Genomic DNA, 113640 nt, shown 5'->3' on the forward strand with positions numbered 1-113640 from the left:
TAAAGGGGCAAGCCCCTACGGCGCTCTCGACATGGCGGGACAGGTTTGGGAATGGACCCGTTCGGTTTACAGATCCTATCCCTACATTCCAAAGGACGGACGCGAGGAGGCGGCACCCGCCGACACGGTGGTTGCCCGCGGCGGCCATTCAGCCAGCGGTCCCGAAGGGCTTACGTCGACATCGCGCGAAGCGGTTGACGCCGGTCGCGCCGCCACGGGCCATGCGTATATCGGATTTCGTTGTGTATCCGACTCGCAGCTGGTTTTGTAGAAACGATTGTCGGTTGGGTTGAAACCGGAGAGGCGAGATGGAAGAAGGTGCAACTATTGCCAAGGTGCCGCCTTGGATGTCGCTCAAGCCGGGGATGATGCAGCATTTGATTAGGGAGCACGAGAAGCTTGGGCGAACCTTGACCGAAGAAGAAACTGTCGCGTTGCTACGCAGCGTGGGATTCGAAATCAGCGAGGCGAAGTGACGCGATGGTCACTGATGGGAACTAAACTGCGAATGAAAAACAAACACAGACCGCAAACCAACGTGCTCACCGCACTTTTTCTGCTGGCGTGGGTAATCCTCTTGGCGGCGCCGGCATGGTCCCAGACTTCATTCTATGAAGGCAAGAATCTTCTGCTTGTGAGCGGCACCGACGCGGGCGGTGCCGGCGATCTGCGCACGCGCGCGGTGATTCCCGTGTTGAAAAAATATATTCCCGGCCACCCGAACATCGTTGTGCAGTACATGCCCGGCGCGGGCGGACGCAAAGCGGCGAATCACATGTACAAGTCGGTTCGGCCCGACGGTTTGACCATGGGCGCGATGATCACCGGCATGGTGCAGGGCACGATCTTCGGCGAGACCGACGTGCTCTACGACCTCGACAAGTTTATTTATCTCGGCTCCCATGCGCGCTATGCGCCCTATGCTTTTGTGACGCGCAAAGCGGCGGGCTTCAACAGCCGGGAAACGTTGCTCGCGGCGCGTGGCGTGCGCATCGGCGCGCCTTCCGTCGGCCACAGTCTTTACACCATCGCCCGGCTATTTGCCTATATGATGGACGTGAAGGAGCCGCGTCTGGTTACCGGCTATACGCCGCGGGAGATCGATTTGGCTTTGGAAAACAACGAAATCGATGCCCGGGTAAGTATCTTGGACAGTTTAGTGAACCGCAATGCGCATTGGTTAGATAAAGATCTGGTGCATGTTCACGCGACGATGGATATCCCCAAGGGCTTTAAGCACCCCGACCGCCGTCTCGCCAAATTTCCCGAGATCGAGAGCTTCGCGCGGTCAAATCAAGAGCGCGGTCTCATCCAGCTTTTTCGCGGCGCGCGCGACACCGGTCAGCCCTTTGTCTTGCCGCCGGGCACGCCGGCGGAGCATGTGAAAATATTGCGTGACGCCATGCGCCGAGCCTTGGCCGATCCACAGTACATCAGAGCCTACGAAAAACTCACTTCGGAGCCCGCCATGACCCTAACCGCAGAGGAGTTCGAAGCCCAGCTCCGCGAGTTGCCGCGGGAAGCCGAGACCATCGATCTCTTCAAACGGCTGTCCGGCCCGGCGCCGCTGCCGGCGCGGCCGTCGCGGTAGCCACTCGCTGTTTGCGTTCGTGAAATTCGCTTGCTTTTGGGACTGGGAAGATCAATCCGGCATTACGGCCGGAATGGTTTGTCGGCTGTGCCTTCGATAGATTTGAAAATCGGAGTCGGTGGTAAGAATAATCGGGTCCGACAATGTTTCGCTCATGCGCACGAGACACGCATCGGCCAGACTCATGGGCACATTGGCGTACTTCCGCATCAGTTTGACTATCGATTCCACCTCGTCGTCCAGCGTAAACGCTGCGACAACAGCTCTACGGCGAAGTAACGCGCCAAGCGCTCGCGATCCGCGCGATCCTAGCAAGAAGAAAGCTTCCGATAGCGCTGCCTCGCAGGTGCGCCACGGCGGCGAGTAGTCGGGCGCGATCGCGACCGCCCATTTGTGGTGCGAGTCGCGGCGGCTTAGCAAAGCCACAAGAAACCCGGCGTCAACTAGAACGCTTCTGGCCATAGCCCTTCGATCTCAAATAGTGCTTCTTTCTCGCGCTTAGATCAGCCGGCAGGCCGTCTACCGAGCCGATCAGATCCGCTATGCCATCTAAAGGTGTTGGCCGCCGTTTGGTCGAGCGGCCGATGCTCTGCAAGCGTTCACGGACGATGTCGGACTTAGAACACCGCCGTTGCCGCGACTCATGCTCTATTTCCGAGACCAGTTGCTCTGGTAAACGGACGGTTAGAGTCTTCATGGGACGATTGTAATACGTGTATGCCACCTACGCAATAAAGTCGTTAAGTTAGTCTCGGCCGCCCTCCTGACCATCCCCCGAGGTGGGGGAAGGAAATCCGGTAGACCCAGCGCGGATTTGCGGTGGACGCGCGTAGCTTTCCGCTTACGTCGTTGCTGAAGGAGTGAAATGGCTCGACATTTTCAGGGATTCCTGATTTGAATGGCGGCCATGGACCAGACCATCACTTCGATTGAACCGATTGCGCTGCGCATTCCGCTGGACATCTGGGCGCCGCCGCCGATGTCGCAAGGGACGCCGCGCACGCATGTGGAAGGTCTCTACGTGCGTGTGACGACCGGTGGTGGTGTGGTGGGCTGGGGGGAGTGCTTTGGAACGGCTCGCCCTATGGTTCTCGCCGCGTTCGACAGCTGGATCAGGCGTCTCGCGGTTGGCCAGAGCGCGTCCGATGAGCAACTTATTCCGCGCATCGAGCGCATGCTTTTGTCCTTGAGCCGCTCCGGTCCGCTGGCCCATGCGTTGGCGGGACTCGACATTGCATTGTGGGATATTCGCGGCAAGCTTGCCGGCGTTTCGGTATCGACGCTTCTCGGCGGCGCCAAGCGAAAGTGCGTCGAGTGCTATGCCTCGCTGCTGCAGTATTCCGGCAATGCAGAATACATCAAGCGCAACACCGCTCGCGCTCTCGAACGCGGTTATCGTTACATCAAGCTGCACGAGAAAACTGCGCCGGCCGTTGCTGCCGCACGCGAGGAGATCGGACCCGACATTCCTCTGATGGTCGATACCAACTGTGCTTGGACACCGGCCGAAGCCGAGGCGGCAGTGACGGCGATGGCGCCGTACAAGCCGTACTGGGTCGAGGAGCCGATCTATCCTCCAGAAGACTTTGAATCGCTGGCAAGGCTGCGCACGAGTACGGGCGTGCCCATGGGCATCGGCGAGAACTCTACCAGCCTGCGCGAATTTCGCCGCATGGTCACCGTCGGTAAAGCCGATTTCATTCAGCCCGCGATGGTCAAACTCGGCATAACCCACATGGCCCAAGTCGCCGCCGAGGTCGAGCAGGCGGGTGCCATCCTGGTACCGAATGCTTTTTATATTGGACCCGCTTTTCTCGCGGCGCTGCATTGCATGGCGGCGAAGGAAAAAAATTCTCCGCTCGAGCGGATGTTTGCCGACTTTGGCGCGACGCCGTTCGCCAAGACGGTGCCGGTAATTAACGGCGGTGTTGAAGTTCCAGAGGGGCCGGGGCTTGGCGCGGACCCGGAAGATGAGCTGATTGCACGGTTCAGAGTGTAGTTGGGGTTAGGGGCGGAGCTCCACGATGGGAACTCTGATCACTGATGCCTTCGACCATTTCTTTGGGCTTTGCAAAACAGTAGCGAGGCGTTTCCCGGTTTCCGCATTGACAACTTTTGAGCCGCATTGAGAACAGACGCCAGCCGGCACGTTATCGATAATGACCAACTTGCCCCGAATCCAAAAATCTTGCTTGATTCGGCGCTCGACCATCTTCGAGTTGCAGATTTCGCATTCGCCGTAGTCGTATTTCCGGGTTCTCTTTTTCATAGGACACCTAAGCTTGATAAGTCGTAACGAAGAGTAGTTTGCCCTGTGGTCTTGAATCGGCAAACGATGGCGATTTCTCTGTCGTCCTGCGCGGGGCCAACGATTTCGTATCTGGTACCACGAGGGTCGCGGGTAAACTTTTTTCCTGACACGGCCTTTTGCAATCGCGTTTTCGATGTCACTGAACGTTAGTTTATCGTCGGCCATTTCTTCAAAGAAATGAGGAATGGTCAGTTCATAGTCACCGTCACGGACTTTCTTTCTGATTCGCTCAATGATCGTCAAATTTCGCTCGTGTCAATCGGGTGGCATATCCCGGTGTTGGAATTATACATTGAAGCTAGTTGATATCGAAACTCCAAATGCAAAGGGCGACCGATCGGTCGCCCTTTGAGTGCCTTTTGTAAAATCCGGCTTTACGCCTTCCCCGCCTCCTTCAACGCCCGCAGCACGTTCTCCGGACTGAGCGGCAGTCTAGTTACGCGTACTCCTGTGGCGTTGTAGATGGCGTTGGCGATGCAGGCCATTGGCGGGACGCAGGCGATTTCACCGGCGCCTTTGGCGCCGTAGGGGCCGGCGCCGGGGTAGCCTTCGACCAAGGTCGTTTCGATGCGCGGCATCATGTTGATGGTCGGCATCAAATAATCGACGAAGCTCGGGTTCATCGTGCGGCCGTCTTTGTCGAAGACGACTTGCTCGCATAGGGCTTGGCCGATGGACATGGCCGCGGCGCCTTCGATCTGGCCTTCGGCAGCGGCGCGGTGGATCGGTTGGCCGATGTCGTGCACGGCGACGTATTTTAGGATTTTTACGTTGCCGGTGTCGGGGCTCACTTCGACGATGCAGGCGTGGGTCGTAAACGGCTGCGAGCTGCCGTGGGCTTTTTCTTCGGCCATGAGCGCTAAGTTGTCGCAGTAGCCGCGGCCGATGACTTCGCCGATAACGTTGTGGGCGTCGGTGGCTACGGTCGCGAGTGGGATGGTTTTCGACGGCGTGCCTTTGACGCGGATTTGTTTGTCGACGATTTCCAAATCGTCCGGGCTTGCTTCGAGTTTGCCGGCGGCCATCTTGAAAAGCTGGTTGCGCGCGTCGATGGCGGCGAGCTTGCTCGCCGTGCCCGAAACGAGGATGCCGCGGCTGCCGACGGTGCCGGCGTCCCATGGGCTGGCATCGGTGTCGACGTTAGTGACGGTCACGTCGCTGACCGGAATACCGAGCTCTTCGGCAACGATCATCGGAATGCCGAAGCCGGGAATGGTGCCCATGTCGATCTTGCCGATGTGCACGGTCACCGAGCCGTCTTCGTTGACTTTCACAATCGACCCGCCGCCGGGGCCGGCGCTTTCGATCCACGATCCCGTCGCGATGCCCATGCCTTGGTTCTTTTCGAGTTTTACATTGCCCCAGCCGATTTTTTCCTTGGCGAGTCTAACCGTCTCACCGAGGGAAACATCGCGCAGCTTGGGCACCCCGACGATTTTGTCGCCCGCCTTCGGCATGTTTTTCATTCTGAATTCCCCTGGGTCCATGCCGAGCTTGGCGGCGATCGTATCCATGTGCGACTCGACGGCGAACGCGGCTTGCGGGCCGCCGGGGCCGCGCACCGGGCCGCAGACCTGTTTGTTGGTGTAGGCGGTGAAGCCTTCGATGTGGCAATTGGGCATCAGGTACCAGCCGCCGAGCATGTTGGCGCAGCGGCCGCCGGCCTGCACGCCGAAGCCCGAGTAGCCGCCGGCATCGTAGAAGACCCTGCCGGTGCGGGCGACGATGGTGCCGTCCTTTTTCACGCCGGTCTTGATGTACATGCGCGCGCCGGCGCGGATGGTGGTGGAAATCGTTTCCTCGGCCTTGTCGAGGATGATCATCACCGGCCGCTTGGTCTTGATCGCGAGCAGGCCGCAGATCGGCTCGACGGCGGCGCTGGAGGTGATGCCGCTGCCCTTGCCGCCGAAGCCGCCGCCCAAACCCGCGGAGATGACGCGCACGTCGTTCAACTTCAAACCCAACATCTTCGCGGTTTCCTGGCGCACTGGGAAAGGCGCCTGGGCATTCGCCCACACTGTGAGGCGGCCGTTGGGCTCCATCTGTGCTGCGGCGATGCGCGGCTCGAGATACTGCGGATGGATCATCTTGGTTTCGTAAACTTGTTCGACGACAACGTCGGCTTCAGCCATCGCTTTGTCGGGATCGCCGACGTGAACGACCGCGTGGCCGCAGACATTTTTCATGTCCGCGGGACAGGTCTTCGGCAGCGGCATGTCATCGTGCAGCACCGGCGCATTTGCTTTGGTTGCTTCTTCCGGATCGATCACCACTGGCAGCGGCTCGTAGGTGACTTTGATTTTTTTCAGCGCGGCTTTCGCGATGGCCGGCGAGACCGCGGCAACGGCGGCGACGGGGTCGCCCATGAAGCGCACTTTGCCGCGCGCGAGAATGTGGCGGTCGATGTAACTGCGGCCGTAGCGGACGTTGGGCGCATCGGCTGATGTGACAACGGCGTGCACGCCCGGATAGGCTGCCGCTTCACTGGTGTCGATGCTGACGATTTTGGCATGGGCGTACTGGCTGCGCAGGATCGCGCCATGCAGTTGGTCCTTGAACATTAAGTCAATGCCGTAGACACCTTTGCCAACCACGCGGTCAACGCCGCCCAAGCGGGCCGGGCTCGAGCCGACGACTTTGAATTCTGCTTTTGCCATGACTGTCTCCTTAATCGGATTCGGATTAAGAAATTTTCTTGCGCAAAGGCGCAAAGGGCGCAAAGTTCGGAGTTGGTTTTCTTTCCTTTGCGTTCTTTGCGTGCTTTGCGCGAGACATTCTTTGTCTTAGAGCTTACTCGCTGCCAAGTGAATCGCGTCGACGATTTTGTTGTAGCCGGTGCAGCGGCAGATGTTGCCGGAGACCGCTTCTTCAATGTCGGCGGCGGTCGGTTTTTTCGTCCGGTCGAGCAGCGCTTTGACCGACATGATAAATCCCGGCGTGCAGTAGCCGCACTGGACCGCGCCGGTGTCGATGAACGCTTGCTGCACTGGGTGCAATTTGTCGCCGTCGGCCAAGCCTTCGACCGTCGTGATCTGCGCGCCGTTGGCGTCGGCGGCCATGGTCACGCAGGAGTTGATCGGCTTGCCGTTGTGAATCACCGTGCAGGCGCCGCACTCACCGGTGTTGCAGCAGAGCTTGGTGCCTTTCAGTTCCAAAACATCGCGGAGAAATTCCAACAGCGAAGTCTCCGCTTCCGCGCTGACGCTGTAAATCTTACCGTTAATCGTGGTGTTGATCGGAACGAACATTTACGCAACCTCCTTGCCGGTGGCGGCTTTCCAAGTTTGGGCCAGACCGCGCCGGGTCAATGCTTCGACAATCCAGCGGCGATTCTCCGCGCTGCTGCGCTGATCGCTGATCGGGCTTGCTTCGCTGCCCGACAGCGTGCCGGCTTCTTTGAGCAATGCCGCGGTGAGCGGTTTGCCTTTTAACAAAGCTTCCGTCTTCGGCGCGCGGACTGGCGTCGGTGCGACTGCGCCGAGGCCGATGCGGGCCTCTTGCACGCCGCTACCGTTGGCCGCGAGCAGCACGGCAACGCCGACCATGGCGATATCCATGGCGCCGCGCACGGCGTGCTTCAAATAAACGCCTTTGCTGCCGGCAGCGGGGATCGGGATTTCGATTTCCTTCAACAATCCTTTGGCACCGACGGCGCTTTTGCCGGGGCCTTGGAAGAAAGAAGAAAACGGCTCGCTACGCTCACCGTCGGAAAACGCGCAAATCGCCGTGGCGTTGAGCACGAGCAGCGGGGTTAACGTTTCACCCGACGGCGAAGCGCGGCAGATGTTGCCGCCGAGGGTCGCGGTGTTGCGCACTTGCAGCGAAGCAAACTGATGTGACGCTTCCCAGAGCACTGGCAATTTCTCGCGGATCAGCGAGCTGGTTTCGATCTCACGAATCGTCGTCAGCGCGCCGATGCGAATGGCACCGCCGCTCTCTGAGATGCCGGAAAGGCCGGAGATTTTTTTGATATTCACCAGCGCGCTCGGCTCTTCTTTGAATTTGATGTCGACCATCACGTCCGTGCCGCCGGCGATGACCTTGGCCTCAGCACCATGCTTGGCCAGCACCGACAGCGCGTCGCCGATCGATTTCGGTTCGAAATACTCCATAAAGGATTGCCTCGTGTTTGGATTTGTTAAATGCGTTTTTGTCTTAGCCCAATTGGTAGGAAGTTAGCAAGGGGTTGTGACGAATTGGTGGCCTGGGTAGTCGTGGTCGTCGTCTGGATGTAGGGGCGACCGGTTGGTCGCCCTTTCTTGCAGTTTCTCCACACCGAGAATATACAAACGGGTGTGATACGTTCGAGATAGGAGACCCTGTTTTCATGCGCTTGCCACATCGCGATCCGATCCGTTTAGGGCCGACGGCCTATGAAGTGTTTCAGGAGAAGGAAGGTATTCCTTCCGTCACCGGGTTTTTCATTGAGGACTTGATGGACGTCGCGGTCAAACCCTGGGCGCGCATGGGGGCGTTGGGGTCGTATCTAAATCTCGGCGAGCAGCAGGAGACCGACGCCTACATCTGCGAAATTCCTGCCGGCAAAGAGACCCTTCCGCAGCATCATATGTTCGAGATGCTGGTCTATATTCACAAAGGCCGCGGCGCGACCACGGTTTGGTTCGAGGGCGAGGGCAAGCAGACCTTTGAGTGGGCAGCGGGGGCGATCTTCGCTATTCCATTGAATGTCTCGTACCAGCACTTCAACGTTTCCAACGAGCCGGTGCGTTTTCTCGCTGGCACCAATGCGCCGCATGTGATCAATCTGTTTCACAACGAAGACTTTATTTTTCGCAATCCGTTTCAGTTCCGCGACCGCTTCACGCCGGAACGGGAGTTTTTCAATTACAACAAAAAGCTGACGGTGCGGTCGTGGGAGTCGAACCTGGTGCCGGACGTGAATACGTTTGCCCTCGACGACTATCCGATGAAGGGCAAAGGCGTGAAGATCATGCGCTTCGGCTTGGCGGGAACAACGTATGGGTGCCACGTGCAAGAGTTCCCCGTCGGCAGCCGCAGCTTGTTTCATCGGCATGGTCCCGGCGCGATCGTTTGCGTCACGCAGGGCACCGGCTTTGCAATGGTTTGGCGCGAAGGGGAGGATCGCACGCGCTTTGAGATCAAACCGGGCTCCATCTACTCGCCGGGTGATCTGATGTATCACGGCCACTTCAATACGGGGCATGAAACGCTGCGACATTTCGCCATGCGCGGCCGCAGTCCTAAATTCAGCCAGGATCGGTTTCGGACGAAGCTGCACGAGATGATCCCCCTCGAAGAGGAGCCTCCGGAGATTCATCCGATATATTTGGAGGAGCTGAAGAGAAATGGCGTGAAGTCGGAAATTTCGCTTGTTGAAGAGTAGGGAGATTTAACCACAAAGGGCACAAAGGATTCGGATTCGGAGAATTAACCGCAAAAAGCGCAAAAGGCGCAAGAAGTAATGACTCACCACGAAGGACACGAAGAGCACGAAGCTCGGAAAATGATTTTTCTGCTTCTTTCCTTCGTGCCTTCGTGGTGAAAAGTATTTGAGGAGATCATATGTCTGAGCTGGCTTACACAGACTTTCGCAGCTTCGTTGCCGAAGCGATCAAGATTAGCGACCACCGCGTGATCGAGGGCGCGGATTGGGACGCCGAGATTGGCGCGCTGGTGGAATCCACTGCAGAGTTGGTGCCGCAGCCGCCGCTTTTGTTGTTCGACAAAGTGAAAGGCTACCCGGCGGGGTTTCGCGTTTGCAGTCTGCCCTACGCGGCTTATAAGCGTGTCGCCTTGGCGCTCGGCTTGCCGCTCGACAAGACGAAACTGGAAACTTTGCGTCTCGCCGCTCGCAAGGTGCGCACGACGCAGCGGATTGCACCGAAAGAAGTCAGTACGTCGCCGCTGTTAGAAAACGTCTTGAAGGGCGGCGATGTCAATCTTCTCAAGTTTCCCGCGCTGCGTTTTCACGAAAATGACGGCGGGCGCTACTTTGGACCAGGCGGCGGCTTGATCAACCAGGATCCGGATTCCGGCTACGTCAACACGGGCACCTACCGGATGCAGCTTCATGATAAGAACACGCTTGGTTTGTGGATGAGCCCAGGCCAAAATGGCCGGCAGATCGCTGCGAAGTACTGGGAGAAGGGCAAGAGCTGCCCGGTGGCGGCGACCTATGGGCAGCATCCAATGGTCTTCATGCCGTCGTACACGAAATTCCCTTACGGTGCGCAAGAGATGGAAGTTACCGGCGGGCTGATTGGTAAACCGCTCGAAGTGTTGCGCGGGCCGATCACGGGTTTGCCGATTCCGGCGTCGTCGGAGATCGCGATTGAAGGCGAGATTCCGCCGCCGTCCGAAGAGTCGCGTGCCGAGGGACCCTTCGGTGAATGGCCCGGCTACTACTCAGGCGGCACCACCGGCACCGGCGAAAACCAACCGATCATTCGTGTCAAAGCGATCTATCACCGCAACGATCCGATCCTTGAAGACGAAGCGCCGCTCTGGCCCGGTGCGGTGAAAATGGACCTGCATATCTCCGCTGGGGTGTTGTGGGATCAGCTGGAAAGCGCCGGCATTCAAGATATCGTCGGCGTGTATAACCACACCTCTTATATGACGGTGGTGTCGATCCGACAAAAGTATGCCGGCCACGCCAAGCAGACCGGTTTGGCCGCGGTCAGCGCCGCCGCCGCGGCGCGCAACGGCCGCTACGTCGTCGTCGTGGACGAAGACATCGACCCGACCAACATGAAAGAAGTGCTCTGGGCGATGATGACGCGCGTCGATCCGGCGACCAATATCGATATCGTCGACGGCTGCTGGTCGACGCCGCTCGATCCGCGCATGCCGCCGAGCAAACGGAAGAACAAAGATCACACCAACAGCCGCGGCATTTTCTACGCGGTGCGGCCGTGGGAATGGCGCGACAAGTTCCCGAAAACGAGCCGCTCGAGCCGCGAGCTGCGCGAGAAGACGATCGCCAAGTTCAAAGGCGTGATTCCGTTTCCGGGCTCGTGATCTCGTCTTGTGTTACCCTGTCAATGTCGGGTCGTAATCAATCCAAGTCAGTTCCTAGTTCCTTCCCCCGCCTCGGGGGAAGGATAGAATGGGGGCCGCTGCCCGAGTGAAAGGCCGTAGTCTTTTCGTCGCCGTCTCGGTGGCTAGTCTGCTTCCGGTCCTAGCGTTCCTCGTCATCATCATCTGGATGGGGTTCTGGCAGGGCAGTCCGGGCGAGCCGGTGGAGCACACGCTTAAGCACTACCGGACGCTCTTCAGCGATGCATCCACGTACAAAACTCTGTTGAACACGCTCGGCTTTGCCGCGACTACGGTGCTGGTGTCGCTGTTGTTTGCCGTGCCCACGGCGTGGTTAGTCGAGCGCACGGATTTGCCCGGGAAAAATCTGGTTTACGCGCTGGTCACCATCGGCGCGCTGGTGCCGACATTTTTTACTTCCATGGGGTGGGTGTTCTTGCTCCATCCGCGCATCGGCATCATCAACAAATCGCTGATGGAGCTTTTCAACCTGGAGAACGCGCCGTTCAACATCGCATCGCTCGTCGGTATGGGCTGGGTCGAGGGGTTGGGCCTCTCGTCCATCGCCTTCATCATGATCGTCGCTACTTACCGGACGATGGACCCGGCGCTGGAAGAGGCGGCGCGGGTGCATGGTTTGGGTCTGTTTCGCACGCTGTGCTACGTGACGCTGCCGCTGACGTTTCCCGGCATCATCGCGGCGTCGATATATGTTTTCACCATCGGCCTGTCGGCCTTCGAGGTGCCGGCCATCATCGGCATGTCGAATAAGATATTTACTTTTGCGACGTTCATTTTCTACAAGATTCAGCCACTCGAAGAGTTGCCGAGCTACGGCATGGCTGGCGCCGTGAGCAGTTTGTTGGTGGTGCTGGCGCTGCTCTTGAGTTGGAGTTACTTCAGCGTCCTGCGCTATTCGCATCGTTACGCGGTGGTCACGGGCAAGGGCTACCGGCCGCGCCTGGTCGAGTTGGGCAAGCGAGGTTGGCTACTGGCGTGGCTGTTTCTCGGTGGCTTTTTTCTCGTTGCCAAGGTCCTGCCGTTTTTGCTCCTGGTCTGGGCGTCGCTGCTGAAGTTTTTTCAGCCGCCCTCTTGGGCCGCGTTGGAGCAAGTCTCACTGGCCAATTTCTATGGCCTGCCGTGGAAGCTCATGGCCAGCGGCGCTTGGAACACTTTCATCCTGATGCTGGTCGTGCCAACGCTGACGATCGTTCTCTGTCTGGCGATCTCTTGGACCGTGCTGCGCTCGGGGCTGAAATGGCGCCTCCTGTTCGATGCGGTGGCGTTTTTGCCGCACGCGGTGCCCAATTTAATTCTTGCCATCGCCGCGGTGTTCGCGGCGTTGTTTCTCATGCCCAGGGCCATTCCGATCTATGGGAGCCTGGCGATTCTCATTTTCGTTTACACGATTAGCCGCATCAGTTTTGCCACGCGCATCATCAACAACTCGCTGGCGCAGATTCATCCCGAGTTGGAAGAGGCGGCGTTTGTCGGCGGTCTGCCGCTGCTGCAAGTGATGCGCAAGATTCTGTTGCCGCTGCTCAAGCCGGCGCTCGTCTACGCTTGGCTGTGGATGGCGCTGTTGTGCTTTCGCGAGCTGACCATGGCTTCGGTGCTGGTCACGAGCCAAGGCAACGTCACGCTGCCGATGATTGTCTGGGGCCTGTGGCTCGGCGGTAGTCTCAATCAAGCGGCGGCGGCGAACCTGGTCGTGCTGGCGTTGATGGTGCCGTTCGTCGTGCTCTATTTGATCTTTGGCCGGCGCAGTCGGTTTTCGGAGGCGGCGTGATCTCGATTCGAAAGCTCGTCAAGCAATTTGCCACCGGCGAGCAAACCGTCGCAGCCCTTCAAGGCGTCGACCTCGAGGTGAGCAAGGGCGAGTTTTTCGTGCTGCTCGGACCGAGCGGCTCGGGCAAAACCACGCTGCTGCGCAGCGTCGCCGGTTTGGAAAAGCCCGATAGCGGTGAAATCAGCCTCAACGGCAAGACGGTGTTTTCCGGTAGCCGCAAGATCGCCGCGCTGCCCGAGGAGCGCGAGATCGGCATGGTGTTTCAGTCCTACGCGATCTGGCCACATTTGACGGTCGCCGAAAATATCGGTCTGGTGTTGACCCACGGCCGGTCGCGCCTATCGAAAAGCGCGGCGCAGGAGCGCATTCGCCATGCGCTCAGCCTGGTGCAGCTCGACGATTATGGCAGCCGGCCGTCGCGCCTATTGAGCGGCGGCCAGCAGCAGCGCGTGGCGTTGGCGCGGGCGTTGGCGGTGAATCCGGCGCTGTTGTTGATGGACGAGCCGCTCAGCAATCTCGACGCGCGGCTGCGCGAAGAGGTGCGCACCAGCATCAAGAAAGTCGCCATGCAATTGGGCATCACGGTGCTCTATGTCACCCACGATCAAGTCGAAGCGATGGTGCTGGCCGACCGCATCGCGGTCATGTCGCATGGGCAGATTCTGCAAATCGGCAATCCCTTCGAGCTGTACCGCGCGCCGGCCAATGCGCTGGTGGCCGAGTTCTTCGGCTCGATCAATTGGCTGCGCGGGAAAATCGCGGGCAACGGCACGGTCGAAAGTGAAGTCGGCACGCTTGTCATCGAAAACCAACGACAGTATGAAGGAGACGTGGTGGTTGGCGTGCGGCCGGAGGACGTCCGGCTCGCTGCGAACAGCGACAGCGGTGAAAATATTCTCACCGGCGGGATCGTTGGCTCAGTATTTTTAGGCGACCAGATTACTGCTGAAGTGAAGATTAAAGACAAAGTGTTGATCGCCAAAGCAAGCCCCGAGCGGGAATACCCAGTGGGCAATATTTCAGTGCGATTACCCAAAGAACGTTTGGTGATTTTTCCCGATACTACGGCTAAATAATAGAAGGAGAATGATTATGGCAAAAGGCGATGTGCGACACTTGGATCATTTCGTCGTCGCGGTGATGGAACCCGATCGAGCGGAAAAGTTTTTCACCGAAGTCATGGGCGCGCGGACCCTCAAATCCGAGAACGAGCCCAACATGACGCGCATTTTCATGAAGCTGGGCGAAAATCACATCGGGCTTTTCTCTCAGGGCAAGAACAAGCTGCCCAATCGGCAGAGTGCCAACTCCTACCCGCGCCATTCGTTTCAGGTGCCCGCCGGAGAATATGACGCGATGGCGGCGAAGATTCGCAAGGCTAGTCCCTTCGTCAAAGACATCAGCGGCGATCTGGGTTGCTGCTGGAACGAAGGTCTGGTGTTTCAAGATTCAGAAGGCAACTTCTGGGAAATCGCTGAGACGCCCGGCATTGCCAAGACCCGGCTGCATCACTTGCACTTCGACGCCACCGATGTTGGTGCAAGCGTGGACTTCTACAAGAAATTTTTGAACTGCACGGTGAAGGCGCAGAACGTGACCATGGCCGAGGTCGTTGCACCTTCGGGACAAAGCGTCGTGCTGAACAAGGTCGATGAGCTGAGTGAGGTGACCAAGGCGACCTGGCGCGGACGCCATTTCGCGTTCTACGTGCAAGACGATGATTTTCACGCCATCGTCGACAAACTGCACGCTAGCGGCATCGAAGAGCGCGACGATCACGGCGAGCGCGCCGGCAGAAAGCCGGGGCAATTGGGGACTTATTTCAGGGAGCCGAGTGGATTCCGCCTGCAGATTACCAACGAAGACTCAGCGACGTTCGCGGCGCATGCGAACGATTAATCGGATGATTTAACCGCAAAGCCTATCCTGAGCCACGTCGAAGCGGACGCAGAGTACGCAAAAATTCGGAACGATATTTTCCCCTTTGCGTTCTCTGCGTTCTTCGCGGTTGATCCTTCCGAATCCGAACTTTGCGTCCTTCGCGCCTTTGCGCGAGATCAAATCTTATCGAGAAATCCGCGCCACTCCTTCGCGACTTTTTCTTTTAGCTCTCTACTTGCGCCGCTCGATTTGGGGAATTTATCGCGCCATTCATAGGGGCGCGTCGCGTCGATGATGGCGCGCGAGCTGAAGCCTTTGTCCTGGACCGGGATGCGCGGGTCGAGCGGACCGCTCCAGCAGCGGCGCAGGATTTCGATCGACTCCACCGGATCGGAGCGCGAGCTGATCGCCCAGATCACTTCTTCGGAATTGGTAATATCGATGTCGTCGTCGACGACAATCACATAGCGGCCGAGATAGGCGCCGGAGCGGCACTGACTGGCGATCATCGCCGCTTGGCGCGCGTGCCCGGGGTAGCGCTGCTTGATCGAGAGCACGGTCATGAACCTGCCGCCCGAAGGATGCGACCAAACCGCCGATACGTCGGGGACACCGGCTTCGTCGAGGGCGTTCCAGATCAACGCCGAGCGCATCAATGAGAAATGCAAGTTGTCACCGCTCGAAGGTTTCAATAACGGAAAGCCGCACATGATCGGGTCGTTGCGGTAATAAACGGCTTTGACGCGAATCACCGGCACGGCCGTTTGATTGCTGGCATAATAACCTGTCCACTCACCGAAGGGTCCTTCGGGCATGAAGTCGTTGGGCACGACTTCGCCTTCGATGGCGATTTCGGAATCTGCGGGAATCGGCAAACCGGTGAGCGGACCGTCGACGACGTCGAGCGGCTTACCGGTGATGCCGCCGGCGTAGGCATATTCGTTGACGCGATTGGGCACGTCGGTGGATGCAACAAGAAAATTGATCGGATGATGACCGAAGGAAACCGCGATCGGCAAGGCCCTGCCGGCGGCATGCTCTTTGTCACGATGGACGCGGCCATGCTTGCCCGGCGACATGTGCAGGCCCATGTGATCGCGGCCGTGAATCATGATCCGATAGGTGCCGACGTTGACCCAGCCCTCTTCAGGATCGCGCGTTACGCACAGATCGTCGGTGCCGATGTAGCGGCCGCCGTCGAGCTCGTGCCAACGCGGCACCGGGAATTTGAGTAAATCGATGTCGCTGCCCTTCTGCACGTTCTCGAACAGCGGCGCGGTTTTCACTTTGCGCGGCTCGATGGGCTGAATCGATTTCACCTGCTGGCGCCATTTCTGGACGAAGTCGAACTCGCCGATCTTCGGGTCCATGCCCATGGTGAGCGCCAGCCGCTGCACGGAAGAGAGCAGGTTGACCGCCATGCGGTAGCCCTTGGGGTATTCTTTGATGTTGTCAAAGACAATCGCCGGGCGTGTCTTCGAGCGCTCGTTGATGATCTCCGTCAGCGTCGATAACTCGAGATCCCAATGGGCATCGTTGACGGTCATTAGTTGACCGAACTTGTCGACATCCGCTAACCAAGAACGCAGGTCTGACATAATTTCCTTTATTGCTTTGTTGGTGCCGGCACCGCGGGCACCGCCATCGATCGAAACGTGTTTTCCGGCTCTTCGCGATAGTGTCCGAACGCGCTGACGATCGGCGTGTCGTTTACCGAAAACAAAATCGCGTCCTGGGTCTTCGAGCGATTGACATGCTCATGCCATGCCCAGTTGGGGACGACGAAGGAATCGTGGGTGGTCCAATCCATCGCCTTGTCGCCGACATTCGTTGTGCCTGCGCCGCCGGCGACGAAGTAGACCGCGCTCGACGTGTGGCGATGTTTCTTGGCGTGCTCTCCTGGGCGGAGCAGCTGAATCCAGCAGCTGAGCGTCGGCAGCGTCGGCCCGCCCTTCCGCTTCCATCCTTCATACTTCTCTCAGAATCCGCGCAAACTAACTCCCAACCCTTCGCCCTCGGGCACGGCGATGGTTCCTTTCTCCACCGAAAGTCCAAAGAACGGATCGCCGGTAATCACCTCGAATTCGCCCAGCTCGCAGAGCGGCGAAATACCGGGGGTCGCAGCGGCCAAATGCACCGCGGCGGCGTCACCGACCATGCTGCCGGCGGTGTTCGACAGCGCGCAGCGGATGCCGTTTTGCTCGCACAGCTCGGCGATGCGGCGCACTTCGTTGAGGCTGCCGACTTTCGGGATGCCGGTGTTGATCGAATCGACCATGCGGTTCTTGATCAGTATCTGCGCATCGGCGAAGTTACGGCAGGACTGATCGGCTTCGATTTTGATCGGCGCGTGCTGTTTCACTTCCCACAAAGCATCGAACTGATCGCGCGGCACCGGCTGCTCGAAGACTCCCACGCCCAAATCGGCCAAACCTTTTGCCAGGCGAATGGCATCTTTCGCATTGTAAGCTTCGTTAGCGTCGATCTTGATGAACACGTCGTCGCCCACGGCCTTGCGCACCGCGGCGACGCGCGGCAAATCTTTACGAATATCGCCGCTGACTTTGAGCTTCAGCGCCAATCCGCCGGCGGCAAGCTCCTTGGCTTCCTGGGCCATGGCGTCGGGAGCGCCGACGCTGACCATTTTTATGACTTGGATCTCACTGCGACATTTGCCGCCGAGCATCACCGACAGCGGAATATGATAGGCGCGCGCCAAAGCATCGATCATCGCGCCTTCTAGGGCGGACTTCGCGCGCGGGTGGCCGGTCAGCGTACGATCCATTTCGGCGCGAATTTTCGCCAGGTCTTCAAGCTCTTTGCCAATGACCTTCGGCGTGAGAATCGCATCGATGACATGGCGCGCGGTCTCGGGCGTTTCACCGGCGCGCGGAAAAAGATCGGCATAGCCGTAGCCCTCGATGCCTTGCAGCGTCACGACGCTCACCAACACGCCGCGCGCCACGGTAAAATTATTGGTCGCCGTCACCAGCGGCTTGGTATACGGCATTTCCAGCGTGCGGGTTTCGACTTTTTCGATTTTCATGGCAGCTCCTCGGTTCGTAAACTGACGAGGTCTTTAGGACTGTTTAATATCGCCGGCCGAACATTACAACCGTTTCCGCCCGGTGGTTAGGTTGCTATAAAAGAACCATGCGGGTTTTGCTGATCCAACCGCCGGTGCATGACTTCTATGACACCGACGTGCGGCTCCAGCCCATCGGGCTGGCTTATATCAAGGCCGCAGTGCGCGCGCATTCGCCGCAGGTCGAAGTCATCGTCAAAGATTTCCACGGCGGTCACGGCCGGCGCACAGTGGCCATCCCAAAAGAGCTGCGCTACCTGGCCGAATACTATCCCGTCGCCGACAAGTCGCCGTTCTCGACGTTCCATCAGTACTATCACTTTGGCAAATCCTTCGATGACATCGAAACCGAGATCACCGACCTGCAACCCGACGTGGTCGGCATCTCATCGCTGTTTACACCGTATTACCGCGAAGCGTTGGAAGTCGCCGCCCGCACCAAGAGAAGCACTGATGCCATCGTCGTCATGGGCGGATCGCACGCCTCCGCCGTTCCTGAGTCGCTGCTGCTCTCGCCGCATGTCGACTACGTGATTCGCGGCGAGGGCGAACGCCCGATGGTCGAACTGCTGCGCGCGCTCGAACGCGGCGAGGCCGTCGATCGAGTGCCCAATCTTGCCTACAAACGGGCCGGCGCGCTTGTCTACAATCCTATCGAAGACAACTTTCCCATCGATGCACTGCCGGCTCCCGACCTAAACGACTGCCGAGCAACATCGTACAACCTGGCCGGCAAACCGATGACGTTTATGATCACATCGCGGAGCTGCCCGCACAAATGCTCCTTTTGCTCGGTGCACACGACCTTCGGCACCGAATATCGGCGGCGTTCGTTGGACAGCGTGTTGGCGGAGATTGAGCTGCGTTACCACCAGGGCTTCCGTGTTATCGATTTCGAAGACGACAACCTGACTTATTACAAGCACACCTTCAAAGAACTCTGCGGCCACTTGATCGCGCGCTTTCCGCGGCGCGAAATGCAATTCGTCGCCATGAACGGCATCAGCTACCTGAGCCTCGACGACGAATTGCTGGAACTGATGCAGCGGGCCGGCTTTACGCACCTGAATCTTGCGCTGGTATCATCCGACAAAACCGTACGCGAGACCACCAAGCGGCCGCATACACTGGACGCCTATGTGAAAGTTGTCGACAAAGCGCACGCGCTCGGCTTTAAGATCGTTTCCTATCAAATCCTCGGCCTGCCGAATGAAAGCCTCGACAGCATGATTCAAACCTTGGCATTTAACGCGCGCCTGCCCGTGTTGCTCGGCGCCTCGCCGTTCTATCAGACGCCCAAGGCTCCCATTGCCCGTGGATTGGACTTGTGCGAAGCGGATTTCGTCAGGGCGAGACTGACCGCCCTGGGCATCGGAGCGCCTGGCTTTGACCGTGACGACGTTTACACGTTGTTTGTGACCACGAGGATTCTCAACTTTTTGAAAGGCATCGAGCTCGACAAGCCAGCGAGCCTGGAAGAACTAATGCGCTTCCGTTGGTCGGAGCAACGCACACAGATTGGCTTTGATCTGCTCGGGCGGTTGCTGGAAAACCGAGCTCTCTATTTTCACACGCAAGCGGGTTTGATCGAAAACCGGCGCTTCAAGAGTGAAATTTTCCAGCGAGTACTTCGAGAGGCAAAGAAACTATCTTGTCTAAACGGGCGGGCGATTGCTCTATAGCCCGGATTGTTCACATAGGGGAGAGCGATCCAGATGCCCGCTTCGACGGCGGCAAAGCGCAGACCGACTACGAGTCGCAAATAGCTGATCACGAGGGTCAGCGACACCACCGAGCAGATGACAAAGGCGAGATGGATGGCGATGTGATCGACGGTGTAGGCGAACAATAGATGAAACGCAAAGAACGCACAGGCCAGGAAAAAATAGTTCATCGGATGGAGCTCGATGCCGCGCCGCGTGGTGATGATCAACATTAAAAAGAAGAAGAACAGCAGCGACACCGGCGCGAAAAAACTGATCCGCCCGGCGAGTGGCCCCGGTTGCAGCTTCTCGGGCAGGATCATGCCGATTTGAAAGCCGGAGAGCAGGTTCTTCGATTCCCAGACGAGCTCCCAACCTTTTTGCGTTGGTTTTTTGTGGGCCGGCGCTAAAGTATTCTCAGGAAAATCGATGTCCTTGAAATTGGTTGTCATCCGCAGTTGAAAGTTGCGCACCTGGGTGACATCCTCGCCAAAGTGGTAGCGCCAGCTATCCAAGCCCTGGGAGCGATAGCTGACTTTGAGCACCGCGCTCTTGCCGCGCGCCAGCGTGATCGGCGCGAGTAGCGATGACCGTTCGTTGGTAAACGTCAATGGTTCGCCATCTAGGGTAAAGACGAGATCATCGTAAATCGCCTGGGCGGTGGGGAAGTGCAGCGTGAGCGTCACCTTCTCATCCTCGGTGGTGTTCTTAAAGGTGTATTCACCGGCGAAGGCGACTTTGTAGGTGCTGTACCACAGCAGACCCTTTTGCCGGTGCTCGAGGTCGAGATCGACGGCCACCTGACTCGCTTCCAGTGACAGCGGTGTGACAATATTTTCTTTCACGGTGCGGACGACGTTGACGCCGTTCTCCTGCGCTGCGACCTTCTGGAAGACTTCTTTGGAGATCGTCGCCGAGAGAGAGCGCTGGGTATGCGGCGCGCCCCAGATCGACGCGACCCTTTCCTTCAAACTGGAATCGTAAGAATAAGTCCTGGTAAAAATCGTCGTGCCTAGCACCGCCCAGGCGATGCTCGTGCAGATGAAGATAAAAATGAGCGCCTTGATTTGCTGGTACATAGACATAGTTTCCTCCTCAATTGTGATGGGAGCGATTCTAAGCAGCGCCTGTGCAGCGCCGATGAGCCGGATGCGGCTTTGTTGCGGCGATTTGGTGCAGATTTGGTGCAGCGACGGGGTTTTGCTCAGGCGCCCGTTGCGGTAGAAGAATTTCATGGCACTTTTGGAAGGCGTGCGGGTGCTCGACCTGACCAATGTTCTTGCTGGGCCATTTTGCTGTTATCAGCTAGCCCAGTTGGGCGCGGAGGTGCTCAAGGTTGAGGTGCCCGGTAGCGGCGATCTCGCGCGGCAGCTGGGCGCCGATCCCGAGTTAAATAGCAAATTGATGGGGGCGTCGTTCTTGGCCCAGAACGCCGGCAAGCGCTCGATCACCGTCAATTTGAAACATGCCGATGGCAAAGCGATTTTTCGCAAGCTGGTGACAACCGCCGACGTCGTCGTCGAGAATTTTCGCCCGCGTGTGATGGAACGTTTGGGCCTGGGATACAAAGAACTTCAGACGAGTAAAGGCGATCTGATCTACTGTGCCATCTCCGGCTTCGGTCAGGATGGACCTCTCAAAGACAACCCCGCCTACGATCAAATCGTCCAGGGCTTGTCCGGCGTCATGAGCATAACCGGCGACCGGCATTCGGCGCCGCTTCGGGTGGGTTATCCGATTGCTGACACCATCGGCGGCGTTACCGCCGCCTTCGCCATCGCTGCGGCTCTGTTTCGCCGCGCGCGCAGCGGTGCGGGTGAGTTTATCGATGTGTCGATGCTCGAAGCGACGATCGCTAGCATGGGTTGGGCCGTGTCGAATTGGTTGATAGCCGGCATGGCGCCGCAGCCGATGGGTAACGAAAACATGACTGCCAGCCCGTCTGGAACGTTCTCGACGAGAGACGGCTTGCTCAATATCGCCGCCAACGAGCAAAACCAGTTCGTTACGCTCTGCGGGTTGACTGGGCGGCAGGACTTGATCGCCGACCCGCGCTTTGCCCAGCGCGAGGAGCGCAAACATTACCGTCAAGAGCTGAAGAGGGAAATCGAAAAGGCCCTGGCGGCAAAATCGGCGCGCGAGTGGTCGGACATCTTCAATCGAAACGGCGTCCCAGCCGGCGAAGTGCTATCGATTCCCGAAGTTCTGAAACACCGCCAAGTCGTCGAACGCGGCTTGGTTAAGCGCTTCCCTGCAGCCACCGGCGCCGACCGGGAGCTTGCGATGGTGCGCTCAGGGTTTCGACTCGCGAGCGGCGATCCCGCGCCGGCCGCGCCGCCGCCTACCCTGGGTGCCGACACGGAAGCCATTTTGCTCGAGCTAGGCTATGACAGGGAAAGCATCGCGCAGCTGAGAAGTTCACAGGTGATATGAAACGACCCAGACCAGCAAAGACCGCAGCCCTTCGTCCAGAACAGTCTGTCGAAGACTGGTGGCCGACCTCGATCATCGAGATGCACCCGGGCGAGATCCGCTACCGCGGCTATGCTATCGAAGATTTGATTGGTCGCGTCGGCTTCGCCGAAATGATTTGGCTCTTGACGCGCGGCGATCTGCCGAACCGGTGGCAGGCCGGACTGCTCGAAGCTGCGCTGGTTGCGGCTGTCGATCATGGCCCACAGGCGCCCTCCATTGCCATCGCGCGCATGGCGATCACCTGCGGTGTCGGCATCAACAACGCCATGGCCTCGGCGATCAACGCGCTCGGCGATGTCCACGGCGGCGCCGGTGAACAGTGCGTTGAGCTTTACCAGGCCATTGCCAGGCGGCTCGATGGCCGGAAACCTCTCAGCCGTAGCGCTATTCAAGCCGCCGTCAGCGAAGAGATCCGCTCCTCCGCGACAGAGGCATAGCGCTGCTGCCCGGTTTCGGTCACCGCTTCCACCCTGTCGATCCGCGCGCACCTAGATTATTGCGCCTGATCGACACTGCCGCCCGCGCCGGCCAAGTGACGGGACGCTTCGCGATCATTGGCCGCGCTGTCGAATCGGTCCTTGCGAAGCAAAAAGGCCGCAAGATTCCGATGAACATCGACGGCGCCACAGCGGTGGTTTTCGCCGAGCTGGGCTTCGCGCCGCCGCTCTGCCGCGGCTTGTTCGTGATCTCGCGGTCCGTCGGCGCGTTGGCCCATGCTTGGGAGGAAAGCCAATCCGGCCAACGCAACAAAGGGCCGCTGCCGCGCCACTTACTTTGGCGCTACACTGGGAGCGAGCCACGGGTGCTCCGCAAGAAGCCGCTGAAAGGGCGTTAGAGAGCCCACGATCGGTCTCCCGTGAATAGCCCGAACAAAGGGCGCAAAGTCGTGCCTCGCGAGGCGGATTTGGTGCAGCGACTTGAAGCTTGTCAATTCTCGCGTCGTCTACTATACATCCTACATCCTACATCCGTAGCCCGGAGTGGGACTCAAAATACCAAGGAGGCACTATGCGCAAGTGGTTTTCTCGCCTGTGGGTCGTTTTAGCGATCACCGGCATGGCGGCTTTGGCTCAGGCCCAGCCCAGTTTTAAGATGATGATTCCGGCGAACCCGGGCGGCGGCTGGGATCAGACGGGACGCAACCTCGCCCAAGCCTTGATTAGCTCGAAGCAAGCTGTCGCCGTGCAATTTGAAAATCGTGGCGGCGCCGGCGGCACCATCGGCTTGGCGCAGTTCGTCAACGCCTCCAAAGGCGACCCCGCGGCGCTCCTAATCGGCGGCATGGTCATGGTCGGCGCGATTCATCTCGAAGGTTCGCCGGTTAATCTGAATATGGTGACGCCGCTGGCGCGCTTGACCGGCGAATACGAAATCATCGTCGTGCCGGCAAACTCTCCACATAAGACCATGGCCGATCTGATCAAAGCCTTTAAGGCCAACCCCGGTAGTGTATCGTGGGGCGGCGGCTCGGCCGGCGGCACTGACCACATTCTCGCCGGCTTGATCGCCAAGGCCAACGGCGTCGACGCGGCGAAAGTCAATTATGTCCCGTACAAGGGCGGCGGCGAAGCGATCGCGGCGATCGTCGGCGGCCATGTCACCGTCGGCATTTCCGGCGTCGGCGAGTTTGCCGAACAGATCAAAGGCGGCCGCATGCGCGCCCTGGCGGTGTCGAGCCCGAAACGCATCGACAACTACCCGACGCTGAAAGAGCAAGGCAACGATATCGAACTTGCCAACTGGCGCGGCGTCTTCGGGGCGCCGGGCATCACCACGGCGCAGCGCGACGGCTTGATCAAAAGCCTGGTTGCCGCGACAACGTCGAAGCCGTGGAAAGACACTTTGGAGAAGCTCGGCTGGTCGCCGATCTTCTTGAGCGGCGATGCCTATAAGAAATTCATCGACGAAGATACCAAGAGAATCGCCGGCATCATCGACTCGCTCGGCATCAAGCCGAACAAGTAAGTCGGCAAACAACTGTTCACCACAAAGGCACGAGGAGCACGAAGACTTTTTTCCGAGCTTCGCGTCCTTCGTGCCTTCGCGGTGAAGAATCCCAGCCGGCAAGCTCAATCGTCGAAACCAACCGTCGCATCGCCTATGAAAGCCAAGCCAGCGGAGGTGATTCTGTCCATCGCCACTCTCGGCCTGGGTATCGCCACCGCGATCGGCACGGCGCAGCTCCCCAGCGCCGGCGGCTACGCGAAAATCGGCCCCAACGTCGCGCCGGCAGTCATCGCCGGCGGACTTATCCTGCTCGGTTGCTGGTTATTGTACGAGGCTCTCTACGGCGGCTGGCGCAACGCCGTCGCCGACGATCCGGCAGTGCGCGGCGAGCACGCTTTTCAAGCCAGCGCCTTTCTTTGGGTAACCGCCGGCATCGTCTTGCAGATCGTTTTGATCCACAGCGCGGGATTCTTGCTCGCTCAAGCCGCGCTCTTCGCCTGTGTTGCCCGTGGTTTTGGCAGCAAGAAGCTACCGCGCGATTTTGCCATCGGCCTGGTTTTGGGTTTGGCGGTATTCTTGTTCTTCGTAAAATTCTTGAACGTCAACTTGCCGGCTGGCTGGCTTAAACCCATCCTCGGTGGCGCGGGGATTTAGGTTCCGATGACGGAGACCTTTGGTTTGCTCATGCACGGCTTCAGCATCGCGCTGACGCCGATCAATTTGCTCTGGGGGTTCTTGGGGACCATTCTCGGCACTTTCATTGGTGTTCTACCTGGTGTCGGCCCGGCGCTCACGGTTGCCATGCTGATGCCGCTGACGGTCAAGCTCGATCCCACCGGCGCGCTCATTATGTTCGCGGGTATCTACTACGGCGCCATGTACGGCGGCTCGACGACGACGATCTTGCTCAACACGCCGGGTGAATCGGCTTCCATCGCCACCGCCCTCGAAGGCAACATGATGGCAAAGAACGGCCGGGCCGGACCGGCGCTGGCCACTTGCGCCATCGGCTCGTTTGTCGCCGGCACGATTGCGACGGTTCTCGTTACCTTGCTTGCGCCGTTGGTCGTTGAAGTGGCGCTTAAATTTGGCCCAGCAGAATACTTCGCCTTGATGGTTTTCGCTTTTACGACAGTGTCGGCCGTGATTGGCAGCTCCACTGTGCGCGGTTTGACCAGTTTGTTTCTCGGCTTGCTCTTGGGCGTAGTTGGCATCGACAGTCAGACTGGGAAATCGCGCTTTGCCTTCGGCGTGCCAGAGTTGCTAGACGGCATCGACGTGGTTGTCCTTGCCGTCGGCTTGTTCGCCGTGGGTGAGGCTCTTTATGTTGGCGCCTATGCGAGCCGTCTCGATGAAAAAATCGAACAGCTCAAGGGCTCGCTCTGGATGTCGAAACAAGATTGGCAGCGCTCCTGGCCTGCCTGGCTGCGCGCCACGGCCATCGGTTTTCCGTTCGGCTCGATTCCCGCCGGCGGCGCCGAGATTCCAACGTTTCTGGCCTACGCCACCGAGAAAAAGTTGACGAAGCATCCCGAAGAGTTTGGCAAGGGCGCCATCGAAGGCGTCGCCGGGCCGGAAGCCGCGAATAACGCGTCGGTCACCGGCGCGCTGGTGCCGCTGTTAACCCTCGGCATCCCCACCTCTGCGACAGCCGCGGTGCTCCTGAGCGCTTTTCAGAATTATGGCATTTCGCCCGGGCCGCTGTTGTTTCAGATGCAAGCGGACTTGGTCTGGGGTTTATTGGCGAGCTTGTATGTCGGTAATGTCTTGCTGCTGATTTTGAACCTGCCCCTGGTGGGCATATGGGTCAAAGTGCTGACGATTCCGCAGCCGCTGCTCTACGCCGGCATCTTGGTGTTCGCGACCCTGGGCGCGTACAGCCTGCACCAATCGGTGGTCGATCTGATCATGCTCTATATTTTCGGCTTGTTGGGATTTGTCATGCGCCGCTGGGATATTCCGGTAGCACCCGCTGTGATCGGCCTGATCTTGGGACCGCTCGCCGAAACCCAAGCGCGTCGCGCCCTGGCCATCAGCCAGGGTGATCCGTCGGTGTTCATTACTCATCCAATCTCCGCGAGCATCTTGGCCTTGTCGGCGGTTCTACTGTGCTTGCCGCTGATCATCAAGTTAATGCGCCGCTAAGGATGCTCCATTCCAATAGAAAACATCCGCTCCAGATCGTGGCGCGAATAGACGCGAAAGGCGATCAGTGTCTCCGAAGCGGTAATCCCCGGCACGCCGCGAATCTTTTCGGTCACGACTCGGGCCAGTTGATCGTTGTCGCTGGCGCGCACAATGGCGGCCAAATCGTAGCGCCCGGCAACCGAATAGACCTCAGTAACGCCGTCCAAATCGGCGAGCATCTCGGCAACTTTGTTGGTTTTGTCCCGCTCGGTCGTCAAAAGCACAATGGCAGAAAGCATAGAAAAATTTCTCCTGACTTTGAGAGTAACCGACCGAGCGCACTAAAATCAACGCTATCTTGACCGTGACAACCCGCTTCAATACTATGCGACGCGAAACGGAGGACCGATGACGAAGGCATATTCGTTTTTGCTTTTTGCGGCTTTGGCGTTTTTTGCGGCCATTGCGAGTCTTTCTGCCCAGGAAAAACTCACGGTCTCTTACAGCTCCGTCGACGCCCCGAGCGCCAACTGGTACATCGCCCAGGACAAGGGCCTGTACAAAAAATACGGCCTCGACGTTGAATCGATCTTCATCCCAGCGTCATCGACCAATGTCGCCGTGCTGGTCGCCGGCCAGCTAAAATTCGGCAACGGCACCGGCGGCACCATCGCCAGCGCCGCCGTCGGCGGTGCCAGCCTGGTGGCGGTGGCCTGCTTCATGAACACGCTGCCCTACGAGCTGGTTGTGCAGGAGTCGATCAAGACCAAAGAACAGTTGAAGGGCAAGAGCCTCGGCATCAGCCGCATCGGCAGCTCGTCGGACGTCGTCGCGCGGGTGTTCCTGCGCAACTTGGGATTGGAGCCCGACAAGGACGTCGCGATCATTCAGGTCGGCGGCGCCGGTGAGCGCGCCGCAGCCTTTCGCACCGGCCGGATCGCCGCCTTTCCCGCGCCTCCCGGCGTGCTCCATCTGACCAAAGGCATGGCGCAGCGCGTGCTGATCAGCACGGCCGATTTTCAAAAGCCGTATTTGTTCCCTTATATTTGCGGCACGACGACCAAAGCGTATTTGGCCAACAATCGCCCCACGGTGAAACGCTTGGTGATGGCGCTGAGCGAAGGTTCGCAATTTTTCAAAACGCGCAAGGAAGAGAGCAAACAGATTCTCGCCAAGTATTCACGCCAGAGCGACGCTGCTTATTTGGAAGCCGCCTGGGCGGTCAACGCCAAACTATTCGAGCGCGTGCCCTACGTCACCCGCGAAGGCATGGACATCCAGCTAAAAGATGCCCTGTCCAAAAAGCCAGGGTCGACCGTGAAAGTCGAAGACATCGTCGACGACTCGATCGTCGCGGAATTGGAAAAGGAAGGGTTCTTCGAAAAATTTCACAAATGATGGCGCGTCCCTCGATACGCGCTACGTACTACTGCCCTCGATACATGACCTCAGAAGATCATTACTCGGGACTCACGGGGAACAGCCGACAATACATCGGTTTTCCCGAGTAGCGGCCAAGGGGCGCGTATCGAGGGATGAACCTTAAGCCGGTCGGTTAACGCCACAACTGCTCGAAAAACCCCGACCTTTTCACTTCATCGACGTAGCGATTGTCATAATAGGCGGTGACCGGCGTTGCGGCGGCGGCTTTGGCATCGATCAAATTGCTCTGCACCATCTGCTTGGTCATCGAGCGCAGCGCGCCTTCCGGCGTGAAGCCTTCTTTGGCGTAGTTTTCCGTGGCGAAGCGATAGAGATCTTCCAAGATGTCGGCGTCCTTCAGCGGCATCCATTTAGTAATGATCTTCCTAGTCCCCTCGCGATTGGTCTGAATGTACTTGATCGATTCCGCCGTCAGCTTGATCACCCGATGGACCATGTCGCGATCCTTTTCGGCCACCGAGCGGCGCGCCACGATGCCGTTGGTGATGAACTCGGTGAGCTTTGCCAAGTCGTTGGGCGAAAACAGCTCGTTGTAGCCTTGCTTCTTCAGTTGGAAATTGTACGGCGGCGAAAACACCGCGCCATCCACCGAACCACGGATCAAACCGGTCATCGCTTCCGGCTGCCCGCCCATTTGCAGGATCGTGACATTCTTCACGCCGTGGCCATCGATGGCGGTTTGCAGCGCGAAATGGGTCACGGTACCGAGGCGGCTGACACCGATCTTTCGACCAGCCATGTCCTCGGGCCGCTTGATCTCAGGCTTCACCATGATCGATTGGGTGAAGCGCGGCACCATCGAAGTGATGTGGATGATATCGCCGCCGCGCAGCACGTTGGAAATCACCGCCGGGCCACCGGAACCGGAGAAGTCGGCGGCGCCGGAGAGCATCGACTGAAACAGCGCCGAGGATGCGCCGATGAAGACCGGGTCGAAGTCGATGCCGTACTTCTCGGCGATCTTTGCCTCCTTGGCGACGAACCAAGGGAGGCAGTTGACGCCGATAGGCGAGAACGGAAACGGGACTTTCTTGAGGGCTTGGCCCCAGACCGACGTTGGGGCGATGATGAAAAACAAGACCGCGGACACTGCGGCGAACGTGCGGCGCTGTTTTGCAGACAGAAAACCGACCGAGGATCTCATAATCGAACCCCCTTTGCTTTTGTACAGTGCCGCTCTATTACAGTTGGGTGGCTAATGTCAATGCGATGGTCATTCTCACCAGGAAGGCGCGCAGGACTGTGGTCGCCCCTCCGGAGGGCAGACACTGGGGTCTGCCCCTACACCGGAACCGGATGGTGCCGCCAACCCACAGGCTGATTTCATGTTCCGTGGGCGAGCGTAAGATCATGAATCACTTCGTGGTGAGTGAACGCGCCTGTGAGTTTGACTCTTTCCACGATTGGCAGTAGGTCGGGAATGTACTCAGCGAAAATTCGGAGGCAGCATGTTCTATCCCGATCTGACCCGCTTCGGCGTCGACAACGAACGATTGAAACGCGAACGGCTGGCGCGCTTGCAAAAAGTCATGAAGCAGCACGAGCTCGGCGCGCTCTTGCTCACCGACTGGCTCAACATTCGCTACGCCACCAACACCGTCATGATGCTCGGCCTGCGCACCTATGCGATTCAGCGCTTTGCGTTGATTCCCGCAGAGGGCGAGCCGTTGATCTGCCAGCGCGAGCTGTCGCGCAAACCGCAGTACAAGAGCCTGCGCTTCGATGCTTTCATGTTCGGTATGCGGCCGGCAGTGGCGACGGAGGATTTTGTCAAGCAAGCGGTCGCAGGGCTAAAGGAGCTCGCAGTGAGTGGCGAGCGCGTCGGCGTCGATGCGTTGAATCTCGAAGCAGCCGATGCGCTGCGCGGCGCCGGCGTCAAGCTGGTCGACGGCAACCGGGCGATCAACCAGTCGCGCGCGGTGAAAACCACCGATGAAGTGCAGCTGATTCGCTGGACCAGCAAGGCCAAAGAACGGGGCTACGATCTGGTGCGCAAAGAATTGCGCGAACCGGATATTGCCGAAGAGCAGTTGAGCCGCATCATGCTCGACGTGCTGTTGGATCAAGGATTCGAGGCGGGCAGCGAGTTCATCTCAATTTACGATTCGTCGATGGCCGACAGCCGGCCGCACAATGAGCCGATGGGCAGCGACTTGGTGGTGGTCGAAGGGGATTTGGTGATTACCGATGCGACGGTGGCAGGGCCAGGCGGCTACTACAGCGACTTCTGCCGGACGTTTAGCCGCGGCAAGCCAACTCAGCAGAGCCGCGACCGCTACAAAGAAGCCTTCGAGAGCATGCAAAAAGCCCTGCCGCTGGTAAAACCGGGCCCGCTCACCGAAGCGCACCAACACTTCGGCAAAGGCGCGACCAAAAGACTGCCCGGTTTCGACGGTTTCCACGGCGTCGGCATGTGTATCTACGAAGCGCCCTGGCTGCGCGGCGGCGACCCGGCAGAATACATGGTCAGTCTCGAAGCGAACATGATCGTCGCGTTGGAGATCAACCACTATCCGGTGAAGCTGGAAAACTTACTCCGAGTAACGGCGAACGGCTACGAGATCTTGTCGGAATATCCGATGGATCCCGAGCTCGTGCCGGCGTAATTTACGCGACGATGCCCAACGCATTGGCCGCGCGGAAATTCGGGAACACGCGGCTCATTTCTTTTACGCCCAAATGGCGCGCGACCGCTTCGCTGCAGACGGCGCGAAAGTCGGTGGTCAGCGCGAGGTCGCGGCCTTCGTGCAGCACCTCCTGTGCTAGCCCCGGCCAGCGGCCGTAGACTTTGCCGCCGCGGACTTTGCCGCCCATGGCGAACATGACATTGGCGTGGCCGTGGTCGGTGCCGCGGTTGCCGTTTTCTTTGGCGGTGCGGCCGAACTCGGACATGGTAACCACGAGGACGTCGTCCATGCGATCGCCCAGGTCTTGATAGAACGCTGCCAAACCGGCGCCGAACTCTTTCAGGCGATTGGCCAGCTGGCCGGTGGCGCCGCCTTGACCGACATGGGTGTCCCAGCCGCCGATCTCGGTGAAAGCGATCTCCACGCCCAAATCGGCTTTGATCATTCGGGCGATTTGCTTGAGTCCATTGCCGAAAGCGCCGCCGGGGTATGCCGCTGCGCTGGCGGGAATCTTCGACTCGACGGCTTTCAACTGAGACATCGCCTCGAACAGGCTGTTGCCGCCTTGGCGGAACAACGGATCGCTCGAGTTGGCATAAAGCTTCTGCAGCGTCGCGCTCATCGCCGGGTTGCGCAGGCGAAACTCTTCGATGGATGACAGGGTCAGCACCGGTTTCAAGCCGGCGAGCATGCGCGGGGTTTGCGCCGTCATGGCGACGCCGCGAAACGGAGCCTCACTCTTAACTTCGACAAGCGAGCGGTTGAGCCATCCATCGGGAGTGCTCTTGAGGCCTGGCGTGCCGATCTCCATGTAGTCTTGGGCGTCGAAATGGGAGCGCGTCGGATCGGGCGATCCCGAAGCATGCACGATGGCCAAGTGGCCTTTGAGATAAATGTTGTGCAGCGGCGTCAGCGCCGGGTGCAGGCCGTAAAATCCGTCGAGATCGATGGCGCGATCTTCGCCGCCAGCTGGCTCCGCCACTGCGATACTCGGCCGCAGCTGATAGTAGGCCGGGTCCTTGAAAGGAATGACGACATTCAAGCCGTCCATGCCGCCGCGCTGAAAGACGACCACGAGGGTTTTGCCGCGGCCTTTCTGCTGGGCGCCGGCGGCGCGCACGAGAAAACCCGGCGGCATGCCGAAAGCGAGAAAGCCGAGACCGGCGGATTTGAGAAACGAGCGGCGTGAGCTATTCATGCTTACCTCCTCTGAAATTCGGGGGCGGCCATCAGCAAAGCGATGGCATCTTTGCCTTCGGTTTCGCCAAGGGCTGCGCGAGTCGCGGGTGCCAAGGAATCCGGCGCGATCAAGCGGACGAACGCATCGCTATCGCTCAGCAACTCCGGGCGAACCCGCGAGCCGTCAAGGCGATTGCCGACCAGATCGCTTGCAAAATTCATCCGAGTCAAAAGCATGTCTGGGCTGATCCAAGACGCGCCGCGATCGGGAAAGCCGGTGGGCGGCTGCGCCAAAAAGAGCGGCTCGCCCATGCGCGCCAGGTAGCGCACCAACTGGTGGGGGACCTTGGTCTCCGCTCCGGTGGCGCGCAGCGCGCTGGCGACGTATTCCACCGGTTTTTTTACCTTGGCGCGGTAAGATTCCTCCGAAAAAAATTCCGGCGAATCGATGATGGTGCGCAGCACGGCGCGGATGTCGCCGTCGGTTTCACGGAAAGTAGCGGCAGCTTTGCTGACGATCGCTACCGGCGGGTCGTCGGAAACCAAGCGCCGCGCCAATTTGGTGGCGATAAACTTGGCCGTCGACGGATGGCGCGCCAAGAGGTCCAAGACTTTCAACCCTTCATCGACGCCGGTCGCGGGGATGCGCGTGCCAAGGACGATCTTCTCGCCCTCGTCGTGCATGCGCGGATTGAATGTGAACTCGCCCTGTTTTTGCGGCTCGCGAATGGTCCAGCCGGTGAAGCAGCGGGCGACTTCGTGAACGTCCTTCTGAGTGTAGCCGCCGTCGACACCCAGGGTGTGCAGCTCCATCAGCTCGCGGGCGTAGTTTTCGTTCAAGCCGCGCCGGCGATTGTTGGCCGCGGCCACCCGCGATGCCGGTGAATCGGGCCCGGTGCTAAGCCAGTTGTCGAGGTAAAAAAGCATCGCCGGACTCTCGGCGGTGGCGCGCAAAAGCGTGCCGAAGCGGCCGAGCGCGTGGGGGCGAATGGTGTCGCGGTCGTAGGCGGTGGTCAACCAGCGGTCGGCGCCCTTGCCGGCGAAAATATTGAAATGGTTGCTCCAGAAATCGACGACGATCTCATAGAGTTGCCGCCGGCTATAGATCGAGCGCAAGAGGCGCGCCAGCTGCAATTCCAAAATCACCTGGCGCGGTCCCTGCATCTCCATTGGCAGCATCGACATTTGCTGCTGGGCTTGCTGCTGTTTGGCTTGTTGCTGGGCCTGGCGCGGCAGCGGGTAGAGCTCGATCAACTCGCGGCTGCTGAGCCGCATGGTCTTCAAGCCGGCGAGTTTTTCCTCGACGTAGGGATCGGCGATCCTGTCGGGCTCGAGCTGCTCGTCCAAGTAGGCGCGAAAGCCGAGACGGTCGACGCGCGCGGCTTCCTCGCGCGTCGGTCCGAAGCTGATGCGGTTGAGCAGGTGAGTGATTTTTTGTTCGCGAGTCAGTGGTGTGCTCATGGGTATTTCCTCCATGCGAACAGATTTATTTACCACGAAGGCATGAAGGACACGAAGTTCGGAGAAGGATAGTTACAAGAATTACTTTTCTTCACTTCGTGCTCTTCGTGTCTTCGTGGTGAGTCGTTTCTCCTCTAACTCGCTTGCCCGCCGCGCCGCCCGCGTTGCCGTCCCATGCCGTCTTTAAACTGCGCTTTGCGCTGAGCGCGTTGCTCCTGCCATTTGGCGCGCTGTTCTGGCGTTAGCACGGTCGAGATGCGGTTCATCATGGCGGCGCGGTGGACCATCATCTCGCTTTGCAGCTTGGCGAGCTCTTGGGCTTGTGAGCGCACGCCAGCTTCGTCGAAGGGCTGCCGTTGCCCAGCCTCGTTGAGCCGTTGGCGCTGCTCGCGCAGCCGCTGCATCAAGGGCCGCATGCTTTCGCGGTTCGATGCCATCATATCACCGATGGTTTTTTTTTGGCTATCGGTCAGGTTCAAGTTCTCGAACATTCTGCCGTGGTGCATGCCGCGGCCACGTCCTGGACCCACCTGCGCCTCGACCTGGGCGGCGGCGAGAATGCCGCTTAGCAGGAGCGCGCCGACAATAACTTTATTCGACTTTTTCATATTGTTCCTCCGGTGATTCGTTAAACCCGAGACTTTAGTGTGCGTTTAAGCGATCTTTCTATTGCGCATCTTTTAGACGCTTCTCGGCGCGTTCCCTTAGCCGCTCACGTATCTTCTCTCTCCTTTCCTCAAGCTCGATCTGTTTTTGTTCGCGCAGCGCCTTTTGTTCGAGCGGCTGGCGCTCGCGCGCTTCGCGCTTTTCTTCGAGCTCTTGTCTGCGTGCACGCGCCTTTTCGCGGGCCTCGGCCTTTTCTTCCGCCGACATGCCACGATAGGTTTCAAGCCTGCGCCGCAGGGCTTCGCGTTTTTCTTCCGGCATGTCGCGGAAGCGCTGCCAGCGTTCGTGTAGGGCTTGACGCTCGCTGTTCTTGAGTTTTTGCCAGGTCTCGAAATTTTTGCGCATCAGCGCTTTTTCTTCCGGTTTGGCCTTGCGCCAGGCATCCATACTGCGCTGCATATCGGCTTTGTCTTCGGGGTTGAGATTTTTCCAGTTTTGAAATTTCTCGCGCAGCTCCTGCTTCTCGCTCTCTTTCATGCCGCGCCATTTCTCCAACAATTCGCTGTCGCTGGCCGCCGGGTCGGCGAACGAGCCGGTTTGACTGAGGGCTGCAACGGGGACGCACAGCAGGCCGAGCAAGAGAAGCCACCCGGTCAAGCGAACGACCGTCTTCATTTCACGCTCTCCTTGGGCTTCGGCGCCGGCGATTTCCGGACAGTCGGTTCGGTGGGTTTGCCGTCGCTGCGAACCTGCTGCATCTCTTTGAGCATCTCCATATTCTTGAACATCTCCCAATCCTTCAGAAACTCCAGCATGCGCAGCAGCTCCGGGTCGGGTTTGTCACCGACTTTTTCCGCGGCCATGCTCGGGCTGCCGCTGGCAAACCAGGTCACTGCGCCGATCATGATGAGTCGCCGCACCCCTCTAAGCTCCGCGTTTCTCCGGGCTCATGGCTTCGAGCACTTCGAGCGCATCGAGGATTTCCAGGTTCTTCAACAGGTCTAAATCTTGACTCGATGACATGATCGCGACGACTTCATCATCGAGCAACGCCTGGGGTTTTGCCCAATATTTTTTGCCGACCGTGAAGGTCATGGCGAGCAGCACCACAGCGCCGGTGGCGAACGCGGTCAGTGGCAGCGGTCGGAGCCACGCGGTCAACCAATTCCACAACGAGGTCTGATCGGCAACGGCGTCGATCTTGTGGCGCAGCTCGCGGCTGTAGGTCATCCAGAAAGCCGGCGGCGGCTCGTCGCGAGCGATGGTCAGCGGCATGAGCCTTTGCATTTCTTCGAGAGAGCCGCAGCAACCCGCGCAGGCGCGCAAATGAGCTTCGACATTGGCGCGCGCCGCCGCATCCGTTTCGCCGTAATGATACAAAACCAGATCCTCTTCGAAGTTGGCGCATGCCATGGTATTCTCCGGGGTGGCCATAAACGCTCCTAGGCGAATTCCGCGAGACTTTGCCGCAAGCTGATGACGGCGCGGTGCAGGTGAACTTTCACGGTGCCCTCCGCCGTGTCCATCATCGCGGCGATTTCTTTGATCGATAGACCCTGGTGATTCTTCAAAATAAACGCCGTGCGCTGCCGCGCCGGCAGGGCTTCCAATGCGATGCTGACCTTGTGCGAGATCTGCCCCGCGATCACTTGCTGGTAGGGCGATGGTGCGTGGCTGCTTTGATGGCTTGCTTCGATGCGTTGTTCGGTAGTTTCGTCGAACTCTTCGGTCGCCTTGCGCTGTTTGCTGCGTCTGTAATCGAGACAGACATTGACGAGAATCCGATAAAACCAGGTATAAAAACTCGAGCGGCCGTCGAAGTTCTTCAAGCTGGTAAAGGCTTTTAGAAACGCGTCCTGCGACAAGTCCTTGGCTTCCTCGCGGTTGCGGGCGAAGTCATAGGCGATGTGATAGGCCTTCTGCTTGTGTCGTTCCACCAGTTCCTCAAACGCGCGCCGGTCGCCTTTGCGGGCCAGGTCCACCAGCCGCTCGTCTCCTCCGTTCACCCATGAGCTCCAGTCGTCCAGTAAAGTCGCGGCGAGAGAGCGAGCACCGGTAGCCAAGACGGAAGCTTGCAGATTGACGATCGTGCTGCCGCCCAAGTCTTCCGTAGGCTACGCTCCATCTTTAAGGTCGTTGATTCTTTGCCGCGGCAGTGATCTTACCCAAGGCAGCAAATCCCGCAACTGCCGCGAAAACTAACCTTTTTCGCTAACCCTGTTGCCGGAAAGGTCATTCTTGTCGAGCGCGGGTCATTTCTCTTCGGCCCCTCCGGCCGGGCTGTAGAGTTAGACGATGGAAGGCTATGGGGGTTTACCAGGGGCGCTGGATTATCCAAGCCATGGAGCCTGCAGATAGGATCGGGTCGTAGGCGAAGTGGGCCAGTCCCGTCATATGGCTGCGGCCATCGAAAAGCCGTTTAAAACTCCTGTCCACTTCAATGTTCGTAGCCGGTAAAGCCGTGCGGAACTGCCTAGGATGGCTGCTAGACGACGGCGAGTCGGAACTGACAACTGCGGCCCAAGCAAATAGAAGCCAGTATAGAGGACCCCCATGGGTTTAGTGATTTCGATAGAAAAACCGGTTCGCTTGAACCGCGCTTTCCAAGCAAAATTTGCGAACGCAACCATTTCGCTTAGAAACGTCGCGTGGCCACTGGAGGTTAACCTCAGTCCAGAACGAAAATGGTAGAACGCCACCAGAGCGAAAGCGATGAATTGGTGAAGAAATGCCGGAATGTTTCTGGCACGGGCACCCAATTTAGGCGGACAGCAGATCGCATCGCGAAAAATTGCCGGAATGCAGGCGAGCGTCGACCATAGCCGCTACGAAGGCGTCGGCAAAGTATGAATACAATAGCCTCCCGGTTTCAGAACACGCCGAATATCCGTTTGCAGTTCATCAAAATTGCCGATCTGCACCATGACCTGGGAACTCAGAACAACATCCACACTGCCATTTGGGAGCGGTATATTTACGCCATCGTAGTCGAGAACCTCGCCCACCCTTTGGCGCGCCCATACCGAGGTGGAGATATCGAGCGCCGTTACAGTATAACCCTTCGATCTCAGGAGGTTGGAAAACGAGCCGTCTCCGGCACCTAGTTCGAGAATGTGGCTAGAACCGGCAGGGAGCAGCCGAATGATTTCAGCGAACTCTGTCGCCCGCACCTGGTTTAAGGCCCTGAGTTGAAGACGTGCTGCCTTGGAAAGTGACTTCATTTCGGACTCCCTGATCAGAGGCCAGATACGATTCCCCACCCCAAACCTGAATAGTATTCTTATTCGCTATTCGCAGGCTGTGATCAACACCGAATGTAAAAAAACTCGTCTCGTATGTGGTGATCTATCCCGACAGGGTGCCCTATAAGGGGCAAGAAGCGCCTCCGTTGACACTGTCCAAGGTCATACGGTAGGCTTTTGGCGTGTTTCCTTCGACGAACAAAAGCCGCGGAGGATGGCGCACGGTTCTGGGAGCGGCGCTTGTGCTATTTGTGTTTTGCCTGCCTTTGCACGTCCACGGCCTTTCGGAAGAAGACGAGTTAAGTTACGGATGCAGCTGTGTCCTCGGGCGCAGCGCCAAGTTGGCCTTGGCGCCAGCGCCGGCCGAGGTTGCGCCGAGGCTCGTGGGCATGTTTCGACCGCCGGTCCGCAATACCGTGGTTTCCCAAGATGACGATTTCTCCCAGGCCTGTCGCGCACCCCCGCTTCTTTCCATGTCAGCAGGCATCTCCGTATTTGCCGATATTTAGTGATAGCTCACGGATTTCCCCGAGAGCTCAGGAACGGGCGATTGATTGCCCTGGGGATTTTGGCGATCATGGTTCAAGAGACGACATTGACCCCCGCAGCCTGGTTAGATCGAGCGGGCACCACGGTTTCCATTGCTTGCGCGATGCAACGCGGCCAAACTAAAAGGAGGGTGGGAAGATGAAATTTTGGATAAGGATGGCGCCGGCCTGTTTGATCTTGCTGGCCGTAGGCGCACCCGGCATGCATGTTTGCCGAATTGCCGCGCCGACGAATTTGACTTTTGCGCCGCAACCGGCCAACGCCGCCGAGCCGACGCCCATGCTGACTTGGGAACAGTTGCGCGGTCTGGATTATCAGACCGGTAAGATGCCCGCCGACCTGAAGAAACTCGATGGCACCGTGGTGCGCGTGCCGGGCTTCGTCATTCCGCTGGAAGACAGCGATCGGACGGTTTCCGAGTTCTTGTTGGTGCCGTTCCCGATGGCCTGTATCCATGTGCCGGCGCCGCCGCCCAATCAAATCGTTCACGTCAAGATGGACAAGGGAAGAAAGATTCCGTTCGACTTCTACGGACCGGTTTGGCTGCAAGGGCGTCTAAAGATCCAGCGCACCGAGAACATGTACACCGAGTCGTCATATTTTATGACCGGGCTTTTGGCCGAGCCCTATAGAGAAAGGTAGGAGGATATCATGCAGCTGACAGGAGCGGCCGTATCGGTCGGCTTAATCTATTGCCTCGCCGGCTTTTTGAATCCTGCCGCCGGCGCGGAAAAACGGCATTCCCATGCCCACGTGCATGGAGCTGCCGAAGTCAACATCGCGGTGGAAGGAAAGAAAGTGACGATCGAGCTGCGCACGGCGTCCGAAGGCGTGATGGGCTTCGAGCACGAAGCCAAGAGCGATGCCGACAAGAAAAAAAGAGACGCGGCGCTCAAACGCGTGGAAGAGAAGTTTGGCGAGATGATCGTGCTCGACAAGAAACTTGGCTGCAAGTCACAGGGCGGCAACGTGACGCTGGTGCAGACCGATGAGAAGGGCGGCAAGGACGCCAAATCCGGCGCCAAGAGCGGCGAGCACCGCGAAGTGCGCGCCCGTTATCAATACGAATGCGATAAAGCTCCGGCCGGCAGCCGGGTCAAGTTCGGCATCACAAAGGTTTTTCCAGCCATCCGCGATGTGAAGGTCCAGGTGCTCGCCGATGCCAAGCAGTCGGGCGCGACGATCAAGAAAGACCGCGGCGACGTCGGCCTCTAGCGCGCATGCAAGACGCCGTCGAGATCACCGACCTGACATTTTCCTACCGTCCGCCCAAGGCGGTGCTCGACGTGGCTCAGTTGAACGTCGCTCGCGGCGAGAAAGTGTTTCTGCACGGGCCGAGCGGCTGCGGCAAGACCACGCTGCTCGGCATTCTGGCCGGTGTGCTCCAGGCTAAGAGCGGCAGCGTCAAGATTCTCGGCCACGACCTGGCGCGCCTCTCCGGGCCGGCGCGCGACCGGGTGCGCGGCGCGCACATCGGCTACATCTTCCAGATGTTCAATTTGATCCCCTACCTGAGCGTTTTAGACAACATCACGCTGCCCTGCCGGATCAGCGGTGGCCGCAGCAAGCGGCTCAACGGCAAATCCGCCGTCGACGAGGCGCGGGCGCTGGCCGGCGCGCTGGGCATCGATAACTTGATTGCCGAGAGCGTGGTGGATTTGAGTGTCGGGCAGCAGCAGCGGGTGGCGGCGGCGCGGGCGCTGATCGGCGCGCCGGAGCTGATCATCGCCGATGAGCCGACTTCGGCCTTGGACGAAGATCATCGCGAGAACTTTTTGACTCTTTTGTTCAAGCAATGCGCTGCGATTAAATCCACGCTCGTCTTCGTCAGCCACGACCGGCGCATGATGCCGCTGTTCGATCGCGCCGTGTCGCTGCGCGAGGTCAATCGAGCCTAGGACGCGAATCCGCCATGCTGCTCCTTTCGCTCGCCTATCGCTCGCTCAAGAATCGCAAGCTGACATCGATCGTCACACTCATTTCCCTAGCGCTGAGCGTCAGCCTGTGGGTGGGCATCGAGCATATTCGCGGCGGCGCGCGGGAAAGTTTTTCCAATACGATTAGCCAGACCGATCTGATCGTCGGCGCGCGCGGCGGCGCGCTGCAGCTTTTGCTCTACACGGTGTTTCACATCGGCTCGCCGACCGCCAACGTCACCTACGAGTCCTACGAGAAGATCAAAAATCACAAAGCGGTGGCTTGGACGATTCCCATCTCACTGGGCGACAGCCACCGCGGCTACCGCGTGGTCGGCACCAATGAAGATTTCTATCGGCACTACCGCTTTCGCCAGGACCGGCAAATCGAGTTCGCCCAGGGGAAGGCGGCTTCGGAGATTTTCGATGTAGTTTTGGGCAGTGAAGTGGCCGAGCGGCTCGGCTATCAGCTGGGCAGACGCATCGTGGTCACCCACGGCATCACCGGCGCCACCGGCATTATGGACCACGATGACAAGCCGTTCACCGTGGTTGGCATTCTCAAACCGACGCGCACGCCCATCGACCGATCGCTCTACGTGACGCTCGAAGGCATCGAGGCGATGCACATCGACTGGAAGCAAGGCGCGCCGCCGATCAAAGGGCAGGAAACGCCGGCCGAGAAAATCACCAAAGAAAATATCAAGATCGAAAGTATCACGGCATTTTTCTTGCGCACCAAAATGCGCGTGCAGACCCTGGCGCTGCAGCGCGAGGTGGTCAACTTCCCTGAAGAACCGCTCATGGCGGTGGTGCCGGGCGTGGCCTTGAGCGAGCTCTGGAGCACGCTGGGCGTCGTCGAAGAGGTGCTCAAGGTCGTGGCTCTATTCGTCGTGTTGGTTGGCCTGCTCGGCATGCTGATGGCGCTTTACACGTCGCTCAACGAGCGGCGCCGCGAGATCGCCATACTGCGTGCCTTGGGTGTCGGACCGTGGAAGGTGACCGGACTTCTGGTAATGGAGTCGGGCTTGTTGACCTTTATTGGCGCGCTGCTTGGGGTTGGCGTTGTCTATAGTTCCGTGCTGCTGCTCCAGCCGGTGATCGAGCAATTCTACGGCTTGCATATTCCGCTCAAGCCGTTTACCGCGACAGAATATCGTTATCTTTTGGCGGTGATTTGCGCCGGCCTGATTGTCGGGCTAATTCCAGCCTGGAAGGCCTATCGCAACGCGCTCTCCGATGGACTGAGCGTGCGGCTCTAAGCGCGATTAATGCACCCCCTCGCTGCATGGAGCGCGCAAACCCCACGTCTAAATATCGGAGACGCCGAGCTTGCGGCCATCTTCACGGCAGCGGGAAAAAGCGCCCTTTGGTTTGCCTCCTTTGGGTGCTCCCGCCGCCGGTTTTTTTGCCCCATGATATGCCTTAGGCAGGTTTTGATCGCCATCTGGCTTGGCCTGACTCCGGCCATGGCCGCGCAAGTCTGCCATATCCATCCACCCGGCACAGAGCTGAAAGAACCGGAAATAAAAGACGCGCAGTTTTACAATTCCCTGGAGGATTGCGAATCCGCCAATTCCAAAGTTTTTGGCGGCAGCGGCCGCTGTCACTGCTTCCCGGACGGCTTTGGGCGCAGCCGCGAGTTCGACTTTCGACGGCGTCCGGTTGACCCGTTCGGCAGCCCCGAAAAGCTTCCTCCGCCGTGATGGCTGCGCTTCAAGCGTATTTCAGATGCGCATTCCCTTCCTTGGCGTGCAGCTCTTCGCTCGATATTTGCCGGACTGGTGTTAAACGTTTTCCGCTTCGGGATCGTAGCCGATCAGCCGGGCCGAATTGAAGATTACCAGCAGGGTGCTCAGATTGTGCAGCGCGGCGGCGATGAATGGATTGATCGCTCCCAGCGCGCCGACGACGATGCCGCCGGCGTTGACCGCCAGGGCGGCGCCGTAGTTCTGGCGGATGACTCGGATGGTGCGCCGGCTCAGGCGCATGGTCGCCGCCACGCCGGTGAGATTGTCGGAGGCGAGCGCAATATCGGCCGCTTCGATGGCGACATCGGAGCCGGAGGTGCCCATGGCGATGCCGACGTTGGCCAATGCCAGCGCCGGCGCGTCGTTGATGCCGTCGCCGACCATGGCGACTCTATGTCCTTCGGCCTTGAGCCGGTGAATCACTTGATGTTTTTCTTCCGGGGTGAGCTGGGCGCGCCAGTCGTGGAGGCCGACGGACTGAGCCACCGCGCGGGCGGCTTCTTCTTCGTCGCCGGTGAGCATCATCAAATGCTTCACTCCCAAACCGCGCAGCGCCGCCAGCGCGGCGTCGCACTCCGGCCGCAGCCGGGTGTGCACGCCGATCATACCGATCAGCTTTCTTTGGTGCGCGACATACATAATGGTTTCGCCGCGCGCGGCATGCTCGTTGTAGGCGTGCTGCGGGTCGGCAGCGATAGCAACGTCGAAGCTTGTCAGCAGGGCCTTGCTGCCGACGAGTATCTCGTTGCCCTGCCAGTCGGCGCGCATGCCGCGGCCGACGAAGATTTCGCACTCGTCGTGCAGCGGGATTTCGATTTCGCGGTCGCGGGCGTGGCGCACGATGGCGAGAGCCAGGGGATGCTGCGAATGGAGTTCGCCGTTGGCGGCGAGCGAGAGAACCTGGTCGGCGCTGTAATCGTCGTCGAACGATTTGACCATATCCACGCTGGGAATGCCCGCCGTCAAAGTGCCGGTCTTGTCGAAAACCACGGCGTCAAGCTCAGCCGCGGCTTCGAGATGGGTGCCGCCTTTGATTAAGATACCGCGGCGCGCGCCGTTGCCGATCGCCGCGCTGACGGCTGTCGGAGTCGCCATGCCGGCGGCGCACGGACAGGCGATCAACAACATCGTCAGCGCGCGATTCAAGTCGCGGGTTGCGGCAAACACGCCGATCGAGAGCAAGAAAGAAAAAGGCACGAAGCGCGCGGCGAAGCGCTCGCCGATGGTTTCCATGGGCGCGCGCAGCTCCTGCGCCTCTTCAACGCGGTGGATCAAACGGCCGACGACCGTATCGGCGCCGACTCGTTGGGCGCGCACCCGGATCTCGCCGGCGAGGAGCACCGTGCCGGCAAATATCCTGTCGCCGGGGTTTTTTAGCACCGGCATGCTCTCGCCGGTGATCGGCGCTTCGTTGATGGTGGCGACGCCGGCCTCAATATCGCCGTCGACGGGAATCCGCTGCCCGGCATAGACAGCTATGAGGTCGCCGGCGCGCACGCTTGCCAGCGGCTGCTCGACTTCGGTCGTGCCGACCACGAGCCAGACTTTTTCGTCGTCCAGGCTGAGCAGCGCGCTAATCGCGTGGCGCGTGCGGCGCAGCACCAGTGCCTGCAGGTACTCGCCCAGGTTGATCAGCCAGATCACCACCAACGCCGTCACGCTCTCGCGCATGACAATGCTGGCAACGGTGGCGGAGCTGACAAGCGTGTCGGTGGTCAATTTGCCGCGCGATGCCGAGCGCAGCGCGTCGCGCAGAAACGGGTAGCCGGAGAGGATGGTCGCCGCGGCGCTGATGCCGAATAAGACCGGGCTTGCCGCCAGCGGCCCAGGGCCGCTGATCAACCGTTTGATGAAGAAGCCGAGCAACACCGAACCGCCCAACACGAGATTTCGCATGCCGCCGGCGAGATCGGCATCGCCCTGATCGCGGCTGTGCTCGTGGTCGTGACCGTGGTGCCCGTGCTCCGGGCCGTGCGCCGGATTATGCTTGGTCTCCAGGCGCGTCCGATAGGTTGCGACGTCGAGAGGCGGCCGCGCCAGCGCGGCGATAACGATATCAGTGAGGGTCGCGGCGGTCTGCGGTTTTTTGTAGTGAACCAGCAGGCGGCCGGTGCTGGGCGTCGCTTCGACCGAGACGATGCCCGGGTGCCGCTCGATTGCCATTTCAACCGCAGCAGCGTAGCGCGGCCGCTGGCGCAGCTGCGGAACATCCCAACGGATGCGACCGGCAATCGCAGAGCGAATACGCATTCTAGGTAAAGTGGAACTCACTGCAGTGGAGGGGCTGCGTCGGTGCGAGCGAGAAATTCAATGCCGGCGCAATCGCATCCCGATTAGCTAGCGGTTTTCCTGCTGCGCGGTTTGCGCTGGCGCGGCTCGGCTTCATCGCCGTCCTTTTCCCGCTCGGCGATTTCGGCCTTGGCTTCAGCGGTGATGTCTTCGATATCCTGCCAGGTTTCTTGAGCCGCAGTCGAGATTTGCTTCTGCAGCACCAAGCCGCCTTTGATCACATCTTTCACGACTGGGCGCACGGTGCGACCCACCGCCGGTCCGAACAGTTTCCAAGCTGCGGCCGATGCCGCGCCCAACGCGAACAGCGCCGGCTTCGAGGTCAAAAGTTTTAGCATTACCATGGCGGCCCTCCCATGAACTAGCGTAACCCCTTTTTGGACGAGTAAACCACAATCGTCACGCCAATGTAAAGCGCTTTTCCATGTCCAACCGCTCCGGATAAAATTGTTGTTGCAAACAACTTGCAATTTTGACACATACAACGGATATGCTTTCGTTCGCTTTGTTTCTCGGTGTGCTCACCACTATTGCCAACGTCGTTGGAAGCGCCTTGGCTTTACTGCAACGTCAACCGTCGCGCCGCTTTACCGCCAGCGCTCTGGGCTTTAGCGGCGGGTTCATTCTCGCCGCCGCTTTGATGGAGATGATTCCGGCGACCATTGAGCGCGGCCACGATATGGCGCTGTATGTGGCGATCGGTTATCTGCTGGTGTTTCTCGTCGAGCAGTTTTTTAACGTGCATCTCCACAGTCTGCCCGACGAGAGCCATCCCGTTGTCATACCCGCCGCCGCTGGGATTGCGTCGCTGGTTGCCTTCAACGTGCATGACTTTGTCGATGGCCTTGCCATGGGCGCCGGAATGATTGCCGGCTCCGAGTTGGGCATTTTGGTTTTCGTCGCGGTGCTTTTGCACGAGCTGCCCGCGGGATTTGTCATCACCGCGATCATGCGCGGTGCCGGCTGGAGCCGCTGGGCTGCATTTGCCGCCGGCGGCAGCATCGGCATCATCACCCTGGTCGGTATCGTCCTGCCGTTTTGGGTGCACCACTTCAATCCGGAGATTGCCAATATGCTGCTGGCGCTGGCGAGCGGCACGTTCATTTATCTCGGCGCGACGCTGCTCGTGCCGCTCTCCGAAGCCGGCAAGTCGCGGGCGATTACACTGCTCGTGCTGTTGGGCGTCGTGGCCTTCTACATTTCCAAGGAGCTGGTTCACAGCCACTAGGCTGGGCGCGCGCTGCTGGCGGCGCGCCTGCAAGGGCCGCCGCAGCCAGTGAAGGCGTGAACTATTTTCTTGCCCTCCGGTTGCCCAATGGCGGGACGTCGACATTGGGCCGGCTTGACAGTCTTATTGCGATTTGATTATCAATAGTCCGCCGGCCGGCAAGCCGGCGCACAGCTATGACTCAGCGGTCCAGGCGCACGAGAAAGGGAATGTGCGGCTGCACCCAGATGGCGAACTCGTCGATGTGGCTGGGCGGCTGTGCCGAGGGCGCGCAAGGGGGGGCGCAGTTTGGTCGGGCGCTGCACGGCGAACCGGTTGGCGGCGCAATCGGGCGTATAAGACATGATTCGGCTCCTCATGGGGGAGACTATCGATATTAAAATATCAATATCGTGTCAACCCCGGCCGGGCTGGGCAGTGCAAGTCGCGCCGGCCTGAAGCGCCGGGCTGTACCGGCGCGAAGAGCTCAATGCTGGCGGGCCGCGCGCCGCGTAGACTTGACCGAGGCGGGACAAATGGGACAGCGGCCATAGATTACGAGATCGTGGTGCTCGGCGTGAAAACCGTTGGGCAAGTGCTTGTCGAAATCGAATACGCAGCCTTCCAACTCAAAGACCTTCTGGCACTGACGGCAGCGGAAGTGATGGTGATGGGTCTTGCCCGCGGGTTCGTAGTACGGGTTCTCTCCGGGAATTTGCACCGGGGTGAGCCACTTTTCGTCGACCATTCCTTTGATTGCCCGATAAACCGTGGCGATGCCGAGGGCCGGTAAGATTTTCTGGCCGGCTTCAAGAACGTCTTGCACGCTCAAAGGCCGGTCAGCGGCTTTGAAAACCAATTCAATGGCGTGGCGTTGGCGGGTGTTGCGATCCATCTCATCATTATACGGAAGCGGGATAATTTGAAAACCCATCGCGGTTTTCGCGCGCGGCAGATTCGACTGTCCGCAAAAATTAAAAATTGGTGCTTGACAGAAATCCCGGTGTTTGATAATTGCGAATTGTTTGCAATTACATGCGTGCGGTCCGATGCTGGGCGCGCATGATGCCCAATGGTTTTACGATGTGGAGAACCGAGCCATAGCGGTTCTTCATGGGCGGCGGGGTAAGCGCTGTGAACGCTTTGCCTCCTCGTGGCGACCCCGCCGCCGTTTCCTTGTCAGCACAATACCTAACTGAGGCTTGCTTAGGCCGTGGCGGCTGGCCTGGCAGCGGCCTAGCAGATTTTTCGGGTTCGAAGCGGAGCGAAGATAAGCAAGATGGAGATTTGGATTTTTACTTTGGCGAGTGCGGCACTGGTCAGCGCGGTGTCGCTGGTCGGCGGAGTCGGTCTGCTCCTGCGCGAAGAGTTTTTGCGCAAGATCGTGACCGTGCTCGTCGGCCTGGCCGTCGGCGTGCTGCTGGGCGATGTGTTTATTCATCTTTTGCCCGAGTCGCTGAGCGAGATTCAGTCGCCGCGTTTGGTGTCCGCTCTGATTTTGCTCGGCATCTTCTTATTTTTCGCGCTGGAAAAATTCGTCAAGTGGCAGCATCACCATGTGGTCAGTCAGCAAGACTGCGATCTGGGCGCGCGATCGTGCGCGCACATGTGCCTGGTGGGCGACGCGGTGCACAACTTCACCGATGGCATGATCATCGCGTCGAGCTTCCTGGTGAGTCCGGTGGTCGGCTTGACCACGACCGTGGCCGTCATCGCCCATGAGATTCCCCAGGAGCTCAGCGACGTCGGTGTGCTGTTTTACGGCGGCTACTCGACGCGGCGCGCGGTCTGGCTCAATTATCTTTGTTCGTTGACCGTCATCCCCGGAGCGTTGCTGACGCTGCTGTTGAGCGGCTGGATCGATGGCGTTGCGGTCTATCTTCTGCCAATCGCTGCCGGTGGCTTTATCTACATCGCCGCTTCGGATCTGATTCCGCAGCTGCAGCACAAATCGCCGCTGCGCATCGAGTTTGCCCAGACGGCCACCATGGCGGTCGGTGTTTTGTTGATGGCCGGCGTGATTCTGCTCGAAGAGCGGCTGGAGCAACACGCGAAGCTGGCCGATGAAGCGGTTCTTGCGGCACCCCGAGGACCGCAGGTCACCGGGGCCATGGACGACGCTGCGTGGGCGAGCGGATCTGCCGCTAGGAACGACAATGGGATTTGAAATTTTGCAGTCGCGCGGGCTGGCCAATCCGGCGCACACTCAGCGCATTAAACAATGGGTCATTGAAACCTTCGAGTTAGGCGAAGATGTTTCGGTGTTGGTCACCGAGCTGCAATGCAGCGAGCCCGGCTGCCCGCCGCTGGAAACTGTCATCGCGATCATGGGCGCGGACAAGACCAAGAAACAGCACAAGCTGCATAAACCGCTGGCCGAGGTTACGCCAGCGGACATCGCCGAGCTCAAAGACGGCAAGCCGCTGCATTGATTTTTACACATAAGGGGATCGTGGGTGGACACATTCTTGGAGACGATAAAGTCATTTCTCGCCGCGCCGGATAAACCCTTCGCCGATGTCGGCAAATGGATAGGCGCTCTATTGACCGCGTGGATGCCGGCGATGCCCGTCGAGCTTTGGGGCGTGACTTTCGACATCAAGGCTATTACAGCCTATTGGATCTACGATGCTTTCAAGATCGTCGCCTTAGTCGCGTTCACCAGCTACTTCATGTCCGTGCTGCGCCAGTCGATGCCGCGGGCGCTGCTCGATCGTTGGATGAAAGCGGATGGCCTCGGCGGCGCCGTGGCGGGCGGTCTGTTCGGGGTGGTGACACCGGTTTGCTCGTGCACCATCGTGCCGCTGTACCAGGGCTTGCTCCGTTCCGGCGCCTCGACGCGCGCCAGCGCGGCGTATCTAATCACTGGCTGCGGTGTCAACGAGTTCGCCATTTATGTTCTCTTGATTGTCGGTGGTTTGAAAGCCACGGCGATCTACGTTGGCTTCGGGTTCGCTTCCGCAATCGCATTTTCCTGGTATGCCGGGCGCATGGGCTTCGATGCCGAACGCATTCGCGCCGCTTCCTGCAGCGGCAGCCTGCGCCTCGATAGGCAGCTGGGCAACCGTTTCGTGGTCGCCTTCGATGAGTCGCTCAGCGTCCTGCGGCGCATGTGGCTGCCGCTCGTGATCGCCGGCCTGCTTGCCGCTGTGCTCGTGCCGCTAAACAAAACCCCGGTGGGCATTCTGATTGCCAACGCTGCCACCGACTGGTGGTGGCTTGGCCCCATACTCGCCGCTTTGCTCGCCATCCCTCTCGATATGAACGCGGCGATCATGCAGCCCTTCATGATCCCGCTAATGCGCGCGGTGCCGATGGGGACGGCCTTGACTTTCATGGCGGGCGCGACGTTTAGCAGCATTCCCGAGATTGCGCTGCTCAAGACCCTCGCTGGCGCGCGCACGACGGCGGTTTTTGTCACCGTGCTTTTCGTTTATCTCAGCACAATCGGGATGGTGGTGAATCTGGTGCAGCCATAGGCGAGGCAGGCATGGCGAAAAAGAACACAACCACGGGCAAGAGCCGGGCGACGAAGAAGCGCAAGCCGAGCGCCACGAAGCCGCGCACGCCGGTGTACGTGCTGACCGGGTTTCTCGGCTCTGGCAAGACCACTCTGCTCAATCATTTTCTGGCGCAGACCCGGCACTTGAAAATCGCCGTGCTGGAAAACGAATTCGGCGCCGTCAGCATCGATACCGAGCTGATCATCGGCGCAAAAGAAGAGATCATGGAGATCAAGAACGGCTGCATGTGCTGCACGGTGCGGCGCGACCTGATCCGGGTCTTGCGCCGTTTGATCAAGCAAGGCCGCCCCTATGACGCCATTGTGCTGGAAACCACCGGCATCGCCAATCCGAGTCCCATCGCGCAGACTTTCATGGCGCTAAAAGATCTGTGGACGAACTACGACCTCAAAGGCATCGTCACCGTGGTCGATGCCAAACATGTGCGCGCCCAGGTAAAATCCGAAACCATCGCGCAGGACCAGATCGCTTTTGCCGACCTGCTGGTGCTGAACAAAGCCGACCTGGTGAGCGCGCAGGAGTTGGCTGAGGTGACCGAGTTGCTGCGCCGCGTCAATAGCGACGCGGTCATTCGCCCGACGACCATGGCCCAGCTCGACGCTGAAGAGCTATTGGCGCTCCACGCTTTCAAGCCAGCGCGTGGCTTGAAAGCGGATGCTGGGTTCAATCAGCCCGACTATCCGTTCAAGTGGGTCGGCGCCTATCGTTTCGAGCCCGGGAGCTATCGCGTCGAATGGCATGCCAGCGGCGCGCCGCACAGCAATGAGCTGGTCTGGCTGATGCCGATGGTCGAGCCAACCGACAGCGACGTGCAGAAGAGTCTGCCCTTGGCGGTAAAAACCTTTTTCGAACCGGAAGTGAATTTCGCTTGCGGCGAAACCATCGAGGTCGATCGCTTCGTGTGGAACACGCCCCTTGAGGAAAATCGCAGCGAGTTTGGCATTCATATTTTGCAGCCCGGTTACTACGCGGTTTTTACCCAGCATCCGCCACGGTCCGTGTCGGTGACCGGATCGCAGGGCGTAATCGAGCCGGTTTACCAGCGCGCCTGGGAGTCGCGCTACGCCGAAGACGAGTCGCTGACATCGGTCGCGATTTCGCTGGGCGGCACGTTAAGCCAAGAGAAAGTTAGAGAGTACTTCACTTGGGCGCTCTACGGCGACGAAGAGCATCGCACAGTGCTTAGAATGAAGGGCATTTTGAGCATCGCTGGGCGCGACGAGAAGTTCGTCTTTCAGCAAGTTAACACGGTTTCTAACTCCGGGTTCATCAATGAGACCTGGGGTGAGCGGCCGCGCGTCAATCATTTCGTCTTGATCGGCCGCGGTCTCGACCGCGGCGAGCTGACCAAGAGATTCGCCGAATGTTTGATCGGCGATTGGGCGACGTCGCGTCCCACGCAGGAAGAGGAATTGCGAGAGGGCGTCCAAGCCGGGGCGTGACGATGAAAGATCATGACGGAGGACAAGATGGCAGTTGAATTCGAAACACCGCAGCGCGTGCCGGTCACGGTGTTGACCGGGTTTCTTGGCTCGGGCAAGACGACGCTACTAAACCGAATTCTCACCGAGAATCATGGCAAGCGGATTGCCGTGATCGAAAATGAGTTCGGCGAAGTCGGCGTCGACCAGGAGTTGGTGATTGGCGCCGAAGAAGAAATCTTCGAGATGAACAACGGCTGCATCTGCTGCACGGTGCGCGGCGATCTGATCCGGATTCTCGGCAACTTGATGAAGCGGCGCGAACGCTTCGACTACATCATGGTCGAAACGACCGGGTTGGCCGACCCGGGCCCGGTGGCGCAGACCTTTTTTGTCGATGATGAAATGCAGGCCAAGTTGATGCTCGATGGCGTTGTCACGCTGATCGACGCCAAGCACATCGCGCAGCACATTGACGACAGCTCGGAGGCGCGGGAACAGATCGCCTTTGCCGACGTGATTCTCTTGAACAAGACCGATCTGGTTTCGCCCGACGTGCTCGACAAGCTCGAAGCGCGGATTCGCGGCATGAACTCTGCGGCCAAGGTTTATCGGACCAAGGATGCGATCGTCGACATGAACAAAGTGCTCAACGTCGGCGGCTTCAACCTCGATCGCGCCCTCGAGGTGGACCCCAAGTTCATGGAGCCGGAGTATCCGTTCGAGTGGGGCGGCATCTTTACACTAGAAGCGGGGAACTATGAGCTGCTCCTCAAAGAAGGGCCCGATCCGGCGATAAACGTTGTTCTTCTACCGGCAGCGGAAGCCAACGGCGAAGCGTTGAAAGAGCGCGAGATGGACGCGGTGTTGTTGTTTTCGGATCAAGAGACCGTGCTTGAGTCCGGCGCGATGCTGCAGCCCGAAAAGAAACTATTTCAGCTCAAGCTCGCGCCGAGAGAAAGCCGCTATACGATCAAAATCGAGCAGCGCGGTCACTACGCGCTATTTACCCAGCACATGCCCAGCGAGTTTCAGATGGAGCTGCGCGCGCCGGAGCTGATTGTGCAGCCGGTGCTCGGCCGTGAGTACAAACCTGATCATGTGCACAACGAAGAGATTACCTCGGTGGGTATCGAAGCGCCGGGCGATCTCGACGGCAAAAAATTCAACGACTGGATGCGCGGCATCTTGACGGAGCAGGGGACGGACATTTTCCGGATGAAAGGCGTGCTGAGCATCAGGGGCGAAGCCAATCGGTTCGTATTTCAGGGCGTGCACATGCTGTTTGACGCCAAGCAGGAGCGGCCCTGGGGCGCTGCGGCGCGGCGCAACTCCCTGATCTTCATCGGTCGCAAGCTCAACCGCCAGCAATTAAACGAGGGGTTCCGTGCCTGCCTTGCTTAAGAGCAAAGTCAATGTGCTGGCGCCGTCGTGGCAGCACAAAATGGACGATCACGTCGTTTCGGTGGCCTGGTCGCCGGACAGCCAATGGCTTGCGGCCGCCTGCGTCTCCGGGCCGATTCAGATTTTTTATGTCAAGGACGGCTCCAAGGTGTGCCGTTTGCCTGGCCATGCCTTTGGCACGACCATGATCGGCTGGAGTCCCAACGGCAAGCAGTTCGCTAGCGCCGGGCAGGACGGCACGATCAAATACTGGGATATGCTGCAGTGTTCGGAGAGTCATTCCATGGACGCCGGCGCGGCGTGGGTCGAAGCGATCGCCTGGGGAGCGGCCAATGGCAGCGGCCCGGTGCTCGCCAGCGCGGCGGGAAAAAAATTACGGCTATGGACCATGGATGGACAGTTGTTGCGCGAATATCCGGACCATCCGAGCACGATCAGCGACGTTAAGTGGAGGCCGCTGCGCGAGGGAGCGAAGGAAGAGCGACTTGCTTCGGCGGCCTACGGCCAGCTGGCGTTTTGGCGCGCGCAATCGAACGAGCCGGTTACCAAACTCGAATGGAAGGGGTCTCTCTTGACCATCGCCTGGAGTCCCGATGGAGCGTTTGTTGCCACCGGCAACCAGGACTCGACCGTGCACTTCTGGTTCGTCAAGAGCGGTGAAGATCTGCAAATGTCCGGCTATCCAACCAAGGTCCGAGAGCTGTCATGGGACTTCAACAGCCGCTATCTCGCCACCGGCGGCGGCGACCAGATCACCATCTGGGATTGCAGCGGCAAGGGGCCGGCGGACACACAACCGATCGTCCTCAAGGGCCACCAAGGCGTGCTGCATTGCTTGGCCTATCAGCCCTACGGGGTTTTGTTGGCGTCGGGCGGCGACGATGGGATGGTAGGGTTGTGGAATCCGAAAAAAGACAAGAAGCCCGTCGGCGTTCATGCGCTCGAGGACGCGGTGTCCGAGGTGGTTTGGTCGCCGGACAGCCGGAGCTTGGCGGTCGCAGGGCACAACGGCGAGGTGAGACTGATACGAGTCGCAAAGGGCGGGGAATAAAGCATCGACATCGGTTTGAAAATCGCCGGCGAGCGGAGTATTTCAGGGGTCGTGAGCAAGGCTTCGGAAATAATACAGAAGACGCTCGTTGCGGAGGGTTACAGCCAGACCGAGCCGCGGCGCCAAGTGCTGGAGGTTTTTCTCGACGACGACAAACCGCTGACGCCGGCGGCGGTGCACAAAAAGTTGCACGACCGCAATATCAACCTGGCTTCGGTCTACCGCGCCATCGAGTTGTTCTGCCGGCTCGGCGTTTTGACGGAGGTCGATCATGTGGCCGAGGGGCAGCGTTTTGAGCTGTCGGACGAGTATCGCGGCCACCATCATCACTTGATCTGCGGCGGCTGCGGCAAGACCGAAGATATCGAAGATTGCGGCATGGAGGATTTTGAAAAACTGATCAGCCAGCGATTTCGTTTTAAGATTACGCGCCACGAGCTGCGGTTTATCGGTTTGTGCCAGCGCTGCCAGCGCTAAAATTTTTTGCTGGCGTAGTGCGAACGATTTGCATTTATCAATAATGGCTTTCTCGGGTCCTCAGTAAGGCTCGGGTCGCTAGCGTCATCAGAGCCGGGAGTTCGTGTGTGCCGGTACTGCAAATGATTCGCAATTTGCAAGAAGAGTTTACAAGTGATGAAAGCAAAGAAGTGACCCCGTTAGGGGCGAAACAGCCTGGAGGAGATCATGTTAATTTCCCACGCCCTTGTCGCGAAGCGCGTTTTTTCACTGATGAGCGCGGTTCTCGTCGTTGCGCTATGGACCCATTTGGCGCTGGCGCTGAACTACAACGTCACCGACCTGGGCACGCTCGGCGGAACTTTCGGTTTCGCCAACGGCATCAATAACCACGGCCAGGTGGTCGGTGAAGCGAGCCGGGGCGACGGCGTGGTGCGGCCGGTGCTTTGGCAAAACGGCCAGATCGTTGACCTGGGCACGCTCGGTGGCAACGACGGCAAGGCCTTCGACATTAATGAGAGCGGCGTGATTGTCGGCCGCGCGGCCAACGCCGCGGGCAGGCTGCGGCCCTTCATCATGGACTACGCCAATGGCGGACCGATGCGCGAGATTCCACCGCACGCCGGCGCCGTGCCGGCTGCCAACACCACCGATGGCACCGCCTATGGAATAAACTCCAGCGGCGTAGCCGCGGGGCACGGACGCAACGGCGCGGCGCTGTTTCAAGCCTTTACTTCCAACGGCACTTCGACGACGACAGTACCGACGCCAGGCGGTTCCAACGGCCGCGCTTGGGATATCAACGACGCCGGACAGATCGCCGGCTGGGGACGCGACGCCAGCAATGCCATCGTCGGCTATCGGTGGGACCCGATTGCCGGGCTAGTGATCGTCGGCAACCTCGTGCCCGGTGCCGACGTCTTTGGCGTTGGCATCAACAACAGCGGGCACGTCAGCGGCGCGATCCAAAAAGACTTCGGCCATCAGACACCGGGCCGCACAGCGATCTCGCGGTCGTTTCTATGGAACGGCTCGACAATCATCGACATCGGCTTGGTCCCCGGCTTCGACGGCTCGGCAGCAAATCTGATCAACGATCATGGCCAGATCGTCGGCTTAGCCTTCAACTTCGATGTGAACGGCAACGCCATCAACTCGACCGCGTTCCTCCATGAAAACGGCGTCAACCACAATCTCAACACACTCATCCCCGCCAGCTCCGGTTGGTACCTCACCAATGCCTACGACATCAACGAGCGTGGCCAAATTGTCGGACAGGGTGTGTTTCAAGGGCAGACGAGAGCGTTTCTACTAACCCCGCTGAGTGTGCCGGAACCGGCGAATGTGGTTTTGCTCGGCATGGGGCTGATCGCTTGTGCGTGGCTCGTCAAACGCACCGGCAAACGGCGCCGGGAAATTCTGTAAAAGTGGCTGCCCAAATCGCCATAGCCGTGCCCGGCGCCGAGCGCCTGCCGCCTGCGGCGCTGCTCGGGCCGCCACCAGAGGCCGAGCCTCCGCAGGCGCTTTGGCTGGCGCCGGACGTGCGGTTGTGCGGCAAATTACTTTTCGACCAGCAGATCTGGTGCTGGGGCTGCGACGTGGAAAACCCGCACGGCAATCTACTTTTGCGCTACGGCTTCAAGCGGCGCCGGCCGCCCAAAGGACGCGACGGGTGCAGTCAGTATTCGCTGGCGCTCGAGCGCGGCGAGATCCGGCTTTGGGGTTGGGGCGTCTTGTGCCGCTTGGGCGGACGCGGAATTTTTTTGCGCCGCTATCGCTTTTTCCCCCAACTGCGTCCACCGGCGCGCCTGCGAGCCATGGTTTTTCTGCCGAACCAAGTGGCGCCGCTGTGTGACCCTGTGAGCGAGCCAGAGCAGAAGGCGGCGCGCGCCCGGCTTGCCGAGCTTTGCTGGTGGATCGCCGGCTACGAACGTTGGATCGCCAGGAACTGCGGCAGTGATTATCGCAAAACCGCTCTCGACAAGTGGCACAAACCGCTCGGTGCCTATGCCCATGAGATGGCGCAGACCTGGCAGGTGATCGCGGCGCGGTGTCAGCCGCCGACGCCCGGGCGACGCGCCGGCGCTTTATTAAGTATGCAGAGGAGAACATTCGGATGAAGCAAAGCTCTATAGGTTTACATACGCTCATGTGGGCGGTTTTCTTGGCCATCCTGTTGGTGGTTTTCAAACTGGCCGAGGCGCAAACCAAGTACAAAGTTAGCGACCTCGGAACCCTGGGCGGCAACCAGAGCTTTGCGCTCGACGTCAACAACTCGCGCCAGGTGACCGGCAACTCACGGACGACCAACAGCACGCTGCCGCGAGCACCGCGAGGTGCATGCGTCGTTCTCGTATGACTGCGAGCGTTCGCCGGCCGGGAGCCGGGTGAGTTTCGGTGTGACCAAAATGTTCCCGGAGATCCACGAGCTCAAAGTGCAAGTGCTGAGCGACGCCAAGCAGAGCGGCGCGACGATCAAGAAAGATAGGGGGGATGTCGGCCTATGAATGCCTTACAAACCCAAACACTAGTTTCGCCCGTTTACGTTATCGGCGGCTTTCTCGGCAGCGGCAAGACGACGCTGTTGAAGCGGCTGCTCAAGCGCGCGATCGAGCGCGGCGTCAAGCCGGGCGTTTTGATGAACGAGTTCGGCGAAGCCGACGTCGACGGCGCGTCCCTGTGCGACGGCGATCGCGACGACGATATCGAGCTCAAAGCGATTCTCAACGGCTGCATGTGCTGTGATTTATCCGGCACCGTCGATCAAACGCTGCGCCATTTGCTGGAGGAAGTTAAAGGCGCGCCGGTGTTCATCGAGACCACCGGCCTTGCCTCCACCGGCCAGGTGCTCGACAGCGTGCGCGAGTCGCTCGCCAAGTCCGAGCCGGGAAAAGCGAAAGGACGCTTGGCGTCCTCGGTGGTGGTCGTCGACACGCCGCGCTTCGAGGCGGTTGCCACCGCCTGGTCGGAAGGCATCAATCACCTGCGCCATGTCGATACAGTGATCCTTAACAAGATGGACGGCGCGGACGGCCAAACAGCCGAGCAGGTCGAGCGGCGTGTGCGGCAGGCGAATCCCGATGCCAATATAGTCCGCGCAACCTTCGCTGACATCGCGCCAGAAGCAATTACGGAAAGCATCGCGCGCGCCGCGCAGACGACGGCGCCGGGCGAGGCGACGGCCGACTCAACGGCGGGCTTTCGCAGTTTGACCGTCCGCATTCTCTACCCCATCGATGTCGAGAAACTGAAGGATCTGCTGGGCCGCTACCGCGCGTCGATCGTGCGCGCCAAGGGCTTTGTGCGCACGACCACGGAGCGGGGCATCCAAGAAATCCAATGGGTGCCCGGCGCGTTGACCGTTACGCCTTATCGCACTGAAAAGCGCGTCACCGCCCATCTTGTCGTCATCGGCAGGCGCGTGCCGTGGAATCGCTTTTTCGAGCAGCTCGACAAAGCGGTGCCGACGCCGAAAAAACAACGCAGCAAGTCAGCCAGGCCAAAAAAGAAGCGATGAAGCAAAGGACAACAATGAAACCGATCGTTTTGTTATCGGGGGTTTTTTTTGCCGTCGTCAATGACCTCGGCCACGTTGTGGGCTATGACGGTGCCGGCGCAGGCTTCCTGCGGATCAACGACAAGTTCTCTCCCTTCACTGTCCCCGGCGGGGTCGTCACCTTCCCCACGAGCATCAACAATGCTGGGCAAATCGCTGGCTTCGTCTCCTTGGACGGCGTGACGTCGCGGGCATTCCTGGCGACGCCAGTCCCCGAGCCGGCGTCGGTAGGCCTCATGAGTTTCGGGATTATTGGGCTGGCCGCTTGGCGTTATAGGAAACGCAGGAGCATTAGTTCATGGGTTTAGCACCCGCTGAAATGCCTGCGGGCGGATTTCATCGCCCTCGAGCTGATACTGCACCGGTGCAGCAGTCTTCCACGAGGCGGCACCTCCCACAGTGGAAGAGCTTGCGCGAGATCGGGAAGCGTACCCGAACTATGGCGCGGGTCGGGTCGCTCTATGTATCGATTGAGACATCTTGTCATCCGTTGACACCCAGCAGCACCTTGGATAGGTTCAGAGCCGTGCATAAACAGAACAGTAAAGAGACGCGCAATTGGGCAGGCGCATTGGTTTGTGTTGCCCTGCTGTTGTTTCTTTTCGTTCTGCCGCTGCACGAGCATGCCGCGGAAACGGGCACGCAAAGCAACGAATGCGCCTGCGTGCACGGGCAGCGAATACAGCTCGGTTTGCCCGCGGCCACTGTCAGTTTTGCGCTGGTGGCGCGGTTCTCTGCGGTTGCCGCAGTGCCGGCGTGCCGGCAAGTTTCCCGCAGTCTATTCTCCCAGGGCGTGCGCGCGCCGCCCGCTGTGCTCGCCGCATAGTTCAGCTCTGTTTTTCTACCATTTTTTGGCGTCTTCCCTTTTTCACGGAAAGAGGAAGGCTATCTATGTTCGTTTGTGGGAGGTTCTCAATGATGATTTCATTTTCCGCAGCGCTGCGCCGCGCGGTGCTGCCAGCTTTGTTTGTTTGCACCGTGACAACGCCGGTAACCTATGGAGCGACTTCGGAGCTCGATGCATTGCGCTCTTCGTTTAAGGGCATGCAGGAACAGCTGCAAAAAGCTTTACAGCGCATCGAACAGTTAGAAAAAGAAAAGACCGCGACCAGCTCGCGCGTCGAGCGGGTTGAGAAATCGGTAAAGTCGAGCGCCGGGGCGGCGAGCGCGCTCAATCCGGCCATCGGTGTCGTGATCGACACCACTGCCGAGCACCGCAGCACAGTGGGCGGCACGTTTAACTTCCGCGCCGCGGAACTCGGTCTGGCTGCGTCCATCGATCCCTACGCGCGTGGTTATGCAATCATCACCGGCAGCCGCGAAGGTGTCGAAGTCGAAGAAGCGGCGATGGTCACGACCTCTTTGCCGTGGAATCTGCAAGCGCGTGGCGGGCGTTTCTTCGCGGACTTTGGCCGCTTGGCCAAGTTTCATCCTCATGAATACGCTTTCGTCAACTCACCGCTATCGTTGGAACGTATCGTTGGCGGCGAATCGAAAGCTGATGGCGTCGAGTTGAGTTACTTATTCTCGACGCCGTTTTTTCTGCGCGCCACGCTCGGCGGCTACAACAAGATCGGCGCCGAAAACGAGCGCCTAGACGACAGCAAGTCGCGCTCGTGGAGCCGCTTTACTTACCTGGCGCGCTTGAATACCTATGCCGATTTGACCGACAACCACAATCTGGAGCTCGGCACGAGCATGGCTTACACGCCGTCGGTGCGGCTGGTGGACATCGGTGGCAGCACGCGCAACTTGGTGGGGCTCGACCTCACTTACCGTTATCAGCCGCTGGGTCGGACGACGGATCAGAGTGTGACCTGGGGCAACGAGCTTTTCGTCAATAGCGAGCGGCGCGCGAAAACTTACGACGATGGACGTGTTGTCGGTCGGCGCCGCAATGCCTTTGGCGGCTACAGCTACGCCGAATGGCAGTTTAACCGGAACTGGGCCACGGGTTTTCTCTTCGACTATGCACCGAGCATCGACAGCCCAGGAAAAAAGACCAAGGGCTACTCGCCCTTCTTAACCTGGAGCCCGAGCGAGTTTAACCGCCTGCGCTTCCAGTTCACGCATCTCAGTGACATGGTTCGCGAGGAGAAAGCCGAGCGCGGCAATCAAGTATTTCTGCAATGGACGACCGTGCTCGGAAGCCATACGCATGGTTTCCGGACCCGTTGAGGGCTCGTCCCGGGAGAATATAGCAATGAAAGTGAAACGACGAAACTTTATAGTCCTGGCGATGCTGGCGCTCTTGGGCGCCGGCTCGTACGGGAACGCGACGGCCCAGTCGATCCGGGTGATCGCCACGGTGCCGGACTTGGCGGACATCGCCAAGCAAATCGGCAAAGAGCTGGTCGTCGTGGAGAGCTTGACTAAGGGCGTCGAGTTCATGCACTCGGTGCCGGTGAAGCCAAGCTTCGTGCCGAAGCTAAATCGCGCTAACATTCTGATCGAAATGGGCCTCGCTTTGGAGCATTCTTGGCTACCGGCCCTGTTGGAGGTAGCCAATAATCCGCGCATCCTGGAGGGGCAGCCGGGCAACATCGATTGCTCGAACGGCGTGACGGTGTTGGAGGTGCCGACGAAGATCGATCGCGCCGAAGGCGATGTCCATCCAAAAGGCAACCCGCACTACAACTTGGATCCGCTCAACGGCAAGATCATCGCGCGCAACATCGCCGACGGATTGTCGCGCAACTTCCCGCAGCACAAGGCGACGTTCGAAAAGAACTTGGCCGCTTACCTGGGCGAGCTCGACAAAGCGATTGCCCGCTGGCAGGGGAGCGCCGGGCCGTTGAAGGGAGTGAAGTTTGTCAGCTACCACGGCGACTGGACCTATTTCGCCAATCGCTACGGTTTGCAGCAGGTGGGCACCATCGAAGTAAAGCCCGGCATCGAGCCGACGCCGAACCATCTAGTGTCGTTGGTGCAGCGCATGCAGCAGGAAAAAGCCCAGGTGATTATCTACGGGCCGCAGAGCGACCGCTACCCGCGCCAGCTGGCGGGCCAGACCGGCGCCAGTATCGTGCGCCTGCAAACCAACGCCGGCGCGACGGCGGAAACCGACAGCTACATCAAGTTCATCGACTCTAACCTCAGGAGTTTGCTCTCGGCGCTGAAAAAGGGCTAAAGAGTTGAGCTGTGATGGGCGAATCTCCGTTTTCCCAGAGCGGGCGTCTCGATGGTTGAGACGCCCGCTCTGGTTAGTTTCAGCGATGCCAGCCTCGGTTACCAAGACGCTGTCATCTTGCAGCAGGTTTCACTGCAGATCCATGCCGGCGATCTGATCGCCATGGCCGGACCGAACGGCTCCGGCAAGACCACGCTATTTCGCACACTGCTTGGTTTCTTACCCGTTCTCGGCGGTTCGCTTACACGGCGATGCCAGCTGGGGGAATTTGGCTATGTGCCGCAGAGCGCCGCGCTGGACGCGAGCTTTCCGATCTCGGTGCGTGAGCTGGTTGAGATGGGCAGCTACGGTCGTTTGAAACCGCATGAACGGCTGCCGCGCCACGAAAAAGCGCGCGTGCGGGAGGTCCTGCGGCAGGTCGGCCTTGAAGCGCTCGCGGAGCGCTTATTTTTTTCTCTTTCGGGCGGCCAGAAGCAGCGCATATTGATTGCCCGGGCGCTGATGGTGCAGCCGAAGATTTTGGTCTTGGACGAGCCGCTCGCAGGCGTCGATGTCGAGTCGCGCGAAGCGATCACGGAGCTGCTGTTGAAGATCAATCGCGACGAGCACAGGGCGATCTTTTTCTCGAGTCACGATCTACGCATGGTGCGCGCCGTGACCAAGCGAGTTCTGCGCATCGACCGCGGCCGCGCGTGCTGGGAAGAGGGAGCGACGTCCGATCAGCCATGGTAGGGTTCTTCGAGATCTTCAGTCCATCCTTTTTGCTATTTCCGGCGCTGCTGGGCAGCGTCATTTTGGCCTTTGTTTGCCCTTTGGTCGGCGCCCACTTGATGTTGCGCCGCCGCGTATTTCTCGGTTTGACCTTGCCGCAAATCGCCGCCTGTGGCGTGGCGTTTACGTTCTGGATCTATCACAGCATGGGGTACGCGCACGGCAGCGGCGGCGAGCGCTTGTTGGCGATGGCCGGCTCGCTGGCCCTCACACTGGTCGGCATGGGAATGCTTGCGTATCTCGATCGCCATGCAAGCGGCACCCCCGAAGGCCGCCTTGCGGCCGCGTACGCGCTGGCATCCGCGCTGACGATTCTCTTCATCGTTTTCAATCCGCAGGGCGAATTGGAAATTCTCAACTTGCTCAAAGGCGAAGTGATTACGCTATCGAGCGGGGAACTGAAATTGCTCGCGCTGATCTATGGCATCGTTTATCTCTGTTTGGTGCTGTTCCGGCGCGAGTTTTTGCTCAATTCGTTCGATCGCGATCTGTCGTTCTTGCTAACCGGCGGCAGCACGCAATGGAACTTTTGGCTTTACGTGCTGTGCGGCTTTTGCATTGCCATTGGCGTGATCATGGCCGGGCCGATGTTGATTTTTGGCTTTATGGTGCTGCCGCCGCTGGCAGCGCGCGCCCTGGCGCGCGGCATGAATCGTTTTTTCACCCTATCTTGTCTGATCGGCGTGTTTGTGGCCGTGGTCGGGTTTTACCTGTCGGTGCGGCTCGATCTCCCGTTGGGCCCGACCAACGTGGCCTTCGGCTGTGTGCTGATTTTTGTGATTTATGGAGTGCAAGTCATGATACGTAAATTTCGCGGTGGCGTCGTGTCGCTGCTGTTTGGGTTCGTTTTCGTTGGCGGTTGCGCGACGCAGTCGTCGCAGCATTCGTTAGATTGGCAGAGCCTGCGGCAAAGCCCGGTTTGGCTAGCATCGGTGCGCAACGCGACGCCGAGCGATCTGCGTTTGCCGAGCACCAATCCTTTGCGGTCGATCGCCGAGTGGGCGGGCAAAGTCTCGCCGGACTATCGCCCAACGGTGCCGGATATTCTGCGCGGCACGCTGCGCAAGGAGTTGGAGCAGCGTAAGGTCACCGTCTCCTTGCCCGAGGAGCGGGACATGCGCATGCAGTCTTTTCCCTTTGACGCTTCCAGCGCCGCGGCCAACGCGCGCAGCACGGACTTGAGCGGCTGGCTCTTGCTTTCCGAGATTCGCCGCTGGCAAACCGATGGCCGCAGCCCGCTGCGGGCACTGGTCGAATTCAAGCTTGTGCGCATCGACAACGGTGCGGTGGCTTGGGAACGGCAAGTCAGCAAGACGGTGCCCATCGCCGGGTCGGGACGGCTCGACGAAGTAACGACCGATGGCGTGCGGGAAATTCTGCGCGATGTCCTTGGCGGCTCTTGATGGGCCGGAAGACTCACCACAGAGGGCCAGCGCGGCACAGCCGCAACCAAAGAAAAGAATAGCCGCAAAAAACGCCAAAGGCGCAAAAAGAATTTCAAAGTAGGGCGGGTTTTAAACCCGCCCTACGAGATTCGGAGGGTGCGCCGTGCGCACCGGGAAATTCACGCGCAGCGCTTTTTGTGCCCCTTGTGACGCTGTGTTGCGCTGCCATTGAACACGCGCGAAGCGCACTGATATAGTCCGCGCAAGGTTGAAACTATGACATCTATTCTTATCAAAAACATTGGCACGCTGGTTACCGGCAAGTTGGAAGCGCCGCTGCGGCAGGCGGACTCGATTTTTATCAAAGATGGCGTGGTTCAGGCGATCGGTAAGGGCTTGAATCAAGCCGCCGATCAAACCATCGATGCCCACGGCATCACGGCGATTCCGGGCTTGATCGACTCGCATTCCCATCCATCGATTGGCGAGTACACGCCGGCGCAAAATTCGCTGTCGTGGATTACTAACTACATGCACGGCGGGGTGACGGCGCTGATCTCCGCCGGTGAGCTGCACCTGCCGGGTTTGCCGCTGCCGCCCGACGCGCGCACGGCGTTGTCCGTCGCCATCGTCACTAAGAAGTGCTACGACAATTTGCGCCCATCCGGCGTCAAAGTTCACGCCGGCACGCTGCTCTTGGTTCCTGGGCTTACGGAAAAAGATTTCGATGAGATTCAGTCGCTTGGCATCAAGCTGGTCAAGTTTATTTTCTACGATTACAGCTTGCTGCCCAACGGCGAGGCCAGTCGCTACGTCGATTGGGCGCACGCGCGCGGTATCAAAGTCAAAATTCATTCCGGCGGCGTGTCGCGTTCGGGGGTGAGCCAAGTGGCGGGCTTCGAGATGGTGCAGAAGATCCGCCCGGATATTATCGGTCACATCACCGGCGGGCCGATTCCCATGCCCGAAGAAGACATGATCCGCATCGCCAACGAGACCGAGTGTTTCATGGAGATCTGCACATCGGGCAATTATCGCTTGGCTTTGAGCTTGGCGCGGACGATCAAAGTGAATGGCCGATACGATCGCGTGCTGATCGGCACCGACACTCCGGGCGGCACTGGTATCGTGCCGCGCGGTATCCTGCGCGAGATCGCTTTTATTTCTTCGGTCGGTGAGATTGCGCCGGAGAAAACTATCTGCATGGCGACGGGCAATGTCGGCCGCGCCCATGATTTGAATTTGGGCATTCTCGAAGAGGGGCGGCCCGCTGACATCGTGTTGCTGCACAAGATCACCGGCTCGGTGTCGAAGGATGCGCTCGACTCGTTTTCAAAGGGCGATTTGCCGGGGATTTCCTACGTGATCATCGACGGCGTTGTCCAAGTTGCCGGTCGCAGCCAGCAGACGCCGCCACCGGAAGTGGTTGCCAACCAGTCTTGTTGTTGAAGGAGTTACCGTGAGTAGTTTCGATTTCGGCGTCGGTTTATTTCCGACCGAGCCATTACAAAAAATGATTCACCTGGCCAAGGTGACTGAAGAAGTTGGCTTTAGCCACATTTGGGTGGGTGATTCCCATCTGATCTGGCGCGAAGCTTACGTCAACATGACCGCGATGATGCTCAACACGAGCAAGGTCAAATTCGGCACCGGCGTGACCAATCCGCTGACACGCCATCCATCCGTGGTCGCCAGCGGTTACGCGACGTTGGAAGAATACGCGCCGGGAAGAATGATCGTTGGCATCGGCTTGGGTGATAGCTCAGTAGAGACCATGGGCATGAAGCCGTCGACGCTGGCGAATTTCGAAAAATCGCTGGCGATGATGCGGTCGATACTCGACGGCAAAGAGGCCGAGCTGCCAACAGGGAAAATTCACTTGCTCCATCCGACCAAGAGCCGCGTGCCAATCTACATCGCCGCCAGCGGGCCGAAGATGCTTGAGCTCTCCGGCCGCATCGCTGATGGCATCATTGTTCTCGTCGGCGTTGCCGACGATTACATTGCGCACGCGAAAGAGAAGATTGCCGCGGGCGCGAAAGCGGCCGAAAGGAAGCTAGAAGATATCAATCTAGTCTTATGGGTGCCTTGCGCGGTGTCCGACACGGCCAATGCCAAAGATGCCGTGAAAGCCCACGTTGCGCGCGTGGTGGCTCATCCGCTGCCCTACGTGCTCGACCCCAACGAGCAAAACGTGTTGGAAGAAATTCGCAAAACCTACGACTACTACCATCACATGGACCAGCAGGCGAACCACGCCGAAGTAATCCCCGATTGGCTGGTCGACAAATTCGCCATCGCCGGCACCGTGGCCGAGTGTAAAAAACAGATTGAGCGAATCAAGAAAACCGGCATCCAGCAAATTGCGATCATCCCCTACAGCCCGCCGGGCTGCAGCCGAGAGGAGACGATTCGCGGGTTTGCCAAGGCGATGAGTTAGTGTTCGCTCTCAGCTTCGTTGGTTGCCCATCACAATGAATGTTACTATGATTTTCTCGTGGCGCCGAGTGTGATAATTCGATTAGCCGGGATGGTATCGCCGAAGCTGTTCGACTCGCTACACGTTCGTTCTCCGAGAAAAGCGCGGTGCGTCAAGCAACTTAGTCACTGGCCACTGGACTAAGCGATCGAAAGGGACCTACTCTATGAAAATCGTCCACACCATGATCCGAGTCAATCATCTTGACGAGAGCTTAAAGTTTTACTGTGACGGCTTGGGCATGAAGCTCCTCAGTAAGAAAGACTACGAATCCGGCCGTTTCACCAACGCCTTTGTCGGTTATGGTTCCGTAGAAAAAGATGCGGTGATCGAGCTGACCTATAACTGGGACACGCACTCCTACGACGTCGGCAATGGCTTCGGCCACATCGCTCTGGGTGTGCCGGATGTTTACAAGACCTGCGAAGAGCTGCGCGCCAAGGGCATCAAGATCACCCGCGAGCCGGGGCCGATGAAGCATGGCACCGGCACCAACGCGATTGCGTTTATCGAAGATCCCAACGGCTATAAGATCGAGCTGACCACCCGGCGCGAGTAGCGCGGGCAGGGAGCACGGAGCAGGGAAGCTGCGCCGATCAGTATTGCTCGAGATCGACTTGTTTGATGGCGATCGGCTCCCGCCGCTTCAAGGGCGATGGGCCGCTTATCTTCGCTAGAAGAATCGTGCGATTGCGAAAATGCCGATCATGGCGAAAGCCAGGGCCAACTTTACCGCGACTCCGAGGGCCAAACCGAGCGCTGCGCCAAAACCGGCGCGCGCGGCTTGCTGTAAGCCGCGTTGTGCTGACAGCTCACCGATGACCGCGCCAATGAAGGGACCGAAAATGACGCCGGGGATTCCAAAGAAGATGCCGACGACGGCGCCGATCATGGCGCCGATCAGCGCGCGCTTGGAGGCGCCGAATTTTCTTGCGCCGAACATGGTTGCCCAGAAATCAGCGGCGTAAGTCATGACGGCCATCAGCGCGAGAATGACGATTGCGAGAAGACCGACGTAGTTGAAGCTCTCGGCCCAGGCGGCCAGCAGCAAACCGCCAAACAGCAGCGGTGCGCCGGGGAGCGCCGGCAAAACGAGGCCCACGACGCCGAGTGCTACCAAGGCTGTGGCAAGGACTAGCAAAGGGAGTGCGGCGTCCATCGTTAGCGGCGAGCGTTGGCTTTGCGACGGTGCGGCAAGCGACGAGGGCGTTGGTGCTGCGCGGGCCGCGATGCCGCCAGGGCATCTTGCGCCAGACGTTGGGCGATGATCGTGTAGACGTCAGGAGAAAATCCGAAGCCCAGGTGAGTCGTGCGGACCTCGACATGCTCGACGTTTGACGCCTCAGCGTCGATGCAGGCGCGCCAGGCGACAATATGATCGGCGCGCGAATAGATCGCCGTGACGGGAATGAGCAGTGAAATCCGGTTGCGGGCGTCGACTTCCGCCGCAATTGCGTCCACGTCCACGCCGCGGCGCCGATAGCTGTGCGCGACGACGGTATACTTTGGGCCACCGATAACCGGCGTGCCCAGCGTGATCACGCGACTTACGAGGTCAGGCCGCTCGCGCGCCAGTTCGCGCGCCAGATAGCCGCCCATGCTCCAACCGACCAGGGTGACGTGGCCATTGTTTCTGCGCGCCAGCGAGGCGAGTCGTTTGAGCAGACGCGGAAACAATCCCGGCACGTTTCCAGAGTTGCGTCCCATGCGCCAGCCATGCGCGCTGTAGCCCATCATGCGTAGATAGCTTTTGAGTAGTACCGTGGAACCGTCTCCCGCGCCGTAACCCGGCAGGACCAAGACTGCTTGGCCGTTGCCGCGTGGCTGACGGGCGAGGCTGGGGAAGCGGAGCAAGAGGCGAGGCAACTCGATCAAACCGCGTGCTTCGCGAATTACGCCGGATGAGTTTGGAGGTTGTAGTAAATTGTCTGAGTCGGTAGCCAGTGACGGTTCAAGCATGGCTTCAGCGGCAATCGAGTCCGTATAAATCATAAACCTCTCACCGCCAAAATCATAGCCCAAAGTTCGACACCAGTGCTTGTGTATTTACGTCGGTGTCTTCTGCGGAAACGGGCACAAATCTTTGATGGTGCACTGCGGGCACTTGGGCTTCTTGGCGAAGCAAACGCGCCGGCCGTGGTACTGCAGCAAATGGCAAAAGCGCACGCGGCGTTTCTCCGGCACGATGGCGGTCAAGTCGGCTTCGATCTTGTCGGGATCGGTCCGGGTCGTGAATCCGAGTCTTTGAGAAAGACGCATGACGTGAGTGTCGACGCCGATGGCTTGCTTGCCGAAGGCGTTGCCGAGGACGATGTTGCCGGTTTTCCTGCCGACGCCGGGGAGCGAAACAAGATCGTCTAGGATGTCTGGCACTTTGCCGCCGAAGCGCTCGACTAATGCCGCGCAGCAGTTGTGAATCAACTTGGCTTTGTTGCGGTAGAAATTGATCCTGCGGATTCGTTCTTCGAGCTCGGGCAAGGGTGCCTCCGCGTAGGCTTTGGCGCTGCGATATTTCTTAAATAGCGGCAGGGTGACTTCGCAGACTAGCTCATCGCGCGCCTGGGCGGCTAAGATCAGCGCAATCACCAATTCCAGCGGATTGGTGAAATTAAGATCGAGCTTGGCATCGGGGTGAACCTTTTCCAGCCGGTCAATTAGTTTTGTGATGTTTTGAGCTGCCATTTTGGTTTCGCCGGGAAATATGTTACCAAAAAGCCTATTGCAAGGGGAGGAGTTTGAAATGGAGCTGACTGAAATCAAGCAGAGCATCCGCCAGTTGAAAAAGCAAAAGGCGGAGATTCTGACCACGACCAAAGAAAAGAAAAAGATCAAACGCATTCAACGTAAGGTGAAGCTGCTCAAGCGCGAAAGCCGCGTTTTGGCAAAGGCCAAGAAAGAAGCGGTTGCGCAGGCTGCTGCCGAAGCTGCTTCGAGGGAAGCTGCGGAGAAAGCAGCCGCGGCGGCCAAATCCGCTTAGCAAAGAACTAAACGTCTATGGAACCGTCGCGTCCGTTGCGCGGCCGCGGCTCGGCGACCAATCCCAAAAATCGTTTTGAGTCGGTCGAGCGCGTCCCGGAGCCAACGGACGACGACGAGATCTCCTCTCCCCGCACCCAGTTTTTCCCCGATCATTCTAAATCGCTGATCGCCTACAACGACAGCCCCGACGTCGGTTTCGACGCCAGCATCAATCCCTATCGGGGATGCGAACATGGTTGCGTCTATTGTTACGCTCGGCCGACCCATGAGTATTTAGGTTTTTCTTCCGGCCTCGACTTTGAGACCAAGGTCATGGTCAAGGACGACGCACCGGAGTTGTTGCGCAAAGAGCTTTCCAGCCCCAAGTGGAAGCCGCAACTGGTGGCGCTCAGCGGCAATACCGATTGTTATCAACCCGTCGAAAAGAAGAAGCAGTTGACCCGCCGCTGTTTGGAAGTGTTTTTGGAATTTCGCAATCCGGTGGCGATCGTTACCAAGAATCATCTGGTGACGCGCGATATCGATATTCTCGTCGAGCTGGCGAAATACCAGTGCATCGGCGTGACGATTTCTCTGTCGACGTTGGATCACGACCTGTCGTCCAAAATGGAGCCGCGCGCGTCACGCCCGCTGCACCGACTGGCGGCGATCAAGATGTTGGCCGAAGCCGGCGTGCCAGTCGGTTATCTACAAGCGCCGATGATTCCCGGCTTGACCGATGCAGAAGCGCCGGCCATTGCGATGGCAGCCGCGCAAGCCGGCGCGACTTTTTCTGGCTATGTCGCGCTGCGGCTGCCGCACTCAGTCAAAGAACTGTTTGAAAATTGGCTTAAACAGCACTATCCCGACAAGAAAGAAAAAATCTTACATCGCGTCATGGAAATTCGCGGCGGCAAACTGAACGATCCGAATTTCAAAACGAGGATGCGCGGAGAAGGTGTTTCTGCCGAACAGATGGCCGAGCTGTTTGCGCTGGCACGCAAGAAATCGGGCATCACCGAGAGATGGCCAAAATTCTCAGTGGAGCATTTCCGCCGCGCCGAACGCGGGCAGTTGAGTTTGTTTTGATTGAGAGCAATCGGATTGGGAAATTAACCGCAAAAAGTGCAAAGGGCGCAAAATCGGAGTCGGATAATTGTCTCGCGCAAAGGCGCAGAGGACGCAAAGTTCGGAAAAAAATTTCTTTGTGCCTTTGCGCGAGATTCTTTTTACTATTTTAGTCGCAGTAATACTCGAGCTGATAGCCGTTGGGGTCGGTGATGTAGAAAGCGCTTTTGCCGCGCCGGCCGTCGATCTTGATGCCGTGCTCTTTGATTCTTTTTTCTGTTTGCTTCAATCCGGCTGTAGTTACTTTGAAACCGATGTGCTCTAATCCCTGATTGCCGGATAATTTCTGGTTGCTCTTCACAAAGTTGAGCAGATCGTTGCTGCCCGGCGTGCTTAGAAAAATCATGCTGGGCGGGTGGCGAAACGCAACCTTTAAACCCAAGACCTCGGTGTAGAACGCCTCGGTTTGTTTCAAGTCGCCCACCTTCAGCGCTACGTGGGTGAGACCTTTGCTTGCCATTGGGACGATCCTCCAGCGGTTCGAAACTTGCGCTTGTTATAGCTCCGCCCGAGCTCCGGAATCAAATAGATCGGCGCGAACCTTCCACGGGGTCGATAATCTTGCTAGTTTGGAAAAGCGTTGGCTGCCGCGGTTCCGTCTTGAGTCTTTATCCCCAACATAAACCGAAAATTTTCTACGGCTGGTATATTGTCGCCGTTGGTTTTCTTTCTCACGTTACCTGCGCGTTTCACATGTCGAGCACGCTTAGCGTGTTTCTCAAACCGTTAACCGAAGACCTAAACGTCTCGCGCGGACTGTTCTCGATCTTGCGTTCCGGCGAAATCTTGATCGGTGCCGCCATGGCACCGCTGGTGGGCCCGTTGGTCGACCGCTACGGCGGCCGCTGGTTGATGGCCGGCGGCGCGCTGGTGGCGGGCACCGGATTGTTGCTGCTCGGCCAAGTCAGTTCGTTTTGGCAGTTCTTAGTGCTGCGTTGGCTGCTGGTCGCCATCGGCGGCGTCTTCATGTGTCATATGGTTGTGAGCGTTACCATCTCACGCTGGTTTGTCCGCAAGCGCGGCCGCGCCATTGCGATTGCCAGCTTGGGGCAAGGTTCATCGAAGGTGCTGATCCCGGTCGTCACCGCGACGTTGTTCGCTTGGTTGGGTTGGCGCGGCACCTGGGCGGTGTTTGGCTTGATTACCCTGGTGCTGGTCGTAGTGCCGGCGCTGATCTTCATGCAGCGCAGCCCGGAAGAGCGTGGCTTGAGGCCCGATGGTCTCGATGAGCCGATCGAATCGTCATCTACGAAACCGACTCCGCAGGCGCGCCGCCGCATGGAAGTCGACGAAACCGTCTGGACATGGCAAGAGGTGATTCGCACGCGCACCTTTTGGATTATCTGTTTCATCTACGGCATGGCCAACGTTGGCATCGCCGGGCTCAATTTGCACGTCTTTGCCTACGTTACCGACATCGGCTTTTCGACGCTAGTGGCCGCCACGGTGCTGAGCATCATTGCGTCGACGCAGCTGGGCTCGACTTTGGTCTGGGGACTTGTCAGCGAACGGGTGGAAATTCGTCGCACCAACGCATTGATGTTTTTGATTCAAGCGATTGGTCTGGGCACCGCCATTGCCGGCAGCGGCGTGGCGCCGGTGTACGCGGGATTTTTTCTCTACGGTATCGGTCTTGGCGGCGGTTGGGTTTTGCAAGAGCTGATCTGGGCAACCTACTATGGCCGGGTTTCGCTCGGCATGGTGCGCGGCTTGGGGACGTTGGTGACGCACGCGTTTGGCGCCGCCGGCGCACCGTTTTTCGGTTTCGTCCACGACGCCACTGGCAGCTATCGGTCATCGTTTATTTCGTTCGTCATTGCGTTGGTGGCTTCGGCGCTCTTGTGTTTCATTTTGACCGCGCCGCGCAAGCGAGCCGCTGCGAGCGCGGGTTGACCCAGCAAAGTGACTGCGCATAATAGTTAGATTCGAACCCATGGCATCGACAACCACAACGACGGCCACGCTGCGCAGCGATGGCCTGCGCGACGGCGTGCTGCGGCTTGCCATCGAAGGCCGGCTCGACGCCAATAGCACGGGCGCCATTTGGCGCCAAGCCGACGCCAGCGTGACGAAAGCCAAAGCCAACACCGCCGTGCTCGATGCTTCGCAGGTCGACTACTGTGACGGCTCGGGCATCGCTCTACTGATCCACCTGCGCCAGCAGCAGGAAAAGCTGCGCGGCAGTTTGCGCATCGAAGGGCTGCGGCCGGAGTTTCAAGAACTGCTCGATGATTGGTCGCCCGGTTCTGTCGAACTCGAAACGAAAAAGCCGAAACCATCGGTGCGCTTGGCGGAAGAGATCGGCCAAGGCGCCGTGGAAGTTTGGCGTGACATTCACACGCTGGTTTCCTTTGTCGGGGAGTTGGGCGCGGCGCTCTTCAAAGCCGCACTCCAGCCGCGCACGATCCGCTGGAATGAGACCCTGAGGGCCGCTGAAGAAGTCGGCGTCAACGCCTTGCCCATTGTTGCCATGCTGAGTTTTCTGGTCGGCATCATCATGGCGTTCCAAGCCGCCGTGCCGCTGCGCCAATTTGGCGCCGAGATTTTTGTCGCCAACATGATCGGCCTTTCCGTGCTGCGTGAGATGGGGCCGCTGATGACGGCGATTATTCTCGCCGGCCGTTCCGGCTCCGCCTTTGCCGCCGAAATCGGCACAATGAAGGTGCGCGAAGAGATCGACGCGCTGAAAACCATGGGGCTTGAACCGGTGCGCTTTTTAGTCGTGCCGCGGGTCATCGCCGCCGTCGTGATGACGCCGGTGTTGACGGTCTTTGCCGACCTTTTGGGCATCATGGGCGGCTCGGTCGTCATGCTCTCGCTCGGCTTTCCGTTGGTCACTTTTTTCAATCAGCTTCAGTCGGCGGTCAGTTATGGTTCGCTGGTGGGCGGTTTGGTGAAGGCGTTGGCGTTTGGCATTCTCATCGCTGCCATCGGCTGCCTGCGCGGTCTCCAGACGCAAACCGGCGCCAGCGCCGTCGGACTTTCGACCACCCATGCGGTGGTGAGCGGGATCGTGTTGATCGTCATCACCGACGGAATTTTCTCCGTCATTTACTATTATCTTTGGGTTTGAAGCTGTGGCGGACAATATCATCATTCGTGTCGAGGATTTCACTGCCGCCTACAACGGCCATGTGATTCTCAATCGGCTTAATTTTGAAGTCTTTCGCGGCGAGGTATTCGTCATCTTGGGCGGCTCGGGCTGCGGCAAGAGCACGCTGCTCAAGCATATGATCGGTCTCTATCCGCTGGCGTCCGGCAAGATACTCATCGACGGCCAAAACATTGCGACGGCCGAAGGCGAGACGCGCCTGGAAATATTGCGCAAGTTTGGCGTCATGTATCAGAGCGGCGCGCTGTTCGGGTCGATGACCGTGCTCAACAACGTTGCCCTGCCGCTGCAGGAATTTACGGATCTACCGGCCGAAGCCATTCGGATGATTGCGACGATGAAATTGCAGCGGGTCGGCCTGGGCGGCTTCGGCGAGCATATGCCGTCGGAGTTGAGCGGCGGCATGCAAAAACGCGCGGCGATCGCGCGCGCCATGGCGCTCGATCCGCAAGTGATCTTTCTCGATGAGCCGTCGGCGGGCTTGGACCCGATCACTTCGGCGGAGTTGGACGAATTGATCTTGAGCCTGGCGCGCAGCCTGAAGATAACTTTCGTCATCGTTACGCATGAGCTGGCGAGCATCTATGCGATTGCGGATCGGGTGATTATGTTGGATAAACGAGTCAAAGGGATCGTTGCCACTGGCAAGCCGCAAGAGCTGCGCGATCACAGCGACAATCCTTGGGTGCGCCAGTTTTTTTCACGCCAAGCCACCGACGACAGCCAGCGCAACCATCAATTCGTGAAATAGACTCCCAATCGTAACAAGATGGAAAAAGCGAGTTATTTCAAAATCGGGTTGTTCATTATCGTCGGCACGATTATCGCGGTGATTGGCATTGTTGCCCTCGGTGTCGGCACCATCTTCGAGAAGAAAGTTTGGATCGAAACCTACGTCGACGAATCGGTGCAAGGCCTCGACATCGGTTCGGCGGTGAAATTTCGCGGCGTGTCGGTCGGTAAAGTCGAACAGATCAGCCTGACCAGCGCCGAATACAACACCCAGCGACGCTACATAATGTTGCGCATTGGCTTGACGAGTCAGATGTTTCAGTTCCCACTGGCGGACGCCGGCGGTCCGGCTTTCAAGAGCGAAGTCGATAAAGGATTGCGCGTGCGCCTGGCATCGGCCGGTTTGACAGGCGGAGCATATATCGAAGCCGACTACCAAGATCCGGCGCGCAATCCGCCCCTCGAAATCGATTGGCAGCCGCGGTACCCCTATATCCCCTCAGCGCGCAGCAAGATCACGCAGCTGGCCGACTCCATGGATCGTATCTTGTCGAATATAGAAAAAATCGATGCCGCTCGCTTAGTGGAAGGCGTCGAGAAATCGCTGGCGACGATTACCAAAGTAGCCGAAGGCGCCAACTTCGACGCCTTGGGCAAACAGGCCAACGCTTTCTTGGCCGAGATTCGCGACAGCAACCGGCAGTTCCGTGATTTGATTGCTAGTGGTGACATCAAAAGCGCTGTGGCCGATGCAGCCGCCGCCGCGAAGTCGACGCGTGAGATCATGAGCGGCGCCGAGAAGCCGATCAAACAAGTACTTGCCGATCTGCCTCAGGCTTCTGAAAAGATCAGTGAGTTGATGAAACGGCTCGACACGATTTCCGCTGACCTGCCGGACTCCAGTAACCAGTTGCAACAAACTCTACGGCGGCTTAATCGACTCCTGGCGGGCCAGCAGCAGGAAATTCGCACGACGTTGGATAACCTTCGGGTCATCACTGAAAACCTCAAAGAGCTTTCCGAAGACTCAAAGAAATATCCGTCGCAAGTTATCTTCGGCGCGCCGCCGCCGCCCTCGGGAGTGATGAGCCGATGAAATCGAGGATTGTGTTGAGTGTAGTTGCGTTGGCAACGTTGCTCTCGGGCTGCGTCAGCGTTGAGAAAAGCTATCCGGACAAGCGCTTCTTCGTGTTAGAGATCCCGCGCCGCGAAGCGCAAGCTAGCGCGCCTAGCAGCGGCGTGTTGATGGTGGCGCCGCTGCGCGTCTCACCGCGCTACGAAGGACGGAGCTTCGTTTATCGACGCAGCGAAGCGAGTTTCGAATCGGACTTCTACAATCAGTTTTTGGTTTCACCCGGCCCACTGCTCACCGAAGAAGTTCGCCGCGAACTGAGCCAAGCACAAGTGGCGCAATATGTTGTCAGTGCATCGAGCCAAGCCGAACCAACGCTGGTCCTCGAAGGAACAATCGACGCGCTCTACGGGGACTTCAGAGACATCAACGCCCCGAAAGCAGTTTTGGAAATGGAATTTTTTCTCGCCAAAGAATCGCCCGCCAAAGCGGACATTGTTCTGCGCCGGCGCTACACGAAATCCATCGCGGTCAGCGGGCGCACGCCGGAAGCGTTGGTTAGAGGCTGGAACGACGCGCTGAGTGAGATTGTCGTCGGGCTGGCCGCCGATTTGAAACCAACGAAATAAACCGTTCCAGCGCCAATCAGCTCAAAAAGGCGCTGAAGGACGAACTCGGCCGTGCCAAATTGTCGGTTCGGGTGATTGCCGATGCGTTGAAAAATTCTCCTGCCCAAGTAGTTCGCTTATTGGAAGAGAACAAAGCCTCAAAGCAACTACTCCAATTGTGTCGCTTAGCTGAACTGGCTGGGTACGAGATTCAGTTCAACCTCAAAAAGAAAAAGCGGCATAGCGTCGTCCGGCTTTTCAGCTGTCTTATGCTGCGGAGCGTACTCGACATAAATACGACCGATGCGGCAGCGAGCCACTGACTGGGTCGGCATATTCGGTGCCGATCAAGGTCGCCGGGTTTGCGCCGTATCGTTCGAACGCATCGTAACCAGGCAGTTCCAACTCTCTGCACGCTTGCCACCAACCGTGCTGCACGCAGACGACGCCGTTTACGATATTCGTGGTCACGCGCGCTTTAACTTTGATCGCACCCTTCGGCGTTTCCACAACCATCCATTCTTTGTTTTTGACGCCATATTTTAATGCGGTTTCTGGGTGAATATCCGCCGTTGGCTCGGGCAACGACTTGCGCAGGCTGGTCAGGGAGCGGTGTTGGCTGTGGACGTAGGTTGTGTTTTTCGCGTTGGTTAAGACCAGTGGGAAATCCGCGGCGACTTCGGGGTTGCTTACCGGGCTCAGCGCTGGCTCAACGTATTCGGGCATGGCTGGATAGCCGGCGGCGGCGAACTTGTGACAGTAAAGCTCGACTCGTTTGGTTGGCGTGCCGACGCCGCTGAGATTTCCGTCCTTGTTTAACCTGCTGTGCTTTTCGTAGGTGGGTTGCCGCGTGCGCGAGATCCCTCCCGGCGTGTTCTTCAATTGCTCTAGCGTGATTCCGCTAGGCTCCAGTTCATAGGCATAGCCGGCTTCGATGTCGCCGTGCCAAAAGTGTTCGTCCATGCCCATGCGCTTGGCAAGCTCGAAAAGAATCCACGTATCGGAACGGCGCTCGTGCAGCGGCTCTACCACTGCCGGGCGATATTGGAAGTGCGTCTTGCCTGATGGGCGATGCTCGAACGCGGTGGTGATCGCGGACATTTCCAAGAAACTCGTTGCTGGCAACACGTAATCGCAAAACCCCGCCGTTGGTGTCATGAAGAGATCAATGGCGACGCCGAATTCCAATTTGCGCAGCGCCTCGCGGGCGCGCTGCGAGTCAGCATTGGACATCACTGGGTTACAGCCGAAAGCCAGGAACGCTTTAATCGGATAGGGCTTCTCTTCGATGATCGCGTTGAAGATGTCGTAGGAAGCACAGTTGCCCGGCGCCGCCGGCGGGCCGAGCGGCTTTTGCTCACGGCCGATGCGCAGCGCGGCGGCTTCTTTCGGCAAAAATTCTTTGCCGTCGACGTTGTTGGTCGGCAATTTGGGAAAAGCGACGTTGCCGCCCTGTTTGTCGAAGTCACCGAGCAGGGCGTAGAGCGACGAAATCGCTCGGCTGGTTTGCGTCGCATTGGTATGCTGGCCTAGGCCGTTCCACATGTACAGGCTCACCGGCCGGTTGTGCGCCAGCATCAGCGCGGTCTTCCAGACTTGTTCTGCCGGAACCCAGGTGATCTTTTCCGATTTTTCCGGCGCGAACTCAGCCGCGATTTCGCCGAGGCGTTCGAAGACGGGTTTGCAAATTAACTCGCTGCCTTCTTTGTTTTTGAGAGTGCGGGCACCAAAGAGGGCAGGGCGTACGCCGTCGCGAGAATATTGGCCGCACTCGGGATCGTAGATGACAGCTTCATTCTTAGTTTCGTCCCAAACGAGGTAGCGGTTGGCGCTGCCGTCCTTGCTGATATCCGCTTCGGTAATGACCACGCCTGTGGCTGCGTTGAGCAGGAATACTCCGTTGGTCCATTGGCGGACGAAGTCGACGTCGTACCAGCTCTCTTCGATCAAACAGTGAATCATCGCCAGCGCCAGCGCGCCGTCGGTGCCGGGGCGCACTTGCAGCAGCATGTCGGCGTTGGCGCCGATGCCAACGCGGCGCGGATCGATGACGACGGTTTTCATGCCGCGTTTGCGCGCCTCGACGATGTCGTGGGCGAGGATCAACGACGTCGAGCTTGGGTTGTGGCCCCAAAGCAAAAAAGTTTTGCTGTGCGCCAGGTCCGGTGTCTGAATCGTCGTGCCGAACGTGAAACTAAATCCGGTGTCCTTGTGCCAGTTGCAGACGTGAGTGGTCGAGACCCAATTCGGGCTGCCGTAAAGATATAAGAACCGGCCGAGCCAGCGCTCGACGTCGTCCACCGAGGTGCCGCTCTTGGTGCCTTTGCCGAGCGCCATCGCTTTGGCGCCATGCTGCTCGCGGATCGCGAGAAGTTTTCTCGCGATGTCGTCGAGCGCTTCCTCCCAACTGACACGCTGCCAGCCGGGATCGGTCTCAGTCTTTGGCCGCGTGCGCTTGAGCGGGTAATTCAAACGATCGGGGTTGTAGACCAGCTCCGGCGCAGCCTTGCCTTTGATGCACATGACGCCGCCGTTGGGATGATCGTGGTCTGGGTCGAGCGAAATGACGCGGCCGTTCTGGACTGTTGCGATCGTGGCGCAGTGCGCAGTGCACAAGGCGCAGTAGCCACGAATTTTCTCTTGCGAATTTGGGGATTGCGCGGCTTTGGACATGGGCTCTCCGTTGTTGTCTCGGTTTTTATACTACGCAAATAAGAAAAATGCTTCTAACCACGAAACACACGAAAATCACGAAAAACGGCTACGCGCAGTCAATCTTTTCGTGTCTTTCGTGGTTTTGGTCTTTCTAGATTTCAATCCAGCTCGGGTCGATTCGGTTTGCCGACAAATCCCGGGCCGAATCCTGCTTCGTGCGCGGCCCAGGCTCCGGCGACTCGGCCGCTGAAAATCGACGGCCCCAGCATGGTTCCTTCAAGGCCGTGTTTGCCGTTGATATGGCCGCCCGCGCACCCGGCGACTTCGCCGGCGGCGTAGAGGCCGGGGATGGGTTCGAAGTATTTGTTCAACGCGCGGCAATGCAAATCGGTTTTGACGCCGCCGAAATTTTTTCTTGCGAGCGGAAAAATCTGAATCGCGTAGTAGGGCGGCGTATCGAACTTCTTCGAGCCTTTGAGCGGCTTACCAAATCTTTTTTCCTTGTCGAGATCGGTATCGAAGCAATTGTTGTACTCTTCAATCTCCGCAAGAAAGTTCTTGACGTCTTCGAAGCCGCAATTCTGCGCCAACTCTACGAGCGTGTGGCCTTTCTTGATGAACGACGAGTTGTTCAACATCTCTTCAATCTTGCCTCGATCAATGACTTCGCCGTGTCTGTAATATGGGTCGGCTACGTCCATTTTGGCCAGCATCGGCGTGTCTGCAACTGCCCAGGCGTGCGGCGGATTCTGCCGAAGCACAGCGGGCGTTGCCGAGGCGCCGCCGGTGACTGCTTCGTTATGAAAGCGTCTGCCTTGCTGATTGAACCAGAGATAGCCCGGCACTTGGCGAAACGCGACACCGCGGCGCTGCTGCGGATCGCGATAATCGGGTGTGGCGAAGACATAAAACCAGATGTCGCCCATGTGGGTGAGGTATCCGCCAAGTGCTTCGATCATCTTGTGGCCTTCGCCTTTGGCGTTGGCGCCTGAGCCTTCCATGACTCTGAATTTTTTGAATTCCGGGCGGTGCTCCAAGACCATGTCCAAATTCGAGTTGAATCCCCCGGTGGTAACAATCGTAGTCTTGCTGCGGACTTCGATGGTTTCATGGCCCTTGGTTGCCATCGCGCCACAGACGCGGCCTTGTTGGGTCAGGAGCTTGGTGACGGAGACATCGGTCAAAACCGTGATGTTCGGCATGGTCTCCGCAGTTTTGATGATTGCGGTCATGAGGCCCAAGCCGTTATTCGATGGCTGATGCCAGCGCGGCACGCGATTGCCTTCCTGGTGTTTCAAGTCAATCCACTTGACGCCGCAACTTTCGCCCCAGTGGTAGAGATCGTGCAGGGAATGCTCGATGTAATAACGTGCCCAGACTTCGTCGGCCGCACCGCCGCCGAACTTGATCCAATCCGCGAGCGCGACGTCGGGCGTGTCTTCGATGCCTTTCGATTTTTGCAGCGGCGTGCCGACGATGCAGCAACCGCCGCCAGAGATGGCCGCGGTGCCGCCGCATTCGCCGGCTTTTTCCAAGACGACGCATTTGCCGCCGGCTCTAGCGACTTCGATGGCGGCTGGTATGCCTGCGCCGCCGCCGCCGATGATCGCTACGTCGGTTTGGATGGGATTGGCGATGACAAACTCCTCATCTAGTGTAATGTCTCACTAATAGACGTGCTTGTTGTTGTGACACGCTCGCATGTTTTTCACCACGAAGATCACGAAGGGACACGAAGTTCGGAAAAGAATTTACTGTTTCTTCTCTTAGCTTCGCGTCCTTCGTGGTGAAAATCCCCCTTTTGGGCTCCAGCCACAAATTTGGCATAATGCACAATCAGCGTGCTGCCGCAAAAACCATTCGGAGTCCTTCGACAGGCTCAGGAGGAACGGATCGGAGGTCAAAATCGTTCGTGAAAATTCCGTTCATGCTGAACCCGTCGAAGTATTCCAGGGTTTTGCGGCTCATCTCTCTGAGCGACGCTCTATCATGAACGGGTTTGCCTGGAAACCCCACCTAGACTGTTCTTGCCAAGCTCCCGCTTCAAGGTAAGCGGAGGTTGTGTTCTCTTGTTTGCTATTCTGCTGGCAAATAGCCAACCCGATTGATTACAATAAGACGAGGCCAAGTTTCGAATAGGAATCTTTCTTTGCGGCCTTTGCGCGAGATATCCCGAGTTGCAAATTCATGGCTGAAATCTTTCTAAGCTACGCCAACGAAGATCGCGAAACCGCCGGCAGAGTCGCTAAGCTTTTGGAATCGGCGGGTTGGACCGTGTGGTGGGATCGGCGCATTCCGGCGGGGCGCACTTGGCGTTCGGTGATCGAAGACGCGCTGACCGAGATGCGCTGCATGGTGGTGCTCTGGTCGAGCAACTCCATCGATAGTCATTGGGTGAAGGAAGAGGCCGAAGAGGCGCGGGCGCTCAATAAATTGATTCCGGTGTTGATCGAACCCGTCAATCCACCGGTGGGGTTTCGTTCGATTCAAGCGGCCGACCTCACCGACTATGACGGATCGAAAGACACCGAAGGGTCGCGTCAGCTGATTGCGGATCTACAGTCGCTGCTCGGCAAGGCGGCACCAAAATCAACCGAACCGAAGATCGGTGCGGAACCGCCGGAGAATCGCCGGGCCGAAGGCTCAAGCCAGCCGCGCGACAAGCCAGCTGAACCCGAGCGGCAAGCTGTTATTGGTGAGAAGGTCAGGCATCCCGCCTCTTTGCCGCGCAGTCTTTTAAACACGAACTGGCAAGCGATCGGTGCGGGCGGCGCCGCGCTGGCGCTCGCATTGGGTGCGTGGTGGTTTTGGCCCAAGGGACAAACACCAGTGACGACATCAGAGCCGCCGCAGCAAAAGATTGTTGCTGAAGCTCCGCCGCCGGCGCGGCTGGTGAGATTGGGGGTAAAAAGCAGCGCCACTCAGTTTAAACCCGGCGAAACCAGACCGCTACTTCTTGAAGCTGAATACTCCGATGGCGCGTTGAAAGAGATCAAGGAGTCGGTCACGTGGACTAGCAGTGATACCAAAATTGCCCAAGTCGACGTTAATGGTAATGTCAAAGCGCTCGCGCCTGGAAGGGCCAGCATTACCGCGCGACACGGTGAAGTTGTCAGCGGTGATTGGGCGTTGACGGTGGAAGCACCGCCACCGCAGGTTGTCGAGGTGCCGCCGGTCGCGAAGAAGGCCGAGCCCGCGGTGGCCAAAGCGCCTGAGCTGCCCGTGCAGGCGCCGGAACCGGTGAAGTTGACGACCTTATCGATCGGCACCGCGCGCCGAGAGATGCGGCCCGGGGAAAAGTTGCCATTGCGGGTGAGAGCGAGATTTTCCGACGGCAGCGAAAAGTATGCGCTGAGCAATGTTGAATGGCAGACGAGCGATGGCCGAGTCGCAGCGATCAATAGCCGTGGCGAGCTGGAAGCGCTGAGCGTGGGCCGCGTCGAGATTCGTGCCCGCGCTGAAGGTGTCGCGAGCGCCCCGGTTTCGATAAGAGTTGCCGAAGCGCCAAAGCCGCTGGAGCCGATCCAACCAAAGCTTCCCGAGATGACTTTACGGCCGAAGGAGCCGCAGCAATATCTTGATTTAGAATCGTTGCGCGCGCGTGTCGCGCCCTATCTGAGCCGCGCGAAAAGCTACCGCGCGCAAGGCAACTACGCCGGCGCCCTAGGTGAATTGGAACGCGCCCGCGCGCTCGACCCGTCGAACGCAGAAGTTCGCCAAGAAATCGATCAAACGCGCAAGGCCTGCAACGCCGAGCGCAGTCTAGGGTATAACGTGAATTGTGGGTGAAGGTTTGATCTGCAAGCGTGCCGCACAAGTGGATGGATATGGCGCAAAAAAGCAGATGCTTCGCTTCGCTCAGCATGACACCTGGTTAGCAGTTCCTGAAACACCGCCGGAGTAGTTCTGACGGATTCCCCCCTTTGACAAAGGGGGGCAGGGGGGATTTTCCAAAGAGGGGAGACGCAGAGCCAAAGAGCGCAGCGACAAAACTAACGCCGGCCGCGCTGCTCGTCGCGTTGGGCGCGCTCGGGCTCTTCGGTCATCTGGTAACCGACGGTTTCAGCGGTGGCGACGATGGCGTCCCAGTTTAACTGACGGGCGCCTAAGAGCGATTGGCTTTCCTGGATTTTGCCGCGAATGTCCCCGCCGGGATCCCAGAAGCGGCCCTGTATCGAATTGGCCCGTATATAGTTCAAGAACTCGCTCAGGCCCGTAAGGGCGCTGCGCAATTCCTTGGCAGCTTGGTTAAGCTGATCGTCGCTAGCTCGGTTGCGCCGGTTTAGTTCAACGCGGATTTTTCTGATCTCGTCGAGCAGCGCGCCATCGGCGCCAAGGTTTCTTAGCTGAGTCTCGGTTTCACGGCTCAAGTCAAAAGCGACGCCACGGTCGCGCGCCAAAGTGGCAACACGCCTGGGGTCGACGCCTTCTTTGAGCGCGAAGGTGACTTCTTGTAGCGAGAACGGGTTGCGCGTTGCCGGCGGCGGCACGCTTGAACCGGGCGCGCGGACGAGCGTCAAGCCGCGATAGAGCCGCGCCACATGCTCGTCGTTAAATTGCAGCAACGGACGATCGAAAGCGGCACGCGCCTCGGCGTATCGTCCCGAGTTGTAGTGGGCCCGGCCAACATAAGTCCAAACGCTTTCGCGCAGCGGCCCAGAGTAGGTCGAGTAGCCGCTATCGACGGCGGTAACTCGATTGAAATAGGTTAACGCGTTCTCTGGCTCAGCGCGCGATAGGGCTTGGCGTCCAAGTTGAAAGTCGCCCTGATTGCCAAGCGAAGTGCAGCCGGCGAAAAACAGGAAACCGATCAGTAAACGCAGGTGCTTCACGAGATCTATCGGGGCTAATACTTGCCCAGCGCTTGGATTAATTTCTGCGCGCCCGCCGTCGGTTTAACATCGCCGGCAAGTATGTCTCTGGCGAAAACGCGCTTGCCGTAGTATTGCTCGTTGGCGTCGTTGCGTGTGCCGATGACGGTGCCTTCCAATGAAAGACCGGCGAACAAGCCTTGGCTGCGGCTGTAGGTGTAAACGGCCGCGTTGATTGTGAGTCCCGCTTCCGCAGAACGGCCGACTGGTCCGGCCGCAGCGCTTAAGTTGCCGCCGAGGGTCACGTTACTATCGTAGGAAAAGGCTTTGACGGCCTCGTGGGTGTTGAGCACCAGGACAAATTCGGTGACTTGTGCTCCTGCTTGAAAGCCAAAACCGATACCGCCGGTGCCGATGGCCGAGGGTGCGCTCCAGCCTTTTTCCGCGCGCGCGATTACGAGACCCGTGCCGCCGCGCACGCTGCCGATGAATCCCGCTTTGGTCACCGTGAGAATCGCCAATCCTTTGGCTTCGCGCAGAACCGCGCGTGGGATGGCTTGTTCGGGAATTTCTTGGAAGCGCTGAATGATCGTGACGGCTTGATCGATGTCGTCCTGCAAAGTGGCTTGCGCGGAAGAGGCGATGAGACACACTAGGCATGAAGCCACGATCCATGAAAAAACTTGCTTTCTCATAGTGGTCCTCCGTTGTTGTGATGCGAGTGCCGGGCGGAAAGGATTCACACCTAAAGACGATAACTCGCAGCGGTGAGTGAAGCAAACAAGTGAGCCGCCATACGGCTACCACCGGCCGTGCCAGTGGCCTATTGGCTAAACGCTGTCAGAGTACTCGTTAAGAAGCGCGGGCACGAGCGACCGAGAAAGACGGTTAACGATTTCGTCGCGAAAGGGCGTTATCCAATCCCATACAAGCGCGCCGGATTTTTCTCCAAGATACTCACCTTCGCCGATTCACTAATATCCGTGCGCTTCTGCAAAATCCCCGCGGCGCAGCGGTCTCTGTCGCCGTGCGGCATGTCGCTGCCGAAGATCACCTGGCCTTCGCCGACGAGATTGAGCACGTGGGGCAGGATTTCGTCTTCGACCTCGGTGCTGAAAAAAATATTTCCCTGTTTGATGTATTCCATCACGGGCAGTTTTTGGATCGGCGTGGTTTGGGGCAGGAATTTTCTCAGCGTCGAGCCCTGGTTCTTAAAGCGGTGATGGATTCTTTCCAACATAAACGGCACCCACTGGCAGCCGGCTTCCAAAAACACCACGCGTAGATTGGGAAAACGGTCGAGCACGCCGCCGCTGACCAGCGCCGTGATGGCCATGAGCAGCGGGACATGAAAGGCGATGACGCCGGACGGATAGATGTGCGAGTAGAGATTATTTACCGAAGGGCAAGACCAGCCGACATGAACGCCGAGCGCTAAGTTGTTTTCACAAAGCGCGGCATAGAACGGATCGAGCCGCGGGTGATCGAGCATGTCGTCGCCGGCGGTGCCGAGCACCATGACGGAGACGGCGCCGAGCTTTTTTGCCTCGTGCACCTGCTTGACCGCGCCGGCGACGTCGTCGAGGTTGACCACGGCGGCCCATTTGATGCGCCGCTCGCCGGAGAGGCGCTCGCCCATCCAGCGGTTGTAAGAAGATGTGATGGCGGTGGCCAGCGGCACGTTCTTGGTTAACGGATAGGCGAGAAACAAGGTCGTGTAGATCACCTGAATGGCGATGCCCTCTTCGTCCATCAACATTAACCGCGCCGGGACATCGTCCAGCTCCATGTTGGCGATGCTTTCTTTCTTGCCGAGGCTGTGAGCAGCGAGCTGGCCGTTCACATTAGTCGGCGTGCCAAGATTGTTGCAGCCCGGCCCGACCCGGCGCGGGTAGAGCTGCTCGTCGATGACCCAGTAGGCCATACCGTCGACACCTGTCACCCGCGGCCGCAGGTCGCGAAACGCTGGGTCTAAATATTTATCGCTGAATGTGTTGACGTTCTCTTCGACGTGGCCGTCGGCATCGATGACGCGCATGGTTTGGTCCTCCCGATTGGCTTACAGCTATGCCTCGCTTGGCCGTCTTGTCAAGGTTGCTGCGATAAGTGCAGGCGAGCTGCCTCAGTGGGAGATTTAGCGTTGCAGCTCAGGGTTGTTTGAAATATCTAGGTAGGGACGAGGAGGAGAGCCGATACCATGAGACACCTATCTTCTCTCTATTTCGGGGCGATGGTTTGGATAGTGATTCTTGCACCTGCATATTCACAGCTGCCAACAAAACCCCCGGAGTTTCAACCGGTGCAGCCAATCCAGCCACCGAAGTTGCCGCCAAATGCGGTCCCGCAGATCCCCGTGAGGTTGGGCGCTGATCTTGTCGTGGAAACGATAGAAATCCTCGTGTCCAATCCTGGAGATAATCCTGCGTTCGCGACCGGGCGGCCGATATATACTCACAGCAGTGTGAATATAAGACCGATTTTCAAAAACATTGGAACGACCACAGCAAACATTGAAGACGTCTCTTGGGCGCTCACCGGTGGTCCGACGATACCTCAGGGAACCCTTTACGGAAGGACCTTTGGTGGTCGCTTGAGGGGCGCCCTTGCGCCGAACGCAACCACGACCGGTTCGTTGGGATATTTCGGCCCAGGCCAGGTGGCTGCTGGCACATACACTATCAATGTCACTGTCGACTCTGCCAATCGGGTGGTCGAGCTGTCGGAGATCAATAATGTGACGAGTGTATCTCTAACGGTGTTGCCCTCGAATCTCTACACTGGCCAGGCTGATCTGCGGTTTGGGACAGTCTCTGTGACCGAAGACACATCGAATCCATATTCGTTGAAGCGTAACTACGTCGTTGACGCAACTGTGATTAACGCAGGAACATTTCCCGCCTACCTTCATGGCAATGGCGTGATTCGGGCAGAAAAAAATCTAACAACAAGTCATAGTGAGGGCTACTTTGTTTCACTCTTTCCTAACCAGACCAAAACGATTCGTTTCAGCGCGTCCGTGGACTACGGAGCGACGCTCACTGAAACGCTCACCACGGATTCCATGCAATTAGTCGCGGAAAGCGACGAGACCAACAATAGCTACACACTGACCATTGCTGCACCGCCGCGGCCGATAAGCGCAATCGGCGATTTGGTGATCACGGACGCCTATTTCGAATACTTTCCTAACCCTAATCGTTTCTACTTTTTGAAAGTAACCCTACGAAATCACGGTCCTGGCACGGTGACCATTTGCGACCACTACTCTTGGGTCACAAAGAATGCTCCCGAAGGACTAGGCTGGGTTGCGAACGCACCGCAACATCCCGTGCAGCTCGGGCCGGGTCAGAGCTATACACCGTCTACCAGCGCTCGACAGAGTTTGTCTCAGGGTGCATTTTCTCTAACCCTCGAAGCCAACCCTAATCGGACCATTCCAGAGAGGCACTACACTAATAACAGCTACACTTTTACGGTAAGGATTCCGGAAGACGTGAGAACCAGCCCATGATTTGTCATGTGCACCAGGATTTGCCAACCATAGCCTTCCAAGAGAGAGACCGATGAAGATCCGCAAACATCCGTTCTTTTATCGATGCGGTGTTGGGCTCGCGACCGTGAGCGCGGCGGTGGTATTGGCAATGGCCGCCAGTGCCGCGAGCATAGCGAGAGCACAGACACCGGCGGTGGGCGGCGGCCAACTTGAGATTTCAGTTACCGACACTGGCGCACTAGTTCCCGGTGCTACGGTGTGTGTTGGGATTAACCAGGATCTCAACTTGTATGCTCAGGGCGGAACCGACGCGCAGGGACGGTTGAGAATTAGCCCGATGCCGCCACTGCCATTTGTCATCACGGCGCATCAAGGGGAGCGCGCGGTGCAGGTGTGGCGCAGCGAATCGGCGCCGGAGGTTTCTTTCTTGCCCCTGGCGGCCCCGCTCGGCACCTCGACGGCGCGCTGCCCGAAGACCATTGCAGCAGGCCCGAATCGCAAGCTCGGCGGCGACATCAAATTTGAGGGTGGCGTAGGCTTTCCGACGGCCGGTGTGAGCAATCCGTTCAGACGCCCCGAGTTTTGCTTCGGTGCAGCCGGCGTGGCCTGCGGCCAAGTGCCGCCAGGTATTCCTGTCACCGCGGCATGCGCGGCCGGCCGGTGCACGGTCAACGGCGGCAGTTGGGACCACGATACTTGCTGTCATGCCAACCCCGGAGGCTATGCGTGCGATGGCGCCGGTTCCTTTGGCGCCAGCTCAACTTGCCGTGCGTCGTGGGACAAGGCGGTGCGGCTTACCACCAAGGGCCTGAGCTGGATTCGCTCCGTGGATTTCTCACGCGCAAACTCCAGCGGCACGGTGGAACACGACAAGTACTGCGCACCAAGGGATGCCCTGGTCCCGCCGGGGGATGCGCCAAAGTGCTGCTCGCGAAGCACGCGCGCCCTGACGCTGGTGGAGCAGGGGATCGCTACGGCAAAAGGGGAAACGTTGCTGGCCTGCCGGTGAGCGACTTCACCGCTAGAACTCCCAAGGACGCTAAAACCAAATATCGCTTTGGCGATCCACGATTGCGCCGAATCTATTGCGCCACCAGCGCCTGACAAGGCGCATAGCGGCGTTCCACTTCATAATTCACTTGGATGGAGAGCTGATTCGACCCCGGTGCCACCGTCCACTGTGGCATGGTCGACGGCGCGACTCGTGTTCCTGGCGTGACGGCGCGGGCAAGTTTGGCGCGACCGGAGGGCTCAGTGAAAGTCAGGCCGCGCCAGACCAGATAGTTGCCACCGCAGGACGGCGCCGCTTCGCCCATGTAGTCGTTGGTGCTGGGCGTGCCGGTGATGACAGCAGCCTGCGTGGCAATGGACGCGGGCAGCGTCACCGTTTGATTTTCACTGAGCACGGCGGACGGGAAGGTGACGTTGAGATCGACCGTACCGCTGGCACCGTAGGGATTGAACAAACGCACCCGGATGACGCCGGAGCCTTCGAGATTCAAAACTTTGACTCCACATTGTGTTGCGCTGGGGCAGTGATCGTTGGTGCTACCTAGTTGCCCATTGGATCGGAGGCCGTCGAGACACAACACTCTTAGCCCGCTCGGGTAGGTGCATTCAGCGCGGGTTTCGCGGGTGAGGGACGGACTGAGGTTGTCGCGAGTATCGAAGTTTGTCGCTTGCAACGTATATGTCTGGGCCGAAACCAAAGTATTGGGTGTTGTGGTACTTGTTGCTTGACTTACTTGTGTAAGACTGGGTGCCTTGCAGGCTCTGGTTCCACGCAATTGAAAGTTGATGCCCCGTTTTCCCGCTGAGGCGTCGCTCGCGAACACCGATACGTCGGCAAAAAGGAAACCCAGATCGTAACTGCGGTTCCATTGGGACAATACTACTCTCAACAGTCTCGAGGATGAGCCGGCCGGGTTGAGAGTAGACGGAGGAGGCGGCGGTGGCGGGTTGGGTTGGCCGTTGAGGTCCACAAGCTCCAACGCGAGCCCCGTTGCCGATCCGGTGTAGTTCCAGGCAATTGGCGCATAGCCGCCCTTGGAGTCGAAACGAAGCGATTGCACTCCACAGGTTTGCACATCCGGAAGGTAGAACGGTCCGCTGCCCGACGGCTGCATGGTTACACTAAGTGGTTCGGCGAATAATTTGGGTGGGTTAATGGGTGGCACTTTGAGATCCGGCATCGTTAGTCCTGTCGGCGTCGGTATGCCGGGAGCTTTTTGGCCGGGATCTGGGCGGTGGCTGCTGCTGGAATGATCATCGCCAAACAGGCTGCGGCGATAAGTTCCACCAATCTTATCGGTCGCCAAAGAGCCGAGGTAATTTTGCCCACGGGAGCCATTCTAAGTGCAAGAACGGGACGCGAAGAAGTTGTTCATTATTGCCTCACCGGATGAGATGCGTTTGGACCGACTGTTGGCGTGACAAGTGCCGTACGGAGTATCTTACCGACAGCGCTCTTGGGCAGAGTATCGACGAATTCTATTTTATGCGGCATTTTGTACGGCGCGATCTGACCGAGCAGCATGGCACGAATTCTTTCGACTAATTCGTTGGACTGACTTTGACCCTCGGCCAGCACTACCACAGCGCGAATCTTGTTGCCAATTTCTGCGTCGGGTTCGGCAACCACGGCGGCCTCAATAATCGCCGGATGTTTCTGTAGCGCATTTTCGATTTCTGTCGGCGAGATAAAAATGCCCCGGCTTTTGAAGCAGTCGTCGCGCCGGCCGGCGATCAAGAAATAGCCTTCAATGTCTTGATAGGCGAGATCGCCGGTGAAGTACCAGCCGTTGCGCACGACGGCGTCCGTGCGCTCCTGGTCTTTGTAGTAGCCAAGGAACAAGCCTGGGTCTTGTGTCGAAATGGCGAATTGGCCTAGCTCGCCCTTTGGAACCGGATTGAAATCGTCGTCGAGAATGGCGACGCCGACTCCGGGCAAGGGTTTGCCTACCGACCCCGGTTTCACTGGATCACGAACGCCATTCCCTATGACGAGTTGATACTCCGACACGCCGTAGTGCTCGTAGAGCTCGCTGCCGACGCGCTGATTCCATTCCGTATAAGTCGCTGCACGCAGCGCTTCGCCGGTGGAGTGAGCGCAGCGCAGGCTGGTGAGGTCGTGTTGTTTCTCGAAATCCGGCGTCGCCAGCAGGCGGCGATAAACCGTTGCGACTGAGTGAAGCACGGTGATCCGATGTTTTGCGATGGCGGCGAGAATATTTTCCGGCGTCGCACGGTCGGAAAGAATCGCACCGGTGACGCCGTTGCGTAGTGGAAAAAGTAAATTGTGACCCAGCGCGCTGATGAAACTCCACTCGCCAGTGGCGAGCACAACGTCATTGTCTTGCGGCGGCAAACGGTAACGATTGAGATCGCCAAGGGCGACGATCCAACGATGGGCGTGGACGATGCCCTTGGGTTTGCCGGTGGTGCCGGAGGTGTAGACGATGAACGCGGGCTCGTCCGACGCGGTCTCGGCGCTTGGCGGCGTGCTCGCATTATTCTTCGCCAACGAGTGGAACGCGATCTCATCCGCCAAGCTTTCACCGGCACAAACGACCTGGTTGAATAACTTTGCGGCGCGCAGCTCGCGAACGGCGCCAGCGCGCGACGCTTCGGTGAAAACTAGCTTAGGCTGAGTTTGCTCCAGCACGCTGTGCAATTCGCTGGCCGTGAGCAGGGAGTTTACCAGCACGGGAATAACCCCGAGCCGTACCGAGGCGAGAAACGCCACGGCGAATTCGATCGAGTTGCCCATCTTGATCAGCGCCAGATCGCCCTGGCGCAAGCCGAGATCGATTAAGCTCGCCGACAGAGCTTTGACTTGGTGGTGCAAAGATTCGTAGGTTGTCGTGCCCTGCTCGCCGATCAGCGCGGCGCGCCCGCCGCACCCACGGGCAATCGATGCGTCGAGCACTTCGCGCGCTATATTGAGTTTGGCCGGCGCGCTGCGGTAGCCCGGCCAGGGTGGGGTCGGTTCGCTCATTTCTTTGTTTGCTTTGTGCCGGGAGTAGACGGAAATGGCCAGTTCTCACCGTAGGGGTCGGTGTAGTGTGGCGTTCGCTTCTCGACGAAGGCGCGCATGCCTTCCTGACAATCTTTGGTGCGTGTGATCTCCAGCACCGCTTCGAGCTCCTGCTGGTAGCCTTCGTCGGTGCGGTTGAAGTTCCAATACATTTTCACCAAGCGCTTGGCGTGGCGCACGGAGAGATAAGGGTTGGCGGCAATTTTGCCCGCGAGCTTGAAGGCCGTGTTCATCAGCTCGTCATGGGGAACGACCTCTTCGACGAGGCCGATGCGTTCGGCTTCTTTCGCGTCGATGATTTCACCCATGAGAATCAGCCGCATGGCGCGGCCGATGCCGACCAACTTAGGCAGATTGCGCGAGCCGCCGCTCTCGGGCACGAAGCCGGCGGGCACGGCGACCTCCCCGAAACGGGCGCGCTCGGAAGCGATGCGCATGTCGCACAGCGTGCACATCTCCAGGCCGACACCGACGGCGGCGCCGTTGACGGCGGCAATTGTCACCTGGGGCAAGTCTTCGAGCTTGCGCATGGCGCTTTGCAAGACTTTATGGCGCAGGTCGTTGAAGAAATATTCCGCCAGCTCTTTGTAGGGACCGGTGATACCCATGGAGCCTTCGAAGGCGCCGAGCACGTCGCCTTCCGATTTCAAATCGCCGCCGGCGCAAAAGCCGCGCCCCTCGCCGGTTAGAATCACGACTTTGACGATCGAGTTGCGCGCGATCTCGTTGCACAGCGCGTCCAACTCCAGGCGCATAAGCGGGTCCACCGCGTTCATCCGCTCGGGGCGGTTGAGGGTGATGACACCAATCGACGGCTCACCGGGCTTCTGCGGGTTGTCGTGGGTCGTCCATTTGAGGGCTTTGTAGTCCATGAGGGCTCCTAAGAGACTATCTCACCACGAAGTGACACGAAGAGCGCGAAGGTAGGACAAGGAAAAGTATCACCAATCTTTTCCGAACTTCGTGTCTTCGTGGTGAATCGTTACTTCTCTTTTTGCTGGCCGTAATACGAAGTATTCACCGCCACTTCGTCCGTGCTTTTGCGCTCGCGGGCGATTTTCTCACCCGTCTTCCAAAATTCGCCGATCACCGCGAGCTTGGCTTCTTCGTCGAGCTCCGGGTTCCAGTCGCCGAGCGAGTAGCCGTGCCAGGGGGCTTCCGGTTCGAGCTTGGGCAACTCCAGCCGCTCCCACAGTTTTCGGGCGCGTTCCATGTATTCTTTCTTGGGCAAAGAGATCGGCGGGAAGGTTTCGCGCAGCGTCGCGTTCCACAGCAGGCAGGAATCGTCCGCTCCACCGCGCTCGTCATGGCGCGGCGCATGGCCGATATCCGTTCCGCGGATAATCTGCACGTCACGGTGCGGCTGCGAGCGATAGCCCAGCGCCCAGAAAACCGCGTCGAGGTTGTCCGGGTCGATATCCTCGTCGACGCCGATGACGATCTTCGACATCGACGGCCGAAAGGTCACCGCCCCCATGAGCGCGCGCCAGACCTCGGCTTGGGTCGGCTTGCGCATTTGAATGATCGTCAATTTCTGCGTCGCCGTGAGCGGCTCGTGCAGTAATACGCGCGTGACGCACTTGATGCCGAGCACGTTTCTCAAGTGATCGAGGTATAGCGGCTCGTAGGCCATTTTCTTGATCACGCTCGACTCCGACGGCGTCACCTGGCTGATGATCGAGCAGAGTATCGCTTTTTTGCGCCGCGTGATCGCGGTCACTTCCATGTAGGGATTGTATTCTTTGGGATTGACATGGCCGTGGGATTCGCCGAAGGGCGCTTCGGGTTCGAGAAACTCCGTCGACACGTAGCCTTCAATTATTATTTCTGCGTCCGCCGGCACCATCAGCGGCACGGTCTTGGCTTTGACGACGCGGATCGGCGCTTTGACCAAACCGCCGGCGACGGCGAATTCGTCGACGTCGTAATTCAATTTTTGCGCGGCGACGTAGGAGATCGCCGGCACACCGCCGATGCAGAGCGCCGCTGGCATCTTTTCTTTGCGCGCACGATATTTTTCCCAATGCACGTAGATGCCCTGGCCCAATTCCAACGATGGATTGCAGCCAACCCGGTCGCGTGCCTTGATCATGGCGCGGTAGGTGCCGATGTTGTGGATGCCGTTCTCCGGGTCCTTGGTAATGTAGTGCGCCGCGCTGATATAAGGCGCGTTGTCCCAACCGGGCGTAGAGATTGGCACCGGGATGGCGTCGAGTCCCTGCCCGGGCAGCTGCAACTGTTCTCCTGCATGGACGATCTCATGCACCGGCGCCGCTTCGGACGCTATTTCCACCGGCGCGATCGGATTGGCTTTCGCCTCGGCCCACAGTTGATTGACCTTGGCCGGATCGGTGCCAAGGCCGATGCCGTAGATGCGCCGGTTGGCGGCGAGAATGCCGATGGCGACCGGGATGTCGTAGGACTTGCCCTGCGCGTCAACTGGTTTTTCGAAGAGAAATGCCCTGCGGTCCTGCTCTTTGATGCCGCCGCGAAATTGCCAGCGCACCAGCGGATGCATCTCCTGATCTTTGCACACCGGGTCTTGGATGCGGATTAGCAAGCCCTCGCGCTCGAGGGCAGCTAGATGATCGTGTAGGTCCGGGTACTCTCGGCGTGGGATCGCCAGATCTTTCGTGGCCATGTGGCGTTTCCTTGAGATAATGATTCACCACGAAGACACGAAGGTCGGAAAAGAAAAATTTTCTTTCGGTCCCTTTGCGCTCTTGGTGTCTGCGTTGTGTGATGCCTATACGAGCCCGATCTTATAACACCCACGCCGGCGCGGTAAAGACGATCCGCGGCGACCTTTGCTTGTGGATCACCGGCAGCTCTGTTACAGACAAGGGATTCTCGTCATGCGCTTTTCTCCCACACCCTGGCTCATCGCGGCAATTGCTTTCGTAGTTCTCGGATTTTCCCGTGGATTGCATTCGGCTTTTGGCGTTTTCAACGTTGCGCTGCTTGACACCTTCGGCTGGAGCCGCGGCGCCACGGCGGGGATTTTTTCCGTGGTTTTGGCGGTGGACGCTCTGCTATCGCCGGTGGCGGGCCATCTGCTCGATCGCTTTGGCGTCAAGCGCATCACCATCGCCGGTTGCCTGACGTTGGTTATCGGCCTTTATCTTAGCAGCCATGTGACGGCGTTGTGGCAGCTCTACATCTGCTTTGGGATTATTCTTTCGATCGGCTTCACCTTTACCGGCATGGTGCCGCATGTGTTTCTAATCTCCGAATGGTTTTCGACGAAGCGCGCATCGGCCATTGGCGTGGTCTATGCCGGCAGCGGCGTGGGCATCATGATTCTGGCGCCGCTCAGTGAATGGCTGATCGCTAACTATGGCTGGGCACGAACTTTTGAGACTTACGCCGTCGTCGTGCTGATCGCGCTGGTGCCGGTGGTGTGGTTTTCCTATCGGAGCGGTCCGCACAGCCATCGTGGCGCGCATGCGGCCAAATACGCTGACGGCGGCAAACAATGGACCGCCAAGTTGGCGCTCCAGAGCTTGCAGTTTTGGCTGCTGTTCATCGCGCGCATCGGCGCCGCGTCGGGCACGACCGTGATCGTCACCCATCAGGTCGCGCACGTGGCCGATGTTGGCTTTAGTAAATTTGTCGCCGCGTCGGTTTTCGGACTGGCTGGTATCACCAGCAGTTTTGGCCGGGTCATCTTTGGTTTCATCGCCGATCGCTTGACCAAGCAGGCAGCGTACACGCTCAACATCGCCATGACGGTGGTCGGCGTCGGCGCGCTGATGATCTTGAGCAACCCCAGCCAGGTCTGGCTGCTTTACGTCTATGTAATTTTCTTCGGCATCGGCTTCGGCTCGCGCGCGGTGATCTTTTCTTCATTGACCGCCGATATTTTCTCCGGCAAAGGCTTCGGCTCGATTCTCGGCTACTCGACAGTGGCGGTGGGCGTCGGCGGCGCGTTGGGCTCTTATTTCGGCGGCGTGTTTCACGACTGGACCGGCAGCTACACGATGTCGTTTACCCTGTCGACGCTGCTGCTGGCGATTTCCGACGTGTGCATCTGGCTCGCCGCCGTGCCGGCCGTTTCGGCCTACGACAAGCGGTTGTGGGGCGAGGCGCGCTGACACGCTTTCGAGAAAAGGCGAGGATAGAGCATTATAGAGGATGGCTAAGAGGGGGAACGCGGTTGTCCATCTTCCCTTCTTTCCTTGAGCCCTTTCGGCAAACTTGCTACTTTTTTACATTCACGTATGGATGCTCGGCTGCGAGAGGGCATTGCTCTGTTCAATGCCCAGAAATTTTTTGAGTGCCACGAGGTTTTGGAGACGTTTTACCAAGAAACCGAGGTGGCACAGAAGCCGTTTCTCGAAGGGTTGGTGCAACTCGCCGCGGCGTTTAGGATGTTTGTCGATTTCGGTGAGGTCAAAGGGCCGGTGCGCATGGTGCGCCAGGCGCTGATCCGCTTCGAGGAATACCAGCCGAATTTTCTCCAAGTGAAAGTCAAAGAGTTGAGCGAGTCATTGAATCTGTGGGCGCAAGCCGTGGAAAAGGGCGGCGCGGCTGAGATTCCGAAGATTGCGCTGCAGCGTTTTAGTTTCTTCTCATGAGCGAGACTGTTAGCAGCAAACTCGAAAAGTTTTTGGCTGGCAATTGGACCGGCGCCAAGCGCATCCAAGGCGTTCAGGGCGGTGCGCGCGCCTATCTGCTGTCGCTGGCCGCAGCGCAAGCGCGCCGCCCTGTCGTTGTCGTTGCCGCTTCAGCGCAGACAGCGGAAAATCTCTACGGCGACCTGGGGTTTTTCCTCGGCGAAGAGCGCAGCGCGCCGCTGCAAAAACGGCTGCACCTGTTTCCGTCCTGGGAAGTTTTGCCATTCGAAAATCTCTCGCCGCACCCGGAAAATCTCGCCGGCCGTTTAGAAGGTCTCTACAAGCTGGTCGAAGAGCCGGCACCGATCATTGTCGCCACACCGGCGGCGCTGATGCAGAAAGTCGTGCCCAAAGAGGCGCTGAAAAAAGCCTATCTCTATCTTGTTGCAGGTCAGGAGCTCGGACGGGAGAGCCTGCTCGAACATCTCGTGCAATGGGGTTTTCAAAATGTGCCGCTGGTGGAGGAGCGCGGCGATTTCAGCGTGCGCGGCGGTATCGTCGATATTTTCTCGCCGGGCTACGGCCGGCCGCTGCGCTTGGAGTTTAACGGCGATGTGCTCGAATCTATCCGTCAGTTCAACCCGTCCAATCAGCGCTCCGAGCAACCGCAGGAAGATGCACTGCTTCTGCCGATCAAAGAGTTCTCGCTGAAGCGCGCAGGCGTTGAAAACGTCATTCGCACCCTCGATCAGCGCGCCAACGAGCTTGATATCGAGCGCAAAGAAAAGAATAGCCTGCTCGATTCTCTGCGCGAGGGGATTCCGTTTCCCGGTGTGGAGTTTTTGGTGCCTTATTTTTATGAGTCACTGGTGCCGGTCTTCAGTTACTTCCCGGCCGACACATTGATCTGGCTCGACAGCGCGGATCGCGTCGAAGCGGAAGTCGAGCGCTTTGGCCAGCTTGCCTGGGCGCGGCAAAAGAGCGCCAAAGAAGAGCGGCGCTTAGTGGCGCCGGTGGAAGCGCTTTATTTGAACGAACATGAATGGCGCGACGCTTTGGCGCCGTTTTCCATTGTTCAGGGCGAAGCTCTGACGATTTTGGCGGCGAGCGAGCAGGCGTTGGCGACCACTCTCACGGTCGAATCGTTTCTCACCGCCGACATCCGCCACGAGACGGCGCTGCAGGGAAAAGACCCGACCCTGGCGCCGCTGCTGGAGCGGCTCAAGGGGTGGCAGAACGAGCGGGTTTTCTTTGTGGCGCCGACCAAGGGCGATGCCACACGGTTGCGCGAGCTATTGGCCAGTTACGATTTGCAACTGTCGATTGCTGAAAATGGCGTGGCCGGACTGCTCAGTGAGTCTGGGCCGGCGCGGGCGATCGTGCGCGGTTATTTGAATCAAGGTTTTCGCCTGCCCGAAGCACAGCTGGTCTTACTCACCTTCGATGAGATTTTCGGCACGCGCAAACGACAGCCGACGCAGACGAAATCGCAGCCGAGCCATTTTCTCACGACGCTGAGCGAACTGAAGCAGGACGACTACGTCGTGCATCTCGACCACGGCATCGGCGTCTACCGCGGCTTGAAATTCATGACCGTAGCCGGCATCGCCGGTGAGTTTTTGCACCTGGAATATGACGGCGGCGACCGGCTTTATTTGCCGGTCGACCGCATCAACATGGTGCAGAAATACATCGGCGGCGACGGCGCTCAGCCAGCTTTGGACAAGCTCGGCGGCACGAGTTGGGAAAAAGTCAAAGCCAAGGCGCGCAAATCAATTTTTGCGATGGCGGAAGAATTGGTCCAGCTCTACGCCGTGCGCGAAGCACGCGCCGGCAACGGCTTCTCTCCGCCCGATAACATGTACAAAGAATTCGAAGCCGCGTTCGAGTACGAGGAAACGCCGGACCAGCAGCGCGCCATCGACGAGACGCTCGCCGACATGCAGCGTAAGAAACCGATGGACCGGCTGGTCTGCGGCGACGTCGGCTATGGCAAAACCGAAGTGGCCATGCGCGCGGCGTTTCTCGCCGTCGAGGGCGGCAAGCAAGTCGCCGTGTTGGCGCCGACGACGATCTTGGCGCAGCAGCACTTGCAAACCTTTCGGCAACGCTTTCGCAACCATCCGATCCGCGTCGAGATGGTCAGCCGGTTTCTGACGACCAAAGAGATTCAACAGGTGCTCGCCGATGTCACCAAGGGCGCGGTCGATGTGGCGATCGGCACGCATAGACTGCTGCAGAAAGATGTCGAGTTTAAAGATTTGGGGTTGGTGATCGTCGACGAAGAGCACCGCTTTGGCGTGGTGCACAAAGAGCGGCTGAAAAAGATGCGCGAGTTGGTGGATGTCGTGAGCCTGACGGCGACGCCGATCCCGCGCACGTTGCATATGTCGCTGATCGGCATTCGCGATTTGAGCATCATCGAAACCCCGCCGGTGGACCGGCTGGCGATCCAGACCTACGTGACACGCTACGACGAGCGGGTGATTCGCGACGCCATCCTGCGCGAGCTGCAACGCGGCGGCCAAGTGTTTTTTCTGCATAACCGGGTTGAGACCATCGACCGCTTGGCGCTCAAACTTGCGGAGCTGATTCCCGAGGGCAAAATGGCGGTGGCGCACGGCCAGATGCGGCCCAAGGAATTAGAGAAAGTCATGCTTGATTTTCTCGAGAACAAGACCCAGGTGCTGGTCTGCTCGGCAATTATCGAATCTGGTCTCGATTTCGCCAACGCCAACACGATCATCATCAACCGCGCCGACCGTTTTGGTTTGGCGCAGCTCTACCAGCTGCGCGGCCGAGTCGGCCGGTCGCATCGGCACGCCTTTGCGTATCTGCTGATCCCCGGCGAGCACGCAATCACGCCCGACGCCGAACGGCGCTTGCGCGCGCTCCAAGAAGTGGACGGCCTGGGCGGCGGCTTCAAGTTGGCGATGCACGATTTGGAAATCCGCGGCGCCGGCAACTTGCTCGGCGATCAACAGTCGGGCCAGATCACAGCGGTGGGTTTCGAGCTCTACACTGAGATGATGGAGAAGGCGGTGGCGGAGTTGAAGGGCGAAAACGTCGCGCCGGAAGTCGACCCGGAGATCAAGCTGGGCATCTCTGCCTATTTTCCCGATCAATACATTCCCGACGCCAATCAACGGTTGATCTTTTATAAACGCTTGGCGAGCGTAAGCGGCGCCGACGAGCTTGACGAGCTGAAAGAAGAAATCCAAGACCGCTTCGGCCCCTACGGCGAGCCGGTGGAGAATTTATTTCTCGTCATGAATCTGCGCCGGATTCTCAAAGATTACTTGGTCCAACAGATCAGTGTCTCCGACGGCAAGGTGTTTTTGCAATTTCACCCAGAGTCGCCGGTCAAGGTCGAGAAGCTTTTGGACTTGATGAAAAAGAACAAAGACAAGTACCGCCTGGTGCCCGACGGCCGTTTGGCGTTAACACCGCGATCGACCGATTGGCTTGCGGTGATCGATGAGGTGGGTGCGCTGCTGCGGGCGATCCAAGAGTTGCCGCAGGCGACTGCGGCGCCGGCGAGCCAACCATAGACGCCGGACGGCGTGCATGTCTAGCCCGCGGACTGTTCACGGTGTGGCGTCGATCGAGGTGAAACCCTTCCGGAGCAAAGGCAACAGGGCATCGGCTTGACGCCGCGATGTCGGGGCGACCGGCGGTCGCCCTCTTTTGCGCCTGACGGTGCGGGGGTCGAAGATGAATTGAATTGGCGGCGAACAAGACGAAAGTTTTGCGCCGACGCCTTCGATCCTCCAGGGTTCCACCTCGATCGCCAGGATCGTTGGTTGCCCAGAGACCTGCTAACCGATGTCGGAGAAATTGCGAAGAAAAAAGGCCCGCCGGCGTCTAACTGGAGATTAGCGGTATCTTTGCGAAGTGGTTGGTTTTTCTGGGCCTCTGTGCTAGCTCTAATTCACATTCAGCGGAAGGTTGAGAACTCTTTTCTATGCTGAAGCGCACTATTCATCGGGCTCGGTTCCTCCTGGTTTTGTTCCTTTTTTGGGGCTGGTCGGTTAACGCGCCGGCGGCGGTGATCGAACAGATCATCGCGGTCATTAACGGCGAGCCCTACACACTTTCCAACATTACTAATTTCGCCAAGACCAAAGTCGGGCGGTCCTTTCCAAGCGGCGATCTCAATCGGATCAACGACGCCGATCGCGATGTGCTCGAACAGTTTATCACCGATAAATTGTTGGAAGCCGAAACGCGCGAGGCCGGTATCAAGATTTCCGAAGAAGAGATCAATCAATATATCGAGCAGGTCAAGCGCAATAATCGGTTGTCGGAAGACGACTTCAAGACCGTGCTGAGTCGCGAAGGGCAGACACTGGCGGCCTATAAGCTTTCGGTCAAAAGCGAAATGGAAAAGAGCGAGCTGATCAATCGCCAAGTCAAGTCCAAGGTCAACATCACCAACGAGGACGTCGAACGTTACTACAAACTGAACTCGAAGAATTACCGCTCCGGCGATCGGGCGCGCATCCGCCATATTTTGTTCTCCGTGTCGGAGAAGGCTTCGGCGGACCAGGTGGCGGCAGCGAGCGCGCGCAGCAATGAAATTCTCCAGCGCATCCGAGGCGGCGAAGATTTCGGTCAATTGGCGCGCCAATATTCGGAGGGTGCGGGGCGCGCCGATGGCGGCGATATCGGTTGGGTAAACCGCGGCACGTTGCTGCCGGGACTCGAAGAAGTCGCGTTTCAAAAACTCGCGGTCGGGCAGGTGAGCGAACCGTTTCGCACCAGCATGGGGCTGCACATCGTCAAGCTGGAAGCTCGCGAGGCTGGGGCGACTTTGCCGCTGTCGACGGTGGCGCCCAAGATCAAAGACGATCTTTACGCCAAAGCTCTGGAAGAGCGTTTTGCTAAGTGGATGAAGAGCGACCTGCGCCGGCGGCACCGCGTCGATGTCAAATTGGCGGGGGTCGTGTTTCGGCCGGAAGAATCGAAGGAAGGCACCGTCGATTCGTTGATGACCAGAACGACGCGCACCGCGCCGCGGCGTGAGGATCGGTCCTTTTTTAGTTACCTCAATCCGATGACGTATATCTCGAAAGAAATTCCCTTCGAAGAAACCGATCCAAAGAGCCCGCTCTACGGCAAAAGCATCGTCACCTTATTTGGCATGCCGCTCTTTACCAAGGATAGCCACGATGATGTGCCGGACATTCTGAGCACGCCTACTGGCCGCAGCGGCGGCGCGGGGCTGGATCTGCCTGCTGGCAACGCGCCGGCAGGGCCGGCGACTTCGTCGTCGTCAAGCGGCGGCTTTTTCTCCGGACTGGTTGATTCGCTGAACCCGTTCTCATCGAAAAAGCCTTAGCGCTTGCCTCCACGTTCCCAAGCGTGGATAATTTCTCTGCGCAGTCTTTTTCTAAAATTCACCAGGAGCTTATTTTGCGAAAACCGATCGTTGCCATCACGATGGGCGACCCGGCCGGTATCGGTCCGGAAATCGTTTTGAAAGCCCTCGCTAATCCGGCGATCAAGAAAAACTGTTTGCCCTTGGTATTGGGCGACTGGGGTGTGTTACAGCGGACTAAAGTGCAAGCCAAATTGTTGACGAAGCTGCGGCACTGGCAAAAGGGCGACGCGCTTCTGCCGATGCTGAACAATAGTAGCGGTGTCGTCATGCCGCTGTCCGAGCTCAAGGCAGCGGAGTCGCGTCCCGCCAAACCGACCAAGGCGGCGGGCCATGCAGCGTACCGATATATTTACGAAGCGGCGCAGATGGTGCTGATGCGCTCGGCGGATGCGATGGCGACGGCGCCGATCAGCAAGCATAGTTTGATCGACGCGGGCTACGACTATCCGGGTCATACGGAGCTCTTAGCGGAGCTCGGCGGCACGCCCGAGTGCCGCATGATGCTGATCGGCGCTAAACTGCGGGTGGTGCCGGTGACCGGCCACATCGCGATGAGCGAGGTGCCACAGCAGCTCAATCGCGACGGAATTTTGACGACGTTGGAATTGACGCAGCGCAACTTAAAGAACGCTTTCGCCATCAAAAAGCCGCGTATCGCGGTGGCGGCGTTGAACCCGCACGCCGGCGAAAAAGGCATCTTTGGCGACGAGGAGATAAAAATCATCGCGCCGGCGGTGCAAGCGGCGAAGCGCAAAGGGATCGAAGCCCATGGCCCGCTGCCGGCGGATACTTTGTTTCACCACGCGGCGCGCGGCAAATATGACGCGGTCGTCTGCATGTATCACGACCAGGGGTTGATTCCGCTGAAGCTGCACCATTTCTACGGCGGTGTCGCCTATACGTTGGGACCGCCGTTTATTCGCACCTCGGTGGATCACGGCACGGCGTACGATATCGCCGGCAAGAACCGCGCCGACGAAACCAGCATGATCGAAGCGATTTTATTGGCGGCGCGTCTGGCGCGGCTCAGAATCAAGCGGAGGCAGTAGTGAAAGTTACAGCGGCGATTTTTCGCGAATACGACATCCGCGGTTTGGCGGAAAAAGAGTTCGACAAAGAGTTTGCCTTACAGCTCGGCAAAGTCCACGGCACGGCGATCGCCGCTAGAGGCGGCACGCGGGTTCCCGTGGGGCGCGATTGCCGCGCCACCTCCGATCCCTACGCCGAAGCGGTGATCGCCGGCTTGATGTCCGCGGGGTTGCACGTCTACGACATCGGTGTTTGCCCGACGCCGCTCATGTACTTTTCGCTGTTTCATCTCGACGTCGACGGCGGCATTCAGGTGACCGCCAGCCATAATCCGTCAGAGTACAACGGTTTCAAGATCTGCCTGGGCAAAGACACGCTCTATGGCGACGCTATCCAAGACATTCGCGCGCGCATGGAGCGCGACGAATTTAGCGCCAAGCCGGGCGGCAAGGTCGAGCGCTACGAGATTATTCCGCCCTACGAAAAGCACGTGTTGGCGGACATTCCCAAACTGGCGCGGCCGCTGAAAGTCGTCGTCGATGCCGGCAGCGGTGTCGGCGGGCCGGTGGCGCCGCCGATCTTTCGCAAGCTTGGATGCCAGGTTTGGGAGATCGCCTGCGACATGGACGGGCGCTTTCCGATTCATCATCCCGATCCGACGGTGCCGGAAAATTTGGAAATGCTGATTGAAAAAGTCCGCCATGAAAAAGCCGACCTCGGCATCGCCTACGACGGCGACGCCGATCGCATTGGCGCGGTGGACGAAAACGGCAACATTCTTTGGGGCGATGAGTTGTTGGTGTTGTTTTCGCGCGACGTGCTCAAACGCAATCCCAAAGCGGTGATCATCTCCGAAGTGAAATGCTCGCAGCGCTTGTACGACGACATCGCCAAGAACAACGGCGTGCCGATCATGTGGAAGGCGGGCCATTCGCTGCTCAAAGCCAAAATGAAAGAGACCCACGCGCTTTTGGCCGGCGAGATGAGCGGCCACATGTTTTTCAAAGAGCGCTATTTCGGCTACGACGACGCGGTCTATGCGTCGATGCGCTTATTGGAAATACTTGCCAACTCGGGCAAGCCGTTGTCGGCGCTGCTGGCGGATTTGCCGAAGGCCGTCAATACCCCTGAGCTGCGCGTCGACTGTCCCGACGATAAGAAATTCGCCATCGCCGCCAAGGCCACCGAATATTTTCGCCAACACTACGAAGTCGTCGACGTCGACGGCGTGCGCATGAAGTTTCCTGACGGTTGGGGGCTGATCCGCGCGTCCAATACCCAGCCGGCGTTGGTATTGCGCTTCGAAGCGAGCTCGCAGGCGAAGCTCAACGAATATCGCGCGCTGGTCGAGAATAAGTTGAAAGAGTTTAAGGCATAGAATTGGCGCAGGACTGCGGACGTCGATCGAGGCAAAACCCTTCCGGAGCGAAAGCGAAACGGCATCGCCTTGAAGCCGTTTGCGAAGGGGCGACCGAACGGTCGCCTCTGCCGCGCGTTAGGCACCGCAAACGTCAAACAATATCGTAAAGCGTAAAACCACTCCGCGAAATTTGCGCTGACGCCTTCGCTCCTACAGGGTTTCGCCTCGATCGACTCAAAGCGTTGAATCGAGGTAGGTTTGTGTCCTTATGTCCTCTAAGATCGTTATCCGCGGCGCACGGGTTCACAATCTCAAAAACATCGACCTGGAAATTCCCCGCGATCAGTTGGTAGTCATCACCGGCGTTTCGGGGTCGGGCAAGTCTTCTCTAGCTTTCGATACGCTCTACGCCGAGGGGCAGCGGCGCTATCTCGAAGCGCTCGCCGTCGATGCGCGGCAGTTTATCCATCAAATCGAGAGGCCGGATGTCGATACGATAGACGGCCTGTCGCCGGCCATCGCCATCGAGCAGAAAGCCGGCCGCTACTCGCCCCGTTCGACGGTCGGCACGATGAGCGAAATCTACGACTACCTGCGGTTGTTATTTGCGCGCGTCGGCCAGCCGAATTGCGTGCAGTGCGGTTGCGCTATCAAAGCCTATACAACCCAGCAGATCGTCGACGAGCTGATGTCATTGCCGGCGCAGACGCGACTGCAGCTTATGGCGCCGATTGCCATCGCCTCTGCAGGCGCGCGCCAAAAGATTTTGCGCGAGCTCGCGCGCAACGGTTTTGCCCGCGTGCGCATCGGCGCGCACGTGCATGAGCTGTCCGACGCGATGGAAGACGATGCCGGCGCCGATGCGCCGATGGACTTAATCGTCGACCGCATCGTGGTGCGCGAGGGCGTGGAGAAACGGCTGGCCGATTCCATCGAAGTCGCAGCCCGGGCCGGCGCGCAGATCGTCAAAGTTTCGGCGCAGTCGGCAAGCGGCGCAGAGCCGGCAAGCGATCTCGTTTTCAGCCAGAAATTCGCCTGCGTCGAATGCGGCAGCGCGTTGCCCGAGATTACGCCGACGCTGTTTTCTTTTAATAGCCCGAGCGGTGCTTGTTCCGGCTGCAGTGGCAGCGGCGTGAAGAGCAAAGCAGCGGGACGCAAAAATCCAGAGGCTGAAGCGACCTCGAACAGCCAACCCTGCACGGAATGTGAGGGCCGCCGTCTTAGAAAGGAAAGTCTCGCGATTAAAATGAGCGGGCGGAACATCGCCGAGGTGAGCGCTCTGCCGGTGGTCGAAGCGTTGGAATTTTTTCGGAATCTCCAGTGGGACGAGCGTGAGCGCGCCGTTGGCAAAAAAATTCTCGATGAGATTACCAGCCGGTTGCGCTACCTGATGCAGGTCGGAGTCGACTATTTGAGCCTCGATCGCGCCGCGACGACGCTTTCCGGCGGCGAGGCGCAGCGGGTGCGATTGGCAACCCAGATTGGCGCGGCTCTGGCCGGTGTGCTCTACATTCTTGATGAACCAAGTATCGGTCTGCATCAAAAGGACAACGCCCGCTTGTTGGCGCTGTTGCAGCGACTGCGCGAGAGCGGCAATTCGGTGATTCTAGTCGAGCACGATCCGGACGCGATGCGCGCCGCGGATTATCTGATCGACATGGGTCCCGGCGCCGGCGAACAAGGCGGCTCGGTCGTCGCCTGTGGCACGCCGAAAGAATTGATGCGCGCCGCGGCGTCGCGCACGGGACAGTATCTGTCCGGGCAACTGCAAATTTCTCCACCGGCGCAGCGGCGCAAAGGCAGCGGCGTTTTTTTAACCATCAAAGGCGCGCGGGAGCACAACCTGAAAAACCTCACCGTGCAGTTTCCCATTGGCGCATTAACCTGCGTCACGGGCGTGTCGGGCTCCGGCAAGAGCAGCTTGGTGATGGACATTCTTTACAACGAGATGGCGCGCCGGCTGCACAAGGCGCAGGCGCCGGCCGGCAGCTTCGATGAAATAAGCGGCGCGGAAAATTTCGACCGGGTGATCGGCGTCGATCAAAGCCCGATCGGGCGCACGCCGCGCTCCAACCCGGCGACCTATACCGGCATCCACGATCACTTGCGCGAATTATTCGCGCAGCTCCCCGAAGCTCGGCTGCGCGGCTACAAGGCCGAGCGCTTTTCTTTTAACGCGAAGGGCGGGCGCTGCGAAGCTTGCGGCGGCGATGGCGTGACGCAGGTCGACATGTATTTTCTCGCCGATGTGTTCGTCACCTGCGAGGTGTGCAAGGGCAGGCGCTACAACCGCGAGACTCTGGACATCAAATACAAAGGCTTGAGCATCGCCGACGTGCTCGATCTCACCGTGGCGCAGGCTGCCGAATTGCTAGCGAGCATTCCAGCGATCTTCGAGCGGCTGCGCACCCTGCGTGACGTGGGCCTGGGCTATTTGCGCTTGGGCCAGAGTGCGGCGACGCTTTCGGGCGGCGAAGCGCAGCGGGTCAAGCTGGCGCGCGAATTGGCGCGCCGCTCGACGGGCAATTCGCTTTACATCCTCGACGAGCCCACCAGCGGTTTGCACTTCGACGACATCCGGCAACTCTTGGATGTGCTCAATCGTCTAATCGACGCGGGCAATACCATGGTCATCATCGAGCACAATCTCGATGTCATCAAATGCGCCGATTATGTGATCGATCTCGGCCCCCAGGGCGGGAGGCACGGGGGTGAGGTGGTCGCGGCGGGAGCTCCGGAAGAAGTCTGCCAGAAACCTGTTTCTCTGACCGGCCAATATTTGCGGCCTTTGCTGGTTGCCTGATGGAGCCCTGCCTTAGATCGAAACCCTTTGTTTCCAATGGCTTAGGTGCTTATAATTTCGTTGACTCAGCCTTGGCCATTGATTATCTTATATATCAGACTGAATCAGTAGGATATGCCGAGCATCATGAAAACGCCGATTTATTTGGATAATCACGCCACCACGCCGGTGGATCCGCGGGTGCTGGAAGCGATGCTGCCCTATTTCGGCGACAAATTTGGCAACGCGGCGAGTAAGAGCCATGCGTTTGGTTGGGAGGCGGACTCTGCGGTCGATACGGCACGCGAGCAGGTGGCTAAGTTGATTCATGCGGCGTCGCCGCGCGAGATCGTTTTCACCAGCGGCGCAACGGAGTCGGATAATCTGGCGATTAAGGGCGTCGCCGAGGCGTACAAAGAAAAAGGCAATCATATCGTCACCTGCGTGACCGAGCACAAGGCGGTGCTCGATAGCTGCAAAATATTGCAGAAGCATGGCTTCGAGGTGACCTCTCTGCCGGTGCGGCCGGATGGGTTGATCGATCTGCAAAGATTGCGCAGCGCGCTGACTGACAAGACGATCTTGGTTTCGATCATGGCGGCCAACAATGAGATCGGCACGATCCACCCGGTGAAAGAGATCGGCCGCATGACGCGCGAGCGCGGGATCTTTTTTCACACCGACGCTACTCAGGCGGTGGGTAAAGTACCGATCGACGTCGATGATCTGTGCATCGACCTACTGTCGATCACGGCGCACAAAATGTATGGCCCCAAGGGTGTCGGCGCTTTGTATGTGCGCTCAAAAAATCCGCGGGTAAAACTGACGCAGCAAATCGATGGCGGCGGTCACGAGCAGGGAATGCGCTCGGGGACGTTGAACGTGCCGGGAATCGTCGGGTTGGGCGCCGCCTGCGCGCTGGCGCAGAAAGAGATGGCCGCCGAAGGCGAGCGCATGATCGCACTGCGCGAGCGGCTGCGCCAGGGCATCATGAGCCAGCTCGACGACGTGCGGATCAACGGTCACGCGACCGAGCGGCTGCCGGGTAACCTCAATATGAGCTTTGCCTACGTCGAAGGGGAATCGTTATTGATGGGGCTCAAAGAAATCGCCGTGTCCACTGGCTCCGCGTGCACCTCGGCCAATCTGGAGCCGTCCCACGTGTTGAAAGCGATCGGGCTTGAAGACGAGCTGGCACACACGTCAATTCGTTTCGGCTTGGGCCGGTTCAATACTGAGGAAGAGGTCGATTACACGATCGGTCGAGTTGTCGAAGAAGTGCGCCGGCTGCGCGAGATTTCGCCCCTGTACAAGGCGCGCAAAGCCAAACTGGCCAAACAGCAATCTGGGGCGGAACCAATTTCTTAACCGATTGGTTTTAAGGAGACGGACATGGCGATGGGAGTCACACTGACGGAACGGGCGGCCGCGCGGATCAAAGAGTTGATTGCCGCGGAGAATCGCGACGGCCAAGGGCTGCGCGTCAAAGTCATCGGCGGCGGCTGTTCAGGCTTGCAGTATAAAGTCGATCTCGATGCGCCCAAGGGCACCGACAAGATCTTCGAGAAAGACGGCGCCAAGGTGCTGGTCGATATGAAGAGCCTACTCTATTTGGGCGGCACCGAGTTGGATTACAAAGATGAATTGATGCAATCGGGATTTGTTTTTCAAAATCCCAACGTGAAAAAAGCCTGCGGCTGTGGCGCGTCGTTCGCAGTGTCGTAATGCGAGTGCGCCGAATCAGAGAACCATTTTCACCACGATGGACACGAAGATCACGAAGGAAAGCCAAAGAAACAAATTTCCGAACTTCGGCTCCTTCGAGCGCTTCGTGGTGAGTAATTCTTGAAGGAAGTGAGCAATGTCTACCGTAGAAGAGCTGGCGCAGCAGGAATACAAATGGGGTTTTGTCACCGACATCGCCGCCGACACGGTGCCCCCAGGGCTAAACGAAGATGTCGTTCAGCTGATTTCGGCCAAGAAAAACGAGCCGGCGTTCATGCTCGAGTGGCGGCTTAAGGCCTATCGCCATTGGGCCAAGCTGGAGAAGAGCCAAGCCGAACCGAAATGGGCGAAGGTTCATTATCCAGCGATCGACTATCAAGCGATCAGCTACTATTCGGCGCCCAAGGCAAAAGCCGACGGGCCGAAGAGTTTAGAAGAAGTCGACCCTGAGCTGCTCAAGACCTACGAGAAATTGGGCATTCCGCTCAAAGAGCAGGAACGCTTGAGCGGCATCGCCGTCGATGCGGTGTTCGATAGCGTCTCGGTGGCGACAACTTTCAAAGGCAAATTGGCCGAGATGGGGGTGATTTTTTGCTCGTTCTCGGAGGCGGTGCAGAATCATCCTGACCTGGTGCAGAAATATTTAGGCTCAGTGGTGCCTTATACTGACAACTTTTTCGCGGCCTTGAATTCGGCGGTCTTTAGCGACGGTTCTTTTTGCTACATCCCGAAAGATGTCCGCTGCCCGATGGAGCTGTCGACCTATTTTCGCATTAACGCCGCGGAGACCGGGCAGTTCGAGCGCACGCTGATCGTCGCCGACGAGCGTGCCTATGTCAGCTATCTCGAAGGCTGCACCGCGCCGATGCGCGATAAAAATCAGCTCCATGCCGCGGTGGTCGAGCTGGTGGCCCATGACGACGCGCAGATCAAGTATTCCACCGTGCAGAACTGGTACCCGGGCGACAAAGAGGGCAAGGGCGGCATTTATAACTTCGTCACCAAGCGCGGCAAATGCCTGGGCAAGCGCTCGAAGATTTCCTGGACCCAGGTGGAGACCGGCTCGGCGATTACCTGGAAGTATCCCAGTTGTATCCTGCAGGGCGACGATTCGGCGGGTGAGTTCTACTCGGTGGCGCTGACGAATAATTATCAACAGGCCGACACCGGCACCAAGATGATTCACATGGGCAAGAACACCAAGAGCACGATTATTTCGAAGGGCATCTCCGCCGGCCATGGACAGAACACCTATCGCGGTTTGGTCAAGGTGCTGAAGGGCGCCAGCGGCGCGCGCAACTACTCGCAGTGCGATTCCTTGCTGCTGGGCGACAAGTGCGGCGCGCATACTTTCCCTTACCTGGAAGTGGCCAACAGCGGCGCGCAGGTGGAGCATGAGGCATCGACTTCGAAGATCGGCGAAGACCAGTTGTTTTATTGCCGGCAGCGCGGCATCTCCAATGAAGACGCCGTCAATATGATCGTCAACGGTTTTTGCAAGCAGGTTTTCAAAGAGCTGCCGATGGAGTTCGCGGTGGAAGCGCAGAAGCTATTGGGTGTCAGCCTCGAGGGCAGCGTCGGATGATTAAAGAAGTCTACTTTGACAACAACGCGACGACGCGGGTGATTCCTGAAGTCATCGATGCGATGGTGCCATTTCTCGGTGAATACTATGGCAACCCGTCGAGTATTCATCGCTTCGGCAGCGGCGTCGGCCAAAAGCTCGCTGAGGCGCGGCCGCAGGTCGCCAAGCTGATCGGCGCCGCCGATCCCGTGGAAATTATTTTCACCAGCTGCGGCACCGAAGGCGACAACGCGGCGATTCGCGGCATGCTCGAGGCGCGGCCGGACAAACGCCATATCGTCACGACGCAGGTGGAGCATCCCGCGGTGCTACAGCTATGCCAGCACCTGGAGAAAAAAGGCTGGCGGGTGACCTGGCTGGGGGTCGACGAAAATGGCGCACTCGATTTGGACGAGCTGCGCGCTGCCTTGAGCGACGACACGGCGCTGGTTTCGGTCATGCACGCCAACAATGAAACCGGCGTGATTTTTCCGATCGACAAAATTGCCGAGATTGTCCGGGCCAAGGGCATCCCGTTCCACGTCGATGCGGTGCAAACCGCCGGAAAAATTCCCATCGACGTCCGGGCCAGCGGCGTCGATTTGCTCACGATATCCGGCCACAAATTTCACGGTCCCAAGGGGATTGGGGCGCTTTATGTGCGGCGCGGCATTACCTTCCCGCCCTTTTTGATCGGCGGACATCAAGAGAGAAACCGCCGTGCCGGCACCGAAAACGTCGCGGGCATTATCGGCATGGGTAAAGCTGCGGAGCTGGCATTTACGCGCCTGGGCGATTATGGCAGCCAAGTTCGGGCGCTGCGGGACCAGTTGGAACAGTCGTTATCGGCATCTGGATTGGAGATTCGTATCAACGGACAGTCGCAGGAGCGCTTGCCGAACACTTCCAACGTGAGTTTTCGTTATTTGGAGGGGGAGTCCATCCTGGTTTTGCTCGATCAGCAGGGCATTTGTGCCTCGACGGGTTCGGCGTGCACGGCGGGGTCGTCCGAGCCGTCGCATGTGCTGCGCGCGATGAAAGTGCCGACGGACTGGCTCCAAGGCGCGGTGCGATTTAGCCTGAGTCGACTAAATAGCGCCGATGAAGTCGATTACGTGAACGAAAAGTTGCCGCCAATCGTCCAAAGACTAAAGGGGTTTTCCGCATTGGGCCGTTTGGGGGAGCGCTCGGCAACGGTTGCCTCCAATCTCGGAGCAAGGGGGTAGCCGATGAGCCTGATGCAGATACCGCGGCGAGTGGATTACGGCCTTAGAGCGGTGATTTATCTTGCCAGCCAGAGTTCGGAGAAGTGCTGCTCGATTGCGGAAATTGCCCAGGAACAGGGAGTGCCGAAGAAGTTTTTGGAGAAGATCATTCAAGATCTCATGCGCAAGGGTTTGATCAAGTCCAAGCGCGGCGCCAATGGCGGCTACGTGCTGGCGCGGCCCGCGGAGACGATCTCCTTCTACGATGTCATTGAGGCCATTGAAGGGCCTATTGCAGTCAATGCTTGCATGGACTCCCATGTGTCCTGCGACCAAATGCCGCGCTGCACCATGATCGGTGTCTGGAGCGAAGTGCAGAAAAAAATCACGGAGGTTTTTACCCGGACAACAATTGCCGATTTACGACAAACACCTTGCCGGGATTTGTTGACTTCTTCTCTTTCGAGTGCGGCATGACACGGATCGAATATTGCTTTGTTGGTCGTGACTTCAGGCCGTACCCAATAGGGAGGTGGCGTTTATGAGTTATGAAACAGGATTGAGCATGGAAGAGCGGGTTACGTCGCTCTTTCAGCCCGACACTTTGCTGCCGGAGCAGTTCCTCGATACTTTCCGGCGCAAACTGCATTTAGAGCCGGAAAAGAAGCTTATGCTTGCGGTGCTCGAGGACGCCGTGGCGTGCTATCAGAAATATCTGTTTGCGCGCGATGGCAAAGGCAAGACGCTGTTCCGCGAGACCGAAGAGTGGGTGATAGACGATCACGGCGATTGGCTGTTTTCGTTTGCCAACGTGTGCGACTTGTTGGGCTTCGAAGCCGACTATCTTCGCCAAGGTTTGTTGAAATGGAAGGAACGCCGGCTGGCAGAACATACGCAGGCGAAAGTCTACACGTTAACGACGGAGCGGCCGAAGAACCGGCGCGGCGGCGCAGTGGCGCACCCCGCTCGGCGGCGGTTGCGGCGGGCCGCCAGCCGGTAAGTAAGAACAATTCCTGACCAAAGGCGGCGGATGATAATTTCATCACGCCGCCTTTGTTTTTCTGCTGCCCTGTTGCTTGAAAAGGCCGGCAAACAACTTCATAAATTAAGGATGGCTCAAGGTTTCGCCCAGCACTTCGACAACCTACGCTATCGTTTGGGCGAATATTCCCTGCGCGCTTTTGTCGCCTGCCTGCCAGCGATTCCGCAATGGATTCCTAACGCTTTCCTGGCCGTCATGGGGCGGCTGACGTTTGCGCTGCTGTGGAATTACCGCAGCCGCATGGAGGCCAACGTGACGCTCGCCCTGGGCCATGAAATCAAGGATGACTCTCAGCGCAGAGCGCTGATTTGGCGCGCCTGGCAGAACTTTGCCCGCGGGGTTTACGACACCAGCGCGGTTATGCATTACTCCAAAGAACAGTTTATCAAACGGATCGCGCTCTACGGCGAAGAACATTTGCAGCGCGCCTTGGCCCAGGGCAAAGGCGTGCTGGCACTGAGCGCCCACTTGGGCGGCTTCACGTTGATCGGCGGCCGGCTGGCCGCCGCCGGCTACAAATTCAGTGTCGTCGTCAAACACCCGAGCAATCAGCGCTTCGCCCGGCTGCTCGACCAATACCGCGCGCAGCTCGGTATTCAGACCATTTCTGCCAAGCCGCGCCGCGAAGCGGTGCGCGGCATTATCAAAGCGTTGCGGCAAAATCACATCGTTTTGGTGATCGCCGATGAATTCAAATCGGGCGAAGTGATGATCGATTTTTTCGGCCAGTCCTGCGCGGCGCCGCGCGGTCCGGCCGCGTTGGCGTTGCGCACCGGCGCGGTCACGCTGCCGATGTTTGCGGTGCGCCAGCCCGACAACTCATTCGTCCTGACAATCGATCCGGAGATTCCACCGGTCCAAAAAGAAAACCTTGACGACAGCGTAGCTGCCACCACGGTGGTTTATTCGCAGCGCCTAGAAGAAGAGATTCGCCGCCACCCCGATCAATGGAACTGGCTGGGCTTTCCGCACAGCGACGGGCGCATCTCGCGCGCTGAGTACGCGCGCAGGGCTGGACTGCGGCGGCCGATGCGCAAGCCGCCAGTAGATCCCGGCGCCGAGCAGACGCCGGTTGCCGAAGCGGTTGTCAAACCTGCCACGAGCCAATCGACTGGCCAGGTGGTGGAAAAGATCTAGCTACAGTTTTGAATCGAAACCGGGATTCAAGATCCGCTTCTTTTCCGATTCCTCGAGATAGCGCATAAAGCGATATTTGTTTTCGATCTCGTCGAGTTTCAATGCCGGCAGGTCCTGCGGCTGTCCCGGGTCGACTTTGACGGCGATCAGCGTCAGCTGATTTTTCTTCCATGCCTCGATGAACGCAGCGCGGAACTCCTCCGGGGTTTTGACCCACAGGGCGTTTTTATAGCCGGCGCCGCGGGCGAGCGTGACGGCATCGACGATTGACGACGCCGTGGTGGTGCCGCCCGAGGCTTCGTAGATCTCGTTGTCGAACAGCAGATGAATAAAATTGCCCGGGCTCTGCCGGGCAATCGTCGGCAGGCCGCAAAGGTTCATGAGAAAGGCGCCGTCGCCGTCGATGGCAACGACTTTGCGGTGCGGCAGCGCGATGGCGAGGCCGGCGGACACCGAGGAGACCAGTCCTAAGGTGCGAGTCTTCAAGTTGCCTTCGCTGGGCCGCACCGCCCACCATTCGCGCGACGCCCAACCGGTGGAAACCACCAACGCGTCGGCGCAATCGTTGGCGATGACCTTTAGATAATCGTAGCGCTGCATTATTTCACTCCTAACACCGACTTGGTCAGCAACACCGCCACCGGTTTTTTCGAGTCGTCGGCAAGCACCTGGGCGCCGCTGAGAATATCGTCGATCTCTTCGGTGCGGCGCAGCACGTAGTTGCGGATGCCCATGGCGTTTAACACCGGCTCGGTCACTGCGCCCAGCGTGGTAAAGCCGCGATCGCCGCGGTCGCCGGCATAGTAGATCAGCAGCAGCACGGGAATTTGCAGCTGCATCGACGTGGTGGTGAGGGCGTTGCAGCTATTTAAGAATCCGGCGTTCTGCATGATCAACGCGGTTTTCTTGCCGGCGAGATAGGCGCCGGCACAGATGCCGATGCCTTCTTCTTCGCGGCAAAGCGGCACATGCTTGAGCTCTTTATCGCTTTCCACCGTGCGGATCACTTCGAGCATTTTTTCGTCGGGTAAGGTCGCCACGAAATCGATGCCGGCTTTTTTTAAGCCGGCGACGATCAGCGCGGCGCATTGGTTTGGGTTCATACGGTTTCCTTTTTCTCGCGCACTGCTTGAGGCTGTGAGTCAGTGCATACTGAAGGCGCTGCAAGATTTCAAGACAAGCGTTTGGCAGTCAATTCCAGTCTTGACACCGATTGGTCACTTCCTATAGTGAGCAAAGTAAAAGGACGCCATGGAAAAAGAAGTAAAAGTGAGTCAGCAGCATGTTTGGGTCGGCATCGAAGGCCAACATGTCTACTTGGGTCTGACCAATTTCATTCAAGGCGAGCTGGGCAAGATGATTTCTGTGGAGCTGCCCGATGTTGGCGATCGCATCGAGGAAGGCGAAATCTTCGCCGAGCTGGAATCGGTTTCGACGGTGCACGAGTTGATTTCACCGATCACCGGCACCGTGCTTGCGGTCAATCCCCACCTGGAAGATCAACCGACAATCATCAATGAAGACCCCTATAACGACGGCTGGCTGATCGAGGTTCGGCTCAAGGACGAGTCGGAGCTGGATTCATTGATGGATATGGACGAGTACTACCACTTCGTTTTCAAAGACAAGAAGTAGGAGACAGAGCCGCTCTAACGTTTCTTGTGCGCCGGCGCGCTTGAGTCGCTGAGGGTTTCGGCGGGCGCGCGGCGTGCGTTGTTGGGGTCCGAGGAGGGGAAGCGATAGATGACTTCACCCCGGCGCACCAGATTCAACTCCTCGCGCGCGAGTTTTTCCAAATAATGATTGTTGTTGCGCAGCTGACGGATGCGCTGCGCCAGGACTTCGTTTTCTCTCTGTAAACGAAAGTTCTGTTCGTCTAGTTTCGCCTTCTCGCCGCGCAGACGCCAGAGGTGAACCGCGCCGCGGTCGCCGGTAAGCGTGTAGATGGCTACTAAAACGATCAGCCCGGCGAGCGTGTAAAGCAGCCAATTGGGCGGTAGTTGGAAGCGGAGCTTGAACGCCATAGCGCAGTAGCAATATAGCATATTTTATGATTTTGTCTTGCTGATTATCTGACGGGGAGGTTTTTGCGATGAAAATCGGTCGGGTGCATGCGCGGGAGGTGTTGGATTCCAGGGGCCAGCCGACGGTGGAGGTGGAGGTGGCCCTGAAAAACGGCGTGGTTGGGCGCGCCACGGTGCCCTCCGGCGCCTCGACTGGTATTCATGAGGCGGTGGAGCTCCGCGACGGCGGCAAGCGATTTTTGGGGAAGGGGGTATCCAAGGCGGTAGCGCATGTCAACGGCAAACTCGCTCCCCGCCTGCGCGGCAAGGAAGCCCGTAACCAGGCCGAACTGGACCAAATCATGCTGAAGCTCGACGGCTCGCCTAACAAGGGCAAGCTGGGCGCCAATGCCATCCTGGGAGTTTCCCTGGCGGTGGCGCAGGCGCAAGCCAAGGCCCAGGGGTTGTCTCTGTACCGTTACTTGGGCGGGCAAGAGGCGCGTACCCTGCCGGTGCCCATGCTCAATGTGCTCAACGGCGGCGCCCACGCCGACAACAACGTCGATGTTCAGGAATTCATGATTGTGCCCTTCGGCATGAAGAGCTTCAAAGAGGCCCTGCGCGGCGCGGCGGAGATATTTCAGACCTTGAAAAAAGTGCTGCACGATCGCGGTCTGTCGACCAGCGTCGGCGACGAGGGCGGTTTTGCGCCCCGGGTGGCGAGCAATGCCGAGGCGATCGAGCTTTTGCTCGAAGCGATCACCCAGGCAGGCTACAAACCGGGCACCCAGGTGGGCTTGGCGTTGGACGTGGCGTCCAGCGAGTTTTATGGCGAAGGGATTTACATTTTCAAGAAATCCGACGGTCGCCGGCGCAACCGCGACGAGATGGTGCGCCTCTATGAGGACTGGGTGCGGCAGTATCCGATTCTTTCCATCGAAGATGCCTTCGCCGAAGACGACTGGGATGGCTGGCGCATGATGACCAACGCGCTGGGCAAAAAGATTCAGCTCGTCGGCGACGATCTATTTGTCACCAACAAGGTTCGCCTCAAGCAGGGTATCGACTCCAGCGTCGCCAACTCGATTCTGGTCAAAGTGAACCAGATCGGCTCCCTAAGCGAGACCTTGGAAACCATGGCGCTGGCCAAATCGGCAGGCTACACGACCGTGATGTCGCACCGCTCCGGTGAAACCGAAGATGTCACCATCGCCGATCTGGCGGTGGCCACCAACGCCGGCCAGGTCAAAACCGGCGCCCCCTGCCGCGGCGAGCGCACGGCCAAGTACAACCAGCTCCTGCGCATCGAAGAAGAGTTGGGCAAGCGTGCCATCTATCCGGGCAAGAAAGCGTTTCGCGTCGCCAAGGGGAACTGAGTTGAAACAGGAAACTGTTTCGACCAAGCAACCCCAGCCGCCAAAAAAAAGGCGCGAAACCCTTCAAGAAAAAAGCGCGCGGGCGCTGGCCATCGCCGGCGCGCTTGGGCGCTCATACGCGGACCTCGAGTGTCTGCTGACCCATCGAAATCATTTCGAGCTGCTCGCCGCGGTGATTCTTTCGGCGCAATGCACCGACGCCGCGGTCAATAAAGTCACCCCGGAGCTCTTCCGCCGCTTTCCCGATCCGCCCGCCATGGCGCGGGCCTCCACCGACGAGATCGCCGCGATCATCCGCACCCTCGGCCTGTTTCGCGCCAAAGCCAAATCGCTGCAACGATGCGCGCGCCAGCTGGTCGAAGACTTTAGCGGCGAAGTGCCGTCAGCCATGGAGGACTTAACCAAGCTCACCGGTGTCGGCAGAAAGACCGCCAACGTCATCCGCGGTCATGCCTTTGTCATGCCCGGCATCGCCGTCGACACCCACTGCGGACGAT

General features: G+C 58.6%; 108 protein-coding genes and 1 pseudogene (2 of these 109 running past the window's edge). 69 read left to right on the forward strand and 40 right to left on the reverse strand.

Going from position 1 to position 113640, the window contains the following annotated elements:
• Positions 1-271 carry the 3' portion of a formylglycine-generating enzyme family protein gene (locus tag FJ145_00260; protein ID MBM4259855.1) on the forward strand. Its footprint begins 581 nt before the window's first position, so only the last 271 of its 852 coding nucleotides appear in the window; the start codon falls outside the window, past its left edge; it ends in the stop codon at positions 269-271.
• 237 nt (positions 272-508) lie between these two features.
• On the forward strand, positions 509-1591 hold the full coding sequence (locus FJ145_00265; GenBank protein ID MBM4259856.1) for a hypothetical protein: 1083 nt from the start codon (positions 509-511) through the stop codon (positions 1589-1591).
• A 51-nt stretch (positions 1592-1642) separates the two neighbouring features.
• On the opposite strand, the gene FJ145_00270 is transcribed toward FJ145_00265, so the two are convergent.
• Together FJ145_00270 and FJ145_00275 are read right to left on the reverse strand one after the other, a co-directional pair.
• Positions 1643-2053, reverse strand: a complete 411-nt coding sequence (locus tag FJ145_00270) for a type II toxin-antitoxin system VapC family toxin (protein ID MBM4259857.1) — start codon at positions 2051-2053, stop codon at positions 1643-1645.
• Positions 2031-2288: a ribbon-helix-helix protein, CopG family gene (locus tag FJ145_00275; GenBank protein ID MBM4259858.1), complete on the reverse strand. Its 258-nt coding sequence runs from the start codon at positions 2286-2288 to the stop codon at positions 2031-2033. The genes FJ145_00270 and FJ145_00275 overlap by 23 nt, the downstream gene beginning before the upstream one ends.
• Positions 2289-2489: 201 nt before the next feature.
• Here FJ145_00275 and FJ145_00280 point away from each other — a divergent pair, with 201 nt between their 5' ends.
• Positions 2490-3590 carry a mandelate racemase/muconate lactonizing enzyme family protein gene (locus FJ145_00280; GenBank protein ID MBM4259859.1) on the forward strand — a complete coding sequence of 367 codons (1101 nt, stop codon included), beginning with the start codon at positions 2490-2492 and terminating at the stop codon, positions 3588-3590.
• A gap of 6 nt (positions 3591-3596) precedes the next feature.
• On the opposite strand, the gene FJ145_00285 is transcribed toward FJ145_00280, so the two are convergent.
• The 4 genes from FJ145_00285 to FJ145_00300 all read right to left on the reverse strand — a co-directional run bounded on the left by FJ145_00285 (position 3597) and on the right by FJ145_00300 (position 8014).
• Positions 3597-4145 carry a YgiT-type zinc finger protein gene (locus FJ145_00285; protein ID MBM4259860.1) on the reverse strand — a complete coding sequence of 183 codons (549 nt, stop codon included), beginning with the start codon at positions 4143-4145 and terminating at the stop codon, positions 3597-3599.
• A 131-nt stretch (positions 4146-4276) separates the two neighbouring features.
• A complete protein-coding gene (locus tag FJ145_00290) occupies positions 4277-6559 on the reverse strand; it encodes a xanthine dehydrogenase family protein molybdopterin-binding subunit (protein ID MBM4259861.1) in 2283 nt (760 codons plus the stop codon).
• A gap of 126 nt (positions 6560-6685) precedes the next feature.
• Positions 6686-7150 carry a (2Fe-2S)-binding protein gene (locus tag FJ145_00295; GenBank protein MBM4259862.1) on the reverse strand — a complete coding sequence of 155 codons (465 nt, stop codon included), beginning with the start codon at positions 7148-7150 and terminating at the stop codon, positions 6686-6688.
• A complete protein-coding gene (locus FJ145_00300; GenBank protein ID MBM4259863.1) occupies positions 7151-8014 on the reverse strand; it encodes a xanthine dehydrogenase family protein subunit M in 864 nt (287 codons plus the stop codon).
• 215 nt (positions 8015-8229) lie between these two features.
• On the opposite strand from FJ145_00300, the gene FJ145_00305 reads away from it, so the two are divergent.
• The 5 genes from FJ145_00305 to FJ145_00325 all read left to right on the forward strand — a co-directional run bounded on the left by FJ145_00305 (position 8230) and on the right by FJ145_00325 (position 14610).
• Positions 8230-9267: a hypothetical protein gene (locus tag FJ145_00305; protein ID MBM4259864.1), complete on the forward strand. Its 1038-nt coding sequence runs from the start codon at positions 8230-8232 to the stop codon at positions 9265-9267.
• Between the two features lie 179 nt (positions 9268-9446).
• Complete coding sequence (locus FJ145_00310) at positions 9447-10904, forward strand: UbiD family decarboxylase (protein MBM4259865.1); 1458 nt, start codon at positions 9447-9449, stop codon at positions 10902-10904.
• A gap of 88 nt (positions 10905-10992) precedes the next feature.
• Positions 10993-12711, forward strand: a complete 1719-nt coding sequence (locus FJ145_00315) for an iron ABC transporter permease (protein ID MBM4259866.1) — start codon at positions 10993-10995, stop codon at positions 12709-12711.
• The gene (locus FJ145_00320) at positions 12708-13787 is read left to right on the forward strand and encodes an ABC transporter ATP-binding protein (GenBank protein MBM4259867.1); all 1080 of its coding nucleotides are present in this window, start codon (positions 12708-12710) and stop codon (positions 13785-13787) included. The genes FJ145_00315 and FJ145_00320 overlap by 4 nt, the downstream gene beginning before the upstream one ends.
• Before the next feature lie 10 nt (positions 13788-13797).
• Positions 13798-14610 (forward strand): hypothetical protein, encoded by an 813-nt coding sequence (locus FJ145_00325; GenBank protein ID MBM4259868.1) that lies wholly within the window; start codon positions 13798-13800, stop codon positions 14608-14610.
• 158 nt (positions 14611-14768) lie between these two features.
• Here the strand turns inward: FJ145_00325 and FJ145_00330 are convergent, their stop codons facing one another.
• From FJ145_00330 to FJ145_00340, 3 genes are read right to left on the reverse strand one after another with little or no spacing between them, the layout of a single operon-like run.
• Positions 14769-16190 (reverse strand): UbiD family decarboxylase, encoded by a 1422-nt coding sequence (locus tag FJ145_00330; GenBank protein ID MBM4259869.1) that lies wholly within the window; start codon positions 16188-16190, stop codon positions 14769-14771.
• A gap of 8 nt (positions 16191-16198) precedes the next feature.
• Positions 16199-16531, reverse strand: coding sequence for a cupin domain-containing protein (locus FJ145_00335; GenBank protein MBM4259870.1), 333 nt, complete (start codon positions 16529-16531; stop codon positions 16199-16201).
• Between the two features lie 39 nt (positions 16532-16570).
• A complete protein-coding gene (locus FJ145_00340) occupies positions 16571-17638 on the reverse strand; it encodes a hypothetical protein (protein MBM4259871.1) in 1068 nt (355 codons plus the stop codon).
• A gap of 107 nt (positions 17639-17745) precedes the next feature.
• Between FJ145_00340 and FJ145_00345 the strand changes: the two genes are divergently transcribed.
• Positions 17746-19359 (forward strand): B12-binding domain-containing radical SAM protein, encoded by a 1614-nt coding sequence (locus FJ145_00345; GenBank protein MBM4259872.1) that lies wholly within the window; start codon positions 17746-17748, stop codon positions 19357-19359.
• Here FJ145_00345 and FJ145_00350 read toward each other — a convergent pair.
• Positions 19245-20459 (reverse strand): hypothetical protein, encoded by a 1215-nt coding sequence (locus tag FJ145_00350; protein ID MBM4259873.1) that lies wholly within the window; start codon positions 20457-20459, stop codon positions 19245-19247. The genes FJ145_00345 and FJ145_00350 overlap by 115 nt on opposite strands.
• Positions 20460-20613: 154 nt before the next feature.
• Here FJ145_00350 and FJ145_00355 point away from each other — a divergent pair, with 154 nt between their 5' ends.
• From FJ145_00355 to FJ145_00375, 5 genes and pseudogenes are all read left to right on the forward strand, one after another.
• On the forward strand, positions 20614-21813 hold the full coding sequence (locus tag FJ145_00355; GenBank protein ID MBM4259874.1) for a CoA transferase: 1200 nt from the start codon (positions 20614-20616) through the stop codon (positions 21811-21813).
• Positions 21810-22690: pseudogene (locus FJ145_00360) on the forward strand (citryl-CoA lyase). The gene FJ145_00355 and the pseudogene FJ145_00360 overlap by 4 nt, the downstream one beginning before the upstream one ends.
• Before the next feature lie 173 nt (positions 22691-22863).
• The gene (locus tag FJ145_00365; GenBank protein ID MBM4259875.1) at positions 22864-23820 is read left to right on the forward strand and encodes a tripartite tricarboxylate transporter substrate binding protein; all 957 of its coding nucleotides are present in this window, start codon (positions 22864-22866) and stop codon (positions 23818-23820) included.
• Between the two features lie 135 nt (positions 23821-23955).
• Positions 23956-24456, forward strand: a complete 501-nt coding sequence (locus tag FJ145_00370; protein ID MBM4259876.1) for a tripartite tricarboxylate transporter TctB family protein — start codon at positions 23956-23958, stop codon at positions 24454-24456.
• 6 nt (positions 24457-24462) lie between these two features.
• Positions 24463-25947 carry a tripartite tricarboxylate transporter permease gene (locus FJ145_00375; protein MBM4259877.1) on the forward strand — a complete coding sequence of 495 codons (1485 nt, stop codon included), beginning with the start codon at positions 24463-24465 and terminating at the stop codon, positions 25945-25947.
• On the opposite strand, the gene FJ145_00380 is transcribed toward FJ145_00375, so the two are convergent.
• Positions 25944-26228, reverse strand: a complete 285-nt coding sequence (locus FJ145_00380) for an Lrp/AsnC family transcriptional regulator (GenBank protein MBM4259878.1) — start codon at positions 26226-26228, stop codon at positions 25944-25946. The two genes, FJ145_00375 and FJ145_00380, sit on opposite strands and share 4 nt — an antisense overlap.
• A 109-nt stretch (positions 26229-26337) precedes the next feature.
• On the opposite strand from FJ145_00380, the gene FJ145_00385 reads away from it, so the two are divergent.
• On the forward strand, positions 26338-27327 hold the full coding sequence (locus FJ145_00385) for an ABC transporter substrate-binding protein (protein ID MBM4259879.1): 990 nt from the start codon (positions 26338-26340) through the stop codon (positions 27325-27327).
• A gap of 157 nt (positions 27328-27484) precedes the next feature.
• Here FJ145_00385 and FJ145_00390 read toward each other — a convergent pair whose 3' ends face one another.
• Positions 27485-28516: an ABC transporter substrate-binding protein gene (locus FJ145_00390; GenBank protein ID MBM4259880.1), complete on the reverse strand. Its 1032-nt coding sequence runs from the start codon at positions 28514-28516 to the stop codon at positions 27485-27487.
• A gap of 304 nt (positions 28517-28820) precedes the next feature.
• Between FJ145_00390 and FJ145_00395 the strand changes: the two genes are divergently transcribed.
• Entirely contained in the window at positions 28821-29978 is a 1158-nt protein-coding gene (locus tag FJ145_00395) for an aminopeptidase P family protein (protein MBM4259881.1), read from the forward strand.
• A 1-nt stretch (position 29979) separates the two neighbouring features.
• On the opposite strand, the gene FJ145_00400 is transcribed toward FJ145_00395, so the two are convergent.
• The 8 genes from FJ145_00400 to FJ145_00435 all read right to left on the reverse strand — a co-directional run bounded on the left by FJ145_00400 (position 29980) and on the right by FJ145_00435 (position 36466).
• On the reverse strand, positions 29980-31197 hold the full coding sequence (locus FJ145_00400) for a DUF1501 domain-containing protein (protein ID MBM4259882.1): 1218 nt from the start codon (positions 31195-31197) through the stop codon (positions 29980-29982).
• 2 nt (positions 31198-31199) lie between these two features.
• On the reverse strand, positions 31200-32654 hold the full coding sequence (locus FJ145_00405; protein ID MBM4259883.1) for a DUF1800 domain-containing protein: 1455 nt from the start codon (positions 32652-32654) through the stop codon (positions 31200-31202).
• Positions 32655-32773: 119 nt separating this feature from the next.
• Positions 32774-33247, reverse strand: coding sequence for a periplasmic heavy metal sensor (locus tag FJ145_00410; GenBank protein MBM4259884.1), 474 nt, complete (start codon positions 33245-33247; stop codon positions 32774-32776).
• A gap of 58 nt (positions 33248-33305) precedes the next feature.
• A complete protein-coding gene (locus FJ145_00415) occupies positions 33306-33920 on the reverse strand; it encodes a DUF3106 domain-containing protein (protein MBM4259885.1) in 615 nt (204 codons plus the stop codon).
• Positions 33917-34150, reverse strand: a complete 234-nt coding sequence (locus FJ145_00420; protein ID MBM4259886.1) for a hypothetical protein — start codon at positions 34148-34150, stop codon at positions 33917-33919. Before FJ145_00420 ends, FJ145_00415 begins: the two co-directional genes overlap by 4 nt.
• A 19-nt stretch (positions 34151-34169) precedes the next feature.
• Positions 34170-34679, reverse strand: a complete 510-nt coding sequence (locus tag FJ145_00425) for a zf-HC2 domain-containing protein (GenBank protein MBM4259887.1) — start codon at positions 34677-34679, stop codon at positions 34170-34172.
• Positions 34680-34687: 8 nt separating this feature from the next.
• Positions 34688-35347: a sigma-70 family RNA polymerase sigma factor gene (locus FJ145_00430; protein MBM4259888.1), complete on the reverse strand. Its 660-nt coding sequence runs from the start codon at positions 35345-35347 to the stop codon at positions 34688-34690.
• 723 nt (positions 35348-36070) lie between these two features.
• On the reverse strand, positions 36071-36466 hold the full coding sequence (locus tag FJ145_00435; GenBank protein MBM4259889.1) for a class I SAM-dependent methyltransferase: 396 nt from the start codon (positions 36464-36466) through the stop codon (positions 36071-36073).
• A gap of 849 nt (positions 36467-37315) precedes the next feature.
• Between FJ145_00435 and FJ145_00440 the strand changes: the two genes are divergently transcribed.
• The 4 genes from FJ145_00440 to FJ145_00455 are packed head-to-tail and all read left to right on the forward strand — an operon-like array spanning position 37316 to position 40214.
• Positions 37316-37678: a DUF3299 domain-containing protein gene (locus tag FJ145_00440; protein MBM4259890.1), complete on the forward strand. Its 363-nt coding sequence runs from the start codon at positions 37316-37318 to the stop codon at positions 37676-37678.
• A 9-nt stretch (positions 37679-37687) separates the two neighbouring features.
• Positions 37688-38251 carry a DUF2796 domain-containing protein gene (locus FJ145_00445; GenBank protein MBM4259891.1) on the forward strand — a complete coding sequence of 188 codons (564 nt, stop codon included), beginning with the start codon at positions 37688-37690 and terminating at the stop codon, positions 38249-38251.
• 5 nt (positions 38252-38256) lie between these two features.
• A complete protein-coding gene (locus FJ145_00450) occupies positions 38257-38934 on the forward strand; it encodes an ABC transporter ATP-binding protein (GenBank protein ID MBM4259892.1) in 678 nt (225 codons plus the stop codon).
• Positions 38935-38948: 14 nt separating this feature from the next.
• Complete coding sequence (locus FJ145_00455) at positions 38949-40214, forward strand: ABC transporter permease (GenBank protein ID MBM4259893.1); 1266 nt, start codon at positions 38949-38951, stop codon at positions 40212-40214.
• 48 nt (positions 40215-40262) lie between these two features.
• Here FJ145_00455 and FJ145_00460 read toward each other — a convergent pair whose 3' ends face one another.
• The 3 genes from FJ145_00460 to FJ145_00470 form a co-directional block, all read right to left on the reverse strand.
• On the reverse strand, positions 40263-40562 hold the full coding sequence (locus FJ145_00460) for a hypothetical protein (protein MBM4259894.1): 300 nt from the start codon (positions 40560-40562) through the stop codon (positions 40263-40265).
• A gap of 177 nt (positions 40563-40739) precedes the next feature.
• On the reverse strand, positions 40740-42953 hold the full coding sequence (locus FJ145_00465) for a cation-translocating P-type ATPase (GenBank protein MBM4259895.1): 2214 nt from the start codon (positions 42951-42953) through the stop codon (positions 40740-40742).
• A gap of 83 nt (positions 42954-43036) precedes the next feature.
• The gene (locus FJ145_00470; protein MBM4259896.1) at positions 43037-43336 is read right to left on the reverse strand and encodes a DUF5132 domain-containing protein; all 300 of its coding nucleotides are present in this window, start codon (positions 43334-43336) and stop codon (positions 43037-43039) included.
• 146 nt (positions 43337-43482) lie between these two features.
• Between FJ145_00470 and FJ145_00475 the strand changes: the two genes are divergently transcribed.
• Entirely contained in the window at positions 43483-44220 is a 738-nt protein-coding gene (locus FJ145_00475; GenBank protein ID MBM4259897.1) for a hypothetical protein, read from the forward strand.
• A 466-nt stretch (positions 44221-44686) separates the two neighbouring features.
• Here FJ145_00475 and FJ145_00480 read toward each other — a convergent pair whose 3' ends face one another.
• Entirely contained in the window at positions 44687-45094 is a 408-nt protein-coding gene (locus FJ145_00480) for a transcriptional repressor (GenBank protein ID MBM4259898.1), read from the reverse strand.
• A gap of 384 nt (positions 45095-45478) precedes the next feature.
• Here FJ145_00480 and FJ145_00485 point away from each other — a divergent pair, with 384 nt between their 5' ends.
• From FJ145_00485 to gloA, 21 genes are all read left to right on the forward strand, one after another.
• Positions 45479-46366, forward strand: a complete 888-nt coding sequence (locus FJ145_00485; protein MBM4259899.1) for a ZIP family metal transporter — start codon at positions 45479-45481, stop codon at positions 46364-46366.
• Positions 46356-46631 carry a hypothetical protein gene (locus FJ145_00490; protein MBM4259900.1) on the forward strand — a complete coding sequence of 92 codons (276 nt, stop codon included), beginning with the start codon at positions 46356-46358 and terminating at the stop codon, positions 46629-46631. The genes FJ145_00485 and FJ145_00490 overlap by 11 nt, the downstream gene beginning before the upstream one ends.
• 24 nt (positions 46632-46655) lie before the next feature.
• Entirely contained in the window at positions 46656-47678 is a 1023-nt protein-coding gene (locus FJ145_00495; GenBank protein MBM4259901.1) for a hypothetical protein, read from the forward strand.
• Positions 47679-47689: 11 nt separating this feature from the next.
• Entirely contained in the window at positions 47690-49165 is a 1476-nt protein-coding gene (locus FJ145_00500) for a GTP-binding protein (protein ID MBM4259902.1), read from the forward strand.
• Positions 49166-49192: 27 nt separating this feature from the next.
• Positions 49193-50548, forward strand: a complete 1356-nt coding sequence (locus FJ145_00505) for a GTP-binding protein (protein MBM4259903.1) — start codon at positions 49193-49195, stop codon at positions 50546-50548.
• A gap of 40 nt (positions 50549-50588) precedes the next feature.
• Positions 50589-51599: a WD40 repeat domain-containing protein gene (locus tag FJ145_00510; GenBank protein MBM4259904.1), complete on the forward strand. Its 1011-nt coding sequence runs from the start codon at positions 50589-50591 to the stop codon at positions 51597-51599.
• Positions 51600-51602: 3 nt separating this feature from the next.
• Positions 51603-52076: a transcriptional repressor gene (locus tag FJ145_00515; GenBank protein MBM4259905.1), complete on the forward strand. Its 474-nt coding sequence runs from the start codon at positions 51603-51605 to the stop codon at positions 52074-52076.
• A 207-nt stretch (positions 52077-52283) separates the two neighbouring features.
• A complete protein-coding gene (locus FJ145_00520; protein MBM4259906.1) occupies positions 52284-53480 on the forward strand; it encodes a PEP-CTERM sorting domain-containing protein in 1197 nt (398 codons plus the stop codon).
• A gap of 2 nt (positions 53481-53482) precedes the next feature.
• Positions 53483-54175 (forward strand): hypothetical protein, encoded by a 693-nt coding sequence (locus tag FJ145_00525; protein MBM4259907.1) that lies wholly within the window; start codon positions 53483-53485, stop codon positions 54173-54175.
• Positions 54172-54414, forward strand: a complete 243-nt coding sequence (locus FJ145_00530) for a hypothetical protein (GenBank protein ID MBM4259908.1) — start codon at positions 54172-54174, stop codon at positions 54412-54414. Before FJ145_00525 ends, FJ145_00530 begins: the two co-directional genes overlap by 4 nt.
• Positions 54392-54562 (forward strand): DUF2796 domain-containing protein, encoded by a 171-nt coding sequence (locus tag FJ145_00535; GenBank protein MBM4259909.1) that lies wholly within the window; start codon positions 54392-54394, stop codon positions 54560-54562. The genes FJ145_00530 and FJ145_00535 overlap by 23 nt, the downstream gene beginning before the upstream one ends.
• Positions 54559-55572, forward strand: a complete 1014-nt coding sequence (locus FJ145_00540) for a hypothetical protein (protein ID MBM4259910.1) — start codon at positions 54559-54561, stop codon at positions 55570-55572. Before FJ145_00535 ends, FJ145_00540 begins: the two co-directional genes overlap by 4 nt.
• Entirely contained in the window at positions 55569-55919 is a 351-nt protein-coding gene (locus FJ145_00545) for a PEP-CTERM sorting domain-containing protein (GenBank protein ID MBM4259911.1), read from the forward strand. Before FJ145_00540 ends, FJ145_00545 begins: the two co-directional genes overlap by 4 nt.
• Before the next feature lie 218 nt (positions 55920-56137).
• A complete protein-coding gene (locus tag FJ145_00550; protein MBM4259912.1) occupies positions 56138-56437 on the forward strand; it encodes a hypothetical protein in 300 nt (99 codons plus the stop codon).
• An 89-nt stretch (positions 56438-56526) separates the two neighbouring features.
• Entirely contained in the window at positions 56527-57789 is a 1263-nt protein-coding gene (locus FJ145_00555; GenBank protein MBM4259913.1) for a hypothetical protein, read from the forward strand.
• Positions 57770-58741 (forward strand): zinc ABC transporter substrate-binding protein, encoded by a 972-nt coding sequence (locus FJ145_00560; GenBank protein MBM4259914.1) that lies wholly within the window; start codon positions 57770-57772, stop codon positions 58739-58741. The genes FJ145_00555 and FJ145_00560 overlap by 20 nt, the downstream gene beginning before the upstream one ends.
• 51 nt (positions 58742-58792) lie before the next feature.
• Positions 58793-59473: an ABC transporter ATP-binding protein gene (locus tag FJ145_00565; protein ID MBM4259915.1), complete on the forward strand. Its 681-nt coding sequence runs from the start codon at positions 58793-58795 to the stop codon at positions 59471-59473.
• Entirely contained in the window at positions 59467-60915 is a 1449-nt protein-coding gene (locus tag FJ145_00570; protein ID MBM4259916.1) for a metal ABC transporter permease, read from the forward strand. The genes FJ145_00565 and FJ145_00570 overlap by 7 nt, the downstream gene beginning before the upstream one ends.
• A 258-nt stretch (positions 60916-61173) precedes the next feature.
• Entirely contained in the window at positions 61174-62346 is a 1173-nt protein-coding gene (locus FJ145_00575) for an amidohydrolase family protein (GenBank protein MBM4259917.1), read from the forward strand.
• 10 nt (positions 62347-62356) lie between these two features.
• Positions 62357-63337, forward strand: a complete 981-nt coding sequence (locus tag FJ145_00580; GenBank protein MBM4259918.1) for an LLM class flavin-dependent oxidoreductase — start codon at positions 62357-62359, stop codon at positions 63335-63337.
• 205 nt (positions 63338-63542) lie between these two features.
• Entirely contained in the window at positions 63543-63935 is a 393-nt protein-coding gene (gene gloA, locus FJ145_00585; protein ID MBM4259919.1) for a lactoylglutathione lyase, read from the forward strand.
• A 114-nt stretch (positions 63936-64049) separates the two neighbouring features.
• On the opposite strand, the gene FJ145_00590 is transcribed toward gloA, so the two are convergent.
• Genes FJ145_00590 through nth (FJ145_00600) form a run of 3 tightly spaced genes read right to left on the reverse strand, consistent with a single transcriptional unit; the run spans position 64050 to position 66058 of the window.
• Positions 64050-64535 (reverse strand): DUF456 domain-containing protein, encoded by a 486-nt coding sequence (locus FJ145_00590; GenBank protein ID MBM4259920.1) that lies wholly within the window; start codon positions 64533-64535, stop codon positions 64050-64052.
• Positions 64536-64537: 2 nt separating this feature from the next.
• Positions 64538-65368: an alpha/beta hydrolase gene (locus FJ145_00595; protein ID MBM4259921.1), complete on the reverse strand. Its 831-nt coding sequence runs from the start codon at positions 65366-65368 to the stop codon at positions 64538-64540.
• A 54-nt stretch (positions 65369-65422) separates the two neighbouring features.
• The gene (gene nth / locus FJ145_00600) at positions 65423-66058 is read right to left on the reverse strand and encodes an endonuclease III (GenBank protein ID MBM4259922.1); all 636 of its coding nucleotides are present in this window, start codon (positions 66056-66058) and stop codon (positions 65423-65425) included.
• Positions 66059-66116: 58 nt separating this feature from the next.
• On the opposite strand from nth (FJ145_00600), the gene FJ145_00605 reads away from it, so the two are divergent.
• Entirely contained in the window at positions 66117-66353 is a 237-nt protein-coding gene (locus FJ145_00605) for a hypothetical protein (GenBank protein MBM4259923.1), read from the forward strand.
• 17 nt (positions 66354-66370) lie between these two features.
• On the forward strand, positions 66371-67423 hold the full coding sequence (locus FJ145_00610; protein MBM4259924.1) for a PA0069 family radical SAM protein: 1053 nt from the start codon (positions 66371-66373) through the stop codon (positions 67421-67423).
• 148 nt (positions 67424-67571) lie between these two features.
• Here the strand turns inward: FJ145_00610 and FJ145_00615 are convergent, their stop codons facing one another.
• On the reverse strand, positions 67572-67922 hold the full coding sequence (locus FJ145_00615) for a VOC family protein (protein MBM4259925.1): 351 nt from the start codon (positions 67920-67922) through the stop codon (positions 67572-67574).
• A gap of 140 nt (positions 67923-68062) precedes the next feature.
• Here FJ145_00615 and FJ145_00620 point away from each other — a divergent pair, with 140 nt between their 5' ends.
• The 5 genes from FJ145_00620 to FJ145_00640 are packed head-to-tail and all read left to right on the forward strand — an operon-like array spanning position 68063 to position 73007.
• Entirely contained in the window at positions 68063-69355 is a 1293-nt protein-coding gene (locus FJ145_00620) for an MFS transporter (protein ID MBM4259926.1), read from the forward strand.
• A gap of 40 nt (positions 69356-69395) precedes the next feature.
• Entirely contained in the window at positions 69396-70535 is a 1140-nt protein-coding gene (locus FJ145_00625; protein MBM4259927.1) for an MlaE family lipid ABC transporter permease subunit, read from the forward strand.
• Between the two features lie 4 nt (positions 70536-70539).
• On the forward strand, positions 70540-71325 hold the full coding sequence (locus tag FJ145_00630; GenBank protein ID MBM4259928.1) for an ATP-binding cassette domain-containing protein: 786 nt from the start codon (positions 70540-70542) through the stop codon (positions 71323-71325).
• 18 nt (positions 71326-71343) lie between these two features.
• On the forward strand, positions 71344-72402 hold the full coding sequence (locus FJ145_00635; GenBank protein ID MBM4259929.1) for an MCE family protein: 1059 nt from the start codon (positions 71344-71346) through the stop codon (positions 72400-72402).
• A complete protein-coding gene (locus tag FJ145_00640) occupies positions 72399-73007 on the forward strand; it encodes a hypothetical protein (protein ID MBM4259930.1) in 609 nt (202 codons plus the stop codon). The genes FJ145_00635 and FJ145_00640 overlap by 4 nt, the downstream gene beginning before the upstream one ends.
• A 246-nt stretch (positions 73008-73253) precedes the next feature.
• Here FJ145_00640 and FJ145_00645 read toward each other — a convergent pair whose 3' ends face one another.
• A complete protein-coding gene (locus FJ145_00645; GenBank protein ID MBM4259931.1) occupies positions 73254-75659 on the reverse strand; it encodes a molybdopterin oxidoreductase in 2406 nt (801 codons plus the stop codon).
• Between the two features lie 140 nt (positions 75660-75799).
• Entirely contained in the window at positions 75800-77302 is a 1503-nt protein-coding gene (locus FJ145_00650; GenBank protein MBM4259932.1) for an FAD-binding protein, read from the reverse strand.
• A gap of 526 nt (positions 77303-77828) precedes the next feature.
• Between FJ145_00650 and FJ145_00655 the strand changes: the two genes are divergently transcribed.
• Positions 77829-79430, forward strand: coding sequence for a TIR domain-containing protein (locus FJ145_00655; protein MBM4259933.1), 1602 nt, complete (start codon positions 77829-77831; stop codon positions 79428-79430).
• A gap of 203 nt (positions 79431-79633) precedes the next feature.
• On the opposite strand, the gene FJ145_00660 is transcribed toward FJ145_00655, so the two are convergent.
• From FJ145_00660 to FJ145_00670, 3 genes are all read right to left on the reverse strand, one after another.
• Positions 79634-80473, reverse strand: a complete 840-nt coding sequence (locus tag FJ145_00660) for a hypothetical protein (protein MBM4259934.1) — start codon at positions 80471-80473, stop codon at positions 79634-79636.
• 14 nt (positions 80474-80487) lie between these two features.
• Positions 80488-81147: a hypothetical protein gene (locus FJ145_00665; GenBank protein ID MBM4259935.1), complete on the reverse strand. Its 660-nt coding sequence runs from the start codon at positions 81145-81147 to the stop codon at positions 80488-80490.
• A 218-nt stretch (positions 81148-81365) separates the two neighbouring features.
• Entirely contained in the window at positions 81366-82490 is a 1125-nt protein-coding gene (locus FJ145_00670) for an amidohydrolase (protein ID MBM4259936.1), read from the reverse strand.
• 159 nt (positions 82491-82649) lie between these two features.
• On the opposite strand from FJ145_00670, the gene FJ145_00675 reads away from it, so the two are divergent.
• Positions 82650-83963, forward strand: a complete 1314-nt coding sequence (locus FJ145_00675) for a hypothetical protein (protein ID MBM4259937.1) — start codon at positions 82650-82652, stop codon at positions 83961-83963.
• Between the two features lie 52 nt (positions 83964-84015).
• Positions 84016-84954 (forward strand): hypothetical protein, encoded by a 939-nt coding sequence (locus FJ145_00680; protein ID MBM4259938.1) that lies wholly within the window; start codon positions 84016-84018, stop codon positions 84952-84954.
• A 73-nt stretch (positions 84955-85027) separates the two neighbouring features.
• Here the strand turns inward: FJ145_00680 and FJ145_00685 are convergent, their stop codons facing one another.
• The 4 genes from FJ145_00685 to FJ145_00700 all read right to left on the reverse strand — a co-directional run bounded on the left by FJ145_00685 (position 85028) and on the right by FJ145_00700 (position 90622).
• Positions 85028-85447: a hypothetical protein gene (locus FJ145_00685; GenBank protein MBM4259939.1), complete on the reverse strand. Its 420-nt coding sequence runs from the start codon at positions 85445-85447 to the stop codon at positions 85028-85030.
• A gap of 884 nt (positions 85448-86331) precedes the next feature.
• The gene (locus FJ145_00690) at positions 86332-87942 is read right to left on the reverse strand and encodes an acyl-CoA synthetase (GenBank protein ID MBM4259940.1); all 1611 of its coding nucleotides are present in this window, start codon (positions 87940-87942) and stop codon (positions 86332-86334) included.
• Positions 87939-88853 carry a hypothetical protein gene (locus FJ145_00695; protein ID MBM4259941.1) on the reverse strand — a complete coding sequence of 305 codons (915 nt, stop codon included), beginning with the start codon at positions 88851-88853 and terminating at the stop codon, positions 87939-87941. Before FJ145_00695 ends, FJ145_00690 begins: the two co-directional genes overlap by 4 nt.
• Positions 88854-88963: 110 nt before the next feature.
• Positions 88964-90622 carry a UbiD family decarboxylase gene (locus tag FJ145_00700; GenBank protein ID MBM4259942.1) on the reverse strand — a complete coding sequence of 553 codons (1659 nt, stop codon included), beginning with the start codon at positions 90620-90622 and terminating at the stop codon, positions 88964-88966.
• Positions 90623-90836: 214 nt separating this feature from the next.
• Here FJ145_00700 and FJ145_00705 point away from each other — a divergent pair, with 214 nt between their 5' ends.
• From FJ145_00705 to FJ145_00770, 14 genes are all read left to right on the forward strand, one after another.
• A complete protein-coding gene (locus FJ145_00705) occupies positions 90837-92075 on the forward strand; it encodes an MFS transporter (GenBank protein MBM4259943.1) in 1239 nt (412 codons plus the stop codon).
• Positions 92076-92201: 126 nt separating this feature from the next.
• Positions 92202-92558, forward strand: coding sequence for a DUF309 domain-containing protein (locus tag FJ145_00710; GenBank protein ID MBM4259944.1), 357 nt, complete (start codon positions 92202-92204; stop codon positions 92556-92558).
• On the forward strand, positions 92555-96088 hold the full coding sequence (mfd, locus tag FJ145_00715) for a transcription-repair coupling factor (GenBank protein MBM4259945.1): 3534 nt from the start codon (positions 92555-92557) through the stop codon (positions 96086-96088). Before FJ145_00710 ends, mfd begins: the two co-directional genes overlap by 4 nt.
• Positions 96089-96501: 413 nt before the next feature.
• On the forward strand, positions 96502-97878 hold the full coding sequence (locus FJ145_00720) for a hypothetical protein (GenBank protein MBM4259946.1): 1377 nt from the start codon (positions 96502-96504) through the stop codon (positions 97876-97878).
• 101 nt (positions 97879-97979) lie between these two features.
• The gene (pdxA, locus tag FJ145_00725) at positions 97980-98969 is read left to right on the forward strand and encodes a 4-hydroxythreonine-4-phosphate dehydrogenase PdxA (GenBank protein ID MBM4259947.1); all 990 of its coding nucleotides are present in this window, start codon (positions 97980-97982) and stop codon (positions 98967-98969) included.
• Positions 98969-100327, forward strand: coding sequence for a phosphomannomutase/phosphoglucomutase (locus FJ145_00730; GenBank protein MBM4259948.1), 1359 nt, complete (start codon positions 98969-98971; stop codon positions 100325-100327). The genes pdxA and FJ145_00730 overlap by 1 nt, the downstream gene beginning before the upstream one ends.
• Positions 100328-100577: 250 nt before the next feature.
• Entirely contained in the window at positions 100578-103112 is a 2535-nt protein-coding gene (gene uvrA / locus FJ145_00735; GenBank protein MBM4259949.1) for an excinuclease ABC subunit A, read from the forward strand.
• Positions 103113-103226: 114 nt separating this feature from the next.
• Positions 103227-104459, forward strand: coding sequence for an IscS subfamily cysteine desulfurase (locus FJ145_00740; GenBank protein ID MBM4259950.1), 1233 nt, complete (start codon positions 103227-103229; stop codon positions 104457-104459).
• 24 nt (positions 104460-104483) lie between these two features.
• Entirely contained in the window at positions 104484-104816 is a 333-nt protein-coding gene (locus FJ145_00745) for an iron-sulfur cluster assembly accessory protein (GenBank protein ID MBM4259951.1), read from the forward strand.
• 136 nt (positions 104817-104952) lie between these two features.
• Positions 104953-106401 carry a Fe-S cluster assembly protein SufB gene (gene sufB, locus FJ145_00750; protein ID MBM4259952.1) on the forward strand — a complete coding sequence of 483 codons (1449 nt, stop codon included), beginning with the start codon at positions 104953-104955 and terminating at the stop codon, positions 106399-106401.
• Positions 106401-107606 carry a cysteine desulfurase NifS gene (nifS, locus tag FJ145_00755; GenBank protein ID MBM4259953.1) on the forward strand — a complete coding sequence of 402 codons (1206 nt, stop codon included), beginning with the start codon at positions 106401-106403 and terminating at the stop codon, positions 107604-107606. Before sufB ends, nifS begins: the two co-directional genes overlap by 1 nt.
• 3 nt (positions 107607-107609) lie before the next feature.
• A complete protein-coding gene (locus FJ145_00760; GenBank protein ID MBM4259954.1) occupies positions 107610-108062 on the forward strand; it encodes an Rrf2 family transcriptional regulator in 453 nt (150 codons plus the stop codon).
• A 64-nt stretch (positions 108063-108126) separates the two neighbouring features.
• The gene (locus FJ145_00765) at positions 108127-108585 is read left to right on the forward strand and encodes a hypothetical protein (GenBank protein ID MBM4259955.1); all 459 of its coding nucleotides are present in this window, start codon (positions 108127-108129) and stop codon (positions 108583-108585) included.
• A 30-nt stretch (positions 108586-108615) separates the two neighbouring features.
• A complete protein-coding gene (locus tag FJ145_00770) occupies positions 108616-109764 on the forward strand; it encodes a lysophospholipid acyltransferase family protein (GenBank protein MBM4259956.1) in 1149 nt (382 codons plus the stop codon).
• On the opposite strand, the gene FJ145_00775 is transcribed toward FJ145_00770, so the two are convergent.
• Positions 109765-110364, reverse strand: a complete 600-nt coding sequence (locus FJ145_00775) for a hypothetical protein (protein ID MBM4259957.1) — start codon at positions 110362-110364, stop codon at positions 109765-109767. It lies immediately after the preceding gene.
• Entirely contained in the window at positions 110364-110867 is a 504-nt protein-coding gene (locus FJ145_00780; GenBank protein ID MBM4259958.1) for a sulfopyruvate decarboxylase subunit alpha, read from the reverse strand. The genes FJ145_00775 and FJ145_00780 overlap by 1 nt, the downstream gene beginning before the upstream one ends.
• A 148-nt stretch (positions 110868-111015) precedes the next feature.
• On the opposite strand from FJ145_00780, the gene gcvH reads away from it, so the two are divergent.
• Positions 111016-111399: a glycine cleavage system protein GcvH gene (gcvH, locus tag FJ145_00785; protein MBM4259959.1), complete on the forward strand. Its 384-nt coding sequence runs from the start codon at positions 111016-111018 to the stop codon at positions 111397-111399.
• 14 nt (positions 111400-111413) lie between these two features.
• Here gcvH and FJ145_00790 read toward each other — a convergent pair whose 3' ends face one another.
• On the reverse strand, positions 111414-111809 hold the full coding sequence (locus FJ145_00790; protein MBM4259960.1) for a septum formation initiator family protein: 396 nt from the start codon (positions 111807-111809) through the stop codon (positions 111414-111416).
• A gap of 47 nt (positions 111810-111856) precedes the next feature.
• Here FJ145_00790 and FJ145_00795 point away from each other — a divergent pair, with 47 nt between their 5' ends.
• The gene (locus FJ145_00795; protein ID MBM4259961.1) at positions 111857-113143 is read left to right on the forward strand and encodes a phosphopyruvate hydratase; all 1287 of its coding nucleotides are present in this window, start codon (positions 111857-111859) and stop codon (positions 113141-113143) included.
• A gap of 1 nt (position 113144) precedes the next feature.
• Positions 113145-113640, forward strand: partial view of an endonuclease III gene (nth, locus tag FJ145_00800; GenBank protein ID MBM4259962.1) — the 5' portion only. Its footprint extends 206 nt past the window's final position; the window shows 496 of its 702 coding nt (coding positions 1-496); its start codon is at positions 113145-113147; its stop codon lies off the right edge, out of view.

Source organism: Deltaproteobacteria bacterium (assembly GCA_016874755.1).
In the GTDB taxonomy this organism is placed as follows: Bacteria; Desulfobacterota; Binatia; order UBA9968; family UBA9968; genus DP-20.

Excerpts from the sequence above, each read along its gene's own strand:
- FJ145_00470 (MBM4259896.1), bottom strand. The coding sequence starts at position 43,336 with ATGGTAATGCTAAAACTTTTGACCTCGAAGCCGGCGCTGTTCGCGTTG.
- FJ145_00775 (MBM4259957.1), bottom strand. The coding sequence starts at position 110,364 with ATGCAGCGCTACGATTATCTAAAGGTCATCGCCAACGATTGCGCCGAC.
- FJ145_00455 (MBM4259893.1), top strand. The coding sequence starts at position 38,949 with ATGCTGCTCCTTTCGCTCGCCTATCGCTCGCTCAAGAATCGCAAGCTG.
- FJ145_00265 (MBM4259856.1), top strand. The coding sequence starts at position 509 with ATGAAAAACAAACACAGACCGCAAACCAACGTGCTCACCGCACTTTTT.
- sufB (MBM4259952.1), top strand. The coding sequence starts at position 104,953 with ATGTCTACCGTAGAAGAGCTGGCGCAGCAGGAATACAAATGGGGTTTT.
- FJ145_00680 (MBM4259938.1), top strand. The coding sequence starts at position 84,016 with ATGAAGATCCGCAAACATCCGTTCTTTTATCGATGCGGTGTTGGGCTC.
- FJ145_00770 (MBM4259956.1), top strand. The coding sequence starts at position 108,616 with ATGATAATTTCATCACGCCGCCTTTGTTTTTCTGCTGCCCTGTTGCTT.
- FJ145_00355 (MBM4259874.1), top strand. The coding sequence starts at position 20,614 with ATGGCACTTTTGGAAGGCGTGCGGGTGCTCGACCTGACCAATGTTCTT.
- FJ145_00745 (MBM4259951.1), top strand. The coding sequence starts at position 104,484 with ATGGCGATGGGAGTCACACTGACGGAACGGGCGGCCGCGCGGATCAAA.
- FJ145_00705 (MBM4259943.1), top strand. The coding sequence starts at position 90,837 with ATGCGCTTTTCTCCCACACCCTGGCTCATCGCGGCAATTGCTTTCGTA.
- FJ145_00645 (MBM4259931.1), bottom strand. The coding sequence starts at position 75,659 with ATGTCCAAAGCCGCGCAATCCCCAAATTCGCAAGAGAAAATTCGTGGC.
- FJ145_00400 (MBM4259882.1), bottom strand. The coding sequence starts at position 31,197 with ATGAATAGCTCACGCCGCTCGTTTCTCAAATCCGCCGGTCTCGGCTTT.
- FJ145_00330 (MBM4259869.1), bottom strand. The coding sequence starts at position 16,190 with ATGTCAGACCTGCGTTCTTGGTTAGCGGATGTCGACAAGTTCGGTCAA.
- FJ145_00670 (MBM4259936.1), bottom strand. The coding sequence starts at position 82,490 with ATGCGCGTCATCGATGCCGACGGCCACGTCGAAGAGAACGTCAACACA.
- FJ145_00590 (MBM4259920.1), bottom strand. The coding sequence starts at position 64,535 with ATGGACGCCGCACTCCCTTTGCTAGTCCTTGCCACAGCCTTGGTAGCA.
- FJ145_00530 (MBM4259908.1), top strand. The coding sequence starts at position 54,172 with ATGAAGCAAAGCTCTATAGGTTTACATACGCTCATGTGGGCGGTTTTC.
- FJ145_00305 (MBM4259864.1), top strand. The coding sequence starts at position 8,230 with ATGCGCTTGCCACATCGCGATCCGATCCGTTTAGGGCCGACGGCCTAT.
- FJ145_00605 (MBM4259923.1), top strand. The coding sequence starts at position 66,117 with ATGGAGCTGACTGAAATCAAGCAGAGCATCCGCCAGTTGAAAAAGCAA.
- FJ145_00625 (MBM4259927.1), top strand. The coding sequence starts at position 69,396 with ATGGCATCGACAACCACAACGACGGCCACGCTGCGCAGCGATGGCCTG.
- pdxA (MBM4259947.1), top strand. The coding sequence starts at position 97,980 with ATGGGCGACCCGGCCGGTATCGGTCCGGAAATCGTTTTGAAAGCCCTC.
- FJ145_00560 (MBM4259914.1), top strand. The coding sequence starts at position 57,770 with ATGGTTTCCGGACCCGTTGAGGGCTCGTCCCGGGAGAATATAGCAATG.
- gcvH (MBM4259959.1), top strand. The coding sequence starts at position 111,016 with ATGGAAAAAGAAGTAAAAGTGAGTCAGCAGCATGTTTGGGTCGGCATC.
- FJ145_00440 (MBM4259890.1), top strand. The coding sequence starts at position 37,316 with ATGCTGACTTGGGAACAGTTGCGCGGTCTGGATTATCAGACCGGTAAG.
- FJ145_00655 (MBM4259933.1), top strand. The coding sequence starts at position 77,829 with ATGGCTGAAATCTTTCTAAGCTACGCCAACGAAGATCGCGAAACCGCC.
- FJ145_00505 (MBM4259903.1), top strand. The coding sequence starts at position 49,193 with ATGGCAGTTGAATTCGAAACACCGCAGCGCGTGCCGGTCACGGTGTTG.
- uvrA (MBM4259949.1), top strand. The coding sequence starts at position 100,578 with ATGTCCTCTAAGATCGTTATCCGCGGCGCACGGGTTCACAATCTCAAA.
- FJ145_00700 (MBM4259942.1), bottom strand. The coding sequence starts at position 90,622 with ATGGCCACGAAAGATCTGGCGATCCCACGCCGAGAGTACCCGGACCTA.
- FJ145_00635 (MBM4259929.1), top strand. The coding sequence starts at position 71,344 with ATGGAAAAAGCGAGTTATTTCAAAATCGGGTTGTTCATTATCGTCGGC.
- FJ145_00570 (MBM4259916.1), top strand. The coding sequence starts at position 59,467 with ATGGTAGGGTTCTTCGAGATCTTCAGTCCATCCTTTTTGCTATTTCCG.
- FJ145_00445 (MBM4259891.1), top strand. The coding sequence starts at position 37,688 with ATGCAGCTGACAGGAGCGGCCGTATCGGTCGGCTTAATCTATTGCCTC.
- FJ145_00310 (MBM4259865.1), top strand. The coding sequence starts at position 9,447 with ATGTCTGAGCTGGCTTACACAGACTTTCGCAGCTTCGTTGCCGAAGCG.
- FJ145_00345 (MBM4259872.1), top strand. The coding sequence starts at position 17,746 with ATGCGGGTTTTGCTGATCCAACCGCCGGTGCATGACTTCTATGACACC.
- FJ145_00665 (MBM4259935.1), bottom strand. The coding sequence starts at position 81,147 with ATGAGAAAGCAAGTTTTTTCATGGATCGTGGCTTCATGCCTAGTGTGT.
- FJ145_00710 (MBM4259944.1), top strand. The coding sequence starts at position 92,202 with ATGGATGCTCGGCTGCGAGAGGGCATTGCTCTGTTCAATGCCCAGAAA.
- FJ145_00405 (MBM4259883.1), bottom strand. The coding sequence starts at position 32,654 with ATGGAGGAAATACCCATGAGCACACCACTGACTCGCGAACAAAAAATC.
- FJ145_00415 (MBM4259885.1), bottom strand. The coding sequence starts at position 33,920 with ATGAAGACGGTCGTTCGCTTGACCGGGTGGCTTCTCTTGCTCGGCCTG.
- FJ145_00780 (MBM4259958.1), bottom strand. The coding sequence starts at position 110,867 with ATGAACCCAAACCAATGCGCCGCGCTGATCGTCGCCGGCTTAAAAAAA.
- FJ145_00370 (MBM4259876.1), top strand. The coding sequence starts at position 23,956 with ATGAAAGCCAAGCCAGCGGAGGTGATTCTGTCCATCGCCACTCTCGGC.
- FJ145_00545 (MBM4259911.1), top strand. The coding sequence starts at position 55,569 with ATGAAGCAAAGGACAACAATGAAACCGATCGTTTTGTTATCGGGGGTT.
- FJ145_00340 (MBM4259871.1), bottom strand. The coding sequence starts at position 17,638 with ATGAAAATCGAAAAAGTCGAAACCCGCACGCTGGAAATGCCGTATACC.
- FJ145_00695 (MBM4259941.1), bottom strand. The coding sequence starts at position 88,853 with ATGGACTACAAAGCCCTCAAATGGACGACCCACGACAACCCGCAGAAG.
- FJ145_00270 (MBM4259857.1), bottom strand. The coding sequence starts at position 2,053 with ATGGCCAGAAGCGTTCTAGTTGACGCCGGGTTTCTTGTGGCTTTGCTA.
- FJ145_00325 (MBM4259868.1), top strand. The coding sequence starts at position 13,798 with ATGATTATGGCAAAAGGCGATGTGCGACACTTGGATCATTTCGTCGTC.
- FJ145_00365 (MBM4259875.1), top strand. The coding sequence starts at position 22,864 with ATGCGCAAGTGGTTTTCTCGCCTGTGGGTCGTTTTAGCGATCACCGGC.
- FJ145_00390 (MBM4259880.1), bottom strand. The coding sequence starts at position 28,516 with ATGAGATCCTCGGTCGGTTTTCTGTCTGCAAAACAGCGCCGCACGTTC.
- FJ145_00575 (MBM4259917.1), top strand. The coding sequence starts at position 61,174 with ATGACATCTATTCTTATCAAAAACATTGGCACGCTGGTTACCGGCAAG.
- FJ145_00395 (MBM4259881.1), top strand. The coding sequence starts at position 28,821 with ATGTTCTATCCCGATCTGACCCGCTTCGGCGTCGACAACGAACGATTG.
- FJ145_00425 (MBM4259887.1), bottom strand. The coding sequence starts at position 34,679 with ATGGCCACCCCGGAGAATACCATGGCATGCGCCAACTTCGAAGAGGAT.
- FJ145_00450 (MBM4259892.1), top strand. The coding sequence starts at position 38,257 with ATGCAAGACGCCGTCGAGATCACCGACCTGACATTTTCCTACCGTCCG.
- FJ145_00410 (MBM4259884.1), bottom strand. The coding sequence starts at position 33,247 with ATGAAAAAGTCGAATAAAGTTATTGTCGGCGCGCTCCTGCTAAGCGGC.
- FJ145_00485 (MBM4259899.1), top strand. The coding sequence starts at position 45,479 with ATGGAGATTTGGATTTTTACTTTGGCGAGTGCGGCACTGGTCAGCGCG.
- FJ145_00465 (MBM4259895.1), bottom strand. The coding sequence starts at position 42,953 with ATGCGTATTCGCTCTGCGATTGCCGGTCGCATCCGTTGGGATGTTCCG.
- FJ145_00610 (MBM4259924.1), top strand. The coding sequence starts at position 66,371 with ATGGAACCGTCGCGTCCGTTGCGCGGCCGCGGCTCGGCGACCAATCCC.
- FJ145_00490 (MBM4259900.1), top strand. The coding sequence starts at position 46,356 with ATGGGATTTGAAATTTTGCAGTCGCGCGGGCTGGCCAATCCGGCGCAC.
- FJ145_00300 (MBM4259863.1), bottom strand. The coding sequence starts at position 8,014 with ATGGAGTATTTCGAACCGAAATCGATCGGCGACGCGCTGTCGGTGCTG.
- FJ145_00760 (MBM4259954.1), top strand. The coding sequence starts at position 107,610 with ATGAGCCTGATGCAGATACCGCGGCGAGTGGATTACGGCCTTAGAGCG.
- gloA (MBM4259919.1), top strand. The coding sequence starts at position 63,543 with ATGAAAATCGTCCACACCATGATCCGAGTCAATCATCTTGACGAGAGC.
- FJ145_00475 (MBM4259897.1), top strand. The coding sequence starts at position 43,483 with ATGCTTTCGTTCGCTTTGTTTCTCGGTGTGCTCACCACTATTGCCAAC.
- FJ145_00795 (MBM4259961.1), top strand. The coding sequence starts at position 111,857 with ATGAAAATCGGTCGGGTGCATGCGCGGGAGGTGTTGGATTCCAGGGGC.
- FJ145_00720 (MBM4259946.1), top strand. The coding sequence starts at position 96,502 with ATGCTGAAGCGCACTATTCATCGGGCTCGGTTCCTCCTGGTTTTGTTC.
- FJ145_00740 (MBM4259950.1), top strand. The coding sequence starts at position 103,227 with ATGCCGAGCATCATGAAAACGCCGATTTATTTGGATAATCACGCCACC.
- FJ145_00540 (MBM4259910.1), top strand. The coding sequence starts at position 54,559 with ATGAATGCCTTACAAACCCAAACACTAGTTTCGCCCGTTTACGTTATC.
- FJ145_00375 (MBM4259877.1), top strand. The coding sequence starts at position 24,463 with ATGACGGAGACCTTTGGTTTGCTCATGCACGGCTTCAGCATCGCGCTG.
- FJ145_00420 (MBM4259886.1), bottom strand. The coding sequence starts at position 34,150 with ATGATCGGCGCAGTGACCTGGTTTGCCAGCGGCAGCCCGAGCATGGCC.
- FJ145_00295 (MBM4259862.1), bottom strand. The coding sequence starts at position 7,150 with ATGTTCGTTCCGATCAACACCACGATTAACGGTAAGATTTACAGCGTC.
- FJ145_00480 (MBM4259898.1), bottom strand. The coding sequence starts at position 45,094 with ATGGATCGCAACACCCGCCAACGCCACGCCATTGAATTGGTTTTCAAA.
- FJ145_00350 (MBM4259873.1), bottom strand. The coding sequence starts at position 20,459 with ATGTACCAGCAAATCAAGGCGCTCATTTTTATCTTCATCTGCACGAGC.
- FJ145_00380 (MBM4259878.1), bottom strand. The coding sequence starts at position 26,228 with ATGCTTTCTGCCATTGTGCTTTTGACGACCGAGCGGGACAAAACCAAC.
- FJ145_00520 (MBM4259906.1), top strand. The coding sequence starts at position 52,284 with ATGTTAATTTCCCACGCCCTTGTCGCGAAGCGCGTTTTTTCACTGATG.
- FJ145_00510 (MBM4259904.1), top strand. The coding sequence starts at position 50,589 with ATGGACGATCACGTCGTTTCGGTGGCCTGGTCGCCGGACAGCCAATGG.
- FJ145_00555 (MBM4259913.1), top strand. The coding sequence starts at position 56,527 with ATGATGATTTCATTTTCCGCAGCGCTGCGCCGCGCGGTGCTGCCAGCT.
- FJ145_00765 (MBM4259955.1), top strand. The coding sequence starts at position 108,127 with ATGAGTTATGAAACAGGATTGAGCATGGAAGAGCGGGTTACGTCGCTC.
- FJ145_00275 (MBM4259858.1), bottom strand. The coding sequence starts at position 2,288 with ATGAAGACTCTAACCGTCCGTTTACCAGAGCAACTGGTCTCGGAAATA.
- FJ145_00435 (MBM4259889.1), bottom strand. The coding sequence starts at position 36,466 with ATGAAGTCACTTTCCAAGGCAGCACGTCTTCAACTCAGGGCCTTAAAC.
- FJ145_00690 (MBM4259940.1), bottom strand. The coding sequence starts at position 87,942 with ATGAGCGAACCGACCCCACCCTGGCCGGGCTACCGCAGCGCGCCGGCC.
- FJ145_00315 (MBM4259866.1), top strand. The coding sequence starts at position 10,993 with ATGGGGGCCGCTGCCCGAGTGAAAGGCCGTAGTCTTTTCGTCGCCGTC.
- FJ145_00640 (MBM4259930.1), top strand. The coding sequence starts at position 72,399 with ATGAAATCGAGGATTGTGTTGAGTGTAGTTGCGTTGGCAACGTTGCTC.
- FJ145_00385 (MBM4259879.1), top strand. The coding sequence starts at position 26,338 with ATGACGAAGGCATATTCGTTTTTGCTTTTTGCGGCTTTGGCGTTTTTT.
- FJ145_00790 (MBM4259960.1), bottom strand. The coding sequence starts at position 111,809 with ATGCTATATTGCTACTGCGCTATGGCGTTCAAGCTCCGCTTCCAACTA.
- FJ145_00675 (MBM4259937.1), top strand. The coding sequence starts at position 82,650 with ATGAGACACCTATCTTCTCTCTATTTCGGGGCGATGGTTTGGATAGTG.
- FJ145_00280 (MBM4259859.1), top strand. The coding sequence starts at position 2,490 with ATGGCGGCCATGGACCAGACCATCACTTCGATTGAACCGATTGCGCTG.
- FJ145_00565 (MBM4259915.1), top strand. The coding sequence starts at position 58,793 with ATGGTTGAGACGCCCGCTCTGGTTAGTTTCAGCGATGCCAGCCTCGGT.
- mfd (MBM4259945.1), top strand. The coding sequence starts at position 92,555 with ATGAGCGAGACTGTTAGCAGCAAACTCGAAAAGTTTTTGGCTGGCAAT.
- FJ145_00500 (MBM4259902.1), top strand. The coding sequence starts at position 47,690 with ATGGCGAAAAAGAACACAACCACGGGCAAGAGCCGGGCGACGAAGAAG.
- FJ145_00290 (MBM4259861.1), bottom strand. The coding sequence starts at position 6,559 with ATGGCAAAAGCAGAATTCAAAGTCGTCGGCTCGAGCCCGGCCCGCTTG.
- FJ145_00615 (MBM4259925.1), bottom strand. The coding sequence starts at position 67,922 with ATGGCAAGCAAAGGTCTCACCCACGTAGCGCTGAAGGTGGGCGACTTG.
- nth (MBM4259922.1), bottom strand. The coding sequence starts at position 66,058 with ATGGCAGCTCAAAACATCACAAAACTAATTGACCGGCTGGAAAAGGTT.
- FJ145_00595 (MBM4259921.1), bottom strand. The coding sequence starts at position 65,368 with ATGATTTATACGGACTCGATTGCCGCTGAAGCCATGCTTGAACCGTCA.